The sequence below is a fragment of the Bacteroides bouchesdurhonensis genome, assembly GCF_900155865.1.
Classification (GTDB): Bacteria; Bacteroidota; Bacteroidia; order Bacteroidales; family Bacteroidaceae; genus Bacteroides; species Bacteroides bouchesdurhonensis.
On sequence record NZ_LT707006.1, the window covers coordinates 2,441,262 to 2,556,604 of the forward strand.

Consider the following 115,343-nt stretch of genomic DNA (forward strand, 5'->3'; position numbering starts at 1 on the left):
GGAGGTGTTGAAGCTATATGGGGGTTGGGGCAGATATATGGGCAAGTGGCGTCTCACCATTCATTATTTGCATTAACCGGGTCTTTTTATAACCCAGGACCTTATTCCGGTTATTTAGCAATGGTGTTTCCCGTTTGTTTAGGTGAATGGTTGTTGTTGAAAGAGAAAGCAAATCGGGAATGGATTGAACAGGGAAAATATTATATAAGTTCAGGAGTATTACTATTGATCTTTTGTGTTTTGCCGGCTGGTATGAGCCGTTCTGCTTGGTTGGCAACTATAGTTTCCGGTTTGTGGATATATGGAATGCATTATTCATGGGGAACTCGTTTGAGGAAGATGATAAAAAGGTATAAGAAAAGGGTGTTTCCGGTTGCTGCAATTGGGGGAGTAATAATAGCAGCCTCCGGTTATGCTCTTTTCTTTTTAAAAGCTGACTCGGCTAGTGGACGTTTATTGATGTGGAAGGTTACCAGTATGGCTATCACCGAGAGACCATTAACTGGATATGGTTCGGATGGATTTGTTCACGCATATGGAATGGCCCAGGAAAAATATTTTGCCAATGCAAACTACTCGGAGACTGAAGAGTGGGTAGCAGGGAGTCCGGAATATGCTTTTAATGAGTATTTGCAAGTTGCCGTTGAACATGGTATTCCTTTCTTATTGGCTGTATTATCGATAATAGGTTTTAGTCTTTGGAAAGGAGTTACTGAAAAACGCATTAGCACTTGTGGAGGTATTATTTCCGTTATGATATTTGCATTTTTTTCTTATCCTATACAAATACCGGGGTTTGCAGTAGCATTTTATTTTTTGTTAGCAGCATGTGTTGTGGGACGTTCACGTTTCTATATGCTATTATTTACCGTTATGATTACTCTATGGGGGACTTTTTATTGGAATCATAATTGGTATGATGCTTGTAAAAAATGGTCTAGTTGTAAAATGCTTTATAATATAGGTGCTTATAGATCAGCGAAAGAAGGGTATGAGTCATTGTATTCGGATTTGAATAGTCATGGTACTTTTCTTTTTGAATATGGGCATTGCTTGCATAAATTACAGGATTATGATAATTCAACCAAAGTGCTGAAAGAGGCTATAGAATATTGTAATGATCCGATGATATTAAATATAATCGGGAAAAATTACCAGGCAATAGGCGAATATGGAGAAGCAGAGGAATGGTTGATACGTTCTACACATCGACTGCCAAATCGTATCTATCCTTATTATCTGTTGGCTAAGCTGTATGCAGAACCGGAATACAGACAATTGGAAAAACTGAAACGTACGGCGGAAATAGTGCTGACGAAGGAGCCTAAAGTTCAGTCTACAGCAGTGAAGGAGATGCGGGAAGAGGTTAAGAAACTGGTAGTTTCACTGAATGGTAATGGGAGCGGTAGTAATTAAGTTTTTTCCCTCAATATTATCTTCCGAGATGATTCAGATAGATGAATGATCTAATCGTAATAAATCATAAAAATCTGAATCTATATAATGATGGTTCGGAAGAAGGAAATGTCTTATGTATATTTGATATAGATGGTAGTTTTAAGTAACAGATTACGTTAGATCAAAATGTAAGCTCAATTGCTATTGATAAAGTTGGGACTCATGTTGCATAAAAGAGAAAAATGATGGGACTATACTTTATCGTTATAAGTTGAACGGAATTTTAGATAATATGAAATAGATGAGTGAAGCTAACTGGGTTTTGATAATAATTTAATCAGGGCATACGGGAAATTATTGTTTCTTAATAATCCAATATATTCAACACAAGGAAATATGGTTATTTGTCCAATGTGGGGTAGACTATCTTAATTTGTTTAATGATCAGCTAATATTATGGTATTAGTATAAGCTGAAAGAGAATTATAATTATGTTAAAAAGGAACAAGGTGATGACTGTTAATTTTGCCAGATTAATGGCATTATCTGCTCCTAAATACCGAAAAAGGAGATGCCCCAAGATAGGAATAGTATTGAATTGTAGCAAATCTATTTTGCTTTCGCTGAAATGATAAATGCGGATTGATTATTTTATTATTAAGTAAAAAGTAGAAAAATGAAAAAGTTTGTTTTTATCTCTATTGTAGCAGTGGTAGCTTTAATCATGGGATATAATGTTTATATAAGTCATGGGATAAATTGTTTATCAGATATAGTATTGGCTAACGTTGAAGCATTGGCGAATAGTGAAAGTGGAAGTGATAAAACAACCTGGCAAGAAGGAGACAAAACCATTGTTTCAACATCATCACCTGGTTGGACATTCGATCTTAAATTGAATGTTTGGTTATTTGAAGGAAAAGTTTCAAACAGCACGCCTCCGTCGATAGAAACTGTGAAAATAAAATGCTGTAGACTTAAGGGTCCTTTGGCTAGTTGTTCTTACGAAGAGTGCTAAATTAGCTAACAGAATTGAATGTGGGTATCATAAAGTACCCCACACTCAATTCATTATTATCATAAAGATGAAAAAATATATTTTTATTTTGGCAGCATTTGCTTTGATTATTTGTGCGTGCTCTTCTCCTCAAAGAGGAATGGATTCTCCTGTTTGTACTGTTAAATTAGATGTAAGTAATAGTGCGGAACTAGATTTTAATAAATGTTTTGACTCAGTAAGATATGTCGCATTGGAGACAACCAAGGAAGCACTTATTGGCGAAATTACTAAAATATATGTTACTAATGAACATATAATTATCTTTGATCAAAAATCGATGGAAATTTTTTTATTTGGTATTGATGGGAAATTTACTCGGAAGATTGGCAAGAAAGGTGAGGGTCCGGATGAATATATGTTTATAAATGATATTCAATATGATAAAGAAAATATGTTAATATTTGCGCATGAAAGATTTAGAAATCGCATATACACTTATGATTTGTCTGGGAATTTGGTAGATAAGACTCAGAAATCATTAATATCATTCAATTCTTTTTTTAAAACAGAAGAAGGTTTCTGGGTGTATAGCTGTTTTAGTGATGAGAACAAAGAACATTATAATCTGACACTCTTAACTTCGGATATGCAAAGTGTTAGGAAACAATTTTTCCCTCAGAAAGAATTTGTAAATGTGACATTTTCACCAACTTTTATGAATGATGAAAATAGAAGGCTATTTTTTTATTATCCATCAAGTAATATCATCTATGAAATCTCAGGTACAGATGTTATTCCTTATCTTCAAGCAGATTTTGGTGATAAGACAATGCCATATGATAAAATTATTGAAATGGAAAACAAAGAAGAGTATGACAAATTGCTTTCCGGTAAAGCTTATTTGGGAGATATAAATAGGTGTTTTGCAAATCAAGATAGAATATTTTTCTCGTTTATGGAAAGCGGATTAGGCATAGTACATTCTTATAATTGTTTCTATAATATTAAATCGAAAGAAGGGCATGTGTTTAATAATCCTTTTATGTTATCGGTAAAATATCCTGTTTCGACACAACTATTGTATTCTACAGATACTATGTTGGTATATCCGGTTTATCCATCTATATTTACTGATGATAGTTTGGCAGAATTGAGTAAGTCTCTGTCTACTGATATACAATTTGATTCTAATGTAATTTTGGCAATTTGTTCTTTAAAAGAGTAGTAATTTTTTTGAATCATAAATGTGACTACTATATTTTGATAAAATGAGAAATTGCTATTGGAATTCTAGGAAGATACTGATCCTTCTGATATTAATATTGATGGTGCCTATATATTGTATTATTGATAAAAAAGGCGAAGATAATATAACAGTATTAGTGGTTAATGGCTGGATTGGACGAGAAATTAAGATACCAAATAATTTTCAGCGCAATTTACTGAGGGCAGATACAGGAATGAAAGTGGATTCAGAATTGATTAATTTAGAATATAGAATATTATTATACGTGGCTTCTGTTGGTTGTATGACTTGTAAATTGCACTTGCAGAAATGGGGTAAATTGATAAGGGAATTTGAGTAGGCATCTTTAAATAAACTTTCTTTTTTATTTTTTTTCCATCAGAAGAATAAAAAAGAGGTACGTTTACTATTAAAACGTGAGAATTTTAATTACCCTGTTATTATAGATGTTAAAAATGAAATAAATCAATTAAATAATTTTTCAACACAATCGGAATTTCAATGTTTTTTATTGGATAAAAACAATAAAGTTTTATTAGTAGGCAATCCAGTAAAAAATATAAAAATAAGGAATTTGTATTTGAAAACTATATTGAGTAGGGAAATGAAGGCTAGCAGGGATGAGCAACAAAGTATGTTAACCAGAGCTTTGTTTCCTTATCATTCTTTAAAATAGAGAGTGCCATTTTCGTTACTGCCGAAAAATTTCTAGCCGCATTCTTGACCTTCTTGCTATCGTCTTCCCTAAAGGTAACATCCAACTGCCAATGTAGATTATTTTCAATAGACCAGTGTTGCCTGATAGCCGACGAGATTTCTTCCGGGTTTGTATTATCCAATGAAGTTATATAATACCTGTTTTCTTGAGTACGTTCTCCCGTCGACATTATTATTCTTTCAGATTTCACACCTATAATTGACTTCAATCCTACAAATTTATTTTTGAACATGCTCTCCATGATAGAACCGTAAGTGACTACAGTACATATTCTTTTTTCAAGCCTACCATGTCCTGTACTTTCGGAGATATGCCGGGTAACTCTATTAAAGATAACATCTCTGTTTTCATAACCATCAATGATTTCATTACTTTTATCGTCCTCCCACGTTTCCGCACCACAAATAACACCCACTAGACTGACGAACATGATAGTACCCACACTATGATGTTTACAACGATCAATGCGATGATCATGAATACCAATACAAAAAGTCGCTAAATCCATATTTTTCTCATAAAGGTAAATATTAATAAGTTAGAAAAAGAATTGTAGAGAAGATTTATAATGCGTACGCCCTGTAATTTAATTAACTAGAAAAATAAAGAAACCTTATTCGGTGGAAGAACTATAAAAAGATGTTTGATTGTAAAGAGACTAAATGTTATTATGTCTTATGTTGATAAAATAAATAGTCATCAAGGGGGTATTTTTATAAAAAAAACACCTTTGGTCCGAAATGGTCAGCCAAAATACTTTGCGATTCCGCATTTATTGCCTACTTTTATCAACGAAATGATACAGAAATCATAAGAATCTGAATCTATAAGAAGAGGAAGAGAATAAAAACATATAGGGCAGTGACGAAACAAATGATGAATATATATTATGTTATTTCTTTTATTCTCTTACAGAGAAAGTAGAAGGGAGAATAAGCACCTATATTGGAAGAATGTTAGTATTGGGAAATTATTGTTTCTTAATAATCCAATATATTCAACACAAGGAAATATGGTTATTTGTCCAATGTGGGGTATGGGCGGTGACTGTTATATAGCTGGGCTTATTCGTTATGATGATTGTAGATTTAGTGGCTATATGCATGACAAATGTCTCACTCCTTGTGATTAAATAGTTTGATTATTGTATGAGGCTGTGTAACCACAGCCTCTCTTGAAAAATAAAAAAAATATGAAGAAAATAAGTATAATAATATTGCCGATTATAGTTTGTGCATGTATGGCAAATAATAGAAATGAAATACCTGATGGTATCGAGATAATACCGGTAGAAGTAAATAAGTTATCTGAAAATACTTCTTCTTTTTTAGAAAAAATAGAGCTTGTACCTTTAGAAACGAACGATTCTTCTTTGCTTTTTAAGTGTAATAAAGTCATTTATGATAAAGTAACGAACATATATGCCATTTATACTAGTGATCAACTTGTATATACATTTTCAGGAAATGGAACTTATATTGATAATTCAAAGAGGATGAAGGGGCAAGGAGCTGAAGATTACAGTATGGTATTGGATATTAAATTAAATCCTTACTTAAAAGGCATTGATATGTTAAATCCTTATGGAACAATATATACTTATAGTCCGACATTTGAACTTTTGTCTAAAAGAAAATATAAATCAGAGTTTCCTGTAGATTATTTGATGGCACTAGATTCTAATAATTATGTTTTTATCCATCCTTTTATGTGGACCGATCAAGAAGTTACATTTATAAATCTAGAAGATCAGCAGGTGACCAATGCTAACTATAAAGGAACTATTTCTGAAAATACGATGGCACATGATTGTTTTTATAATGTAGGTGATTGTTTTTATTTTGTACCGTTGGGACTTAATTATTATTTTTATCAGATAAATACTGAAGAAAAGAAACTTGTGCCGATTATGTATCTTGATTTTGGGGATTATGAAGTAAAAACGAATGGTTTGCCAGGACGAGCAACAGGAGAGAGAACTAACTTGGATATGGATAAAAGTGAAATATCAAGAGAGGTAAGAGAACGGTATCAGTTTTTGAAAAAATCCAATAATATTTTACCTTTACTTAAATTTTTTAATGATGATTATGTGTATGTCTATTTGGCTAAAACTGATAGAGGTTATGGTAGTCATTTCATTTATAACAGAAAGAAAAAAGAAGGATATCTATTGAAAGGAGAAAAGCCTTTTTTAATGTATCCTAGTTTTGCTATAGTAGATAACGTATTACTCGCTATTTGTCGTCAGCCTGATTTGGTTCCCAGATTTGTAGATCGTAATTTTATGTCTCCAGAAGAAATACGAAAAATGGAACAATTGAAAGAAGATGATAATCCTGTAATATTGAAATACTATTTGAAATGATAATACGTTTTATGAGTTTGCTAATTACTGTTATTTTGTTGTTATCTTGCAAAGAATCTAACAGGATAGGGTAACTCGCTTAATTAATGAATGGAAAAACTATTCATTTTCCTGATAATATGTACCTTACGTCATATGGTAATGATTCGGTTCAAATGAGGTTAGGAAAAGAATCATCTTACTATACTATTTTAACTGAACATTTTGATAAAACCGTGACAATCTATTGTAATGCAAAAGACTCTTCCTTGCATTTAAAGGTTACAGGCAATGCAAAGTAATGGCTGATAAAACGGTATTATGATAAAATGCTATGAATTTCATTTTGACCATTGTGCTTGGGGCAAATGACGGCGTTATCAATCACGAAGAAAGAAGAGCTAATATTTATATTATAGGCTTTCTTGTGGGAACGATAAAACGAAGAAAGGATTGTAAAATTTTCGATGAAATGGACCATTTTAGAAAAAAAACAAGGTTGGTCATAAATAGTCAGCAAAATTTGCTTGTTTCTAATTACAAATTTGTTACCTTTATATTTGAATTTTAGTCTATATGATATAATAAAATAAAAAATGATGAAAAAACACAAGTGTAAGTGGGTACTGCTTTTTCTTGCCTTAAGCATTATTACAGCATGTTCCGATAAAAAAGAATCGTCTGAAAATAAGGATAATAAAGAAGATGGCATTTCTACTATTCTCTCCGATGCCCAAAGTGAAGTAACTGTGCAAGTCCTGCAGAAGCAAGGTTTTAATCATGAACTTGTAAGTAATGGTAAGGTAAGTTCTCGAGATAAGGCGGAATTACGTTTTGAAAGTAATGAAGTCATTGCACATATTTATGTCAAGAATGGTGATCGGGTACAGAAAGGTCAGAAATTGGCGGAACTGGACAAATTTCGTTTGGAAAATAAGCTGTCACAAGCTGAAAATTCACTGATGAAAGCGGAACTTGAGCTGAAAGATGTTCTCATTGGTCAGGGGTATAATGTGGACGAATTGGATAAGGTTCCGGCAGATGTCATGAAGCTGGCTAAAGTAAAGAGTGGATATGACCAGACTAAGTCTCAATACGCATTGGCTAAAAGAGAAAATGAACATGCTACATTGGTAGCTCCGTTTGATGGAATGATAGCCAATCTATTTGCCAAACCTTTTAACCTTGCGAATACTTCGGAAACATTTTGTACACTGATTGATACTAAAGGAATGGAAGTAGAGTTTACGGTATTGGAAAGCGAACTTTCTTTGATTCAAAAAGGAGACAAGGTAGTGATTACTCCGTATGCGGGAGGTGGTGCTTTCGAAGGTAGCGTTTCTGAAATCAATCCATTAGTGGATAGCAATGGGATGGTAAAGGTGAAAGCAAGTGTAAATGGTCAAGGCAAACTTTTCAGTGGCATGAATGTTCGTGTAAGTGTTCGCCGTTCTTTAGGTGAGCAGTTGGTAATTCCTAAAACTGCAGTTGTGTTGCGTTCCGGCAGGCAAGTCGTCTTTACTCTGGAGTCAGGACAGGCGAAATGGAATTACGTGGATACCGGACTGGAAAACGCAACAGAATGTATCGTATCCGATCGGTCGCAGAGTGGAGTGACGGACGGGTTGCTGGCGGGAGATACAGTCATTGTTACCGGAAATCTGAATCTGGCGCATGAAGCACCGGTGAATGTGATATGGTAAGATGACGAACCGAGAACGATAAATACTGAAAACATGATAAAATTTTTGATACATCGTCCTATTGCCGTATTGATGGCTTTTACAGCTTGCTTTATTATTGGTTGCGTGACGTATTCTACTTTACCTATATCTCTGTTGCCGGATATCGCCATACCGGAAATTACCGTGCAGGTTTCAGCATCCAATACTTCGGCGCGTGAGTTGGAAAACACTTTGGTTAAGCCATTAAGGCAACAGTTACTTCAGGTATCTTCATTGAAGGATATTCGTAGTGAATCTCGGGATGGTGCCGGCATCATCCGTTTGTCCTATGAATATGGAACTAATACAGATTTAGCTTTTATTGAGGTGAATGAAAAGATCGATGCCGCAATGAATTATCTTCCTAAGGAAGCGGAACGGCCGAAAGTAGTAAAAGCCAGTGCAACGGATATTCCTGTTTTCTATCTGAACCTCACTTTGAAGAATGACAATTCTTATAACCCAACTGACCAACGGGCGTTTCTTCAAATGTGTGAATTTGCTGAAACGGTTATCAAACGCCGTATAGAACAGTTGCCCGAAGTTGCTATGGTCGATGTGACCGGATTGCTTGAACAACAAGTACAGATTGTTCCTGATCGGGATAAACTTGCTATCATGGATATTTCTATTGAAGATATTGAATCTGCCTTATCTTCCAATAATGTGGAGCCAGGTAGTATGAAGGTGCGTGATGGTTATTATGAATATAACATTAAATTCTCTACGTTGCTTCGTACTTCGGAAGATGTGGAAAATATTTATTTGAAGAAAGGAGATCGAATTATCCAATTGAAAGATTTCTGCCGTATTAATATTATTCCTGTCAAAGAAAAAGGTGTTTCTCTGTCAGACGGGAAGCGTGCAGTGACATTGGCTGTTATCAAACAAGCGGATGAGAATATGGATAAGATGAAGGATGCTTTGGTCAAAACAATGAATAGTTTTAAAAAAATGTATCCGGATATAGAGTTCAGTATTAGCCGTAACCAGACGGAATTGCTGGATTTTACAATTTCCAATCTTCAGCAAAATCTTTCTTTAGGTTTTTTATTTATTTGTATTGTCGCTATCCTATTTTTGGGAGATGTGAAATCTCCACTGGTTATCGGAATTAGTATGGTGGTATCTATTGTCATTAGTTTTGTGTTCTTTTATCTTTGTGGTATGTCTCTCAATATCATATCACTTGCCGGACTCATTTTGGCACTGGGTATGATGATTGACAGTTCGATTATTGTGACGGAGAATATTTCACAATATCGTGAAAGAGGGTATTCATTGCGTCGCGCTTGTATAGCTGGAACCAGTGAAGTGATAACTCCGATGCTTAGCTCTTCTCTGACTACCATTGCGGTATTTGCACCGTTGATCTTCATGAGCGGCATAGCCGGAGCTATCTTTTTCGATCAGGCTTTTTCGGTAACCGTTGGTTTAATGGTCTCTTATTTTACTGGAATTATGTTGCTTCCGGTGCTCTATATGTTGGTTTATCGCACCAGTATCACTACCCGAAAATGGAAATGGCTTTCTTTTAAGTTTAATAACCCGATTAAAGACCATACTTTAGACCATTTTTATGACACTGGTGTGAATTGGGTATTTGAACATAAGACTTTTAGTGTAATATTTTGTATTGTTTCCATCCCCCTTTGTGTTTTCTTTTTTTTCTTTATTGATAAAGAACGGATGCCTGAGATTGAGCAGACAGAACTGATTGCCCGCATCGACTGGAATGAGAATATCCATGTAGACGAAAATCAGCGTCGTGTAGATGCCTTGTTTCGTGCAGTGGAAGGAAAAGCTACCGAGCATACTGCTTCTATCGGACAGCAGGATTTTATTCTGAAGCGTGACAGAGAACTTTCTTCTTCTGAAGCGGAAGTCTATTTCAAGGCTAAAACTGTAAAAGACATCATTGCTCTGCAAGAGGAAGTGTATCAAAGGATAAAGTCGGATTATCCGTTAGCGGTAGTCTCCTTTTCACCTCCTGAAACTATCTTCGAAAAGTTATTTGTCACAGGTGAACCGGATGTAGTAGCAGAGTTTTATGCCCGCAACAAAAATCATGCACCGGAGCCGGGGACGTTGCGCAAGATGGAAAAGAATCTGGCGAAACAAACAGGAGTGGAGCCTACTAGTATCGCTTTCGAAAACCAGTTGAATTTGACAATCAGCAAAGAAAAATTATTGCTCTATAAAGTATCATATAATGAACTTTACCGGGTTTTGAAAACTGCTTTCAGAGAAAATAGTGTCAATATGTTACATTCTTATCAACAATATCTGCCGATTACTATTGCCGGAGAAGAGAAAACGGTAAACGAGGTTTTGCATGAGACGTTGGTACAAACACAACCGGATTCAAAAGGATATTCTAGCTATATTCCTTTGTGGGAATTGGTGAACGTGACTCCGTCCGAGGATTTAAAAACGATTACTTCCGGTCGTAACGGAGAGTTTGTTCCTTTTGACTTTTACAAGGTGGGAGACGTTAAAACTTTCATGAAGGAGGTTAAGCAAATGGCAGATAAGAGTGGGGAGTGGGATATAGGTTTTTCCGGTGGTATATTTTCTAATCAGAAAATGTTGGATGAACTGGTCGTGATCTTATTTATTTCGCTTTTGCTAATGTATTTTATACTTGCAGCTCAATTTGAGAGTTTCTTGCAACCATTGCTTGTGCTGGCTGAGATTCCTATCGATGTCGCTTTTGCATTATTGTTACTTTGGTTGTGCGGTCATACTTTGAATCTGATGTCGGCTATCGGATTAATTGTGACCTGTGGTATTGTAATCAACGACTCTATTCTGAAGCTGGATGCTATCAATGAGCTACGTAAAGCGGGGATACCTCTGATTGAAGCGATACATGAGGCAGGGCGCAGACGTTTGCGGCCAATCATTATGACTTCACTGACTACGATTTTTGCTATGGTTCCTTTGCTTTTTTCTTTCGATATGGGTTCGGAATTACAGAAACCTCTTTCTATCGCCATGATCGGAACGATGACTGTAGGAACGGCCGTGAGTTTGTTTATTATTCCTTTGCTATATTGGTTTATTTATCGCAAAAAACAAAATTGAACATGAAGAAAATATATAATTACCTGATAGCTGCAGTCTTCTTTTGTACTCCATTTGTTACTGTAGATGCACAACAATCAGTTGTGTTGGACCTGAACCGTACGATTGAACTGGCAAATGACAGTTCACTGGAAGCCTTTCGCACTCAAAATATGTATTTTTCCGGTTATTGGGAATACCGTACTTACCAAGCGAACCGCTTACCGAGTCTGACAATGAATCTGACTCCTGCCCAATATAACCGGGATATAACGAAACGTTATGATTCGCAATCTAATCTTGACGTATATCGTACTCAACAATCTTATTATGCTTACGGTGGTCTATCTGTGAAACAGAATTTTGATTTGACGGGCGGTACTTTTTATCTGGAATCGAACTTGACGTATATGCGTAACTTCGGAGATAGTAAGACGACCCAATTTACCAGTGTTCCTATCCGAATTGGATATTCACAAAGCTTGCTGGGGTATAATGCCTTTAAATGGGAACGTAAGATTGAACCGTTGAAATATGAACGTGTGAAAAAAGAGTTTCTCTATAATGTGGAGAAAGTATCTGAGAAAGCTACCTCTTATTTCTTTTCTTTAGCAATGGCACAGGCTGAATATGACCTGGCAAAAGAAAATATGGTTTCCAGCGATACTCTTTATCGCATTGGTGAACAACGGTATAAGATTGCGGCTATTTCTCAGGCTGATTTGCTAACTTTGAAACTTGATCGCGTGAATGCAGAAAATTCATTGAAAAATAAAGCGATCGACCTGAAACGTGCCATGTTTGCATTAGCTTCTTTTTTGAATCTGGATAAAAATACGCAAATTAAATTGGAACTTCCATCTCATCTTAATGATTTGCAGATTCCTGTAGATTTAGCGTTGCAATGGGGAAGAAGTAATAATCCGCAACTGCTGGAACTGAAACAGAATATTTTGGAAGCAGAACGAAGTGTGGATAAGACTAAAAAGGAATCACGTTTTAATGCAAGTGTCAATGCTAGTATCGGTTTTAATCAAGTAGCGGAAACTTTTGGTGATGTATATTATAAGCCCATGCAACAAGATCTGGTGTCTGTAAGTGTTTCTATTCCTTTGATTGACTGGGGAGTGAGAAAAGGAAAATTTAATATGGCACAGAATAATCTGAATGTTGTGAAAATCTCTTCCCGTCAGAATGAGATCAGTATTGAAGAGGAAGTTATCATGACTGTGAATGATTTCAATATTCAGGAACAACTGATTAGCAGTGCAGAAGAGGCATTAGATTTGGCGGTATTGGCATATGATCAGACTCGCCAGCGTTTCATAATTGGAAAGGCGGATATTAACAGTCTGACTCTTTCGCAAAACCGTCAGCAACAGGCACAACGTAATTACATTTCTGCATTGCAGGAGTATTGGATGAATTATTATAAGATCCGGCGACTTACTTTGTTTGATTTTGCTACCGGGGTTTCACTTTCCGACCGATTTGATTTTAATGGGGGAAATATAGTTAAATAAACAATGAAGAATTAAGAATGAAGAAGTTACCGGAGAAACATAATGGCCTGAAAGTATCTGCTTTTACTCTGATTGTTGCTTTTATTTGTGTGGCATTGGTTGGGCTTACGCTTATTCCGTTGCTTCCGGTGAAGCTGAACCCTTCACGAACTTCACCCGGTTTCTCCGTATCGTTCAATATGTCCGGAGCTTCCTCTCGTGTAGTGGAAATGGAAGCTACCAGTAAACTAGAAGCGATGCTTGCTCGGGTCAGAGGGGTAAAAAGTATATCTTCTACTTCTGGAAACGGGTGGGGAAGAGTGAATGTGGGGCTAGATAAACATACTAATGTAGAAATGGCGCGTTTTGAGGCGTCCACTATTATTCGCCAGACTTGGCCTGAATTACCTAAAGAGGTAAACTATCCTACTATTCAGATGAGTGGTGTGGGAGAGAGGAGCCAGGGACCTTTTATCTCGTTCACTATTAATGCGCCTTCTACACCGATTCTTATCCAGCAGTATGCAGATGAGCATATAAAACCGAGATTATCGCAGATAGCCGGTGTCTATAAAGTGAATCTTAATGGAGCTACTCCTATGGAATGGAGGTTGGAGTATGATAGTGAGCAATTACGTAGTTTGGGAGTGTCGGTAGATGATATTCGACAGGCGGTCAGTTTGCATTATCGAAAAGAATTTATGGGTACCTCGGATGTTGAACATGTTGGTGGAGGAAAAGAATGGATTCGTTTGGCATTAGTTCCGGAAAAAGGTAACCGGCTCTTTGATCCTGCGGATATTTCGATAGCGATTAAAGATGGTAAGATGATTGGTTTGAATGAACTGGTAAAAGTCACACGTGAAGAAGAAGAACCACAAAGTTACTATCGTATTAACGGACTGAATTCTATTTATTTATCATTGGTGGCTGAAGAGACGGCTAACCAGTTGGAATTGAGTAAACAGGTAGAGGCGGTTATGGAAGAGATTCATGAATTTCTTCCCGCCGGGTATGAGATACACATGAGTTATAATGCAACGGAATATATTAAGGAAGAATTGAGTAAAATTTATTTGCGTACTGGAATGACGGTGCTTATTCTTCTCTTTTTTGTACTGTTGATTACTTGGCGACCTAAATATTTGTTTCTGATCGTTGTAAGTCTGACTGTTAATATGGCAATCGCTGTAATTTTCTATTATCTGTTCGGGTTGGAGATGCAACTTTATTCGCTGGCAGGTATCACCATTTCTTTGAACTTGGTGATTGACAATACGATTGTGATGAGTGACCATTATCTAAGACACAGGAATTTAAAAGCTTTCTTGTCTGTGTTGGCTGCTACGCTAACTACTATGGGTGCTTTAGTGGTTATCTTCTTTCTTGATGAAAAAATACGTCTGAATCTACAGGATTTTGCAGCAGTGGTTATTATTAATCTGGGGGTATCTTTATTAATCGCTTTATTCTTTGTTCCTTCTTTAATAGAGAAGATTGGGCTGAAAAGAAAAGGTAGAAAAAAAGAGATCGGGGGCAGATGGCAGAGATTAATGAACCGTAACTGGTTACGAAGTCTCAGACAGATAATGAAACGGATACCTGTTTATTTCTCCCGTTTTTATATGTGGCTGATACGGATTCTTTGCCGTTGGCGCGTTGCAGTCTGTCTGTTGCTTTTGTTTGCGTTCGGATTTCCGGTATTTTTGCTTCCCGAACGCATGAAAGGAGAAGATAAGGTGGCTGATATCTACAATCGGACGATAGGAACACCCACTTATAAGGAGAAGGTGAAACCTATAGTAGATAAAGTATTGGGTGGCAGCTTACGGCTGTTTGTTCAGAAAGTATATGAAGGTAGTTACTTTACCCGCAATGATGAGGTGGTGCTATATGCTAATGCAACTTTGCCAAATGGAAGTACATTAGAACAAATGAATACATTGATAAAGCGTATGGAAGCTTATCTGAGTAATTTTAATGAAATTAAGCAGTTTCATACCTCTGTACATAATGCCCGGCGGGCTTCTATCAGTATTAATTTTACGAAGGAACATCAACATAGTGGTTTTCCTTATACATTGAAAGCGAATATCATCAGTAAAGCACTCCAATTGGGAGGTGGTAGCTGGAATGTGTATGGTCTCCAAGATCAGGGCTTTAGTAATGATGTACGTGAAAATGCCGGTTCATTCCGAATAAAAATGTATGGTTATAATTATGACGAACTTTACTTTTGGGCAGAAAAAATGAAAGAAAAATTATTATCCCACCGCCGTATAAAGGAAGTCACTATTGGTTCTGCATTTTCTAATTGGAAAGACGACTATAAGGAGTTCTATTTTGACTTGGATAAAAAGAGAATGGCAGAAGAAGGAGTAAATGCTCAGACTCTTTTTGCAGCTATTCGTCCTCTTTATGGTCGTAATATGGAGATTGGCTCGGTCTTGACACAAGATGGAGTAGAAAAAATCAAATTATCTTCTCGTCAGTCAGAAGAGCGAGATGTTTGGGCGATGCAATATTTTCCGGTTCGTGCCGGACGCCGGGATTATAAATTATCTGACCTGGCAAGGGTTGAGAAAGGGCAGATGCCGCAGGAAGTGGCCAAAGAGAACCAACAATATCGTTTGTGCCTGCAATATGAATATATTGGTGCTTCTGAGCAAGGATACAGAATATTAGATAAAGATTTGGAGGAATTTAAAGAAATTCTTCCCATGGGGTATTCTGCTAAGTCAGAAAGACCAAATTGGTCTTGGGGATCGAGTGGGGTAAATAAGCAATACCGTTTATTACTAATTGTGGTTGCCATTATTTTTATGATTACCAGTATTTTGTTTAATTCATTGAAACAACCCTTAGCCATTATTTTTGTGATTCCGGTTTCTTATATTGGGGTGTTCCTCACTTTTTATTGGTTTAAGTTGAATTTTGACCAGGGAGGTTTTGCTTCATTTGTGTTGCTTTGCGGTATTACGGTGAATGCGAGTATTTATATTTTGAATGAGTATAATGCACTGCGACGACGTTTCCCACATCTTTCTTCACTTCGTGCCTATGTGAAGGCTTGGAATATTAAAATTATCCCTATTTTTCTGACAGTTATTTCTACTATTCTAGGATTTATTCCTTTTATGGTAGGGACTGAAAAAGAGGGATTTTGGTTTCCGCTGGCGGCGGGAACGATCGGAGGATTGATTATGTCAATGATTGGTGTTTTCATCTTGTTGCCGGTACTTGCGTTAAAAAAGAAAGATATTATAAATAGAAGATGAAGGTATAACTTATTCAAATAGTTTTAAACAGATTGGTTTGTAATAATGGGTATATATACTTTAATTGATGACAAATTGAAATTTAGGTTATTGTTTGATGTATATATTTATGTGTTATGAAAAAATGACTGTCTTTACATATCTGAGTATTTGGTTGTGTTATGTGTTAGAAGTATGGCATAGGATAACTCTCTTTTGCAATTTTCTTTCAAATCCTTCACTACCAACCAAAAAATCTTATTAACTTTGCGAATCTTTTTGAGAAACAATAAAAACTTAATTATATGAATATCTCTTATAACTGGCTGAAAGAGTATGTCAATTTCGACCTGACGCCTGATGAAACGGCTGCTGCACTTACTTCTATCGGCTTGGAAACAGGTGGGGTGGAAGAAGTACAAACTATTAAAGGTGGTTTGGAAGGACTAGTGATCGGTGAAGTGTTGACATGTGTTGAACATCCTAATTCGGATCATTTGCACGTCACTACTGTTAATCTGGGAGACGGTGAACCGGTTCAGATTGTTTGCGGGGCTCCCAATGTTGCTGCCGGACAGAAAGTCGTAGTTGCTACTTTAGGCACAAAGCTCTATGATGGTGATGAATGTTTTACGATTAAGAAATCAAAAATCCGTGGTGTAGAATCTATTGGTATGATCTGTGCGGAAGATGAGATTGGTATTGGAACCGATCACGCAGGAATTATTGTATTGCCAGCTGATGTTATTCCGGGTACACTTGCTAAGGATTATTATAATATTAAAAGTGATTATATACTTGAAGTAGATATTACTCCCAATCGTGCTGATGCGTGTTCACATTATGGTGTAGCTCGTGACTTGTATGCTTTTCTTGTTCAGAATGGTAAACAAGCTACGTTGCAACGTCCGTCGGTAGATGCCTTCAAAGTGGATAACCATGACTTGGATATTGAGGTGAAAGTAGAGAATAGTGAAGCATGTCCTCATTATGCAGGAGTGACTGTGAAAGGTGTGACAGTAAAGGAAAGTCCGGAATGGTTGCAAAATAAACTCCGCCTTATTGGTCTGCGTCCTATTAATAATGTGGTAGATATTACTAATTATATTGTTCATGCTTTTGGCCAACCATTACACTGTTTTGACGCAGGAAAGATTAAAGGTAATGAAGTCATTGTAAAGACAATGCCTGAAGGTACTTCATTCGTAACATTGGACGGAGTAGAACGTAAGCTGAACGAATGTGATTTGATGATCTGTAATAAGGAAGAAGCCATGTGCATAGCCGGTGTTTTCGGTGGGCTTGATTCTGGTTCTACAGAAACAACTACTGACGTATTTATTGAAAGTGCTTATTTTCATCCAACATGGGTGCGCAAAACAGCTCGTCGTCATGGATTAAATACAGATGCGTCTTTCCGTTTTGAACGTGGCATTGATCCGAATAGTCTTATCTACTGTTTGAAGTTAGCTGCTTTGATGGTAAAAGAGTTAGCCGGTGGTACAATTTCTTCTGAAATTAAAGATGTATGTGCTGCTCCTGCTCAGGACTTTGTAGTAGAACTTGCTTATGAAAAAGTACATACATTGGTTGGTAAAGTGATTCCGGTAGAGACAATTAAAAGTATTGTGACTAGCTTGGAAATGAAAATAATCAATGAAACAGCTGAAGGACTAACTTTGGCTGTGCCTCCTTATCGTGTGGATGTACAACGTGATTGCGACGTGATAGAAGACATTCTTCGTATTTACGGATATAATAATGTAGAGATTCCAACTACATTGAAGTCTAGCCTTACCACAAAAGGAGAGCATGATAAGTCAAATAAATTGCAGAACCTGATTGCTGAACAGTTAGTTGGATGCGGATTTAATGAAATATTGAATAATTCGCTGACTCGTGCTGCCTATTATGATGGACTGGAAACTTATCCTTCCAATCATCTGGTCATGTTGATGAACCCGTTGAGTGCAGATCTGAATGGTATGCGTCAAACATTATTATTTGGTGGATTGGAAAGTATTGCTCATAATGCTAATCGTAAGAATGCTGATTTGAAATTCTTTGAATTTGGTAATTGTTATCATTTCGATGCGGACAAGAGGAATCCGGAAAAAGTATTAGCTGCGTATTCAGAAGATTATCATTTGGGATTATGGGTTACAGGAAAGAAGATTTCAAATTCATGGGTACATCCAGATGAAAATTCATCTGTATTTGAGTTGAAAGCTTATGTTGAAAATATACTGAAACGTTTGGGATTAGATTTACACAATTTGGTAGTCGGTAATTTGACAGACGATATTTATGCTACTGCACTTTCTGTAAATACCAAAGGGGGAAAACGTCTTGCTTCTTTCGGTATCATTACTAAGAAATTGTTGAAAGTATTTGATGTTGATAATGAAGTGTATTATGCTGATCTGAATTGGAGTGAATTATTGAAGGCGATCCGTTCGGTGAAAGTCAGCTATAAAGAGATCTCTAAATTCCCAGCTGTGAAACGTGATCTGGCATTGTTAATTGACAAGAACATACAGTTTGTTGAAATCGAAAAGATTGCTTATGAGACAGAGAAGAAGCTGTTGAAAGAAGTAGAACTCTTTGACGTATATGAAGGTAAGAATCTGGAAGCTGGAAAGAAATCGTATGCAGTCAGCTTCTTACTTCAAGATGAAAGCCAGACTTTGAACGACAAGATGATCGATAAGATTATGTCGAAACTGGTGAAAAATCTGGAAGATAAACTGAATGCAAAATTAAGATAATACTAAAATAAATCATATAATAAAAATATAAACCAATGGGAAGAGCATTTGAATATAGAAAAGCCGCTAAGCTGAAAAGATGGGGCCATATGGCTCGTACATTTACAAAAATAGGTAAACAGATTGCTATTGCTGTAAAAGCTGGTGGTCCGGAACCGGAAAACAATCCTACTCTGCGTGCAATTATCGCGAATGCAAAACGTGAGAATATGCCGAAAGATAATATCGATCGTGCTATTAAGAACGCAATGGGTAAAGATCAGAGTGACTACAAGGGTATGACTTATGAAGGATATGGTCCTCATGGAGTTGCCGTATTTGTGGATACATTGACCGATAATGCTACACGTACGGTAGCTGATGTTCGTTCTGTTTTCAATAAGTTTGGCGGTAATTTAGGTACGATGGGATCTTTGGCATTTTTGTTCGATCATAAATGTATGTTTACTTTCAAAAAGAAGGATGGATTGGACATGGAAGAGCTAATTCTTGATCTGATTGATTATGATGTGGAAGATGAGTACGAAGAAGATGAAGAAGAAGGAACAATTACTATTTACGGAGATCCTAAAAGCTATGCTGCTATTCAGAAACACCTGGAGGAAAGTGGTTTCGAAGATGTCGGTGGAGATTTTACTTATATTCCGAATGACTTGAAGGACGTAACTCCCGAACAACGAGAGACTTTGGATAAAATGGTGGAACGTCTGGAAGAATTTGATGACGTACAAACTGTTTATACTAATATGCGTCCGGAAGAAGGAGAAGAATAAACAGGTTATGGAATATGTATATAAAACAAAAGGTACTTGCAGCACAAGCATCGAACTGAATGTAGAAGATGGTATTGTGAAAGAGGTAACCTTTTGGGGTGGATGTAACGGCAATCTTCAGGGAATTTCCCGACTGATAAGAGGTATGAAAGTTGAGGAGGTTATTCAGAAACTGGAGGGGGTACGTTGTGGCAGTAAAACAACTTCGTGTCCCGATCAATTGTGTCATGCATTGCATGAGATGGGATATTGATTGACTGTTTGTCCCCTGTTTAAGAATATTTTAGGTACGGATTACACAGAATTCTACGGTCTTAGTTAATATAAGAACCGTGTCCTTTGTGTAATCCGTACTTTTTTGTTTGTTGTCCATTGCTTATTTGTAGGTATTTTGAACCAAAAGTGATTCTTACTCGTTATTTATAAGTACATTTGTATTCAATAAACTATTATGCAATAATGAAAGATATTTTTCGAGACTTAAAACGCAAAGACCATAAACGATATTTGGGTGGATTGGATCTTTTTAAATATATCGGTCCCGGACTTTTGGTCACTGTAGGATTTATTGATCCGGGTAATTGGGCTTCTAACTTTGCCGCAGGTTCTGAATTTGGTTATTCGTTGCTTTGGGTGGTAACTTTATCTACTATCATGTTGATTATTCTTCAGCATAATGTAGCTCACTTGGGTATTGTTACCGGACTTTGTCTTTCGGAAGCAGCAACTAAATATACCCCTAAATGGGTATCTCGTCCGATACTTGGTACTGCGGTACTAGCATCTATATCTACCTCATTGGCTGAGATTTTGGGAGGGGCTATCGCTCTTGAAATGCTCTTTGATATTCCAATTATTTGGGGAGCGATATTAACCACTCTGTTTGTTTCTATTATGCTCTTTACAAACTCTTATAAAAAGATCGAACGTTCGATTATAGCATTTGTTTCTGTGATCGGACTATCGTTTATTTATGAACTGTTTTTAGTAAAGATAGACTGGCCGATGGCAATGGAGGGTTGGGTAACTCCGTCTTTTCCAAAAGGAAGTATGTTGATTATCATGAGTGTGTTGGGAGCTGTGGTCATGCCTCATAATCTTTTCTTGCATTCGGAAGTAATACAAAGTCATGAATATAATAAGCAGGATGATTCTTCTATTAAAAAGGTACTGAAATATGAACTATTCGACACACTCTTTTCGATGATAGTGGGCTGGGCCATTAATAGTGCTATGATTTTATTAGCGGCTGCAACTTTCTTTAAAAGTGGCATTCAGGTGGAAGAATTGCAACAGGCTAAATCTTTACTTGAACCATTATTAGGTAGTAATGCCGCGGTTGTGTTTGCATTAGCTCTTTTGATGGCAGGTATCTCGTCCACTATAACAAGTGGAATGGCGGCAGGATCTATTTTTGCCGGTATTTTTGGTGAATCTTATCATATCAAAGACAGTCACTCACAAGTGGGAGTTCTTTTATCTTTGGGGATTGCTTTGCTGTTGATTTTCTTTATTGGAGACCCCTTCAAAGGATTGATCATTTCGCAAATGGTGCTTAGTATACAATTACCTTTTACCGTATTTTTACAGGTTGGATTGACATCTTCCCGAAAAGTAATGGGAAATTATGTGAATAGTCGTTGGAGTACTTTTGTGCTTTATACTATTGCGGTAATTGTAACGATATTGAATATCATGCTATTATTTTCATAAAACGGACATAAATAAAAGATGATGAAGATTATTACGTATAATGTGAACGGGCTTCGTGCTGCTGTTTCCAAAGGTTTACCGGAATGGTTGGCAGAAGAGAAGCCAGATGTTATTTGTCTACAAGAGACAAAATTACAGCCGGACCAGTATCCGAATGAGGTTTTTGAAGCGTTAGGATATAAATCTTATTTGTATTCCGCACAGAAAAAAGGATATAGTGGTGTAGCTATTCTTACAAAGCAGGAGCCGGATCATGTTGAATATGGTATGGGAATCGAGGCTTATGATAACGAGGGACGTTTTATCCGTGCGGATTTTGGAGATTTGTCAGTAGTTAGTGTTTATCATCCTTCAGGAACAAGTGGGGACGAACGGCAAGCTTTCAAAATGGCTTGGCTGGAAGACTTTCAAAAGTATGTATTGGAATTACAGAAATCCCGCCCCAACTTGATTCTTTGCGGTGATTATAATATTTGTCACGAACCAATTGATATTCATGATCCAATTCGAAATGCAACTAATAGCGGTTTCCTCCCTGAGGAACGGGAGTGGATGACACGTTTTCTTTCAACAGGTTTTATAGACTCTTTCCGTTTACTTTATCCTGAAAAACAGGAGTATACTTGGTGGAGTTACCGCTTTAATTCACGTGCCAAGAATAAAGGTTGGAGAATTGACTATTGCATGGTTAGTGAGCCGGTAGGTGCGATGTTGAAAAGTGCGTGTATTTTGAATGGAGCAGTACATTCTGACCATTGCCCGATGACGCTTGAAATAGAACGCTGAATAGAAATTATAAGTTAGTAATACTTAATTTGCGGGTGTCTCCTCCATTGCGAAATTCGCAGAGGTAGACACCTTGCCATATTCCCAAGTTTAGCCGATGATTTTTGATAGGTATAGTGACTTTCGCACTACATAAGGAACTCCCATAATCTTATACTCCTTTCTTTTTTTGTTAGTATTCCAATCTTGTTCGACACCCGGGTGTCGAACATACCAAGACCCGGGTGTTGAACATGACGACACCCGGGTGTCGTACAGTACGAGACCCGGGTGTCATACAAGTTTCCAGTACTACAAAGATAAAACTTTATTGTAGAATAACAAAGAGCCTGTTTAAAAATGTTTGAAATAAAAAGTTAAGAAATTTTCCGCCTCTGTTTAATAAATACTTTATTTGAAGTGACCAAACTTATAATAAAGATGTATCAGACAGACTTGACGGAAACCGAGTGGCAATATTTAACAATAGTGTTGTTTCTTGAAAAGTTACGCGGTCATGTACGGGTAGAACGGAATCAAAACATGGAACCTGGTGTTGGTATAATAGATAGTCAAAGTGTTAAATGAGGCAACAATCAATCTCTGAATGGAGTTGACGGCAATAAAAAAGTGAAAGGTATCAAAACGGCATATTGTTGTTGACAAGAATGGCTTTCTTATTCTTAATAGCCAATATGCTTTTCTGTTAATGAGAGTATTAAGAACAAGGATTCAGACCGATTCACAAAAGATGGATTGTAGAAAGGACATTCTCGTGGATAGACAATGACAGGAGGCTCTGCAGGAACTATGAACTCACATTCGATTCTGCAGAGGAAATGGTGAAAATATCAGCTATAAAATTATTATTGAAGAAAATTTAAACAGGCTCTTATAAAACTGCTACAAAGATACTTTTTTATACCTTTGCATAAAAATAAAAAAAATAGAAATGGAAGATAGAATACAAAAGGCTGTGGAGCTTTTTAAAAGTGGGTATAATTGTTCGCAATCTGTGGTAGCTGCTTTTGCTGATATGTATGGTTTTACTCAGGAACAAGCGTTACGTATGGCTGCTTCTTTTGGTGGAGGGATCGGAAGAATGAGGGAAACCTGTGGAGCTGCTTGCGGGCTATTTTTGGTGGCTGGATTGGAAACAGGTGCTACGGAAGCAACAGATCGTGAAGGAAAAGCGGCAAATTATGCTGTAGTACAGGAGTTAGCAGCTGAATTTAAGAAACGTAATGGTTCATTAATTTGTGGAGAGTTGTTAGGATTGAAAAAGAAAGAACCTATTGTATCTACTCCTGAAGAACGTACTACTCAATACTACACCAAACGTCCATGCGCAAAAATGGTAGAAGAAGCTGCCAGAATTTGGGTAGAGTACCTTGAAAAACACCCAAAATAAGGATAGAAAAGCTTTTTTTATTACAAAAATAATAAAAAAACAGTAGATAAAGTGTTATATAACATAAAAATAACTACCTTTGCAGCCAATATAAAATCTGATAGTTCTTTGGAACTGTTGATTTAATAGCATGTATAACTAAAATTTTCAAAGCAAATGTTGAAAGAAAAAGCAGGTGAAATTGCAGGTAATATCTGGAATGCACTGAATGGAACTGAAGGAATGACTGCCAAACAGTTGAAAAAGGCAACGAAATTGGTTGATAAAGACTTGTTCCTTGGCCTAGGCTGGTTATTAAGAGAAGACAAACTTTCTGTAGAGGAAGTTGAAGGTGAACTTTTCATCAAATTGATCTAAGCGAGTATCTCACTTATGCAATAAAAAATGCGTTGGTACATTATTATAATGTTATCAACGCATTTTTTTTTATTCTACCATTTACGTATCTTTGCACACCGAAAAAATAAAATAAATTAGAATTCCGTATGAAGAAAATACGAAACTTTTGCATTATTGCTCATATAGACCATGGTAAATCGACATTAGCAGACCGCTTGCTGGAATTTACCAATACAATTCAGGTAACAACCGGGCAGATGCTTGATGATATGGACTTGGAGAAAGAAAGAGGTATTACGATTAAGAGCCATGCTATTCAAATGGAATATACCTATAAAGGTGAAAAGTATATCCTTAATCTGATTGACACTCCGGGACATGTGGACTTTTCGTATGAAGTATCTCGTTCCATCGCAGCTTGTGAAGGTGCGTTACTGATTGTAGATGCTTCGCAAGGTGTACAGGCACAGACTATCTCTAACCTGTATATGGCTATAGAACATGATCTTGAAATTATTCCTATTATTAATAAATGCGATATGGCAAGTGCCATGCCCGAAGAAGTGGAAGACGAAATAGTCGAACTGCTGGGATGTAAGCGGGAAGAGATTATCCGTGCATCTGGAAAGACGGGGATGGGGGTTGAAGAAATCCTGACGGCCGTAATCGAACGTATTCCTCATCCTGAAGGAGATGAAGAGGCTCCGTTGCAAGCATTGATTTTTGACTCTGTATTTAATTCTTTCCGTGGGATTATTGCCTATTTCAAAATTGAGAACGGAGTAATCCGTGCGGGGGACAAAGTGAAGTTTTTCAATACTGGTAAGGAGTATGTGGCAGATGAAGTAGGAGTACTGAAGATGGAGATGGTTCCACGTAAAGAGCTTCGTACAGGCGATGTAGGGTATATCATTTCCGGAATCAAGACTTCGAAGGAAGTAAAAGTAGGAGATACTATTACACATGTAGCTCGTCCTTGCAGTAAAGCTATTGCAGGCTTTGAAGAAGTGAAGCCTATGGTATTTGCCGGGGTATATCCGATTGAAGCCGAAGAGTTCGAAGACTTGCGTGCTTCGTTAGAGAAATTACAATTGAATGACGCTTCTTTAACTTTCCAGCCGGAATCGTCATTGGCGTTAGGTTTTGGTTTCCGTTGCGGTTTCTTGGGATTACTACATATGGAAATTGTGCAGGAACGTCTCGATCGTGAGTTCAATATGAATGTGATCACGACGGTTCCGAACGTTTCTTATATGATCTATGATAAACAGGGAGAAGTGAAGGAAGTGCACAATCCCGGAGGTATGCCCGATCCGACTTTAATTGATCATATTGAAGAACCATATATCAAAGCTTCTATTATAACGACTACCGATTATATCGGTCCTATTATGACGCTTTGTTTGGGTAAGCGTGGTGAGTTGATCAAACAAGAATATATTTCGGGCAATCGGGTAGAGATATTTTATAATATGCCTTTGGGAGAAATCGTTATTGATTTCTATGATCGACTGAAGAGCATTTCAAAAGGATATGCTTCATTTGATTATCATCCGGATGGTTTCCGTCCTTCAAAACTTGTAAAATTGGATATCATGTTGAATGGTGAGCCAGTGGATGCGCTTTCTACATTGATCCATTTTGATAATGCGTATGATATGGGTCGCCGGATGTGTGAGAAGTTGAAAGAGTTGATTCCTCGTCAGCAGTTTGATATAGCTATTCAAGCGGCTATTGGTGCTAAGATTATAGCACGTGAGACGATAAAAGCAGTTCGTAAGGATGTAACGGCGAAATGTTATGGTGGTGACGTAAGCCGTAAGCGAAAGTTGCTTGAAAAGCAGAAAAAAGGAAAGAAACGAATGAAGCAAATCGGTAACGTGGAGGTGCCTCAAAAAGCTTTCCTCGCTGTACTGAAGCTGGATTAAGATACTGCCGCAAGATGATTTTTCAGAGTCTTTTTCTGAACAAATCGTTTTGCGGTTAGTTTTTTATATACCAGGTGATTGCTCTCTGTCTACAGAGCTTTCCCGGGCAATCACTAAGATTAAAAATATATTTATAAATATGAGAAAAGTTCTGTCTTTTTCGGGTTTCCTGATATTGGGACTCGTTATTTCACAATTTCTGCCTATGTTGGCAGGTAATGGTTATGGAACCGTCAAGCAGGTAGCGAATGTGCTACTCTATGTATGTCTTAGTTTTATAATGATTAATGTAGGTCGGGAGTTTGTTCTCGACAAGTCCCATTGGAAAAGTTATGCGCAGGATTATTTTATAGCGATGGCTACTGCGGCCTTGCCTTGGTTCATGATTGCAATCTATTACGTTTTCGTATTGCTTCCATCCGAATATTGGAATAGTTGGGAGGCATGGAAAGAAAATCTATTGCTTAGCCGTTTCGCTGCACCTACATCGGCAGGTATTTTGTTTACTATGCTGGCTGCTATCGGGTTAAAGTCAAGTTGGATTTATAAGAAAATTCAAGTGCTGGCTATTTTTGATGACTTGGATACTATTATTTTAATGATTCCGCTTCAGATTATGATGATCGGATTGCGTTGGCAGTTGATTATTGTAGTAGTGATTGTATTTTGGCTTTTGGCAATTGGTTGGAGACAGTTGAATAAATATGATTGGCGTCAGGACTGGAAGGCAATTCTCTTTTATTCGGTACTTATTTTTCTGGCTACACAGTTGCTTTATCTTGGTAGTAAACAACTATACGGTGAAGAAGGAAGTATTCATATTGAAGTGTTGCTGCCGGCATTCGTGTTGGGCATGATTATGAAGCATAGGGAACATGACACCGCTGTAGAGCGAAAAGTATCTTCTGGAGTTTCTTTCTTTTTTATGTTTTTGGTAGGAATGAGTATGCCCCATTTTATCGGGGTGAACTTTGCAGAAACACATACTGGTACCTATTCGGTTACTGGTTCACAGGAAATGATGTCATGGGGAATGATTTTATTCCATGTACTGATCGTATCCTTCCTTTCTAATATGGGAAAACTTTGCCCGATGATCTTCTATCGTGATCGTAAATTAAGTGAAAGACTTGCGCTATCTATTGGTATGTTTACTCGTGGTGAAGTTGGAGCGGGGATTATATTTATCGCTTTAGGATATAATTTAGGTGGTCCAGCGTTGGTTATTTCAGTTCTAACTTTGGTACTCAATTTAATTTTGACAGGAATATTCGTTCTTTGGGTGAAAAAACTTGCTTTAAGGAGTTATTCTAATTAAAAAATCTGTCATCGAATATAAATGCTGTTTCGATTGTTGAGTAATCTTGTTTAAAGAAATATTCTTTAGAGGAAAGTATAAAAATGAATAAGAGAAAACGAGACTGTCTCACAAAAAATGCACCTCAAAAGTTTCTATTTAACTTTGAAGTGCATTTCAAAAAATGAGTTCAGTCTCGTTTAGTTTATTATTTCTTGTTTAAGAAGCGTTTAGCCAGATATCTCCTTATTGGTTCATCATATAGTTTCAAGCATAGATAAGCTAATAATATATTCCATGCGTAAACGCACAATGCAACTTGCCAAGTTTCTTCAAGGGTGAAAAGTTGATTTTTAATCAACCACGCATAGAATAAATACATGAATGGATAATGTATCACATAGATTGGATATGATATGTCTCCCAAGAACTTGCATATCTTAGTTGATTTTTTGTCTGTGGTAGTGCCCGACGCTCCCAGCCAGAGAAGAATAGGGAAAGCTATGATAATGCAAAATGCTTCATAAATGCCGTTTGTACAAATGGGATTTGTACCTTCTAAATAAGGTACTGCGAATAAAAGAATTAATATAATTGTACATATCCAAAAAGCACCTCTTACTTTGATAGGCTTGAAATTACGTGATAAGAGCATACCCATAGAGAACGGGAAAAGCATTCTCAATAGTCCACCTACAAAGTTTATACCGTCTAAAGTCCAACCTACTCCTATGTTTCCATAACCTGAGACATCGAAGATCGCGAATAGTACCAATGCTATCCCTAATAATACTACCAGTGCAGTCAGTGCCTTGTTTGACAAGCGACGAATAAATATGGCATAAAGAATATTTCCTATGTACTCAAAGAACAATGACCAACAAGGACCGTTTAATGGAAACATCTCACCATTGCCACGGACTTCGTAACCTACACCAGGCATTGCAGGAATGAAAAATATGGTAAAAAGGAGAGATAGCATGATCATTGATATGCCAATATGTGTTCCGTCCCATTGCACGCAACCCTGAATATAGAATGTAATAGCTCCTAGAACAGCCCCCATCACTACCATAGGATGAAGACGTATCAAACGGCGTTTAAAGAAATCTTTCATTGTAAAATTTTTCCCCCAGCGATCATCGTATGCGTAACCGATAACAAAGCCCGAAAGGATGAAGAAAAAATCTACTGCTAAATATCCATGATTAAAGCCTTCAATAGTACCACTGCCACTAGCGAATGCATAGCCTTCAAATATATGGTACCATATGACCATAAGTGCAGCTACACCACGAAGTCCATCCAGAAGGTCATAATGCGGTTTGGTGTCTGTAAAAGCTGCTGAAGAAATGTTTGACATCTGTTATTTATTATTTTAGTTAATATTTTCAGATGGCAAAGATACGGTTTACAAAATGAAGTTCTTTTGCTTAAAAGCAAAAAAGACAATAAATATCTATTTTTGGGCACGTACCCGACTGAGTGTATAAATAGAAATGCCTAGGAAAGCCGCTACATATTTCAGCTTCACTCGATTTACCAGCCCGGGATAACGCCGATTAAACTGTTCATATCGTTCTTTAGGTGAAAGTTGGAGTCTTTCTACAAACATGTGGCTGAGTTCCTTATTTACGTTCTGATGCAGTATTCTTCCCCAGTTAGCTATATCAATATATGTTTCGTAAAGAACATTCAGCTTGTCTATATGGATGACATAGATTTTGCAATCTGAAAGAGTTTCAATACTCTCTACTGACGGTTGTTTGTAATATAATGAATCCATGCCGAAAGTAATGTCACCTTCTTGGCTGAACCAAGTAGTGGTGTCTTGGCCATTGTGATGAAAAACAGAACGAGTAACTCCTTCTTCGATGAAATAAACCAGTTGGTCCGTTATTCCCGATTGTACTATATAAGTGTTTTTGGGGTAATATTTTACCTGCATGTTCGCTTGCAATGCTTGTAGTGCTTCGTCGGAAACCGGGTAGACTTGTCTGATTTTGTCGATGATATTTTTCATTGAAGGGGAATTTCATTATTCTACTTGCAAACTTACGTAATTTTATTAATTCCTAGAAATTATCTATTTTAAATCCATAGATATATAGAAATAAAGGGGTGGACCGCTGATACAGAATAAATAACTCAATGGATAGAATATTGATTCCCCAAGAAGTAGATACGGAATATAAATAATAGACCACAAAGTAGCCCTAGTTTTGTCATTATAATAAGGTGGGATAAATATCTACTAATAATAATAGTTAAATAACTATATGTTTTAGTAGGATAACTACTTATATTAGTTGATTGTTTAAATATAAATATTATATTTGCACTGTAATACTAAATAGTAGCATAAAAGGTATGAAACGATTAACAGTAAAAGAAGAAGAAATTATGCGAATGTTCTGGGAGAATGGACCTATGTTTGTTCGTGAGCTATTAGCATATTATGATGAGCCCAAACCGCATTATAATACGGTTTCCACACTTGTGAGAGGCTTAGAAGAGAAAGGATTCGTAGGATATAAGCCTTATGGAAATACTTATCAATATTACACTCTTATATCGGAGAAGGAGTATAAAAGTTCTGCTTTGAAAGATGTTATTTCACATTATTATAATAACTCCTATGTGAATGTTGTGTCTTCTTTTATTGAAGAAGAAGGGATGTCTGTTGATGAATTGAAAGCATTGATAGATCGTATTGAAAAAGGACGTTCTAAAAAATAGCCTTTTACTTTTTGGATTAATATATCTTGGAGAGCACTCAATTTCTAAATAAGTTGATACGATGGGAGAGTTTTTATTTTATTTACTGAAATCAGGATGTTTCCTGACTGTCTTTTATCTGCTTTTTAAGTTATTAATGAGTGGAAGTACTTTTTTTCGCTTTAACCGGGTGGTATTAATAGTCGGGACATTAGGATGTTCTTTATTACCTTTGATAGAGTTTACTACTGTGGATGAAACTCTCTTCACTGCTCCTTTGCGGACTATTCAGGAGGCTTTGGGGGATGAACAAAATATGGCGTATTTGGATGGGGTGAATTGGGATATACAGTTGAATAAAAATGGAAATGAACAGACTGGGAATTGGTATCCTGTTGTTTTGGGGAATATGTATATTGGAGGTGTTTTATTTACTTTATGTTGGTTGATGGTTTCTCATTTTAGGATGCTTCAGTTAATCAGAACGGGAGAGATGCATCAATGTGGTAAATACAAACTAATCGTTGTTTCACAATCGGTTTCATCTTTTTGCTGGGGAAAATATATTGTTGTTTCTGCTTCAGATTATTCTCGGCAAGTAAACGAAATATTACTTCATGAGACGATGCATTTACGTTATCGTCATACGCTTGATTTATTACTTATGCAGTTCTTTTTGGTGTTTTTCTGGTTTAATCCGGTGATTTGGTTGTTAAAACGTGAACTACAAGAAGTACATGAATTTGAAGCGGATAATGGAGTACTCAAGACAGGCATCGATGCAACAAAATATCAACTTTTATTGGTGAAGAAAGCTGTTGGTACAAGGCTCTACTCTATGGCTAACGGCTTTAATCACTCTAAACTTAAAAAACGTATTACTATGATGTTAAAAGAAAGAACAAACCGTTGGGCAAGGTTGAAATTATTGCTTATTGTGCCCGTAATGGCCGGGACGCTTTATGCGTTTGCACAGCCGGAAGTAAAGGCGACTTTAGCACCTATTGTGGAAGAAGCCCCTCAGCAAGGACAGGAAGATTCTTATTGGGAACTGGCAAATTTCTTTAGTAATGAGGATCATGCTTATCAAAGTCAAATGAAAGATAAGAAGGAATCTCATTTGCATACTAATTATCTTTTTGTAAATAGAAAGAATCGAATTATGTTCAATTGGGATCTATTAGAACAAAAGGATTTGCAGAAGGTATTAGAAGAGAAACTTTATAATTCCTGGAAAAAGAATCCTCAAAATGCAGAACTTATATTATATCAGTTTGATTGGAATGCTAATGAAGGTTCAATAAAAAATATTTTTCAAAGCATAAAGAATGCGTATATTAATATTCGGGCAAGAATAGCATTAGAATCTTCGAATAATAGCAAGGATTATTTAGATTCTGTATTTCCGATTCTTGTAAGGCAAGGGGCAACCTCTAAAAAATATGGGAAGATTATATATGATTCTAAAAAAGAAGAAAAACAGGAACCTGCTGAAGTGATAACTGAAGCGACTGTTACTCTTTATGGATCTTCTGACGAAACGAAGATAGAGTTGAAAAATTTTACTTTGGAGGAATTAAGGAAGGAAGTAATGGATCTTAAAACAACATTAAAAGATTCAAGTGAAATAACAATTGGCTTGAAAGCAAATAAGGATTGCCCTATAGGTGTTGTCGAAGATATAAAACAAATACTCAGAAATTGTAACGTATTGAAGGTTAATTATTGCCGACAAAGATAAATATAGAGGGCTGCAATAGTTTTATAGTTTCATTAATTTGTAACTTCTAAAATACAGATAAACGCAGATTATCGCAATTTGAATGTCTGTTTTACATGAAAATTGCGTTAATCTCGCGTTTAATTAGCCAATTTCCGATTCTTGTTTTACAAGTTATTTTATGGGGATTTCCCTTTCTATGTAAAGTGGAATCAGGTATGTAGAATGATCTAGTAGATAGATTAATCTATTAAATCATCTTCTCCATCACCAATAGGTAGAATCTTTTGGCTTTCTTCATGAGGCAATTGTTCTACTTGTCGGAGTTTTCGTTCAATAGCACGGGTGCGTTTACCCATTACTTCTTCTAATTGGTCACCGGCATTTTGCAGATTCTTTTGTACTTTTTCGAGTAAACCTCCGAATTTGCTGAATTCTGTTTTAACGGCACCCAATACAGTCCATACTTCTCCGGTTCGTTTCTGAATGGCAAGAGTACGGAATCCCATTTGAAGGCTATTTAAAATAGCACCTAAAGTTGTCGGTCCTGTTACAACAATCTTATATTCCTTTTGAAGAGTTTCTACAAGACTGGTCCGTCGGATTACTTCTGCATAGATACTTTCAAATGGTAAAAACATAATAGCAAAGTCTGTTGTAAAAGGAGGATCTACATATTTATCATGAATATCTTTTGCCATCTTTTTGATTGTATTTTCCAGTTGTTTTCCGGAAGATTCTATTAATATAGTATCTCCGGCCTCAAATGCATCATAATATTGTTCGTAGACATCCTTGGGGAATTTAGCATCAATAGGTAGATAAACAATACTGTTGGCATCGTCTTTTCCCGGCAATTTGATAGCGAACTCGACAAACTCTGTTCCGCTTTTTTTTGTCTTGACGTTGGTAGCATATTGTTCCGGACTCATCATTTGCTCTAATAAAGCACCAAGTTGTACCTCACCGAAAGTTCCTCGCATTTTGACATTACTCAACACTTTTTTTAATCCACCGACATCTTGTGCCAATGATTTCATTTCTCCCAATCCTTTCTGTACATTTTCAAGTTGAGAACGTACAATCTCAAAAGATTGACCAATCCGTTCATTCAACGTCTTTTGAAGCTTTTCTTCTACCATCAGACGCATATCATCCAACCGCTTTTCGGTCGATTGGATGAGTGTCTCCTGTTGGCGTGCCATCGTGTCAAACTTCTGACGTTGTAATTCTCCGGTTGTCATCATATTCTTATGCAGAACATCCTGAAGCTGTTGCAAGTTCTGATTCAGCGTTTGCATCATCTCCATGCGGAGTTCCCGAATACTGCGGTTTAGCTCTTCCCGGTTCTCCTGCATCTGCTGTCGCAAAGCTGTTTGTAATTGTTCTGTCTGAGCCTGGTTATTACTTTTAGTAAGTGATAATATGAGTAAAGCTATTACTAGTGCTGCTATAACAATAAGTAAAATCAGTTCCATCAATAAGTTAAGATTTCATTTCCGGTTTCAGTAATCAGAATCATATTTTCCCATTGTGCAGAAGGCAGGCCGTCATCTGTGCAAACGGTCCATCCGTCAGTTTCGTCTATAAATATTTCAAAAGTTCCCATGTTGATCATGGGTTCGATGGTGAAAGTCATGCCTGGCACAATTACCATACCTGTTCCACGACGTCCAAAATGTTCCACGTCCGGCTCTTCATGGAATTTCATACCTACACCATGTCCGCAAAGTTCACGTACGACACTATATCCGTTCTTTTCTGCATGTTCTTGAATGGCAGCACCTACGTCTCCTAATTGTTTCCATGGTTGGGCGGTAGCAATACCAATTTCTAAACATTCTTTGGTTACCTGGACTAATTTACGCATTTCAGGGCTGACTTCTCCAATCATAAACATACGAGATGCATCAGAAAAGTAACCTTTGTAGATAGTAGATACATCCACGTTGATAATATCTCCGCTTCTCAGAAGTTCCGATTTGCTGGGAATTCCGTGGCATACGACATCATTGATACTTGTGCACACACTTTTGGGAAAGCCTTCGTAGTTGAGTGGAGCAGGGATAGCTCCGTGACTAGTGGTAAAGTCATACACCAATTTATCAATCTCTTCGGTAGACATTCCTTCATGAATATTGGCGGAGATATAATCAAGTAATGCGGTGTTGATTTTAGCACTTTCGCGAATTCCTTCCAACTGTTCAGGAGTACGGAGCACTTTGCGTGGGGGGAGCTTATATCCTTGTTTTCTAAGTTTCTGTATCTTTTCTTCTATTTCTGCCGGATAATTGGATGGGGTAAACCGGAATCCCTTGATAAACTTTTTCATTATAATAGGATGTTTTTTCTGAATCTTTTTACAAAATTATATAGAAAAATCGAGTTTTTCTACACCAGCGTAATAAAAACCGAGGCCAACCCGCAAACTCTGCTTCATACTTCGTTTAATTGTTATGAATGTCCTATATTTAAGGAGTGTAACTAAAAAATCTCAAATATGGACAAAGACAGAATCGTGGCCGGCCTTGATGTCCACAAAGATACAATTTATCTCTGTGTGATGGACAATACAGAGTCCGTTATTTTTGCAAAAGTTTATGGTACATTGACTCCTGATTTACAACTTATGTGTTCCGACATGGTTTCTCATGGGGTGACAGAGGCAGCAATGGAAAGCACTTCGACCTATTGGGTTCCAGTGTGGAATGCCTTGTGCGAGAGCATGTCTCTCAAATTGGTAAATCCTTATTTTATAAAGCAGCTTCCCGGTCGCAAGAGTGATGTGAAGGATGCCCAATGGATAGCGGAATGCTTGTTGAAGAATCTGATTCGGGGAAGCTTTGTGCCGGATAAGACAGTGCAGGACATGCGCAAGTATAACCGTCGCATCTTCGACCTGAATGAAGACCTGACGTATAACACCAATAAACTGGACGCTGCTTTACAGCGATGTGGTTTTCGGTTAAGTAACTATGTATCCCGAGTCAATGGAAAAAGCTATCAGAAGTGCGTCCGTGCAATAATAACCGGTATAACAGACCCTGAGGAGCTGGTGAAACTCATTCATGGAAAAACTCTGCGTAAATACGGACGCAACATCATAAAGGATGCCGTAACGGGTGACTTCCACCAGGCAGACATCTGTTTGTTAAAGCAATACGCAGAGCTTATAGAGGTAATCGAGCGACAAATCGAAGAATGCAGGAATGCTCTCATTGCCATGTGCCAGGAACACTTCCCGAAACAATTCAAACGTCTACAGAGCATCCCCGGTGTTAAAGAACGCGCCGCTTCGGCTATAATTGCGGAGACCGGGGCTGACATGAAACCGTTTGAAAAAGCAACAAACCTCGTAGGATGGTGTGGATTGAAACCACGCAATGATATAAGCAACAATAAAGTCAAGAGCAACAGGACGACGCATGGGAACCGATTCCTGCGTCAGATATTGATTGAAATATCCTGGGTCGCATCAAGAACCCGCAACTGCTTTTTCTCAAACTTCAGCTACGTGCAATGCACCCAACGCCATAAGAACAAGATGAAGATACAAGTAGCCATCGCCCGAAAGCTATTGGTCGCGGTATGGCACATGCTGACAAAAGACGAGGATTTTATAGATGTTTACCTCAAGCGTCTTGAAAAGGAGGCGGAATGGCAAAATGATATTCAGGCATTAGAATCGTTATGGGTCGGATAGACCTTTCCGATATACCTCTATCGACAACATAATTACCTTTGTGCTGCCACAGGAGCGCGTTTACAAAATTATTGTATCCATAGAGGGATTGGACACCGGCGTAGTCCTTTCAGGCTGAAGAGGAAAGTAACAAACTTTATTACTTCGGACGACAAAACACTTGTCGTCTTAGGCGTTTTGTGGGAAAATTTACGGACTATAAGTATAATTAATTAGATACAAGTAAGTTACATACGAATATAAGAGCTGGGGATTTTTCTTTTTAGAGGAAAGGTAGAGAATAAAATGGAAGATATACTTCCTTCTCATCTAAAACTTTCCTACTTTTACGGCAAAATTAAATAGTTTGCACATATGATCTCTTTCATTTTCACACGTGGAAACGAAAGAGATCATATGTGAATTCGAAAAGATTCACGTGTGGAAACGAATACTTTTTAGAGTAATTATTAAATAACGGATGTGGCATGGCAAAATATGATATATATAAGGTGCATGGTATTGATAACAAAGAGAAGGAAGAAAAATATCGTGCAAGAATTGTTTCTGAGGGAACGATTAGCAAAGAAAAATTATATAAATACATAGAGAAAACTTCCGGTGGATTCAATCGTGCGCAAGCTGATGCTATAATGACTTGTATTACGGATGCTGTAATTGAATTTCTGCGTGATGGTTATATTGTACAATTAGGCGAGTTGGGATATTTGTCGGCTACCGTTACGAGCCGTCCGGTAAAAGAGAAAAAAGAAATCCGTTCGGGTTCTGTTCATTTTAAAAATGTAAATCTTCGTATTAGTAGTAGTTTGCGCAAAAGTATGCGTTCAATTCCTTTGGAACGCGTAGAAAAGCCTGCCTTGGCTTCTAAAGAAATAACTTTAAAACAGAAAGAAGATATTTTAAGAAGTTATTTGGAGACTCATCCATGCATAACTCGAACTGATTATTGTCATATTACTCATACACTGAAAAGTAAGGCAGTGGACGATTTGAATCAGTTTGTGACTGACGGGTGGTTGAGTCGATATGGGGCAGGACGGACTGTGATTTATTTGTTGGTGAAATAGTTCTCCTAAATCTGCTTACCGAATTTTTACAACATAATAATTAGAATCAAGTGTAATTAATGTTCTTTTCCTACATAGAGGGCAGATGAAATTAATTGCATAATTTCTAGATTAATTTTTTCTTTCTTTAAGTTTGAAGAAAGTAAAATTGATGAATATTTTACCCATATCGCATCTACAAGATTTCCAATAGTAGTAAAACTACTAATCGTAGTTTCAGTAAATTCTAATCCATAATCTTTAGCTAAGGTTTGGGTTAAAGAATTTGTCAATAAGCCAGCAAATAAAAGACTATTATAAAACTTAATAGAAGATACTTTACTTCTACACAATCCTCGTACCAATTCAAATACATCATCCCTATTTCTAAATGATTTGTATTTATTTATTTTTTGTTCCTCTAAAAGATAATTGTATTTTTCTTTTATCTTACTTACTATGTCTTGCTTTTCAGAAAGACTTTTATGTAATTCATTATTTGCCACAATTAAGCTTTGCAAACGTTGTTTACTATCGCCTAGACTCTTTTTTATTTCTTCATTTTTTTCTATACTTTCCTGTACGTAATTCTCTAATTCTTTATTTCGAATTCGCATCTGCCCGATTTCATTTGTGGCTTTTTGTAGAGCTAATTCGCTTTGAGATAAATTTTGCGTCACACTTTCACACTCTTCAGTGACTTTCAGAAGAGAATTTTTCAATTGTTTTACTTCAATTTCTAAGTTGTTTTTCGTGGATTGCAATTCACTCACAATATTTATGCTTCGCCAGTTTGTTCGGGCTATAGATATTTGCTTTTCATTTAAAGAGAAAGAGTTACTTCCATCAGTATTATACAAAATAGGAAAGCTCCAACCACATCTACCGCAAAACTCAGAAGTGATAGAAACCACTTTGTCACATACGGGACATAATTTGGTTGTATTCCCTATAAATATCTGTTTTTCAGATATCTGTTTGACTATATCTAGCTGTTGCAACATCAAGCGTTGGCAATCTTTTGCCAGAACATTAATCTCTTTTTTTATTTCCTCCTTCTTTGCTTCAGCTTCCCTCTTCAGCATTAATTCTTTTTCCTCACGCAGTTTTTGAGCAACATCTTCTTTAACTTTATTAATAGCGCGGAGTAAATCATTTAATGCGTTCTTGGGATTCTCCTCATAATTGATAAAATCTAACGGACGTATCAGTAATTTAAATTTCTTGTTATACTGGCTATTATCAATTTTTACCGGTATAATTGTTTTTTCTCCATCTAGGGCTTCGAAAATTTCGCCAGCAGTCCATATCGATTCATTTGAATGCTTAGATGAAATGAATACAAGCATTTTTGATTCAGTAATTGCACTTGTGATAACTTCTATAAACTCTTGTCCGCTATAGATGCCATCTCTGTCAAACCAATAAGAAATACCATTTTTATCGAAAATATTTTGGATTTCCGTTATTGCATTCTCAGGTATTATATTTTGGTTGGCATCAACATAATCTTTGCGTGAATAGCTTATAAAAACGTCGTACTTGTATTCCATATTATATCATAATTTATTATATTGCAATCTGAATCCAAAGTTACAGAAATATTCTATCATATAAATGACTTTTCTCAAGTATTTAATGCCGACATATATCTTTTTATTGAAACAATTCTATACCGGTGTGAAATTTGAACAGGAGGAATATGTTTTCTTGTTAATTCAATTTTATTAAAACTCTTACTTTTGTGCCTTATTATTGAGATACTGTCAGTAGGTCCTCTAGGTATAATTAGTTGATGTTGCTATAGAAGAAAAGTAGAAAATCAAATGTAAGATATATTTTTTCATTTCTGTAAGTTTATGTTTTACCAACTATAAGTAATATTGCATTGAGGAATTCATTCCCATTTTTTTAGTATCATATTATGTTGATATTGAATCCCTGTCTTTATTTTCCAATGTTTATTTAGTTTAAAAGAAATATTGCTACCAACTTCTGTCGGTATTGCTTCAGAAGGGAGTCCTCGGTATCTTCGATTATTTAGATTCTGCATACCGTATATACTCAGAGTCCATTTATTGGATAAGTGATATTCCATAATAGTGTGCATATGGAAGTAATTGGACATTTTTGAAAAGTTACTTTTACTTCTCAAGTAAAAGTTTTTGCCATGAATAAGTGGGTAGAAAGGTTGAATTAGAGAGATAAAATCTGTTTTTATGTTAGTTGAAAATCGTAAGAGATTACTAGATGCTGGTTTAAGTGTTGGCAATGTAGTACCAAAATCAATATATGATTTTGCTTGGTGAAACTCGTGCTCTAACGTTTCAATTGTATTTTTGTTAATTATAATTTCCTGATCAGATTCTAGCAGCTTTTTTAGTTTCAACGAATCCTTTGGGCTCCATTGCTGTGCGGAAATAGACATAGATAATAACAATAAATATAAAATAATGGCTTTGTGTTTTCTGTGATTCATACATCTGGTTAAGTTTATTGTATTGACGTAGAAAATGTATGAATCCTGCTTTATATTGTTTGTGGACGCTTGTTGTTTTACAAATTGTAACAATCCTTTTTTTAAATTATTCATGATAGGTATTAACTATTAGGATAATCTTTTTCTAATAGCATATTTTCAAGAGGTAATTTTATAACGTTGCTGCTTTAAACACAGGTTTTATTTTTTGAATTTCCGATTCAAAGCCGAACCAGTAGCCGTTTCCTTCTTCATCAACCGGTAAAAAGCATAATCTTAGATTTTCCTTGTAAGAGCCATATAGCACTTTCCAATTCTCCGGAGGTGTTTGTCTCTTTGTTCTAACTTTTTCTGCCGGAATCTTTTTAAGAGACATGCCTGCTTCTATCCAGGCAACTGTTACTTGAGTCAGAAAATCCGGATAATGGTACTTACAGAAATCATAAAGAATCAATCCGCGTTTCTCTAGACTTAAAGGGTTATCTATCACATCAGTTTCAATGAGATAATGAAGTAGCTCATGGAGGAATTGCTGATTTTCCAAGATTAAAGTACGGGTAATTCCTCTCCATGTAGGAGTATTATAAAAGCCATCTAGCAATCGGGACAAATAATGTGCTGTTTGCAATTCTTTTACAGAAATTTCTCGGGTTTGTAATACTTCATAAGGAGGGAGAGGGGAATATTGGATTCCTAGTTCTTCGGCTCTTCTTCTCATTTCCGTTCCGGGTAGTAATTTAAGAGATTCCAATTGAATTTCTCCTGCGCCATAATTTGCTAAGGTGCGTACATCTTCGAAGATTTCCGAAAGGTGATAGAGTGGAAGACCTGCAATTAAATCTGCATGAGTCTCCATATTTTTTTAAGAACAGAGATATTTGAGTCCTGCCAATGCATCGTTAAGTTTGCCTATTCGTCTGCTTTGCTCAAGGACTGGCTCTCTAAGACTCTGTATTCCTGCTTCCAGATGCAATAAACCTTTAGGCAGAGTTGCTAGTTCCTCTTTTAATTCTTCTGTGAGTAAAGCAGGATGGATTTCAAGGTGGAAACATATATCCGGATATTCACGAAATAGATCCAGTAATGCTTTGGCTCGTTTACTATTGTAATTGAAAGTGCGATCTAAAACCCGTACATTTTTTATGTTGTGTTGATGAATAACATTCAATCGCTCCCTAATAGCTTCAATGGGAATCGTACGAACAGGCTTTTCTCCTCCACTTACGCAAAAGGCACAAGTATTAAAACAGCCTCTTGTTGTTTCTAATTGAACAAATGGTTTACTCCAATTGAAGAAACGACTTTTCTCGGGAGGAACAAGTTCTGAAAAGTGGATGACACGAGCAATACCGTTATCCTGATATTTCTCTGATTGATCCAGATAACAAAGACCGGGTATGGAACTCCATTCTTTTACCGGCTGATTCCAAACTTTTAACCAAATAGGGAATACTTCTTCGCCTTCTCCCCGAAACACTCCACTGACAAATTTGTTTCTTCTTAAGAAGTCTTCATTATCTCCAAGAAATTCCGGACCACCAAGTATGACGGAACTATTTGGAAGCAGGGACTTTGCGCGTGAAACGATATGGAGTAATTGTTCATGGTTGAATAGCCAATTGGTAGCAGCGATAATGTCGGGTTGGCAATGATAGATTTGCTGCACGATATTACCAATATTTTCGTTAATGGTTGCAGATACCATGCACCATTCAATCATGGTATCCTCCGCTATTTGAGCATGTAGTGCAGGTAGTGCCAATGATGAATGAGCATACGAACTATTTAAATCAAGCCAAAGAAGTTTCATGTGAAAGTTTTAATATTTGCATGCAAAGGTACAAAAAACTTGTGGCTTGATGCGTATCGTAAAATAAAAACGCTATTTTTGTAATACGAAGTTACGAAAAGAGTGTAATTTATTGGAACTGAGCGTAGGTTAATTGCTCATGATAGTAATAGGTTACGATTTAGTTAGTTATCTACTGCATCATCCTTCTGCGCGTTGCGTAACCTTCAAAGAACTCTTCGTATGCAAAAGTAACAATAAAACGGGAGATTTTGAAATGAATCTCCCTAATTTTTTCTTCTCATACAAGTTTTTCCGTAAAAGCGGTTTTGTCCGTCGGCACACCATCGCCCAAAAGGATTTTGGTCGAACGTATGCCGACTACGCATAAGCGGAGAAAAGGGCTTTGCCTCACGCCTAAACAACAGTTTAGACTAATGATGCAAGGCCCATTTCTTTTGTGCTTATGCCAAAGAGGTGCTTTTACGGGTTTCTGACGATTTTTCTTTTTCCACTGTTCCTTTGAGCCGTAAGCGGAAAGCCGTGTCTGACCGCCCGATCCATAAATGGAACAAGCCGTCACACACGGCAGGCAAACCGGGAAGAATGATTTTATCCGTCCGACCGTACACGCTCGGCCAGACATATAAAATCATACTTCCTTGCCGGTGGTTTGCCCGGTTTCACGCCTCCGGCTATGTCCCTTTTCCTTTTGGCGTTTTCCCTTTTTTACGGATTTCTCTTTTGAAGTTTTCCTGTCCAATCTGCCTCCACTTCCGTTTACCTCCATTTTCGCGTCTTTCAGTGAGCCGCATCAGATAGTCATTTCCGTTCTGGGCGCAAAGGTAATTCCGGGATTGGACGGGAATGCAAGGTCAAGCCTCCTGTTTTCGGAAAAAATCTCCAGCCCTGCGGGTAGTATTTTTCTAAAAAATTCTTCCAAAATATTCAGAATAGCTTAAAATGAGCGATTTACGAGAGTCTCACCTCAATAGAGGTAATGATTTGGCAACAGTTCTATTTTCTGCAATGTGCATAGGATTGCTTGTCAAACAACTCTTCTTGATTTGATTGCAAAAGTATAATAAAAATTTTGATTGGCAAAAATGCGGCTCGTTTTTTATGATTTATTTTCAGAACATATTCTGAATGTGATTAAAATTGTGACTTAGGACAGTCTCGGAACAGTCCAATCTGTCTTTTACCTACTTCAAGGTATTGCAAATATTCGCCGAAATTCGTACCTTTGCAGCCGATTTTGAATATTCAAACAGAGAATGAGGTTACGATATGCTTATGTGCCTGTACTTTTGCTCTTGTCTTTATCGACAATGGCGAATGTATGGGCATCGTCTTTCCTTTCTCGTAACGAAAGGGATTTTCGTCTTGCTGTGTCAAGTGATACGGTAAGGGGAAGTCGTACCTTTAAGCAAGATTCCATCTTCAAGACCCTCCTTCTTGGTGAGGTGGTGGTGACCGCCTCCATGAAAGAGGTGGAGCAGAAAGGCGATACCACCGTTATCAATGCAAATGCCTACAAGACTCCTGAAGGTGCTTACCTCGAAGAACTTTTGAAGCGTGTGCCAGGATTGGAATACGACAAGCAAACCAAGGAGATGACCTATAACGGTCTTCCTATCCATGAAATCAATGTCAACGGCGAAAGCTTCTTCGGGGGCAACACCACGCTTGCCCTCGAAAACCTACCTGCCAAACTCATCAGCAAGATAAAGGTATATGACAAGCGGAGCGAACTGGAGAAAATCACCAAGGTGCGCAAGGGCGGCGAAAACTATGTGCTCGACTTGCAGACCAAGCGAGAGTTCAACGGCACGCTGATTACTTCGGCTGGCATAGGCAGGGGCAACAACGACAAGAAGGAAGCCGAGTTAATATCCAACCTCTTCCGCCAGACTGGCGATAACATCTCCGTGATAGCTCGAAGTGGCAACCGATACATGACTTCTCGCTATCCCGACAACCGACAGGACAACGTGGCGATGAACTTTGCCAAGAAGTTCTCCAAGCGATTCACCCTCTATGGCAACATGATGTACAACCATTATGCCAGTGGCAACGAGAGCACCCTATATAGCGAGCAATATCTCACCACAGGCAACCGTTACCAGAACTCGGCATCCACCAGCACCAATCGCAACACGATGGGCAATGGTTCGTTGGGCATGAGGTGGAGCTTGGATGACAAGACCTATTTTAATATAGGTGGAAACTTCAGCAAGTCGAAGAGCGACAACACCAGCGACAGCCAGCAATCCACCTCTTCAGAAGGCGATGAGCGTATCAACAGCATCACGAGAAACTCGGATTCGAAGAGCGACAGCCATTCGTTCTCCGTCAATGCCGACATCACCCGAGTGTTCAACGACAAGGGTACGAGTATCAGCCTCACGGGTAGTTACTCCGACAGCAAGAGTACCAACGAGTCACATTCCCTTTCCGAGACCACTTACTATCAGTTGGAGAGCAGTCTGGGTGGCGATTCCGTGCTTTATCGCAACCAATACCAGCACTCCCCCTCCACTAATCGTGCCTATTCCGTAGGCATCAACTTGACGCAACCCTTGGCTGAGAACTTGCGCCTGCAACTCGGTTATCGCTATTCTGCCAACCGACAGGTGAGCGACAGGATTACTTACGAGAGCGAAGTATATCAAGACAGTTTGAGCAACTATACCAAGAGTCGGACTTATTCCCACGAACTCAGCCTTTATTTCAATTATAATGGCAAGCGATGGCAGGTGAATACGGGTGTGCAGATGCATCCAGAGCGGAGAAGTCTTGACCAGAAGACTGGGCTGCTCTATGCCGATACGGTGAGGACGAGCGTGAATTGGAACCCACAGTTGAATGTGTCATGGCATCGGGGCAAGACTCGCTTCGAGCTGAATTATGACGGTAGTAGCCGACAACCCGACCTTGGCAGTTTGGTTTCGCTGACCGACAATAGCGACCCATTGCACGTTACACATGGCAATCCTTCGCTCAAAGCGGCTTATAGCCAGAACTTTCGGTTGATGGGAAGAAACACTCGCCTCGGTCTTTCGGGCGATGTTAATTTCAACAACACCTATAACAGTCAGACGCAAGCCGTCTTTTACAACCTTGCCACTGGTGGCACGGAGACTTATCCTGTGAATGTGAATGGCAACTGGAACATGCGTGCCAGTCTTCGCTATCAGAAGCGATGGAAGAAGCGGTTCAATCTCTCTGCTCGCACAGGTGCCAACTTTAGCCAAAGTGTAGCCTTGGTGAACGAGGGGAAGAGCGAGGAGCCAGACCGCAGCGTCACCCACAATACGTCGTATAATGCCAACCTTTGCTTGGGTTATCAGCCGAAATGGGGAGGCTTCGACTTGCAGGGCGATTGGCGTTACCGCCATGCCACCAACCAGCTTCGTAGTACGTCCAACTATACCCGAAGTTACAACTTTTCACTGAATACTTACGCAGAACTTCCTCTTGGCTTCCAAGTCAAGAGCGATGCTGCATACTCTTTCCGTAACGGCACCAACATCAAAAAAGGCGAAGACGACCAAGTGGTTTGGAACTTAGGGGCATCTTGGCGATTCCTCAAAAAGAAGCAAGCCGAGCTTTTGCTCTATTGGTCAGATATTCTCAGCGACAAGAAAAACTATTATCGCAATGTTACCGCCACAGGATTGACGGAAAGCCGTACCTCACAAATTGGTAGTTACTTTATCATTAGTTTTAAGTATCGGCTGAATAAGCAACTGTGAAAAACATATTGAAAATCTTAGATATGTTATGATTTCTCAACAAGACAGATGAGAAACCCTATAAATCACAACAAATTACTATTGCAAATTTCATCATTTTTAGGGATTGCATACCTTCTTAGAAATATGTACCTTTGCAGCCTGATTCAAGATTATATTTAATTTTAATTATAAACATTTTAAAAGTTCAAAAAACAATGAAGATTTTTAAGAATTTCATCGGTCTCGCTGCAATGGCTCTTTGCCTCGGCTTCGCTTCTTGCAGCAGTGACGACGATGCACCTTCTTATAGCAATGTGGCTGTAAGCAACTCAGAGTTGATGACTATCCTCAAAGCTAAGGGATACCAGTTTGATGAAAATGGCAAAATGCTCCTTGACGACAAAGTCAACAGCACCACATCTCTCGACCTTTCAGGCACAAAGGTTGATACCGCTGCCTTGAAGGAACTTTCTGTTTTTCCTAATTTGAAAGAGTTGAACCTTAGCAGCAACGGCTATGGTCCAGTTTTCCATATCGCTTCACTTCCTTCACAGATTACAGGTCTTGACTTGCAAGGCAATGACATCTATGACTTCGATGGCTTGGTAACAGCCAAGGTTGAGAATGACGAGGTGAAAGCTACCATCCTCCATGAGTTTACAAAACTTTATCTCCCTGCTTCTTGCAAATATAATGTAGAGGACTTGATGCCTTTCTATACCCAGAATGAGGCAGAGAACAAGACTGTTGATATGCAGATGGTAAATGATAAGGGTTCTTTGGAGAAGTATAATACTTTGAGAGAAATTCCTGATACTTGCTTTGCAGCTTATTTGAAGATGAACTTTAGTTCGGTTTTCACTTCTGACGGAAAGTTGGACATCAGCAAACCTCTCGGTCTTGAAGACAGAGGACGCAATATTTTCTTGCAGTATGACACACAATATGCAGATATTGAAAAAATTGCTTCTATCGAAGGAATAGAATATTTTGTGAACAATCCTTTTTATGAGTCTTTTTATGTGTACATTGATGTTCAGACAAGTACAGAAGAAACTAAGCAATTTGAATGTCACAGATTATCTCCAAGACAAAATGTCAAAGGCTTGGTCGTAAAAAAGACAAATTTTATTGGAGGACTAGATTTGAGCGACGCAACTGCTCTTTCTTCTTTAGGAATCAGTAACAATCCGTCTGTAACATCTTTGGATTTGACAAATACGGCTTTTCTAAATCAGGAAATAAAGGATTTTGATGCAACCATGTCAAACTTGTTAGATTGCAGAGATTGTAAGAATCTTGAGGAAATAAAAATCAACCTCAATAATAAAAAGGTTACATCTCAAATTATTTTGGCAAACTTGCCTAAATTAAAGGCTATTAATTTACAAAGTATTGAAGCAATAGGCGATTTGGCTCTTTGTCAATTACCAAACTGTGAAATTATTTATCCAATTAATTTGATTGCATATTATCGTAGTTCTAACAACAAATTGTACGATTTTGAATCCAATCCACGCAGAAAGGTTTATTTCACTGTGTCACAAGACGTTTTAGACAAAGAAAGTACAAAGAACTTTGTCCAGACCTACTCTGCTCACTTGCAGAATGACAATAGTACATATTCAGAATATAATCCAGTAAACTGGAATTAATTTTAATAACAATTTAATTTTTTATTTATTATGTTTAAAAAAACACTTTTAATGGCGATTGCCTTCATCAGCATGATGGTTTTCGCAAGTACTGCATCAGCTCAGACAACTATCTATGGTTGCTTGGACAAAGTTTACATAAACAAGGACAAGAATCCTGTACATCAGAATGATGTTTCTCCTGCTCTTAACACAACCTTGACTCCTAATGGTGATGGTTCATACAAGTTGGAGTTGTCAGAGTTCAAAGTTGGCAAAATGCCTGCAAAGTTGAAGGTTGTTGCTAACAAAGTTGTTCTTGATGGTTCTACAGTTAACGAGTGTGACAATGCTATTATTTTGAGCTTTGGTGCAGGCTTGAAGTTTGACGCAACTATTGAGGGGTCTTATGATGCCTCTACAGGGAAGTTGGAATACACTGTAAAAAGTGTAGATGCGTCCTTCCTCGGTGTGGACTTCGATACTGAGGTTCATTTCACAACAGAATGTACAATAAAATAAATTAACTTAGGTCTTTCCCTTAAAATATAAGGAAGACCTTTGTTTGTTACATGATGAAAGCAAACTTCAAGAAAAACATCGCCTTCCTATCTTTGCTTTTTTTCGCTGTTTTTGCATTTTGTTCTTGTTCTTCTGATGAAGAAATCACTAACTCTGATGCAAATTCTGAACTTGTGAAAGAGGCAACAAACTATCTCAATGGCGAGATTGTACTTAGTACAAATGCAACGATGAATGGAGTGAACAAAACCCTTTTACCAGAGGGATGTCCTACAAAGTTTAAGTTTGAGTGGAGTAAGACTGACGCACAAACATTCACCATTTCTTTGCTTGACTTCACGGTCGGAAACATGGGAATGATTATCAATTTTAAGTGTGATGTCAAGACCATGGTTCTCAACTCTTGGGAGCAGAAAGAATATACAGGTGATGGTTGGATAAAGTTTAAGGGTGAAGATGGCTCTGTATGGGGTACAGATACAGATGGCTCTGCATCAAGTGCAAAAGGCAGTAGCGTGCAAGGCTATTACAATGCCAAAACACACGAAATTCAGTTCATCGTAAACTATAACATGATGAATGTACGTTCAGAATGTTTCTTGCAAACAATAGACAAGAATCGCATCAACAATTATGCAGCTGAATTTGAACAGTACGAAAAAGACTTGGCTGCGTATAAAAAGGAGCACGGAATCAAATAAGAGACTGTAGCTTATATATAAAAGGAAAGAGGGATATGCCCAAACATGTCTCTCTTTCTTTTTGCAAGTAAAAAATGAAGGGAAGAGAAACAAGCCATAGCGAGGCTGAAATCGTGTAAGGATTTGGAAAAAATAGAATGACAATATAAATGAAGACAATTAGAAATGTAATGCTCATCGGCTTACTGCTGATACTCGCCCTCCCTGTCTCTGCACAGCGAAAGGTGAAGTTCGATATCTTCGACAAAGCCACTGAGCAACCAATCATCGGTGCAGTCATCACCTACGCCGACAATGAGAAATTGAAATCGCCACAGCGTGTTGTTACCAACATGGATGGTGAGGCTACCATCTCGGTGCCTCAGAGTGACAAGTGTTATTACCAGGTGGTATCCGTGGGCTATAACCCTCTGAAGGGAACCATCGGAAGCGACAGCTCCCTCAAGCTCTTCATGACCGAGGACGTGATGAAGGTGAACGAGGTGGTGGTTACAGGTTCCCGCACCGCCCGACCTATCAAGCTCTCGCCAGTGAGCACGCAGGTGATCGGCGGTAAGGAACTGGTAGATGCAGGCTATGCCGACCTCACCAAGGCACTGCAACAGGAAACACCGGGTATGAATATCCAGAAGGTGGGATTCGGCAACGAAATCTCCATGCAGGGCTTGGATGCCCGCCACGTGCTTTTCCTGCAGGATGGCGAGCGACTGACGGGCGACATGGCGGGTAACCTCGACTATGAGCGTTTTAACCTCCATGCCATCGACCGCATCGAAATCGTGAAGGGTGCCAGCAGTACCCTCTATGGAAGCCGTGCATCGGGTGCCGTCATCAACCTCATCACCAAGAAAACCACCAAGCCTATCGACATTCAGGCTGGTGTACGCTGGGGACAGATGAACGAGACCAACTACAAGAATCCTGAGAAAAAGGATTTCTTGTATATGTTTGAGAAGAACGCCGACCGCCCGAACCTGCAGAGCTGGGTATCGGCAGGATTCAATGCAGGCAAGGTGACCTCGCAGACCGACGTGTGGTATTCTTCGAGCGATGCCTTCTACATGTATCAGGCGGAGAACGACAAGAAGGTCTATACCCAAGAGGCGAACCCTTGGCTCGACCACGACGTGACCATTACCAGCGTGGCTTCCCGTCCGCCAATGAGCATCGAGGGTACAGAGCATATCTCGGTATCGCAGAAGGTTTTCTACGACCCTTTCAAGAACCTGGAGATTCTTGCCTACGGTAGTGCGTTCTATATGAACACCTACGACCTCATTCAGGACATGACCTTCAGTCAGGCGCGTGACTGGACAGCTGGTACTAAGATTAAATATACATTTAAGGATTGGTTCAAGATTACCGCCTCCCTTCATGGCGACTTCTACGACCGCTTCAAGCGACACGAGCGTATCGACGAGCGTACCAAAGTGTATAAGAGCCGTATCTTCCAGCCTCGCCTCTCCATCACCTCGCAGAAGTTCGAGGGCCACGACCTCATCCTCGGTATCGAGCACCTGAGCGATGACCTGACGAGCGACCGGTTCAACGGCGATGCCTCCCACATCATGCGCACCCGTTCGCTGAAGGAAACGGAGGCTTTCCTGCAGGACGAGTGGACGATGAACGACCACTGGATGGTATCGGCAGGTGTGAGAACCAACTTCAGCCGTGCCTTCGGACTGATGGCGATGCCTAAGATTGCCTTCAAGTGGAGTCCGTCGGATCACTGGGCATGGAGAGCCAACTACTCGATGGGCTACCGTTCGCCAAGCATCAAGGAGCTGTTCTTCAACTGGGACCACCTCGGCATGTTCATGATTAAGGGTAACGAGGACCTGAAGCCTGAGAAGAACAACTACGTGAGCCTGGGCACAGAGTACTCGAACGATAACTTCTTCATCTCGGGCAATGTGTATGGCAACTTCTTCCGCAAGAAGATAGAGGGCGTATGGCGCATCTACGACATGCAGTATAACTTTGAATACACCAACCTCGCCAAGCAGAACCTCATCGGACTGGAAGCCATCATGCGCTGGCACTTCCTCAACCACTTCACGATGAATGCCACCTACAGCTACGTGAACGTGAGCAAGACGGATGGCATCCAGGTGAACACCACTTCGCCTCATGCTGCTACGGCGAGCCTCGACTATAAGTACAACAAGAAGAACTACCGACTGGGTGCCACCTTCTCGGCAAGCTACATGGGTGAGAAGAAATTTGATGTGCAGGACCGACTCTATGTAAACGGTGAGAGCCACGATGCCTACTTCCGCTGCCAGTTGCCACAGTATGTATTGTGCAACCTGTCGGTGATTCAGACCTTCTATAATAAGGTGAAGGTGACGGTGGGTGTGGATAACATCTTTAATTACGTACCAAAGACCTTAGGTTCGGGCATCACCATGTTTAACGTGCCAGCCACGGCAGGAGCCAAGGCGCATGTGCAGGTGGAAGTGTTGGTAGATGAATTGGTAAAAGCATTTAGAAAGAAGAAATAATGAAGAAAGCATTACTATATATAATAGGTGTGGCAGCCGCAATGACGAGCTGCGTATCTTATGAGGCTGAGGACTTCACAGGTCATACCTTGCCCCGAAAAACAGGTTATAGCACGGGTGTTACCAACGACTGGCTCTATTTTGACCTGAAGACGGGACATCGCTATAATGTGCTGAATCCTAACCAGAGTGTCATCGCCTTTATAGACGGCAAACCGATAGAGGAATATTTCCATTATAAAGGTACGGCCAAACTCGTAAAGTATTGGAGCGAGGGCGTACAGAAGAACATCTTCGAGGATGCAGAGCGTGATGCAAACGGCGATACCATCTTCACCAAGAATCAAGCTACAGGCAAGTTAACCTATAAGACGGTGAAGAGACAAGCCAACAGCATCTTAGTGATGGAGAACAAGGAGGATGACCCAAAGACCATGGCTTATCCTGCCACGGAATGGGACCTTGCCTTTGATGGTTACCAGCTTCGCACCAACAGTGGAACGAGCGGCATAGGCAAGGGCGGTGCTGCCGACCTGGGCTATGGCGAATATGACAAGTGGACGAGCAAGGCGCAGGTGGATGCTTATCTGGCAGAACACAATATGACCTTCGCCGTGGATGATTCAGCAAGCGTCTATGTCACCATGTCGCGGGAAGACTGGAACAAGTATTGCATCGCCAACAAACTGGATATGAACAAGAACCCTTGGTTCGACCCGAACAACGGACCAGCCAAGCAGTTGGTAAGCGGCAATCCGGTGCTCGAAAAGGCAATGACCTTCTCTGGTCCACCTCCAGTATATACTCCTTCTTTCCATACCTACGTAATCCGTTCGTGGGATGGCGAGAGATATTACAAGCTCCAGATTATCTCTTGGTATGATGCCAATGTGCAGATAGGTGATGAAGGAGGAAGAATCAGTTATTACTTAGATGAATTAAAGTAAACATTAAACATTATGAAACAATTGAATTGGTGGAAATCCATCGCTTCGTTTCTCGTGGTACTCTTTACCATGCCGTTGGGACATGCGCTGATGATGATAATGGATAAGACGATGACTCCTGAAGCTGTGCATTACTCAGCCTTCTTCATGGGGTTGGCAGGTCTTATCATGGTAGTAATCGGTGTCTTCGTAAAGGGAGACACCAAACAAACTCTTTGGGGACTTTTCGGAGGTCTGCTCTTCTGGACCGGTTGGATAGAATTCCTGTTCCAGTACTATGCTACCCGCTGGGGTACACAGCCGGAGATGGAGAATGGCGAAGTTGTGACTCGCCCTGAATACCTCATCCTCCCTGCCACCTTCGGCATGTGGATGATGATGATGGTGCTCTACATCTTCTCAACCAAGAACGGATGCAACTTCATCAACTGGTGGCAGCGTGTTCTCTTCCGTTCCAGCAAGAATAAGATTGCCGCCCGTCCGATGACACATCATACAAGTATCGTTACTTTCATGGAACTGAACATGATTTTGTGGACAAGCTATCTCCTGTTGATGTTCTGCTACGACAAGAACTTCCTCGGCGACCATCACCCTGTAACTTCGGTTGTAGCCGCAGCTTGTCTGATAGGTAGTTTCTTCATCTTCCGAAAGCAGTTGCGTTTGAGCACATGGGGAGCCAATATCCGTATGGCAATTGCCACGGTCATTGTGTTCTGGGTACCTGTGGAAGTGCTTGGTCGCCTTGACTTTTTCAAGGAGATTTGGATTGAGCCGGAGAAGTATACTACCCAGATGATTTGCATCCTCGTGGCATTCGTTGCATTGCTCGTCTATATCATGTTTGCAACTCACAAGAAGAAAAGCCATGAGTAACAAGAAACTATATTGGTGGAAATCCATCGTGTCGATGGGCGTGATATTGGGAAGCATGCCCATGGTTCACTTGGTGGCACGAGTATTGAAGGACAACTACGACGGCACGCAACTGTTGGGTGCTGGCATGGCTGTGGGATTCGTGGGCTTGGTGATGGTGGTGGTCGGTGTTTTCGTCAAGGGACAGACTCGCCAAACCTTGCTCGGACTTATCGGTGGCATGTTCTACTGGACGGGTTGGGTGGATTTCCTCTTCATGTATTATGCCCATCGTTGGGGCACACATGCTGAGATTGACCCAGTGACAGGAGAAGTGTTGAGCCGCCCTGAATATCTTCTGCTCCCTGCCACCTTTGGCTTGTGGGCAATGGTGATGTTGCTCTACATCTTCTGTTCCCGAAATGCCTGCAACTTCCTCAACTGGTGGCAGACGCTCTTCTTGGGGAAGAACAAGCGACTCATCGCCGCTCGCCCGATGACACGCCACACCAGCATTGTTACCTTCATGGAAATCAACACAATGCTCTGGACTTGCTATCTCCTGCTGATGAACCTCTACGATCCTCAATTGTTTGGTCGTGAGAGTCCAGTCACCTTCGGTGTAGCCTTCGGTGCCTTGCTTTCCGCCCCATACGTATTTCGCAAGCAACTCCATTTGCCATCATGGGGAGCGAACATCAGAATGGGTACGGCTACGGTTATCGTCTTTTGGATTGCAGTAGAGGCTTTCAACCGTACAGGAATTATTGGGAAGTTGATAGATAATCCTTCTGCCTATCCTTGGCATTGGGTAGTCATGGGGATAGAACTTTGCTTCTTGGCAGGAAAGATTATTAAAGACAACAAAAAATGAAGAAAGGAACTTGGAGGAAACAACATAAATGGCTCGGTATTGGCATGAGTTTCTTTATGCTCATGTTTTGTTTGTCAGGTATTCTGCTCAATCATCGTTCACTCATCAAAGATGTGAACATAAGCAGGAAGTATCTGCCAAGCCGTTATGAGTTTCGTAACTGGAACGGAGGTTTATTAAGAGGTACGCTCGACCTTGACAAAGGTTTGGGGGCAGACTCTTTGCCTGTATCGGACTCTTGTCATCATCTGTTGCTTTACGGTAATGGTGGCATTTGGCTTACAGATTCCAAGGCTTCATTTTTCAAGGGCTTCAACGAAGATTTGCCTACAGGGGCAGACTACCGACAGATTAGAAATGTGATAAAGACCGGTGATGGAAATATCTTTGCAGTATCTCCCTTTGGGCTTTATCGATATGGCGTACATGAAACGTGGCATGAGGTGAAAATGCCTTTGGGTGAAGACGAGAAATTGACAGACATTGCTTCACATGGTGATACTCTTGTGATACTTAGTCGCTCCTTTGCCTATACCTCACATTCTCCTTATACGACCTTCAAGCGAATCAAACTCCATGCTCCTGAAGATTACGACGGCAAAGTAACCGCATTCCGTACCATTTGGTTGTTGCATAGCGGAGAGTTATTTGGTTTGGTTGGAAAGTTGATTGTCGATGCCATAGCCTTTATCATTGTGATACTTTGTATTACTGGTGGCATATTTTGGTTGAGACCGAAAAGGACTGTTTTGCTGCAAACATCGCTTCGTCTCCATGATAAGATAGGAAGATACACCATCATCTTCACCTTTTTGATAGCATTGACTGGTTGGTGTTTGCGTCCTCCTGTGATGATAGCCTTGGTATTGAGCAAGATTCCTGCCCTTACAGGCACAACGCTCAAAAATGAGAATCCTTGGAATGACAGACTCCGCATGATACGTTATGACGAAGGATGTCATGACTGGCTTCTTTCTACATCAGAAGGCTTCTATTCCTTGAATCTCGAAAAGGCTACGGTAAAGGCTTTAAATTCAGCTCCACCTGTCAGCGTAATGGGATTGAACGTATTACAGAAAGATAAAGAAGGCAAGTGGCTCTGTGGGTCTTTTAGTGGTTTGTTCACTTGGGATAGGCAACAAGGCACAGCCATCGACTACTTTACAGGTAAGGTTGCGCCAAAGAAAGCAGGTGCTCCATTCGGAAAGAAAGCAATCGCAGGAATGAGCCAAGATTTTGCCAGTCCTGTCATTGCGGAATATTACGAGGGAACATCTTTTGCCCCACAGCCAGCAAGTATGAACCAACTTCCGATGTCGCTATGGAACGTGGCGTTAGAGGCGCATAGCGGAAGAATATTCATCGGAAGCCTCGCCACGTACATTTTTATCTTTGTGATGGGCATACTTGCCCTTTGGTGCTTGTGGTCGGGTTATAGAATTAGATTGAAGAAATAACATACATTGCACAAAAATCCAATTCTCATTAAACAAATGCGAAAACAAAACTGATAGTGGCGGATGTTATAGTCTGCCTCTATCAGTTCTTTTTATTATTTATCTACAGCAATTATTGAGGTATTGTAATTTTATCTTCTCATACTACCGAAACTTTTGTTGGAAGAATTATTATTCTTCTTGTCATTAGACTTACTATCGCTCCTATTATTGGTGGTATTGATTTCGATAGCAAAGGTACGGCATCTTTTGTTCTTGGCAAAAGAAAAAACTATAACCGTAAGCGGATTTTCCCTAAAATGAATATGGGATTTCCCCTTGCCACAATGGTATAACCACAAAGAATGTTACCTTATTATCGTTTTATAAGCCTTTTGATTTCATTTGATTCATTTGTCAATTTCTTTGCCAAACTATCTTTGTATGCAGCCATTTCTATCATTTCACGGTGGCGACGGACAGAATCCTCATAAGCAGCGACACGATTTCTAACATCATCAATAACATCTTCATCTCGTAGCACCGAGAAGTTATTTTCTATGTAGCGGATATTCGGGTCGCCAGACGGGAGGATCATTCGCAAAGCACGATATTTCAAATCCGCTTCCTCCCAATCTTGATGCTCTCGCCATTGGGTAAGATTGCCCCAAATGGAGAGAACAAGAGACAGAGCCAAGCCGACAACGAAAAGAAGAACGTACTTTGATGTAGGCTCAAAGCGATGAGTGATAATCTTCTTCTGAGGAGTGTTGCTTATTATGTCAAGTCGCTCTTGCAGGTCTTTTGATGCTTCGCCTTGTTCTTGCTTCATCTGCTTGATTGTTTCAAGCAAGAGTTTATCACGCCGTTCATCTTTGCTTGTTTCTTTCTTGGTAAGCTCGATATAGACACATAGTGCGTCTCTTAATCTTGCCAACTTTTCAATAGTTTCCTCTTCTTTTGCAGATACAGAAAGGATGGCTTCTTCAAATTTGCTTGTGTCAACACTTACAGGAACAGGAGAGCTTCCTGCCTCTGCATTCTTAGTAGAAGCAGAAAGTTCATCAACTTTCTGCTCCAATCTTTCAATTGTGCCATAGATGGCTTCCAACATTTCTTCTTTCATATTCGATTCTAATTTTAAGTTTGTAAACTTGCATCAAAGGCTATAGCCTCTTCTGCGTTTCTTCTTTTTCTTCTTTGTGGATTCATCCTCTGGGAATGGCTCATAAGTTTGGGTATTGGACGGAGCGAACAAGCCGATGGAAGAAATACCACTCCAAGGGTCTTGGGTATGCTCTGATATTTGTTGAGCTTGTTCTCTTTGGTGACAACTTGATTGTCCTCCTTGTATGGATTCAGCTCTTGACGAAACACGATTATACGCAGCGCCCAACCTTGCATCCAGCTTGCCAAAGCTATAGTTGCGGCTTATCTGCGTACCCTTGAAGCTATATCCATCCTTTCCGAAACGGATGCCTTGAACCTTGGTTCGCTCCTTGTCCTTATAGACAAATTCCAAACAAACGCCTCGCTTCGCAAGTTCATTTTTGAATTTATGCCAACTATCTGAGGTTTTCAAAGCATCCTTAACAGCATTGTGAATCTCATATTTTGTACGCTCCGCATTGCGTAACTTACGAGTGTTAGTATTGCTTTTATCCGTTCCGTAAGTCAATCCATACTTGGATTTTAGAGCCTTGGTCACTTGCTCATTACGCTTGTAATCATTCTTGTCCGATATGAGTTTGCCCTCGTTATTGATGCGGTTATACACAATATGACAATGCGGATTGTCTGTGTTGTGATGTCTCACGATGATGAATTGGGTATCGGTGATGCCCATCATCTGCATATATTCAAGTGCTATCTTAGCCATGAACTCATCCGTCAAACGTGGCTTGTCCTCGGGCTTGAAGCTCAAAGCAATGTGTCCCACAGGCTTCTTAATCCTTGGATTTAGCTGCCTTTGTAGCTCGAAACTTTGCGTCATCTCGGCATTCGTGCCGAGTAACACACCATCGGAAGCAAGGATTTTAGCCTCGTCCTTGCCTGTAACATAGCGGATGCAACCAGCAAATGAGCTGCCCTTCTTTAGCTTGCCTATCATGTGGTATCCTCCTTTCTGCCTATTCCGCGTGGCTTCGATTTTGGACTTGCTTGGCGATACTCGCCAAGGATGGCTTTCAATCTTCTCAACAAGTCCACCACATACACATGGGTTTCGTGGAAACCTCTCTGATGCGACAGCTTGGTAAGTTGGTTGAGGTTGTTCGCCATGCCGATGAGATTCTTGGCGATGGCTACCGTCTCTGCATTGTGTCCGCTGACCACCTCGCCGTTCAAGGCGGACTCACGGATATACTCCGCCAACTTGCGGTTGGCTTTTCTCGCTCTCAGTCTCAATGCCTCGTAGCTTGGCTTCGAGAACTTCACCGTGACAGACTTCGACAGCTTGCGAACCCTGCCTGTGGGCGGTCTTCCGCCCTTTTTCTTGTCCTGTTCATGTATGCTTGTCATTCTATACACTGTTTACAGTTGGTACACTCACTTTCTGCGACCGTTGGGAGCAAAATTCCTCCGCCCTCATGGTGGAGCGAGGCGTTTTGGGGTTCCCAAAACATAACCTCGCTCCCTCTCAGAACACGTTAGTTGGAACTACTGCCTTTCAGCTATCCATGTCCAAGGTCGCAGACCTTAATTCTCACAATTTGCGCCAAGCCTCGAAGTCCTCTTCATAAAGGCTTAGGTGGTGGCGCACGATGTTCTCGATGATGCCCGATACGCTCATGCGTCTCCCTCCGAGGATGCGGACGACACGATCAAGGCGGTCTCGTACATCGGAACTGACGAAGACTGGCTTGCGGTCGTCAATCCTTGGAACTTGGAGGAAGGTCTGCTGATACTCCTCTAATGTCGCCTTGCGCTGCTTGCCACTGATGCGCTTCTGCGGATTCGGTGGCGATTGAGCCTCGTTCGTCAGCTTGTCCTCCATGTTGGAGGTTGTTGCAGCCACATTCTCTGTCACAACTTCTAAATCGGAGTTCTCCACCTCTTCAAAGAAAGAGCTATGTTTTTGGGCATAGTCTTTACCATAAGTGGATGGTTGAAGCGAAGCCATCACCTCCTGTGTCATTTTCTCCTGCTGTTCAGGAAACATTTTCGTTTCTTTTGTTTTTGCCATAGCTTAACTTGTTTAATTTGTTGGTATAGTGGTCACGGTATGCACCATTGACCGATTGTCGGGTGCAAAGTAAGTGTACTGAGTGCAGCCATGCAACTGATTGGGTGTAACGTGGCAATTTAGTTATGGCTTGCTTGTGGGTGAATGAGAACAGCTGTGATAACTTCAACGTATTTCTCAACTCATCATTGTTCATGTATTCGTTGCAGTCGTGCAAGTTTTTCTTGTTGTTTTTGGCGTTGAAGTCGGCAAACCCCGGCAACATACTGCCACAGAAATTGAAAACGCTTGTTTTTAGATTGCCGTGCCTTATCTTTGCACTCACAAACGTAGAGCACTGCATATGCGTGGAGCTTTGCGACATACAAAATAGTATCAACTTAAAAAAAAGAAAAGTATGGGATTCATCGTATTCGAGGAAGAGGCATTCAACTATCTTGATGCCCAGTTGGAGAACTTTGTGAAGCGCATGGACAGAATCCGTGAGCGCAGTGAGGACAAGACCATGAACAAGTGGCTCGACACGCAGGACGTGTGTCAGACGCTCAACATCTGCCCACGGACAGTGCAGACGCTTCGGGACAACGGAACTTTGGCTTATACGCAAATCAGCCACAAGACCTACTACAAGCCGGAGGACGTGATGGCTATCGTAGCAGTAGTGGAGGACAAGAAAAAGGACATGCGCTTTCGCAAGCGCACAGGTTAGGCTGTCAATATACAACAGCCACTTAATCCAATGCAGCAAGTAAACCGAGTAACGTAAGTATTAACAATAAAACGAGACAACTATGAGCAATGAAGTAATGACAAGAAACAGCGAGTGGATGAACCACATCGTGAACCACCTCAACCGAATGGTTGACAATTTTGAACGTGCCGTAATGAACTACCGCCCCATGCTTGACGGTGAGCGGTTCATGACGGACAAGGAGCTTTGCGCCAGGCTGCAACTGAGCCGAAGAACCCTGCAGGACTACCGAAACAACGGTGTCATTCCGTATATCCAGCTTGGCGGAAAGATACTCTACCGCGAGTCCGACATTCAGAAGATTCTGATGGCTAACTATCGTGAGGCGTACCGGATGAAGGGTTTGTAGGAGAAATACATGTCCTTGATGAGTGTATGAAATGAACAAGGCGACAACGTATAACTCACCGAGTGTGGCTGTTATAGGTTGTCGCCTCGTTTTATTGGCTATACCGAGTTGGTCGTGTTTGCCGGATGTTCTCCGTATGGTCTGTATAAAATCTAATACCATGCTAAAACACACTGCGGAGGTTCGCCCAAGTGGCTGGAGGCGCAAAGCCTCCAAGGAACGTTGCGGAAACATCTCTGAAAAAGAAAAAGTTGCCAATATCCCAAAAGGCATTTACCTGTTATGCCCCTCTATGCCCTTGCTGCAATCTTTGATACGACAGTGAATCAGTAAGTCAGTGCGTCAGTGGAAATCCATATATTCAAAACTTTGCTTAGCTGACTACATCCGTATTCCCATAGAGTTGTATAATAATGGCACTATTTTTCTCTTTTGCTCCGTATAGTCTCTTTGTAATCTCGTCACGAAACGATTTCGCACCATGCGAGTTGATACGGAAACAAATGGCGACTACCATCGGGAAACTATACAATGTTTGCCAAACACCTTTGGAAAGTTCTTGCCTTTGTTGGACTTCCGACATAAACAACATACCTTCTTTATATATGGTTCGTATCACAGAATGGAGTTTCGGAGCTGTGACATAAAGCATATCTATCAACTCGTTTTCACTCATCCACAAGTCCTCCAAATTGGACGGAATGGAAAGCATTCCATTTCCGTCCACGGTGATAGTTGTTCTTTTCATACCGCTCCTCCCATTGCAGGCAGATGCCCCTTGATTCTACTTTCAAAGACAGATATATCATGTTCAAGCTTGGTGCTTGTCACCTTTGCGTAAATCTGCGTTGTGGTGATGTTCGTATGACCGAGAATCTTGCTAACACTCTCTATCGGCATGCCATGTTCAAGGGCTAAAACTGCGAACGTGTGGCGTGAGACATGGAATGAAATTCGCTTCTTGATGCCACACATTTTTGCAACCCTCTTTATTCTTTTATTCACCATGTCGAGCGAGCCGATGGCAAACAAATGTTCGTCTTTTCGGAATGGTTTGTATCGCTCTATAATCTGCAAGGACGACTCCATCAGTTTTATCTTGAAGGGGACACTTGTCTTTTGACGCTGCGAAACAATCCAAGGAGCACCGTTTATGTTGACGATGTTATCTTCAGTCAGATTCTTGATGTCAATGAAAGAAATACCAGTCCAACAGCCAAACAAAAACAGGTCTCTCGCAAAGGCAAAGTTAGGGTTCTCCAGCTTTATCCCAGCAAACATGCTCAGCTCCTCTTCCGTCAAGAACTCACGTTCCTTGTGGTCTGGATCAACGTGATACATGGCAAAAGGATTTCTTGGAATCTTGCCATTGTAGTGTGCTGCCGTCACGATATGCTTCAGCGGTATGGAGTAAATCCAAATGGAGGATTGCGCAAGACCTACCACGTTCTTCAAGTACAGGCAGAAATCGTGGATAAATTCCTCGGTCAACTCATTCATGGACATATCGCTGCGCTTGTACTGATATTTGATGAAATCCGCAACATACTTTCTCACTGTAAGATACTTGCGATAAGTTCGTACAGCTCTGTCCTTTCCCACACGTTGTGAGAAGGCTGCATTCTCCTTGTCAAAGGCTCTGAGCAATGTCTCGTACTCCGTGCCGATTCCTTGATAGGCGTTTCTTACCATTTCAGCGGTAACGAATGCCTCACGGTCTGAAAGACGTTGGTAGTGCTTGGTTATTTGAGCCTTGATGTTGTCAAGTGCAAAGTTCACCTCCTTGGCTTCCTTGCTCTTGCCGATGGCTCTGTTGCCCTTGGCATCCCAAATTGCCTTGGTCACACCCTGCTTGCAACTGAACTGTGCGATAGTTCCGTTGATTGTCACTCGTCCCATGATTGGGACAATTCCGTTTCTCTCCTTGCTTCCATTTACATAGAAGACAGTCTTAAAAGTACTTCTCATAATTCCTTACATTTTGTTTGGTGCAAAATTAAATCATGAGAGTCGCATGACGAAATCAAGACCTGTGCAGAATGGAGAAGTCTGAACCGAGACCGTTAAAAAGACTTATTAGGGCGTTTCTTTGAGGTAATGATTTGAAAGCGTTTCCACTTCTCAAATCTGCTTTTTCCGCAGTTTCTCGCCAATGCCACTTAAAGCCAACGACTACCACAACCACTTGAAACTCAAAATAAAAGCTCAAATCTGCTATTTTTTGCCTTTTTAGGCATTCTTTTTCCCGAAAAACCTTGCATTCCCTAATCCCTACCTTTTCAAGCACCCGAAACGAAAACGACCGATGCGACAGAAAGACGCATAAAAAAAATGTCGGATAAACGAGAGGCAGATAAGATAGTTTGAAACTCAACTCCCTCAGCTCTTGAATCCGCATTAAAAAACAAAAAAATCAAAAACAGCGAAGATATGACGGCAACGGCAAATTTCAGACAAATGGCGCAGTACATAGGGCTTGCGATATGCGGCTTGATGGTACGCACCGCCTTCGGGATGTTCGGCATCTTTTGGGGCATTATTAGAGAGATTGTAAACGGAGTGTTCCGAGTGGCGATAGGTGTAATCGTGGCTATCCTTTCCACTATTGCCTTCTTCGGCTTCATCCTTTGGTTATTCACCCTTTAACCCCTACTGACATGGCAAAGAGAAGCAGCAAAACGGCAGCGCAGCAGTGCAGATACTACGAGGTGGACAACATCTTCGTGTACATGGTGGAAACGTACATCAACGGCAACATATCCGTGTTCCGTGAACTCTACCGAGAACTGAACAAGGACGCACGGAGGGACTTTACAGACTTCCTTCTGAGCGAGGTAGAGCCGACCTATTGGAGAGAAATACTGAAACAGACAATCTAAAAAAGACAGCGATATGAAAGGAACAGAACATTTCAAGAGAACGATACAGATGTATCTGGAGCAGCGTGCAGCGGAAGATACGCTCTTTGCGAGGAACTACCGCAACCCTGCCAAGAACATAGACGATTGTGTCACCTACATTCTCAACTACGTGCAGCGGAGCGGTTGCAACGGCTTCACGGACGGGGAGATATTCGGGCAAGCCGTCCACTACTATGACGAGAACGAGATAGAGGTAGGCAAGCCCATTCAGTGCCAAGTGGCGGTGAACCACGTTGTGGAACTCACGGCAGAGGAAAAGGCGGAAGCACGGCAGAACGCAGTCCGCAGATACCAAGAGGAGGAACTCCGCAAGTTGCAGAACCGCAGCAAGCCGAGAACCGCCACCAAAGCGACCGCACAAGAAGTACAACAACCCAACCTATTCAATTTCTGATTATGAAACCGAGAACACCCATACAGCAGGAAGTCGCACGATTGAGCGAGCGACTGCCGAAATTGACCGCCACACAGAGGGCTTACGCTTTCCGCCATTGCTTCAAACATTACGCCATCAAGAGGGCGGACGGCACGAACATCTGCACCGAGTGCGGACATTCGTGGAGGAGTGAACACAACCTTGCGGACACCGTTTGCGGATGCACCTGCCCGCATTGCGGCATGGAGTTGGAAGCGTTGCGCACCCGAAAGAGCGTGTTCAGCGAGAACGAGTATTTCTGCATCATCACCACCTGCAAGCAGTACCAAGTGATACGCTTCTTCTTCGTCAAGTCCCAATACAAGGCAGGGCAGGCAGCCGGGTATTCCATTTATGAAGTGGTGCAAAGGTGGATTTCGCCCAAAGGCACAACCGTCACCATTGCCCGACTGCGTGGAATGTCCATACTTTACTACGACCTATGGGCGGAATACAGCGACATGGAGGTACGCAAGAACAACAAACTCCGTGCATACGATATAAACCCCGTCTGCACCTATCCCCGACAGCGTTTCATACCCGAACTGAAACGCAACGGCTTCAATGGCGAATACCACAACATACTGCCTTACGACCTTTTCACGGCTATCCTTTCCGACAGCCGAGCCGAAACGCTGTTGAAGGCAGGGCAATACCCCATGTTGCGCCACTATATCCGCAGTTCCTTTGACATAGAGAGGTATTGGGCATCCGTAAAGATATGTATCCGCAACGGCTACACCATTGCTGACGGCTCCATGTGGCGTGACACCATAGACCTCCTGCGGCATTTCGGCAAGGACACGAACAGCCCGAAGTACGTCTGTCCCTCCGACCTCAAAGCCGAACACGACAGACTTATGCACAAGCGCAACAAGGAGATAGAACGCAAGAAGTTGGAGGAACGCATCCGCCAAGCGAAGAAACACGAGAAGGCATACCGCAAACTCAAAGGCATATTCTTCGGCATCGCCTTCACGGACGGCACTTTGCAGGTGCGTGTGTTGGAGAGCGTTGCGGAGTTTGCAGCGGAAGGGACGGAACTGCACCATTGCGTGTTTTCCAACTCCTATTTCCTTGAAAAGAACTCTCTTATCCTATCCGCTACCATTGACGGCAAGCGCATAGAAACGGTGGAGGTTTCCTTGAAGACATTGGAAGTGGTGCAAAGTCGTGGCTTGCACAATTCCAATACCGAGTACCACGACCGCATTGTAAACCTTGTGAACAGCAACGTGAACCTTATCCGCCAGCGGATGGAAGCGGCATAGTATCAACCTATAATACCCAATAGTATGGAAGTAAAAATTGAAAGCATGGTTTGTCTGTGGGACGATAAAATCCCCACGATGTTCCTTGAATTTGTGAACCTCCTCACTCTTGCAACGAGTGAGGAGCAGTTAAGACGGAGTGTAAAGAACTTTGCCGAGAAGCACGGACTTGACAGGTTTTTCCTTTACGGCTTCGGTTCCCACCATTTCTACCTGCACCAACGCTACACGAGCGACCCCGAAATGGTGATGAAGAACAGAGTTTTGTCAGTACATTTTTAACCACCCTAAAATCAACGATTATGGCAACACGGATGACCATCAACGGAGTAAGCACCTGCACGGAAGCAGGTACGGAGAAATACGAGCGTTTCCAATTAGGTATCGGCAGACGCAAGCGGACACTTGTGCAGTACGACTACCGCCACCCCACAGACGGAGAGTTGTTCTCTTGTGTCAAACCCACATTGGACGAGTGCCGAGAAGCACGGGATGAGTGGCTCACGGCAAAGGAAGGAAAGGAGGACAGACGATGAACGCAGCCTATCAAACGCTGATAGTGAAGTTCAGTGAGCCTATCAAAGTATTGGACGGCATCTTTGACGATGCCGAAGCGTGGGGAGTTGATACCCTAAAAGGGTGGATAGACGACTACGAGAGCAGCAGGTTTACCGCCATCAACAGCCATACGGCAGTCATCACAAGCGAGTACAATATGGAGTGCCTGATGGAATGGTTGAAACGAAACACACCCATTGCCGAGATAACAGAATGTTAAACAAGTTGGCGGTGTCCGCACCGCCAACCTACAACCAAGAAAAGCATGATAGCGAAGACTATTTTACAGCAGATAGGCGGCAGACGCTTTGCCGCCATGACGGGAAGCAAGGACTTTATAGATATGGGTAACGGACTGCGCATGAGCCTTGCGAGGAACAAGACGAGTGCCAACCGCCTTGACATCATCTACGATGCCGGCTTAGACCTCTACAATATGCGTTTCTACCGCAGGACGTTCAGCAAAAAGACATTCGAGTGCAAGACGAAGGACATCGAAACACACGATGGCATATATTGCGATATGCTGGAAGAAATGTTCACGATGGTAACAGGACTCTACACCCATTTTTGAGTGGCGGCGGACAAAGCCGCCCTACTTTCTTTCGGTGAGCATGACGGCGGACAAAGAAAGTAGCAAAGAAACCGCTGTCCCAATCTACGATAGTATTCACAAAAACAAGTTTCAATCATGGAAGAAATCAGACAGAACGGAAAAATCATCCTGCACAGCGATGACGGAACAAGCATAAGGATGATTTTCAAAAACCTCACGGGCAGGATTTTTCAAGGTCAGGAATATGTGGAGTATATCCGGCATATCGCAATCGGGGAGATGGGATTTTCGCCCGGCATCATAGAGCATTGCAGGGACGGTGAAGTAATCGGCAAAGGAAAAATCCCGAATGTATGAAAAGCGGAAACTCCGATGAAGTTGCGGCTTCATCGGAGTTTCATTTGTCAGGCATTTGCCATGTTACGGAATGTACAGCAGCGCAAACTCCGCCTTTCTCCGTTTGAGCAGCATGGCGTGCCGTTTCCCCTTGTAGTTGCAGAAAGCGATATATTCCCGGTAAATGTTCCTGTCGCCCGCCTCCAATTTTCGGATCAGCGTGCTTTTGGGTATCTTCCCGCTCCCCAAAAGCCGGTATGGACCGACATTGTAGGCGAGCGTGGCAAGGAGCAGACTGTCACGCCCGAACTTACGGAACATGGCGCAGAACTTACGCAAGTCTTTCCGCAGGAGTGCGTCCGCCTGCCGCTTCGTCATGGTGCGTGCCGAATACCTTTCCCCCGGCTGCACCTGATGACCCCAGCCCACGTATGGGTGGTGTTTCTCCGAGTGCCAGCCTTCAAAATACTTCGTACAGCGAACCGCCCGCTCAAAAGGCGGCAGGCGGTAGATTGCCGCCTGCCTGTCCGTCCCCTTCCGACGGCTGTCCCGTGCGGACACGGAGCAGACCGCCAGCAGCGAACAGAGGATAGCCATGAATACACGCATCATCTTGGCAGAGGTTTGTAATTGCCTATGGGGATGACGGTCTGAATGTCGTCCTTCACGTTCCGGTTGTTGAAGTCAAATTCCAATTCGTAGGAATTTTTGAAATTGTCCTCCACCACCACGATGAAGTTGTGCGCCTCGTCGCCCTCAGCCGTATAGTACAGCCGGAACTTCTCGTTTTCGAGCAGGTAGCGGTCATTGGGCAGAAAAGTAATGCCGCCCGCCATTTTCAGCGTGCCTTCCCCTTCGAACTGGAAATACCGGATGGTGTAGAGCGTGTTGGCGTAATCGCCCGTCCTTTTCAGTTCACAGCGGATTTCCACCGTCTGCCCCTTTGTGACCTTGTTCGGTACGGGCATCGTTTCCACCGTGAACGGATAGGATTGCTGGATGTCCATGTCATCGTCACACGATGCGAGCGTGAGCGACACGGCGGCGAACAGGCAGAGTGCCAACGCCTTGAAGATGGATATTCTCTTGTTCTTGTTGTTCAGTATGTTCATTGTCCTTTGATTTTTAAGTTATTGTTCATTTCTTTTTTGCTGTCAGTTGCAGATACTCGTTCAAGTCCTTGCAACCGTCATAGAGTGCGGAACAGTTACAGACACGTCCGCCGTAGTGTCCTTTGAGGGCTTCCAGCGTCCTCCGCCCGGCTTCGTCACGGTCGAGGAAGCAGTCGATGCGCCCGTACCCGTCTAAGTGTTTTACCGCCTTACCCACGTTGGCGACGGAGTTCAGCACAAGGCTGTCGCCTGTTTCCAATCCAAGCGTGGCAGCGGAAAGGAAGTCCATAAATCCTTCAAATAAACTGCACACGCCAGTCGGAGAACTTTCCATTTTGACCAGCGACACATCCTTCGGCGGCACGCAACCCTTGAAATAACGGCTCCGGATTTCATAGCCGCCAACCACGTTCTGGAAACCGATTGCGAAATACCGTTTTCCACGCACGCCGTAGTTCAAGCGGCAGCAGTGACGGGATGCAACGGCATAAGGGATGCCCCGTTCCGCCAGATACTCTGTTAATGGTGAGCGGAGCAGTGGGACGGCTTCCACCCCCTCAAAGGCAGGTTCGGACGGTTCCGGCAGGTACAACGGCTTTTCCGATGCGACAAACGGCATACGGGCGGTTTCCGCTATGAATCTTGCCTGCGCCATGAAGTCACCGCTTCGGGCAAACTCCCCGGCAAGCGTGAAGATGTCACCGCCCTTGCCCAAACCGAAGTCGTACCAGAGCCGTTTCGCCACGTTCACACGGAAAGAGGGCGTGCGCTCACTGCGGTACGGCGCACGATACCAAAGTTCGTTTCCGCTCCTTCGGACAGGCTCATGCCCCAACCGCGCGAGAAAGTCCGCGAGGGATATTTGCCTCATGGTGTCTATATCCGTCCGTTCCATGCCGCGTGTCAGTTGATGACGAACTTGATGCCCACCCCGAATTGGGTATGGAACTTCTTCGTGTCGCCACCCCACAGGCAACGCTCCCGGAGGTTGGCGAGCAGGGCGATACGGTCAGCCACGTAAAACTCTACATCGAGCGTCAGCGCACCGCCGTAGATGAAGGCGTCCCGGTCGTGCAGTGTCGAACCGTCATGCAGCACTTTTTCGCCCCAATTCACCGATTCATACCCGGCGAGAGCCGAAGCCCCCGCATAGACGAACACGATTTTACGGGCATCGGAAAGTATCTTGAAATAGTAGCCGCCTTCCGCCGTGAACTGCGCCACAGGTATGGCGGTGTCCTTGTACGGGTTGTTTTTCAGGAGATACTCACCTCCGAACACCCATTTGTTCCCCTTCTTCGTGTAGGTGGAGAGAGCCGCCCCGAAACTGTACCCGCCGTCGTTGCCGCCGGGTTTGAAGCCGTCCGCCAGATTCGCCCTGACCTCGATGCCCTGCATCTTCGGCAGGCATCGCTGGGCGTGCGCCTGCCCCGTGAACAGGGCAAGCGACGCGATGATTATTGCGATGTACTTTCTCATGGTCAGCGCACTTGAAGTTCGTTGATGGTATTGGCGCGCACCAAGTCCTCGTTCTCGATCACGAAGGACTGGTGACGGCCGCCGTTCTTCTCGTTCAGCTCCACCACGAGGCACTTGCCGTCGGGTATGGTGAACTTCGCCATCGTGAAGACCGTGCGTTCGCTTTTTTTGCCCGGCACGAGCGTGGCGTAGTTCTGCGCGCGGAGCGGCAGGATGATACGCTCCTGCACGGCGGTACGCTTCGCCACCTTCTTGTCCACGATTTTCCATGTGATGTAGTCCACATCGAAAGGCACGTTGCTCTGGTTCTTGATTTCCGTGTGGAAATACAGAAGCCCGTTGTGCGTGTAGATGCCTTTCAGAAGGTACTGGATGCCGAAACGCTTGCAGCCGATATGCTTCACCTCACGTTTGTTCTGCTTGTGGATGGACTTCATGATAAGGCGCACCAGCATCGGACTTTCGCTGCCTAATTCTTTCAGGTAGATTTCCTGCGCGTTGTTCGGACGGTTCACCGCCTCGCCGTCATGGATGAAGTCGCACATCTCCACGTTGAGCAGCAGCGGTTCGGCGGCGTATTTCACGTTGAAGGTGTAGAAACTCCCGTCCTCCGTGATGACGGACATGTTGGTTTCGTTCGGGAAATTCCTCACGGTAGCCTTCACACGGATGACGTTCTCCGCTCCGTCGGCTTTGCCCGCAATCAGGTCGGGCGAGCCTAAATCGACATAGCGCACCTCCGCCGGGAAGATGACATGCACGGTCTTGTCGTAGGTCACTTCCAAGCCGTGCGGGGGAACCATGCGGTCAAAGCCCAGCTTTCTCGTCAGACCGTGATACAGGTCGCCGTCCGCCTCCTTCTGCGGATAGACCTCTTTTGTCAAGGTCAGTTCTTCACTTCCGTTGGTCGTTTCAACGGTTACGTTTTCCTGCGCGTTGGCAGTTGCGATGCCCATAGCGAGGGCAAACATCATGATTACTTTTCTCATTTTACTTTGAATTTAGTGGGTTGTTGTTATTGATTGGATTTCTTATGATTATACATCAGTTCTTCTCCTGATAGAGCATGACCCTGTACCCGGCTTTCAGATGCACTTTGACGGTGCGCATCTTCTTGGCAATGTACTGGCTCGTGCCTTGTATCAGCCCCTTGCCCAAGTCGGAGGCGAGCTGCGCCCCGGCATTGGTGGAGATGTTGATGCTACTGCCGAGCGAACCGCCCATGTTGGCGGCAACCTCCCTGACGGCGTTCATCTCCATCGAGTTGGGGATGAATATGCCGGGCTGCCCGTCCGTGTCATAGACCTCCAACTCCACCGGGATAACCGTACCGTCGTGTTCCAGCGAGGTGATTTCGATGCCGAGCCGTTCACCCTGAATCTTGGCTGCGCCGACCACCACCGCATTACGGGGGATGATCCGGTCTGCTACCGCCATCGGCTCCAACAGCCGCAACCTGACCGCCTGCCCGTCCGTCACGCTCTGCGCCCCATAGACGCATGCCGGTATGGTGTTCCTGTCCGGTACGGTTGTAACGCCCACCGCCGTGTTGAAACTGCGGTTGCGTTCCTGCGAGAAGGAAGCGACAAATTCGGCATTGCTCATGGGCTGTCCGAGCGAGGACACCACCTGATGCGTCACTTGCCTGACGGGTTTTGCCGTGTTCTTTCCGGTTTTCTGCACGGGGGACGGCTCTGCGGTCTGTCCCGCTGCCGCCTGCGTGCCGTTCTGACCGCCCATGTACTTCGCCGCCAGTTCGTAGGATTTTTCCATGAGTGCCACCTGCTCGTCCATCGTGGAGCTTCTCTCTTTTCCGCTTTCCAGTTCGGATTCGAGGGTGGCGATGCGTTCCAGCAGCTCGTCCATCTCCGCATTGTCGTTCTTCGGCTGCTCGTAGAAGTTGCCGAGCGTGGCATTGAGGTCACGGTAGGCGGCTGCCGAGGACTGGATGGTCTTCGGTGCTGGCTTCACCGCCTCTTCCGTTCCGCCGGGATTGGCAAGGTCGAAGTCGCTGTCCCCATCCGCTTCCACCGTTTCGCGGTCGAACAGGTCGCCCAACTGCTGCATGGCGCGGCTGCGGTTCTCCTGCCGTTCCTCCATTGCCCCCTGCTCGTAGGCTTTCGCCTTGTCACCGATAATCCGGCGGTTCTCCTTGTCCGCATCGGGCATCTCGATGTTGTAGCCGCTTGTTCCCGGCTCCTGCTCCTTGCCGGAGGACGGGGCGAATATCAGCCACATAGCCCCGATGAATACCAGCACCATAGCGGGAAGCACTATCATTTTCTGGCGTTTCAGCCGTTGGGCTTCGGTCAGCGGCTTGCGCTCCTTTTTCGGCTTGTCGTTGCCGGGAGCCGCCTTGTTTTCGTTCTTGGGTTCATTCTTCGTCTGTTCCATATAAATAAGGTATTACATTGTGATTGTTATCCGGCTTCACGGACAGTTCCACCTGTCCGGCATGGTCTATCTCCATCCGGCTGCCGTCATTCCTGCCGATGTCATAGACGGCTTTACCGAAGGTGTAGAGGGCAAGTGCGGCGAATGCGATGAGCATCGCCAGCACGATGCGCCTGCGTGTCTTCGGCGGCAAGCCGTCCAGATACCCTTTGAGCCGTTCCACCAGCATTTTCTTTTTGTCGTGGAGTTTCCAGTACGCACTCCACAGTGATTTCTTGATTTTCTTCATGTCCGTTTACCTTTTGATGGTTTGTAAATCTTTGTTCTCGATGATGGTGAATCCCTCGATGGTGAACCCGTTGGGGTTGTCGTCCGAACGGGACGAGTTCAAGAGGCGGCACGTGGTCACGAGGCTGCGCTCTGTGACGTTGCTCTGCCGGATGATTTTCTGCGTGGCGTAGGTCACGGTGCGGTAGGGATAGCCGTTGAAGTCGCACACCACGCTGTCCACCTTCAGCACTTGGTTGATGTTACCGGCGATGATGCGGTTGTAGTACCCCTTCTCGGCGAAGTCCGAATAGTAGTTGTACACGCTCTTGTCTGCCAGCAGCAACGCACGCTTCACGTTGTGTTCTATCGCGCTCTTTTCGGGCGAGAGCGTGAAGAACAGCTCGTGGAAGCGGCGCACATGCTCCCTCGCTTCCGCCGGACGGTTCTGCGAGAGGTCCTGCGAGAGTGCCAGCATCAGCGACTTGCCGTTGTCCAGCACATAGATCTTTTCCCGCTGCCGCTCCGCGAAGCGGTAGGAACTCCACACGCTCCATACCGTTATCACTGCGCACAGCGAGAGGAAGACGATACCGAACAGGCGTATCTGCCTGAACGATGATTCGATGTTTTTGAGTGACTTGAATTCCATTTTACTTTTTCCGTTTATAATTCCACATTGATTATTTCAGCAGTTTCCCGGCACGTCCGACCATGTTGCCTGCGGTAGCACCCGCCACGCTTCCCGCCATGCCTCCGGCGCGTCCCGCCATCTGGTTCACGTTGCGCCCGTAGCCGCCCATGCCCCCGGCTTGGATGATCCAGCCCGCCACCGTCGGAATGGTGAAGTAGCCGATGATGCCGATTATCATGAACACGATATACACCCCGTCGCTGGAATCCAGCGAGAAGTTGGGGTCGGTCTGCATGCGCTCGATGTCGCTCTGGAGCATCAACACCTGAATCTTGGCGAGTATGGTGCTGAATATGTCCGACACGGGCAGCCACAGATAGACCTGAATGTAGCGGCATATCCACTGCGTGAGCGTGCTTTGGAAGCCGTCCCACACCGATATGGCGAAGGCTATCGGACCGAGTATCGCCAGCACCACGAGGAAGAAGGTGCGGATGGTGTCTATCACGAGGGCGGCGGCTTGGAACATCAGTTCCAGTATCTCGCGGAAGAAGTCGCGGATGCCCTTCTTCATCTTGTACATCCCCCGGTCGATATACATCCCCGCCATCGTCACCATGTCGGAGGGCGACCAGCCCAATTCCTCCAGTTGCTTGTCAAACTCCTCGTTGGACACGAGGTAGGCGGTTTCGGGGTTGCGCACCATCGCCTCGTATTCCAGCCTGTCCTTCTGCTCCCGGTACTTGTTCATGTCCAAAGTCTGCGTTTCGAGCAGTTTCGCCGTACCCTGCACGACGGGCGAGAGGACGCTGTTTATCGTGCCAAGCACCACCGTAGGGAAGAACATGATGCACAGACCGACGGCAAAGGGACGGAGCATCGGGAAGACGTCTATCGGTTCGGCTCTCGCCAACGACTGCCATACCCGGTAGGCGACATAGAAGAGCGCGCCCAGCCCGGCGATGCCTTTCGCCACGCCCGCCATGTCGGCGCACAGCGGCATCATCTGCTCGTAGAGCGAGCGGAGAATCTGGTGAAGGTTGTCGAACTCCATAGGCTACCAGTATCTTTCGTTCATGCTCCCGTACAGCCCCATGATGCGGTCAAGGTCGTTTTTCTTCTTCGCACGCAGGTAGCTCACGCTGATATTCTTGTTGGTGTAGTAGCTCACGAGGTTGCGGTAACGCTTCATCTTGGAGTGGCAGCGTTCCACCACGTCCATGCGCTCCTTGTCCGTCATGGAGAGCGTGGTGATGTTCACCACGTTCTTCAACTCCGTAAGCACGTCATTGGATTCCTCCAGCAGCTTCGTGTACCCGAAGGCGATGGCTCCGAGTTCCTCCACCGTGAAGTTGTCGTCGCGCAGCATCTTCTGGAAGCTGGTCACGTAGATGTCCGTGATGTCGCCTACCATCAGTATGGTCTGCTGCACCTTGCGGGCGTCCTTGACCAGATTGTTCACGGATTTGAGGGCGTCGTAATACTTCTTGCCCTGCTCGTAGATTTTCACCGTTTCCTGAAAGTTATTCACCATGTTCGTGGCGGTCTTCGAGGTGTGGATGATGTTCTTCGAGGCATTGATGATGCCCTGCGCCAGATTGCCCGGATCGCTCACGACCCATTGGGCGGAAGCCCTGCCCGCGAGAAGCAGGCACAGGCAGATGACGAATGTTATTCTTGTTCTCATGTTTCTTTGGATTTTAGCGGTTCTTATTTTCCTGCCGGAGTTTCCGGCTGCGGCTTCACACGCACGTAGTCCCCGTTCGGTGAGAAGGTCAGCACGTCGGTGGCTTCGTTATACGCCACGTCGATGCGGAAGCCGGTGTTCATGAACAGGTTGCCGTTCTCCTCCTGCAAGAGGTAGGTTTCCGGTTTCAGCCTGCGGCGGATGCCGCTCCGTTTGAATACCGTCACCTTGTAGGCTTCGCCCTCCTTGTAGATAAGCACGTCGGGCTTGCCCTCCACGCTTTCCCAATTCCCGCACAGCAGGTCGCGGCGGTTCTCCGCCACGTCGCAGGATTGCAGCACCATGACCGCCAATCCGATCAGACACTTGCTGACTTGCAGCATCTTCATTCTTGATATGCTCATACGCTTTTCTTTTTTCGTTGATAAATCTGTTTTACCGATTATTGATTACTTACTGCTTGTTTCTCCGTCTTTCGGCAAGCTGTCGGATGGCGGCTTCGATGTCGCCGCCCAATTGCTCCGCCAGACGGTACACCTCCACCTTTTCCGTTTCCTCGGTGGTGTACGCCAGATACTCTTCCGCGCTCACCTCGGTGGCATAGACCGCCGACTGCGTGCCGCCCAAGCCTATCCACACCTCCTTGTAGAGCCGTGAGGGGTTGTTCGCCATGTTGATGGAGAGTATCTGCGACTTCTCCTTCTCCGTCAGTCCGAGCAACGCCTGAATCTGGTCGAACTTGTTCATGTACTTGCGCTGGTCAAGCAGGATTTTACAGTCCGAGTTGTTGATGATGCTCTCCTTGACGACGGGCGAGGAAATGATGTCGTCCACCTCCTGCGTCACCACGATTGCCTCACCGAAGTATTTGCGCACCGTCTTGTACATATAGCGCAGGTAATCAGCCATGTTCGCCGACGAGAGAGCCTTCCAAGCCTCTTCCACGATAAGCTGCTTTCTCACACCTTTCAGACGCCGCATCTTGTTGATGAAGGCTTCCATGATGATGATGGTCACTACCGGGAACAGTTCGCGGTTGTCCTTGATGGAATCGATCTCGAAGACGATGAACCGTTTGCCCAGCAGGTCGATGTTCTCCGCCGAGTTGAGCAGGAAGTCGTAGCGTCCGCCCCGGTAATACTGCCGCATGGTGGTGAGCATGTTGTCGATGTTGAAGTCCTCCTTCTCCACCTTGATGTCGCGTTCCGCCAGTTCCCTGCGGTAGTCGTCGCGCATGTACTCGTAGAAGGTGTTGAACGAGGGGACGATGCTCCGGTCAGCCCTGATGCGCTCGATGTAGGCACTCACGGCACTGCCCAATTCCCCGCTTTCGGTTTTCGTCACCTTGTCGTCCTCCGACTTCCAGAGCGTCAGCAGCAGCGTCTTTATGCTGTCCTTTTTCTCCACGTCGAACACGTAGTCGTCGGTATAGAACGGGTTGAAGCTGATGGGCTTCTCCTCCGTGTAGGTAAAATACACGCCGTCCGTGCCGCCCGTCTTGCGCCGTATCATCTCGCATAGCCCTTGATAGGAGTTTCCCGTGTCCACCAATACCACATGCGCGCCCTGCTCGTAGTATTGCCGCACGAGGTGGTTCATGAAGAACGACTTGCCACTGCCCGAAGGACCTAATACGAACTTGTTACGGTTCGTGGTGATGCCCCGCTTCATCGGCAGGTCACTGATGTCGAGGTGCAGCGGTTTTCCCGTGAGCCTGTCCACCATCTTGATGCCGAAGGGCGAGAGCGAGCTGCGGTAGTTGGTTTCCTCCGTGAAGAGGCACACCGCCTGTTCGATGAAGGTGTGGAAACTCTCTTCCGCCGGAAAGTCCGCCGCGTTGCCGGGCATAGCCGCCCAATAAAGTGTCGGGCAGTCGATGGTGTTGTGGCGCGGCACGCACTCCATGCTTGCCAGCTGGCTGCCCACGTCGTTCTTTATGTGCTTCAGCTCTTCCGCGTCGTCGCTCCACGCCATGACGTTGAAGTGCGCCCGCACCGAGGTCAGCCCGTAGGAGTGCGCCTCGTTCAGGTAGCGGTCTATCCACTCGCGGTTGATGCTGTTGCTCCGGCTGTATCGGGATAACGACTGCATATTCCTTGCGGACTTCTCGAATTTTTGAAGGTTCTCCTCGCTGTTGTCGATAATCACGTACTGGTTGTAAATGTGGTTGCAGGAGAGCAGCAGCCCCACCGGGGAGGCGAAGGAGAGGCGGCAGTCCGAGCGGTCGGTGGAGAGTTTCTCATACCGTGTGTCGGTAGCCACCGTGCCGGGAAGGTCTTCCGCGTCGGACAGGGTGTGCAGGCACAGGCGATTGTCGCCGATGCGCATCTCCCGTGCCGAGAGGTCTATGTCCTGTAACGTGGCGTCGCCTTCGGGCATGAGCGAGAAGTAACGCTCTATCAGTCCGGCTTTGCCGTCTGTCCCCACGATCTCGTCGGTGGAGAGGCGGCGCAGCCTGACAAAGCCGCTGTCGTTGATGATGCGCTCGAACTGTTCCGCAGCCTCCATGAACTTCGCGGCTGTTTCCTTGTCCAGTTCCTTCGGGATGATATGCCCCCGGCACAGCGTGCTGAAATTGCTCTGCATCCGGTTACGCTCCTTCGTCGTCTTGGTCAGGTAGAGGTAGCACGTGTGCTTCAGGTACGGTCGCTCGTTGAAGTGCCGCTCGAAAGAGCGGCTCAAAAAACTCATGTCGTCCTTGTGAAGTTCCGGCGTGTACTTCTCCTTGATGAACCAGTCCTGCTTGTGGACGACGGAGAAGTCCGGCAGCACCTTGATCGCCTTGCACCAGCAGCCGTGTATAGCCTCGTACTCCGCACCCGTCACGGTATAAAGCTCCGGCAGTTCCACCTCGAAAGCCACCGTGATGTCGGCGTCTTTGGAGATGATGCAACCTTGCTCCACCGCCAATAGCGGGAACTTGTTTTCCAGTGTTGTCATTTTGGATGTATTCCTCATGTCGTTTCTTCCTTTCGTTTCCGTTTGAATAATCGGGTGATCCGCCGCCGGTTGATAAGGTATCGGGGATGGCTCCTTGTTGCCCCTAATTTCATCAGTCCGTGTTCGCCGTACCGGGCGTTCAGCGCGAAGGTCTGCCATACGAGGATGGAAGACGATGCCACGCCGAAGCCGATACATACCCACTGGTCGATGCCGACCATGTAGAGGATGACGAACAGGACGAAGAGAGCCAGCAGACCTCCGCAGAAGATGAAGAGGTACTGAGCCTTCAAACCCTTGAACTCTACCGGACGGCCGATACCCTTGTTTATCGGGTATTCAGCCATACATTGTTTATTAAAGGAAGAATGAGCGCAGGATGGTGGCGGCGACAATCAGGAAGATGCACGCCCCGAACCACGAGGCGGCAGTCTTGGATGTGTCGGGATCGCCGGACGAGAATTTCCCATACACTTTCACGCCCCCGATAAGCCCGACTACCGCGCCGATGGCGTAGATGAGTTTCGTGCCGGGGTCGAAGTACGAACTCACCATAGAGGTGGCTTCGTTGATGCCCGCGATGCCGTTTCCCTGCGCGAAGGCGGAGGCGGTTGCGGCAACCAGAAGTGCCGCAGAGAGGATAAGTTTCTGTCTGTTGTTCTTGTTCATAAACTGTTCTTGTTTTGTGCCGTCCAAAGGGTGGATGGTCCTTTGTCGGGCGGTTGATACTCGATTACTTTACTTTGGTTTAGTGGGTTGCCCGTTTGTTTCTACGGACTTGGGTGTGTCCGTTGCGAATTGGCTGTACCTTGTACCGCCGTGCGCGTGGGTGATGCCGTCTTACGTTTTCATTCTCATTCTTTTTTAGTCGTTATACATAGTTGCGGATGTCGAAGTTCTCAATACTGTCCGGGACGACAAAATCCTTTTTCGGTTTATTCTTCTTCAGCCGGATTTCGATAAGTCCCTTGATGCGGATGCTCATTTCAGACGAGCCGGTCATCAGCTTCTCGTACAGCTCCGTCCCTTCCATGTCGGTGAAGACCTTTGCCGCCCGCTCCCGTTCCGTCGTTGTCGCTTCCGGGTTCTTGGCGGTTCTGACCGCATCGTCTATCTCGTCGAAACTGCTTCCCGATGCCCTCGGCGCGTCGGGCGTTTCTTCCTCCGGCTCGTCCTCCCCGAACTCCAGTTCCGAAGGCGTGAGGCTCGTGAAGGTTTCGTCGAGTTTATCCTCCGGGACTTGTGCGGGACGGGACACGGTTTCCGTGTTTCCGTCGTCAAAAGTAGTCTCTTCCTCCGTCAGCTCAATGCCTTTTTCCGAAGTGGCGGCTTCTTGCGTCGGTATGGCAGCGGTTGTCCGGGGCGATGCCATCCTGAAACGGCTCTTGCCGATGATGTCCGGGGTGTCTGCGGGCGGTGTGTCCCTTACCGTTTCGGGCTTTGCCGCCGTGCCGCCCAACGACCGCCACACTCCGGCTATGCTTCTTAGGAAGCGGACAAGTCTGGTTTCCATGATCCTGTCATAAAGGAGCAGGAACAGGAACCACAGGTTGCAGCCGACCGATACGGTCAGCAGAATATCAGTCATGCTTATTGTTTCACTCATGCACGTTCTCTTTTTGAGGGTTAAAATACTGCGTCGTAATTCTGGGCGTAAAGGCTCTTTATCGCCTCCTCGCACTGGTTGAAGTGGTGCGTAAGCACATGGTCGATGTAGGCGGACAGCGACAATTTGTCATGCCCGATCACACGGGTGATGCGCATGATGCGGTCGTGGTACTCCGGACGCACATACGCCATCTTTCCCTCGCGTGCCTTCACTTCGGCTTCACGGATGAACAGCCGTTCATAGTCCTTTTCACCGCATTTGCCGCCTAACGGCACGGGGGATAGGATTTCCACACTCGCCTGCACTTGGGCAAGCATACCGCCGCCGTCATGCTGCGGACTTCTGTTTTTCTGGTTCTTTTCCATATTCAAATCAAGTCTTCACGTTGTTTCTTGTACAGTTCGTTTATTTTCTCCTTGTGCTGTTCCAGATGTTGGCGCAGCACGGTGTCCACGTAGCCGCCTACCGAGATTTCACGCCCGGCGATGTCGTTCACGATTTTGAGAATCTTGCTGTGGACATCGCGGCTGATATAGACGCACTGGCGCGTCTTTATCTCGTTGCGGCGGAGGAACAGCCCGGAATAGTCGTCCTCCTGCCGTTTGCGGCGGACAGTGTCCCTCTGCGGTTTTTCCTTTGCCGTGTATTGCGCGGGCGGCGGTTCCGTTTCAGGGACGCTTTTTTCTTCGGGAGCAGGCGCGGGCGGCTCCTGCGCGTGGTACAGGGTCCCGTCCTGCCTGCGTCTGCCGATGGAGGCTATCAACAGTTCCTCGTCAATGCCTTCGGTGTTCACTTTCCTGCTGCCCATGATTATTGAGGTCTGATGATACGGCTTATCTCTTCCGAGAACTCACGGATGCCGCTCCCTTTCAGCAGGGACGCATCCATCGGGAAGATGGTCGAGCGGAACACGCTCTTGCGCTCTTCCGAGAGGTCGCGCCGGAACTTCTTGCTGTCGGGCAGGCGGGTGGACAGCACCGGCAGCCCCATCTCGGCGATCACATCCTCATACAGGTCGTAAAGCCCGTTCTTCTCCCTGCCGTCCACCATCGTCCAGAACAGGTACAGCCCTTTTGTTTTCGCCTGTCCCGTCGTCATGAGGTTGTCACGGAACATCACAGCGAATTGCAGGGTGCTTTCCACGACAAAACGGTCGGCACTCATGGGCGCGAAGATGTAGTCCATCTGCGAGAGGGTCTTGACCACGCCGTTGCTTTTCAGGGTTCCCGGCATGTCGAAAAACACGATGTCGGGTTTCACCTCTTCTTCGGCAAGCATCCTTTCGGCATCATCGAGGGCGTTAAGGGCGTCGCTTGCGATGACCGGGTAGGCGTTCTTCCTTATCTTGCGGAAGTGGTCACACGCGAGTGCCTTGAAATAGAGGCTCCCGCCGATAAGTCCCGTTTCACGTTCACGCAACCCGTGTATGCTGTGCTGCGGGGTGTCGCAGTCTATGACTGCGACATTGTGTCCTTTCACGTTGTGGAGGTAGTTGGCGGCAAGTGCCGTGACGGTGGATTTGCCGATACCCCCTTTCTGTGTTGCGAATGCAACGAATGTTTCATTACTCATGGTTCTGTTGGTTTTAATGGTTGATGAATTGTTTTCCTGCTCCGATACGGAATCGGTGACATGTATATCCGCGTCCGCGAATCTCTGACTGTCCGGTTCGTCACGTATCCGCTTCAACGGTGGGGCAGGGATTCGGATAACTGATGAATGACGACATTGCGTCATGAAGTCATTGAATCCGTGAATCACCGCGTCATTGTAAAACCGGGTATCCGAAGGTTCGGGTATCCGGTCAGGCAAATAGCCGCCGAAGCGGTTTGCCGGGTATTTGAAAGCCTCATTTTTCATATCTTCAAATCGTTCGTTTCTTGAATCATGCTGCAAATAAACAAGGATATTTTTGAACCTGTATCACTTCCCCGACAAGTGGCGGCATGTTGCGCCGGTTGGCACTGATTGTCCGGGTCAAGCCTCTGTCCGATACCGCTTTAAGGGCGTAACTTTGCACCCGAACGGCAGGGTTCGCCGCAGGTGGCGCAGCCCGGAGTTTGAAAGGCATTCCCCCAATCCGGCCCCGACGGATTTTTATGTTCGCCTGAACATAGCAAGATGTCTTTTCAGCCGCTCAAAACGTTTTGAGCAGCCACGAAAAGCACTTGCCCTTGCAGGGGGCGGGCTTCCTCTCCGAAGTCGGGAAGCTTTTCAAACCTGCGGTGTCTGTGACCCCAAGCGGCGGCTTATGCCGTCCATCCGCTAAATCCAAAGTTTATATGAAAGAGAAAAGAAACAAGACCGGGAGAAATCCCAAACTTGATCCGGCGGTATTCCGCTACACCGTCCGTTTCAACGAGGAGGAACACAACCGTTTCCTCGCCATGTTCGAGAAGTCGGGCGTTTACGCCAAGTCGGTTTTCATCAAGGCGCACTTCTTCGGGCAGCCGTTCAGGGTGCTGAAAGTGGACAGGACGCTGGTGGATTACTACACCAGACTGTCCGATTTCCATGCGCAGTTCCGCGCGGTAGGCACGAACTACAACCAAGTCGTGAAGGAACTCAGGCTGCATTTTTCCGAGAAAAAGGCAATGGCGTTGCTCTACAAGCTGGAGCAACAGACCGTCGAACTCGTGAAACTGAGCCGTCAGATTGTGGAACTTTCAAGGGAAATGGAGGCGAAATGGTCGCAAAAATCAGTGTAGGAAAGTCGCTGTACGGCGCACTTGCCTACAACGGGGAAAAGATCAACGAGGCGAAAGGGCGTCTGCTCACCACCAACCGCATCTACAATGACGGCACGGGGACGGTGGACATACGCAAGGCGATGGAGGGTTTTCTCGCCTGTATGCCGGAGCATACGAGGGTGGAGAAACCGGTACTCCATATCTCGCTCAACCCGCATCCCGACGATGTGCTGACCGATACGGAATTGCAGGACATCGCACGCGAGTATCTGGAAAAACTCGGCTACGGGGACCAGCCGTATCTTATTGTAAAGCACGAGGACATAGACCGCCACCACCTGCACATCGTGACAATCAATGTGGACGAGAAAGGCAGGCGGCTCAATCAGGATTTCCTTTTCCGCCGCAGCGACCGCATCCGGCGGGAACTGGAACAAAAGTACGGGCTGCACCCGGCGGAACGTAAGAATCAACGGATAGAGAACCCTCTGCGAAAGGTGGACGCTTCGGCGGGCGACGTGAAAAGGCAGGTCGGGAATACCGTCAAGGCTCTGAGTGGACAGTACCGTTTCCAGACGATGGGCGAATATCGCGCCCTCCTTTCCTTATATAATATGACGGTGGAGGAAGCGCGGGGAAACGTGTGCGGGCGTGAGTATCACGGGCTGGTCTATTCCGTCACCGATGATGCCGGGAACAAGACGGGCAACCCGTTCAAGTCCTCGCTTTTCGGGAAGTCCGCAGGCTATGAAGCCGTGCAGAAGAAGTTTGCCCGTTCCAAGCAGGAGATTAAGGACCGGAAACTCGCCGACATGACAAAACGCACCGTCCTTTCCGTGCTTGAAGGCACGTATGACAAGGAGAAGTTCGTTTCGCGGCTCAGGGAGAAGGGTATCGACACCGTGCTGCGCTACACGGAGGAAGGGCGCATCTACGGAGCCACGTTTATCGACCATCGCACGGGCTGCGTGCTGAACGGCTCGCGCATGGGCAAGGAACTTTCCGCCAACGCTTTGCAGGAACACTTCACGCTGCCTTATGCCGGACAGCCACCGATTCCGCTTTCCGTTCCGGTGGAAACAGTAGAGGATATGCGCGAACAGACAGCATCCGACCACGAGAACACGGCGGGAGGTATCGGTCTGCTCACTCCCGAAGGTCCGGCTGTGGATGCCGAGGAGGAAGCCTTTATCCGGGCGATGCAGCGCAAGAAGAAAAAGAAAAGGCGCAAGGGTTTGGGAATGTAATCGAGGTATCAACATCAAAATTTTTCAATCTATGTCACAACAAGAAGACGATTTGAGGGCATTGGCGAAAATCATGGATTTTCTGCGTGCCGTGAGTATTATTTTAGTGGTCATGAACGTGTACTGGTTCTGCTATGAAGCCATACGGCTCTGGAGCGTGGACATCGGCGTGGTGGACAGAATCCTGATGAATTTCAACCGCACGGCGGGGCTGTTCCGTTCCATCCTCTACACGAAACTGTTTGCCGTCCTCCTCCTTGCCCTGTCCTGTCTGGGAACGAAGGGCGTCAAGGGAGAGAAAATTACTTGGGGACGGATCTGGACGGCTCTTGCCGCAGGGTTCGTACTGTTCTTCCTCAACTGGTGGATACTGGCGTTGCCGCTACCGGTTGAAGCGGTGACGGGGCTTTACGTGCTGACCGTAGGCACGGGCTATGTATGCCTGCTGATGGGCGGTCTGTGGATGAGCCGCCTGTTGAAACACAACCTCATGGATGACGTGTTCAACAACGAGAACGAGAGCTTCATGCAGGAAACACGGCTCATCGAAAGCGAGTATTCGGTCAATCTGCCCACCCGCTTTTATTACAGGAAACGTTGGAACAACGGCTGGATTAACGTAGTGAATCCCTTCAGGGCTTCCATCGTATTGGGTACGCCGGGCAGCGGAAAGTCATACGCGGTGGTAAACAATTTTATCAAGCAGCAGATTGAGAAGGGCTTCTCGATGTATGTTTACGACTTCAAATTCAGCGACTTGTCCACGATAGCCTATAATCATCTGCTCAACCACCCGGAGGGATACAAGGTGAAGCCGAAGTTCTACGTGATAAACTTCGATGACCCGCGACGCTCGCACCGTTGCAATCCCATTCACCCGGACTTCATGGAGGATATTACGGACGCTTACGAAAGCGCGTACACCATCATGCTCAACTTAAACAAGAGTTGGGTGCAGAAGCAGGGCGACTTCTTTGTGGAATCGCCCATCATCCTCTTCGCGGCTATCATCTGGTATCTTAAAATTTTCCAAAATGGCAAGTATTGCACGTTCCCCCATGCCATCGAGTTCCTGAACCGCCGTTACGAGGATATCTTCCCGATACTGACATCTTACCCGGAATTGGAGAACTATCTCTCACCGTTCATGGACGCGTGGCTCGGAGGGGCTGCCGAGCAGTTGATGGGGCAGATTGCATCGGCGAAAATCCCGCTGTCACGCATGATTTCCCCGCAGCTCTATTGGGTGATGTCGGACAGTGAGTTCACGCTGGACATCAACAATCCCAAAGAGCCGAAAATACTCTGCGTGGGCAACAATCCGGACCGTCAGAACATTTACGGGGCGGCTCTCGGTCTGTATAATTCCCGTATCGTGAAGCTCATCAACAAGAAAGGGATGTTGAAGTCGTCAGTTATCATCGACGAGCTTCCGACGATATATTTCAAGGGGCTGGACAACCTTATCGCCACCGCACGAAGCAACAAGGTTGCCGTATGTCTGGGATTTCAGGATTTCAGCCAGTTGGTGCGTGACTACGGGGACAAGGAGGCGAAAGTGGTGATGAACACCGTCGGCAATATTTTCTCCGGTCAGGTGGTGGGCGAAACCGCCAAGACGCTCTCGGAACGGTTCGGAAAGGTGTTGCAGAAACGGCAGTCCATTTCCATCAACAGGCAGGATGTTTCCACCTCCATCAACACGCAGATGGACGCGCTTATCCCGCCGAGCAAGATTTCCGGCTTGACGCAGGGAATGTTTGTCGGTTCGGTGTCCGACAACTTCAACGAACGTATAGAACAGAAGATTTTCCACTGTGAGATTGTCGTGGATGCCGAGAAGGTCAAGCGCGAGGAGAAAGCCTACAAGCCGATACCCGTAATTACTGACTTCACGGACGAGGATGGCAAAGACTGCATGAAGGAAACAGTGCAGGCGAATTACAGGCGTATCAAGGAGGAGGTGAAACAGATTGTCGCCGACGAGCTGGAACGCATCGCGGGTGACGAAAATCTGAAACATCTGTTGCAGCAGAAATAGTATATCCGTTTATATATGGAAAATCCGTAGCCGACGACCGGTTACGGATTTTTATTTTCAGATTGGAGATGCTTGTTGATGGTGGTAATGACAAGCATGAGCAGATAGTTTTTCAGTTCTGTATCATCTTTTAGTAGTATGCTGTATTCTTCGGCGAAGATTCTCAACAGTCGGATTCTGAGTTTCGACATTTCCTCACCGAAAGGTATCTGCCGGTTTTCTTTCCAATACTCTATTGTTATAGAAGACGCCAACCATTTGAACTCCGCTTTCATTTCCTTGCGGAGTTTCTTGAAACGGGTTTGCTCGGTGACAGGCGGGTCATTGTATGGCATCATATCAACCGGGTCATAAATGGATATGCAACCGATGCCGTAATCCATGATTACAGGCAAGTCTGCATCTGAATCTTTCTTATGTTTCTTCTTAGCCATCCTTCCTGTTGCCTTTTGACAAAATGATTTTTCCAGCTTCAGTAAGCCTGTATTTTTGGTTGCGGTGCTTGGGATTTTCCGGATGGGTTTGTTCGACAAGTCCCTCTCTCAATGCAGGATTTAGGTAACTGGTAAGGAAATTATCACGTCCCCTCAAAGATAAACGCTCCATGATTTCTTTCAACGGCAAAATATCATTTCCCAAAGCTGATACAAGCGACATTACTTGTCCTGCTACTTGTCCTGCTACTTGTCCTGTTTCTTGTCCTGTTTCTTGTCCTGCCACCTTATATCTGAAGACAAGTTTCACTTCATTGGTTGTTATTTGATATTCAGGCTCCGGCAAATTAACCTTTTGACATTCTTCTATTATGAGATTTATGCCGCGTCCCCAGCTCTCCAATACTTTTCGCACATAAAGCGTGTCTGCAATTAAAGGATTATGGGGCTTTGAACCATGTTCGGATTTGATTTTATTCATATCCCATTCGGACGGAAACGAACCGGGATTCTCTATTTCAACACGGTCATCATAGATGGCTATGGCTACCGAACCTCCAATATCACGGTAACTCCTGTGACATAGGGAGTTGATTACAGCTTCTCGTATAGCCTTATGCGGTATTTCCAAATGTTCCTCACGCTCCAATGCGTCCGTTGTTCCGGATAATGAAAGATGTCTGAACACAAAAGCCATTGCCTCGTCAAGCAGATGGAACAAGTTCCCGTGTACCCGTTTGTTGTCTATAAATACGGTTTTGTCTGTACCTCTGAATCGGGCAAGTCGCAGCAAGTTCTGCGGATAATGTACCAGTTTCTTTTTGGCGAACAATACGGCGGCTGCATTTTTAAGTACACCGCCTTCAAGAAGATTCAGTTTTTCAAGTATGATAGGAACTTCGTCACCTGTCGATTCGGGTAAACGTCCGTACTCTATTCCTAAACGTACCGTCTTGTGGATTTCCTCTTCATCCAAATCCGTAATCTTCAAATCGGTATTCGGGTAGGTTTCCCAGCTATGCCAGACTTTTTCATGCTGCAAAAGAAGTTCATTATACTTTGATTGTGGCATCGTTGTGGTCGCACTTTCCACCCGCATATATGGTCTTCCTTTATAGCAGAACGGACGGTTGAGCCTTGAATCTTCAACACGAAAAACAATTACTTTCTTCTCACTGTCCGGCAGCGGTGCATAAGATATTTGTACCATTGCCACAGGCTCCAACCGGTTGATCGCGTCCGCTATATCCCTCTTGGTCTTGTCGCTCACGTCTTGTCCGATGATTTTTTCCTTGTCGGTAACACCGAACAATACCGTGCCGCCTTCTCCGTTAAGGAAAGCGCAAAGCGTTTCCATGCCACGCTCCAACTGTCCGGTGGTTTCCTTGAACTCCACCCGTCCGCATTCTTTTTCGGCTATCAGCCGTTTTACTATGTCGAGGTTGTCTATGCTCATATACAATTCTGTAAGGTGGGTACAAAGATAGTGCTTTTCGCTGGTTTTCGGGCGAATAGATAACGAAATGTATCTGCACGGCAGGTACAAAACCTACAAAAAATCAGAGAGTGGCATAACGTCACCCCCTGATTCATCATTGGTACAGGATTATTTTCTCAAACGTTCCATTTCCTCGTCGCGGAGCATCTTCTCGTTCAGTTTCTCCTGCATCCTGTCAAGGAAGTAGGTGCGGCTTTCGTTCTTCCGTCGTTTGATGTCGATATAGAAGCGGTAGCAGTCCTTTGATTCGACACCGAAAATCTTGTAGAGGAGCGGGGCGAGCTGTTTGAGCGGCATGTTGCCGTTATTGATGCAGCCCATCTCGTTGATGCCGTAGATAAGTTCCACGAGGTCGATGGCGTTGCCCGTCCATTGCAGGGGTGAGGCGGGATTTTCGGTTGTGTTGTCGGAGGATGTACGGATGGGGATTAGTGGTGACACTTGGGGAGCGGCAAGGAACTTCTGCATCTTCCTAACGAAAGAGAGTGCCTTGCTGATGTAGGCTGCAACCTCCCTCTTTTCTTCGGGAAGATTGCGCACGGGATGGTGCTGCAACTCGATTTCAATGTAAGCCAGCGCGATGATGGTGCGGGTGGTGTCCACATTGCCGTTGCATAGTTCGATCACTTGCGTGGCGAAAGCCGTGTATGCCGTTTCCATATTGCAGTCCCCGGCTTCGTTTATACGGCGGAAGAACTCTGTTTCCGTCAATAAGAAATAATTCATGTCCTGTCAATTTTGAAATTTTACACTCTGTTTTTTCGGTATGCGCACATGAATATGATTGGCAAAAAGCGTGTCCATAAAATAAAAAATCCGGCACGCTCTCTGCAAGGTGCTGGATTTCAGAGTGATAATTTCGCGATTTATTTATCTGAAAGGAATTGTATTCAGCTTAAAGTGTTCATTTACTGAACATTCGTCCATTTTATGGACATCAAACGCACGCTTTATAGATATGGCGGACCACTCCGTTGCGGTACACCTTCTGTGAGGTCAGCGTCCATTGTTCCTGCGGCAAGGCGGATTGGAAGAAACGCTTTCCCGTTCCGGCAATGAAAGGAATCGTGTAAAGTATGATTTCATCCACCACACGCATACGCAGCAGCCCGTTGATGTAGTCCGCTTTTTCAGGAGTGACTTCCGCCAGATAGCAGATGTCTGTTGTGGATTTCCGCCATTCGTCAAGCATGGAGATGGAATAATCCGGTGTGATATGATAAAGGGCGTTTTCCCTTATCTCATTGATGCCGCAATCTTCAAGGCGCAGTTCCTTATACGCTTTGCAATATAACTCGGAGCTTTGACAACCGTCTATCGTGAGGACGGCAAGAATCTGTACTTTACCCATTATCGTTTCCTTTCGTTGGGCAAGGGCAAAAAAGTAGCGTGCAAATCACACTACTTTCAAGCGACGGCTCTGGTAAAGCCTTTTACGGAGAGTACGTGAATGCACGCTATGCGTAGGCATAGCATAAGCATCACGCAATCGTCTCCGTAGTGTCAATTTACCAGATTTTCGCTCGAAACGCCTTGCGGTCTTATGTTATATATAGGCGGCAAAAGGCTCTGCCAGTCGCCGTTACCTTCTAATATGTCATGCAAAGATAGCCATTTTCAGCGAATTGCGGGCTATGGTTGCTCAAATTTATACTTCAATCCATATTCTTCCAGTTTATTATAGAGTGTTGTCCTGCCTATAGCAATTCGGCAGCAACCTTCCGGTTCCCGCCAGCCTGCTTCAAAGCACGTATAATCCGCTCTTTATCTTCCTCTTCGTTGCGTAGGGAGAAGCCGACAACAGAGGTTGTTTCGGTTATTCCAAGTTCCAGATGCTCTTTCGTGACAAGTCCCGTCTGAGCCTGCAACACCGCACCCATGATTTTCTGCCGAAGTTCGCGCACGTTACCCGGCCATGAATGGATCAGTAACACTTTCCGCGCTTCGGAACTGAAGCCACTAACATTGCATTCCAATTCCTTATTGGCAATCTCACGGAAGAACTCCGCCAGCGGCATGATGTCCTCCTGACAGTCACGTAAGGGCAGAACGGTTATCTCGAAGTCATGTAGGCGGTATAACAAATCCTGTCGGAAACGCTTTTCATTGACCGCCTTTTCCAGATCCTCGTTGGTGGCGGCGATGATGCGGACGTTGAAACTGCGGTCGGACTTGTCGCCAACGGGACGGAACCGCCGTTCCTGTATGGCACGGAGTAACATCTGTTGGGTTTCCGGTGCGAGATTACCCACTTCATCCAAAAACAATGTGCCGCCTTCCGCCTCGTGGAAATAGCCTTTCTTTGTGTTTTCAGCACCAGTGAACGCTCCTTTAACGTGTCCGAAGAACGCCGATGGCGCAAGTTCTTTGGTGAGTGAGCCGCAGTCCACCGCCACGAAAGGCTTGCCTGAACGCTTGCTTTTATCGTGCAGTAGATGGGCAATATGCTCTTTGCCAGTACCGTTCTCCCCGAATATCAGTACGCTCATGTCGGTAGGAGCTACCAGCCTTATCCGGTGCATGATTTTCTGAAAGGCTGAACCGTCACGGGCAAATACGGGCATGCGGCTTCGCCCGATATTCCGCTCTTTCAGTATGGTGCGGAGCAAAGGCACGAGTTTGTCCTCCACGAGTTGCTTGGGTATGTAGTCCAGCGAACCGAGTTTCATGCTTTCAACCGCCGTATGTACTTCGGCATAGTCGGTCATGATGATGAACGGCTGCGTCATGCCTTCTTTGCGCATCCAGCGCAATAGGTCGATGCCGTCACCGTCAGGCAAACGCAAATCAGAAACTACTATATCATTGTCAGCGGCTTGTTGCAGAAGTTTCTTCGCTGTCGAGAGGTGGAAAGCCTGCACGGTACGGAATTTCTCCCGTGCCAGCAGGTTGCAGACAAACTCGCAATATACGATGTTGTCCTCCACCACGATGATTTTTGTTTTATCCATTTTCGTATTTTCTCCTTTCTTCTTTTGCCAGCCGGATTATCTCCGAACCCTTATCCAATACGGCAGTCACGGCGTTGTTCAATGCTTCATAATCGGGAACGGCACTCCCATGAAGCTGTTTATAAAGTTCCCTTAATGGTTGGTCGGCACGCAGTATCTCCCACGAACTACGTAGGTGGTGTGTCAGGGCGTCCAGTTCTTGAAAGTCTTTCCGTTGTTCCCCATCCCTGACCGACTGCATTTCCTTTTCGGTTTCCGCTATCAGTTTATCCAACATGACGGATTCATTGCCGTAAGACAGTAGGGAGGAGAAATCAGGCTTTTCATTTTGTTTACCTTTCATGGCGCACTTGTCGGAAACTTCCATCAGCTCCGATATGGAAAACGGCTTGAGAAGGCAATCAGAAAATCCACGTTCTAAAAGTTCCTCTCTGTTGCAACTGCCCGAAGCGGTTGTTACAATAATCGGAATGATCCTTGAATTGCCCACATTGGAGGTGCGTAGCAGTTCCAACAGCTCGAAGCCGTTTATATCCGGCATATTCAAATCGGTCAGAAGCAGACTGTATTCTTTCCGGCGTATCATTTCCATCAGTTCCGCCGCATTGGTACAGGTATCGCAATGTATCCCTTCTTGTGCATACATTTCTTTCAGCATTAGGAGAAGTACCTTGTCATTGTCGATGGCAACAATATCATGGAGTGTTCGGTTATGATGAATCTGTGTTTTATTTATCCGTTCCGGCAATTCCTCGGCTGACTGCATGGGTATCTCCACCGTGAAACGGCTGCCCTTGCCTTTCTCGCTCTTCAGCTGGATTGTGCCGCCGAGCATTGTCACAATGCGCTGAACAATGGAAAGACCTAATCCGAAGCCGTCCTTTGCGGCAGCGTTTGACAAACGTTCAAACGCACCGAACACACGTTGCTGTTCCTCTTCGGTCATACCCGAACCCGTATCTTTGACGATAAGTTTCAGCATACCGTTATCATACCCCATTGTCAGAGAAACGGCACCGTTCTCAGTGAACTTGATGGCGTTTGACAGCAGGTTATTTCCAATTTGTAGAATGCGTTCCTTATCGGTCAGTACAACAGCATCCGTGTGATTCGTCACAGTAAGAGCAAGTCCCTTGTTTATGGCAATTGGCATAAACTCTGATTCGAGCGTATGCGCTATTGATGAAATCCTACACGTGGAGAAATTAGGTTGTTCCTTGCCGTCGTCCAGCCGGAAGAAACTCAGAAGAGTATTAAGCATTTCACGCATACGGTCGGAGGATTGCTGAATATTTCGGATATACATCCCGGTTTTATCCGCATTGAAGTTTTTTTGTATCAGTCCGGCATAGCCCGTTATTGCAGTCAGCGGTGTGCGTAATTCATGGGTAATGGTATGTACGGCTTTCTTGCGGGAGGTTATCAGTGCCTCGTTTCGCTTTGCCATTTGTTGCAGTCGCTCGATTAAATCTGCGGTTTCCTGTTTATATCGCTTGATGCGGTTGGCATTTCGGTGTATGATGATATATGATATGACCAGTAGCAGTATAACGAACCCTGTCAAGCCCCCAATCTGAATGAACGACCGTTCCCGCATGGCTGTTATCTCGGCTTCCCGCTTTTGTAGGTCAGTTTGTACTTTCCCGTCTATTTGAACAACCAGTCCTTGCAGTTGCCTGTTAAGTTCCGCATTTCGTGCGGCAAGGCTATCGGCATGAACCGATAAGCGGCGGCTTTGCGCCTGTTGTTCGGTTCTCATATTCCGGTTAAAGGAACGGTGCATCGTGGTAGTCACAGTTGGTTTCGCTTCTTCCTTTTTGCCGAAGATGCCCAAGAAACCTTTGCGCTTGGACTTCTTGGGCTGTTCCTGCACACTCTTCTGCACGATTACAGGTACTTGACTGGTTATCTTATCGTTGATGGCTTGTTGTTGTTCAAGTATTTGAACGATTTGGCACATCTGCCGTTCCTTATCTTCGAGAAGATGGCGTACGCTGTCTATACGCTCTGCCGGATAGGTAGCTTTGAAACGGCAGAGCATACTATCCATTGCCATACGCTGTGCATGGTAATGTTCGATATCTTTATCGTTCCATTCCAGTATTGTTTCACCAAATAGAGAAAATTTTATCATTTGAATATTGATATTGTTTATCTCTTTTCGGAACTCGTCTATTTTTTTATTGTCAAGTTCTAATGCTTCTATCTCCTGCCATTCATAGAAGCTATTATATGCTATACATCCGATAAGAACGGAGATAAGTATATACCCCAACCGTATTGTCTTATAGAAATTCCTGGATCGTTCCATTATTTTGATGATACTGATTTTTCAAACATGAATAAAAGTTTATCCTTTTCTTCCATACGGGTATTATCAGAATAACCGCCTTTTGTTATTTGATACCCACACGGCTTAACCATAAAAGTGCCTAAGCCTTTAGTGTATGAACTTACTTCTGAAGCATAGTCTTTACTTGTATTTAATGGAACTTTCCCTTCAATAAGACACCACTCTTTATTACAACTGATACCTTTAATCTCAGACATCATTTTTTGCAGATCTGTAATAGCTTTGGAACTTGCTACTTGTGGTATCTGTAACTCAAAATAGAGCATCGGTTCGAGAATATCCACTCCTGATTGTTGCAAAGCCAACCTGAAGACATAAGGAGACAATTGTCTAAAATCGGCAGGGGTACTTATCGGACTATAATAAAGGGCATAAGTAAAGGTTACTTTCAAATCCGTCACTTCCCATCCATGCAATCCCGATTGGCAAGACATACGGATTCCTTCAAAAACGGCATTTTGAAAAGAATGGTTCAGATAACCAAAGGAGATTTCACTTTCGATTTGCACCCCTGACCCTATCGGTAAAGGTTCCAGAGTCAGTCCTATTGAGGCCCAGTAAGGGTTGGGAGGGACTTCGATATGGATAATCTTATTCACCTTCTTTTTAGGTCGTTCTTTGTAGATAGTCTTGATTTCATCAAAATGGGTCTTTACGGAGAATCGTTCTTCCAGCAATGTTTGTATGATTTCTTTTTGGGTTAAACCATATAACGAGATTTCCAATTCATCACTATATGAATTTATGGAAAAGGACAGAGACGGGTCTTCAATAAACAATACATTTAGAGCGGATATCAACTTGCTTCTCTCTTCGGGCTTGTCTGGTCGGACAGAAGATTTGAGGGCGGGATGCTGATGAGATAATCCTTGAATCAGACAAGGTTTAACACCTAAATAATCTCCGATTCTTAATTCTTCTATATCTTCTATAATTGCGATATCATTAGCAACCACTTCATCAACATTTATCTCTTTGCCCTGATAAATGGTTTTTAGATTTTTAATCTTGATGAATTTTTCCGAATCATTGACTTTTATAACGGTTCGAAGTCTCAGACTTCCGTCAATAATTTTTAGAAAACTTCTTTTATGCCCTTTGGGGTCATGTTCTATTTTATAAAGATAAGCTGAAAGTCTATTTGGGACTGATGCCGGAGGAAATATAAAAGAAATGATGGCGTCTAACAACTCATTGATGCCAATATTGCACATTGCTGATCCATGCAAGACCGGATAGGCTTTGGCTTTTGCCACAAGAGCGATTATCGCATTCCAATAATCTGCCGGTAAGATTTCTTTATCCGCCAAATATAGTTCTAATATATCGTCGTCATGGTTGCATACAAATTCTTTGTGTTCTGCCCTTATATCTGTTGAGGTGCAAATCGGGTAAACTACTCCATCGACAACCGTTTGCATAAACAAGACGTCTTGCGACAGATTTGTTTTTATGTCCAGATATAAACGCTCAAGATTTACGCCGGCACGATCAATCTTATTGATAAATATAATTGTCGGGATTTGCAGTTTTTGCAAAGTCTTGAACAGCAACTTTGTTTGTGCTTGTATGCCTTCCTTTGCCGATAATATGAGGACTGCTCCATCAAGCATTTTGAATGTCCGCTCCACCTCTGCAATAAAATCCATGTGTCCCGGAGTGTCAATGATATTGCATTTCACACCATTCCAAACAATAGATGTCGTAGAAGCCCGAATAGTAATTCCTCTACGTTTTTCTATATCCATAGAGTCTGTTATGGTGTCACCTTTATCAACACTGCCGCGCTTTTCCGTTGCTCCGCAGGCAAATAGCAGATTTTCGGTTACGGAAGTTTTTCCTGCATCAATGTGAGCAAGAATTCCTAAATTTATAATGTTCATTTGATTAAGCAATAATATACTACAATAGATGCATTGCCGAAACGCACCTTTTAATACCTCCTCGTAGCATGTGGAAAACTACAGGATTCTTAACTCGTATTAATATGTATATTATTACTGCCGCATAATTGAACGCAAATTTACGAAAAAAAAGTTCCCTGACAAAAGCACAAAGAACTTTTTTAATCTATACGTATTTTTATTTGGTATTATTAATTTGTTATTTGATGATGAGGGCTATTCATATAAATGTAGGTTAAATTTTTCTGACCATTTCAAACTGTTGTCCTTTTGGGGTAAGTCCTAATGATGACAAGAAACCAGTGACTGATTCACAATCGCAATCAACATTAGTAAATTTGAGTACATCGCTTTGAAAATGACTGACAGCACTTTTAAGCAAGGACTTGCCTATTCCTTTACGCCGGTAATCTTTTGCAACTGCGAGGGATGAAATATCGCCTGATGCCGGTTCAAAGATAACAAATCCGACAAGTTCTTCTCTTTCATAAGCTCCCAATATGTCCAAATTGTCGATTCCGCGTTCCAGTGAAGCCCTGTCATTTTGCCATGAAGGATGAAAATCGAACCAGGCCGTTTGGTTAAGGCAGTTTTTTAAATCCGATGGGAGTATGCGACATGCAGTATGGTTTACTTGCAATACAGGAACAATATCGCTCAGTTTGGCAGAGTAGTAGTTGAAATTTCTCTGTGTTTCAAAGCCTAATTTGCGATATATTTTTATTGCTTTGTGATTGTGTTGCAAAACTTCCAGTACATATTGCCGAACTCCTTGTTGATATATCAATTCGAGGCTGAAAGTGAATATTTTTTGGGTTAGGTGTAATCCCCGGAATGAAGGTACGGTTCCCGTCCCTGTGTCATAAGCCGTCAAGATGTTGTTGTACATGCCTGTTCCGTTAAACACAAAAGAAATCAGCCGTCCTTCGAAAAATGCTCCGAAAGATAGTTGTGGATTGTATCCTCGTCGGTCGAGCATGCGTCGCAATTCATCCGCATTCAAAGAGAAATCATAATCTTTGAATGCGGATGAGAATGCCGCATACAAATCTTTGAAAGAAACGGACTCTAAAGAATGAATGATGATTCCCATATCGGACGGTGTTATGTGTTTGGATTTTTATCACTATTCTCTACGGTTAAACCGTGCTGTTTGAGAAAGCTGAGCTTATCCCAATAACCTCTTTGGAAAACGATTTTATCGTTTTGCACATGGAAGAATCCGCATCCTCGCAACCCGAGCGGATCTTTCCATTCCATGATAGCCCATTCTCCATCCTCGAATATATGCTCAACAATACAAACCATTTTTGAGGTTGCAAATTCATTTACAAACATTTTATGGATAGCTGTTTTTCCTATAACCGGGGTGTTTGCGACTTGATGGTTTATGGCATCCTGAGCGTATAAGTTTGCCAAAGCGACTGCATCGGCGGCGTTGAAGCAGTCAATCCATTCTTGTAGTATCTCTTTTGGCGTCATATTTTTCGTATCTTTTATTCTTTAATATTTAATTGTTGCTTTTTCCTCTATAAGTTAGAATTAGATATTTTTCTAATTCCTTTTGAAATGATCATCAAAAACAAAATTAGTATTTTTTTCTGTTTTACTGATGATTCTGTAGAAATATTCTCGTTCATATTATTGTGTCATAAGGAACGTGTCAAAAAAGCGGTTTCCACATTACAGCTTTATGGTAAAATGAGTTTAACCAACTACATAACGCAATCTGTTGTCGGTACTGTTATCTATTTCCCATTCGTATTCTATTTAGCCCCTTATTGTGGGTATGCAGCAAGTTATCTTATCGAATTCACTCTCTTTGGGAGTCAAATATGGTTGTGCAAATGGTGGCTGACAAAACATAAACAAGGTTAGTTGGAATATTTTTTGGTATAATGTTTATAAACATAAATCAAGAAAGAATAAATAAATTTAATAGAGGCTGCCCAAAAAGAAAGAAATCCTTACAATCACTCTTCTACAGATACTTGCAGAGGGGATAAGATTTACTTTTAGACCTTTTGGATAGCCCCTATTAATATTTTATATAAAATTCATAATTTTAAATTTTTATCCCTTTCGATCGGTTTTCATCCTTAAACTGAAAACCCGGACGCCCGATAATGATATGATTGGCAATGAAATTGCCAGACGGACTTCGTTTATCCATCGGGCTGCGTATCGGTGGTGCATCATCGGTTTGTTGTGGCGATATGCTCCGTACACCTTCCGAAACAGGCTTGACCTCCTGTCCGTCGTTCTCCTTTTCGGCGACATCGGGTGTAGGCGGCGCAAGCTCTAACTGTATTTTGCGGTCAAGCGCGGCAAGTTCGGACTTCAACTGTTTCAGTTCGTCCTCCTTTTTCCATACCTTACTTGCTATCTCCTGCAACTGTGGGACTTCCTTTTCCAGCACCTCGTTCTTTCCCTTATACTGGTCGATGATGGACGGAATCCTCTCCAATGCGTTCAGGAAATTACGTGCGGCGGCTACCGGATCAGCCATCGCCAGATGCCCGTTATTGTAAGTGTACTTGTAGTTTCCCTCCACCACGAAACGGTTGTCGGTAAACTCCAGCCCCTCTTTGAGTATTCTCTCGCTGACCACCTTTATCGGAAAACCGTAAAGTTCCCCGACAGGCTTGTACAAACCGCCCGTCGTGGCGTTCTTGGCGATTTCCTGCAAACGCTTTCCGATAACCTTTTCATCGGTAGAATCCACACCGTCCACCTTGACAGCATTCTGGCGATTGCCCTCCTTATCGGTCTTGACAACGGAAAGAAAGCGGTTCCAATCTTCCGTCATGGCTTCGATTACCGCCGTATTGTTGCGCAGTTCCCCCGTCTTGGCTTCCAGCTTGAACTCCGAATCGCGCTTGCCCTTGTTGAACGACTTGCGTTCCCCTTCGAGCGAGGCGATACGCTTTTCCAGTTTCGCCTTGTCCAAAAGGTCGGTATTGCCGGAGAGCAACGCCATGTACTCCGAGAAGTTCATGCCCGATTTCTCGTCCATAGCCCCCTCGTCGATGGTACGCGCGCCCATCGCCCCGCTTTTGAGCTGCGAGATGAATGTCTGCTTGCAGTGCAGCAGGTTGAACTTGTAGCTGTCCAGCGACTTTTCCACAGCGTAGATGATGACATCCACGTTGTTCCCGGCAAAATGCTTGGCAATCTCGTTGCCTGCCCTGACTCCCCGTCCGTCACGCTGTTGTAGGTCGGACGGACGCCACGGCGTATCCAAATGATGGATTGCGACACACCGTTTCTGCGCGTTCACACCCGTTCCGAGCATGGAGGTGGAGCCGAACAGCACGCGCACCGTTCCGGCGTTCATGGCGTCTATCACCCCCTTGCGTGCCTTGTCGGTCTTGCACTCCTGAATGAAGCGCACCTCGCCTGCCGGGATGCCGTAGTCCTCCGTCAGTTTCCGCTTTATCTCGCTGTACACGTTCCACCCGTCGCCCGGCTGGTACGTTCCCAGATCCGAGAACACGAACTGCGTGCCTTTCTGCGCGTCATACCTGTGGTAATACTCCGCAATCGTCTTGGCGCAGTGCGAAGCCTTGTTGTCGGGGTGGTCTTCGTAATGCGGGTCTATCATGCGCATATCGAGAGCCATCTTGCGGGCGTAGTCGGTGGCGATAAGCATCTTCGCCTTCTCCTCCGTTTCCGACAGGGGTGGTCTGCCCAGCAGCGTGGCGTCACCCGTCTTGGCGAACTGCATCAGCTTTTGGATGAAGTCCTCCTGCTCCGGCGTCGGCGGTATGTGGTGCAGTATCTCGTTCTTGTGCGGACGGTCCACGCCCACGTCCTCCGCCGTGCGGTAGTCGGTTATCTCGTTGTAGAAGGCGGCAAGCTCCGGCACTTTGATGAAGTAGCGGAAACGCTCCTTCTGCACCACGTTGTTCGTCACGTTGAACTCGAAGTCGGTCGTCTTCTTGGCAAAGATAGCCGCCCAAGCGTCAAAGCAACGAATATCCTGCCGTTCCAGTTCCTTAGGGCGAAGGTACTTGAAGAGCAGGTACAGCTCCGTCAGCGAGTTGCTGATGGTCGTACCGGACAGGAACGTAGCCCCCAAGTCCTTGCCCGTGCGTTCCTGTATGGTACGTATGGCAAAGAGCATGTTCAGGGCTTTCTGGCTTCCTTCCGAGTTTCCCAATCCCGCCACACGGTCGTGCCGCGTGTTGAAAGTCAGGTTCTTGAATTGATGGCTCTCGTCAATGAAGATATGGTCGATGCCCATCTGCTTGAAGTCCACCACATCATCCGTGCGCGATTGGATGGCATGTTCCACCTTCTCCAACTTCGCTTCAAGGTTGTGCTTGCGCTTTTCCAGCCCTTTCAGCATCGCCCTCGACACGTTCTTGCCCTGTTGCCGCAGGACTTCGAGATTTTCCTCCACCGTGTCAAGCTCCGCTTGCAGGATGCGCTGCTGCAACTCCGGCGACTGCGGAATCTTGCCGAACTGGTCGTGCGACATGATGACGCAATCGTAGTCGTTGTTCTTGATGTTGTTGAAGAAACGCACGCGGTTGGCGGTCGAGAAGTCCTTCTCCGAGGCATAGAGAATCCGCGCGTTGGGATATGCCGCCTGATAGGTGGCGGCAATCTCCGCGACATTGGCTTTCAGCCCGATAATCATCGGTTTGTGCGCCAAGTTCAGGCGCTTCATCTCATGCGCTGCAATACACATTATCAGCGTTTTACCGGTTCCCACCTCGTGGTCACAAATGCCACCGCCATTCTGTTTGAGCATCCAGACGCAATCCATCTGTGACGGATAGACGCTCTTGATACCCCGGCTTGCCAGCCCTTTGAGGTTGAGGTCGGGAAATGTCTGGTGAGAGCCGTCATACTTTGGGCGCACGAAACAGTTGAACTTGCGGTTGTACATCGTCGTCAGCCGTTCCTTGAACTGCGGCGACTGCTCTTCCAGCCATTCCGAGAACCCGTTGCGGATTTCATCAATCTTGGCGTTGGCGAGCTGTATGCCCTCGCTGTCACGCACCTTGATGTCATTGCCATGCTCGTCCTTACCGATGGATTTCATCATGTCCGGGCAGGTGTTGTGCAGGGCGTGTTTCAACAGGTGCATGCCGTCATAGTTCCGGTAATAGCCCTTCACTAAAAACTCGTCCGTGATTTTCATGGTGCGGCAGCCGCACGCCACCGAAAACTCATCCATGCTTGCGGAGTAGGCGATTTTCACGTCCGTGTCGAAAAGATGGCTCATATAGGCGGCATACACGCCCGTCGGAATCCAGCGTTCCCCGAAATTGAAGTCGAGGTCCTCAAAGGCGATGCGCGGCGGCTCGGCTTCTTTCAGAGCCTCCAACGCCTGCTTCACTTCCGGCATACGTCCGTTTTCGGGGTTGTCGCCCATCCATGCCTCGATGCGCTCCGCCTTTTCTATCACATTCCCGGCGATGAACCTGTCCTTTATCTCGTAACCGGTTACGAGCGGGTTGTAGAAGATGCGTCCTTTGAGGGCGTCAAGCAATCCCTCCTCCGTGCTGTCGGTTATCTCCCGCATATAGTCGAGATTGACCGTGCCGAACTTGTTGAGCGACGCGGAGAGTGCCTCTTCGGGAGAGCTTACGTTGGCATGGCTCTCCACAGAGAAGGAAACGGGACGCTCGAAAATGTCCGCCTTGACGAACCTGCCGTCCTCCGCCCGTTCCAGCGAAAGGATGTCGCGTCCGGCGACATCCATCATCAACAGTTTCACGTTATGCTTGGCATTGAGGTTGCCGTAGCGCATGACAAACTCATCGTAGCAGGTGTTCAACGCTCCGCGTTGCGCAGACCCTTCATCGTGATACTCCGCCTCGTAGCGGTAAAGCCGCTCGTATGCGTCACGGAGTGACACATACAACATCGCTTTCTCCTTCTGGTAGCCGGTCAGGTCAAGCGGTTGGAATGTCGCGCCGTAAGGCGTGAGGCCCTTCAAATAACCGAGATTGCGTGAAGCATCCAGTACCATAGAGCCGTCACGGTAGTGCGGCTCCAGCATACCGTTGAACGGACGGGGAGAAAGGTCGAGAGGTTCCTCCTTCGGCTTTTCCGTTTCAAATTCAGGGAAAAGGGAAGTTGTTGTCTCACTTGCGTTATTGTCCGTAACGGGAACGGTTGCGACTTCCGTCTGTGCTTCGGGGCGTTTTGTCGCTTCCTTTTCCGGCATGTCAATGGCGGGAGCGGCTTTCACCGCCGTCCCGTCCACCCGTTGCTTCTCCTGATGCTGTGCCGCCAGCCTGCGAAGTTCCTTGCGTCGCTCCGGCGTGAGGTCCATCATCATTTCATAGAAACCGTTGATGGGCGGATTGGTGTCCCAATCCAAAGAGGCGTAAATATCATCCAGATCGCCTTTGGCTGCGAAACTCACCGGCTTTGTTTCATGGCTGTCCCTCTTCTCCGTCAGTGGTGCAACAGACGGCTGTGGCGGTGCAGTCGTAACCTTCGGCGTAACCTGCGCCTGCGGTTTGGGAGGCATACGCCTTGCCGGGCTTTCCTTTTTCGCCGTCTTTTTCTTCTTGGCGGGGGCTTCCTGCTTGCGTACTTCCTCGGTCATGCCCCAGAGGTCGAGCAGGGAGAGCTGCACGCCCTCCGAATAATCGGGGCGGCGCGGCTCTATCTCCGACTTTTCTTCCTCCGGCTGCGGTGTTGCCGCTTCGGGCTTCGCTGCCATTTCATGACGTGGCTGTATCTCAGGAGTGACAACCGGTGTGGAAATGGTTTCTGTTACCGTGCTTTTCCCCTGTGCCGGATGCAGGCTGTGCATTTCATACAGCTTTTTGTCCAACTTATACAGCTCAATATCCATATGTTCCCGCAAATCCTCCGCCATTTGCCCGATGCCGTCCCGGTGCATGACTTTATAGGCTGGTTTCCCGTAAGGGTCTGTGCCGCTTATCAGATCCGAGTGGGGAATCATGCCGATGCTGCCGACATACCCGTTCTGGAAACTGCCTATCGGTGTCTTTTCCGTCTGCACGAACAACTCTTCATAATCGTACAGCTCCCGTTTCTTGCCGCTGTTCTTTTGCAGGATAATCAGGTCGCTGCCCACTTCCGTACCCGCGTTGTCCGTGAAGAGGTTGTTCGGCAGGCGTGCGACTCCCACCAGATTGGCATTACGCATCATATACTCGCGTATGGGCGCGTTGGACGGTGCGTCCAGTACCCCTTGAGAGGTGATGAACGCCACGATGCCGCCCTCACGCACCGCGTCAAGGCTTTTCAGGAAGAAGTAGTTGTGTATTGCCTTCGGTGCGGAACGCCTTGCCGGGTCTTGGCTTCCTGTAAATTCCGGGTCGAACACAGCCACGTCGCCGAACGGGATGTTCGAGATGGCAAGGTCGAAATAGTCCGTGAAGGGCTTCTCTATCTTCTCGAATCCCTGCACCCTTACCTTTTGGTCGGGATGCAGGTGTCCCAATATCTTGCCCGTCATCAGGTCTTTCTCGAAAGCCATGATGTCCGCGTCCGGCTTGTTTTCCAGCACGGCATCCACGAATGCGCCCACGCCCGCCGACGGCTCCAGCACACGGTCGGGACGTATGCCGTGTTCATGCAGAGCCTCCGCAATCGTGCCGGTTATCTCCGGCGGGGTGTAGAAAGCGGTCAGCACGGACTGCTTCATGGCATCCACGTACCGCTTGTACTCCGTATCGTCCTTGCTGTTTTCACGCACCAGCCTGTGCAGTTCTACCGTAGGGGTAAACAGTTCGAGGTCCGATTTCGCCCAATGCACGGCATCCGTCAGTTCCTTTGCAGGATTCAGTATGCACTTCAACCCGCCGAAACCGCAATACTTCCGAAGTATGGCTTGTTCCTCGGCGGTTGCCGTCCTCCGTTCCCTGTCAAGGATGAATGCCGTCCGTATCGCCTCGATGTTGTCCCGCAGCCGTTGTTTGCGGTTAAACGCCATATTCCCCGATATAAAGGACGGCGGCTCCCGTCAGCTCCGTGTAGAGCAGGTCGTATTCGGGCGACAGGGCGAAATTGTCGTCCGAAAGGTCATAGGCGGAGAATACGTTGCCGACCGGCGGCAGCAACTTTCGGATGAAGGCTTCGCGTTTCTTTCCCGGCACTTCGTCGGCAAACTCGTTTTCCACGACTTCGCGGAGGATGGCGTACTTGGAATAGCGAAGCCCCCGCAGGAGCGTGTCCATCGCCAACTCCTGCGCCCCTTCGGGCGGATAGCCTTCGAGCCGCGCACGCTCATACGTTTCGGCGGCACGGTCGGCACGCTCCCGGATGAAGGCATCGTCGGAAGCCTGTTCAAACCTGTTCGTGCGGAGGTAGTCCAGCAGGTACAGACCGTAATAGGAAAAGTCGGTCTGACCCTCGTTTTTCTTCTTGTTGTTCATTACTTTGGAATTTAGTGGATTGATAATGACGGGGATAGTCGTCTGAAAAGGAGAAAGAAAAGGCACTCGGTATCCCTCCGAGTGCCACCACTAAATCCAAAGTATGAGTGTAATCCGGTATCGAAGAACAATTCATTACTCTGAACAAGTGGCAAAGGTAGTGCAAATCGAAGACAATACGAAATAAACCCGTTTATTTCTATTGTTGAGGTGCAGCCTACTTTCTCAAAAGTTAATACTATTTCTTCCGTCCTGAAAATTTCCTGCTCGTGTTCCTTTCGGGGAACACGAAAGTCGTGTTATAGTCCCCGTCAAAGGCGACTATGGCGTCGAAGCTCTTGCCCTGCTTGCTCTTGAAGCCTTTGAGCAGCTTCGTATGCCCGTCGGTGAGCAGGTCTTTGATCTCGTCATCGGAAAGGGTGCGGTTCGCTTTCAGGCGGAACACGGGCAGCCCGCACTCCGCGTTGTCGCAGCGTACCACCTTGCCGTAGAACTGCATGCTGCCCGTCCCGCACTTGGGACACTTGCAGCCGGAATCCCTGCGGGCGAACAGTTTGTCGCACGAGAGCAGTTCGGAGGTGATTTCGCGTGTGTACGCCTCTATCTCCCTGCGGAAGGTTTCGGCGGGCATTTCCCCGCGCTCGATGCGTGCCAGATTCTTCTCCCATTCGCCCGTCATGGTTACGTCGGCGATGCGCATCGTCTTCACGACCGAATAGAGGGCAAGCCCTTTTTCAGTCGGCACAAGCGATTTCTTGCAGCGTTCCATGTAGCCGCGCTTGAAGAGCGTTTCGATAATCGCCGCACGGGTGGCGGGCGTGCCGATGCCGCAGTCCTTCAACGCCTGACGGAGTGCATCGTCCTCTATGTCCTTGCCCGCCGTTTCCATTGCCGACAACAGTGTCGCTTCTGTATGCAGCGGCTTGGGTTTGGTCTTTCCCTCCGTGATGGAGCAGCCTTTCAGCGTCAGCGTGTCGCCTTCCCGCCAATCGGGGATGGAGGTTTCTTCCTTGTCCTCCACGCTATAGACGGCACGCCATCCGGCTTGCCTGATGACGCTGCCTTTCACCGTGAACTCCACTCCGGCACACTCCGCCGTGACGGTGGCGGTGTCCTTGACGCATTTTTCGGAGAAAGCCTCGATCATGCGTCCGGCAACCATCTGATAGACGGTGCTGTCCTCTTTGGAGAGGAATAGTGGCTTCTCGCCCGTGACGAGCAGGGCGTGGTGGTCCGTCACCTTGCCGCCGTCCACGCTTCTGCGTGTCGGGACGCATTTCGGCTGCACCTTGCCTTTCCATTCGGGCAAAGCCCCGATGAAGGCGAGCAGCTTGGGGATTTCGGCGAACACGTCTTCGGGTATGTAGCGGCTTCCGGTTCGCGGATAGGTGATGAGCTTCTTCTCGTAAAGCTTCTGCGCGATTTCAAGCGTCTGTTCCGCCGTGAAGCCGTGCTTGGCGTTGGCTTCCTTCTGGAGCGTCGTCAGGTCGTACAGCAGCGGTGTTTCCTCCGTCTTCTCCTTGCGTTCGGCTTTCGTGACGGTGGCTGTGCCTGCCGACTTCACCTTATTATATAGTTCCGTCGCAGGCTCTTTCTCTTTCCACTTTTCGGAAGAGGAAAACTTCACCGTTCCTTCATCGCAGCCGTCCGTTGCGATATGGAGCTGCCAGAAGGCTTCGGGCGTGAAGCGGCGGTTCTCCCAATAGCGTGCGCACACCATCGCCAACGTGGGTGTCTGCACCCGCCCGATGGAGTACGTGCCGTGTCCGGCGGCGATGGAGAGTGCCTGCGTGCCGTTGATGCCCACGAGCCAGTCTGATTCGCTCCGCGCTTTGGCGGCAAGATAGAGGTTGTCGTATTTGCCGCCCGCTTCGAGGTTGCGCAGTCCCTCGCGGATAGCCTTGTCGGTAAGCGAGCTTATCCAGAGGCGGACGAACGGGGTGGTGCATCCGGTATAATGGTAGAGGTAGCGGAAGATAAGCTCACCCTCGCGCCCTGCATCGGTCGCCACGATGATCTGTTCGCTTTCCTTGAATAGCCGGGCAACGGTCTTGATCTGCGCCACCACGCCGCTGTCGGGCTTGTAGCCCTTCTCCGTCTTTACCTGACGGGGGACGAGCGTGAAGGTGTCGGGAATGACGGGCAGATTGTCACGGACGAAACCGCGTATGCCGTAGCCGTCGGGCATGGCAAGCTGCACAAGGTGTCCGAACGCCCAAGTCACGGCGTAGCCGCCTCCCTCGAAATATCCTTCCTCTCTCTTTGTCGCGCCCACGATACGGGCGATCTCACGTGCCACAGACGGCTTTTCTGCAATGATTGTCTTCATATTCTTCTGTCGTTTTGAATTTTACAAATGTTACTTCGGATTTAGTGGCGGACACGGGATTACATCTTCATGCCCTTGTTGTTTCTTTTCTGCTGCTGTTGCTGTGCGGTGTCCTTCGGGGCGGTCTGTCCCTTCCGCAACGGCTCTTTCAGGTTCTTGGTAGCCTCGTTGGTCTTGCCCTCGCTGTTCACCGCCACCTGCGTGCGGCTCTCGTTGGAAGGGGCGACCTTCTGCGCGTTGTCGGGGTTGGTGTCGTAGCGGTACGGGCGTCCCTTCTCCGGGTTGAACTTGATGTACATCGTGGCGTGGAAGCCCTGCTTGTCGGTCACGTTCTCTAATTTCACGGCTTTGCCAGCCACGTAGTCGGCTTTCTGCTGTTCGGTGAAGTCCACGCCGCTCCATTTGCTGATGGGGCGGATGCTGCCGTCGGCGTTCGTCCACGTGTTGCGGCGTTGCTCCTTGTTCGTGCCTCCGGCATTCTCCGTACCCTGCGCCTGTCCCTGTGCGGGGGTGTTCTTCGTTTCCTGCGTCCGGGCGGTACGGGGCGACCTGCCGGTTCCCGGCACGAACTCCACGCCGCGCTGCTCCACGTTCACTTGCAGGGTGGTGACGAACTTCCTGCCGTCCTTGCGCTCGATGAGCTTGTCGCGCACGGGCAGCCCGGCACGCAGCATGTCCTGCTCCTGCTTGGTGATTTCCGTCTTGCCGATGCGTTCCGGTATGCGCACCTTGTTCGTCGGGACATCCGTGATTTCGTTCGTCTTGCGGTCAATACTGACGAACGAGGGGATGATCTCGCCCGTTTCCCTGTCCACGAGGTCCACGACCCTGCCGAGGTTGCCTGTTTCGCGCAGGTTCTTCCGGTCGTCGTCGGAGAACTTGTGTTCCTTGTACTCGTCGAGCTTCTGCTCCTTGCGGATGAAGTGCGGCACAAGGCTGACATTGCCCTCGCCGTCCTTCTTGAAGGAGAGGCGGGCGTCCAGCTCGAAAGCCTCTCCGCCGAAATTGGGCGACACCCTCACCAAGTCGGACTTGCCGTAGTTGAGCATTCTGTTAAGGTCGCCCGACTTTTCAAGGTCGTCGCGCTTCACGCCCCATTTCTCCTCCAACTCCTGCCAGTTGATCTTGCTCTCGTCGATGGGCTGGTAGCCCCGGTTGCCCTGCGTCTGCTGCGGGCTTTCCTGATTCTGTTCGTTTTTCTGTTCCATCTCTTCCTGTTTTTTAGGTTCGTCATCTTGTTTCTGTTCCGGTTGTTCCTGCTTTTCGGCGGACTGCTCCTCCTGTACTTTCTTTTCGTAGCCGGAGGTGTCCACCTTGTGGGGCGCAAGCAGTTCCTTGTTGCCGTCGGGGTCTTTCAGCAAGTCCTTGATAACCTCCAGCAGCTTGTCGGCTTGGTCCGCCGCGACACGGTAGAAACCGAAGCGGCTGGGTTCCTTGCACTGCCGGAAGAAGTTCTTGAAGAAGTTGTCCAGCACGTCGCCGTGCCGGTCGAATTGCAGGAAACTCTGCGCGTTCTCCGCTTTCGCGGGGATGCGCTTGGGGGAGCCGTCGGCGTTCAGCCCGGCTACCACGCTGATTTCGCCCGTCTTCTCGTCACGGACAACCAGCACGTCCTTTTCGTCTTTTTTCTTTGCCATCTGAAAAATGTTTTAATGGTTATTTTTGAAAGAAATTATGGATACGGGCCTTGTAGAAGGCTATATCTTCCTTGCGGAAGTCCTTTACATGTTCGGAGAGGAACGTCAGCACGTCCGCCTCGCTGTAATAGGTCTTTTTGCCGAGCGTCTTGTAAGGCAGCGCGCCGATGCTGCGGTAGCGTTGCAGGGTGCGCTTGCTGATTTGGAGCAGCATGCACAGGTCTTGGTTGTCGAAAAGCCTGATCCCGTTCATCGGGTTCGGGGCTTTGCCGGACGGCTGCATGGAGAGCAGCATCTCGTCCTGACGGTCGAGCCGTTCCATCACCTTCTGCATCCAGTTCTCGAAATTGTTGCGGGTAAGCAGTTCCATGTCCTACGTCCTCCTTCCTTTGGGTCTGCCGCCCGTGCGCAGCGTGTGGTTGCGTTTCAGCTGTTCCGGTGTCGCGGCTTCGCCCGTGACGGTGCTGTCTTCGAGCAGGCGGTCTATTTCAGACTGCCGGTAGCGGCACTTGCCGCGCAGCACGACATAGGCGATGCGCTGTTCGCTGCGCATGCGCTGGAGGGTGCGGCAACTCACGTTCAGCAGGTGCGCCGCCTCGCGGGTGGTGAGCAGCCTGTCGGGGGATTCTTCCTTCCTACCGCCGGAAACGGCACGCACGTGTGCCGCTATCTCGGCTATCTGTTCCGTCAATGCGGTGAAGGCGGAACTTTCCATCGTTATCACTTTCATATTCAGTCCTTTCTTTTGGTTTATTTGCATGAACATAGGCTGCGCCTCGGCATACCGTTCAAGCGAGCTTGACGTGCTGCGCTCGGCTTGCGCTATGTTTCTGCGACAAAATTCGGCAATAAACCAAAGGGGCTTTAACAGCTCACTACGTGGCTCACGTAAGATTTTTACGGATAATGGCTCCGTAACCCGGACAGACGACGCAACAAGCTGCCTTTTAGTGGGAAACGGCACGTGTTCAAGGCGGCTTCGTTACCTTTGCGGCAAACTCTGAAATGTTTTGCTTATGGAAATAGTATCTATCGAGAAAAAGACCTTCGAGATGATGGTGGCGTCCTTCAACGCCCTCGCGGAGAAGGTAGCCGCCCTGAGGCGCAGGAGCGACGGCGGGCGGATGGAAAGGTGGCTCACGGGCGAGGAGGTCTGCGGGCAGTTGAGGATCAGCCCGCGCACGTTGCAGACCTTGCGTGACAGGCGGCTTATCGGCTACTCGCAGATTAACCGCAGGTTCTATTACAAGCCGGAGGAGGTCAAAAAGCTCATTCCGCTTGTCGGCACGCTCTATCCCTGCGGGAAATGATTTGATTTTTATTATTCACAACCCACTGAATCCGAAATGATGATGAACGAGAACAATGAAGTGTTTACAATGGAGGACGAGCCGCTTGCCTCCGTCGTGCAGAACATGCGCAAAGGCTCGAAATGGCTCTCCGCCTTTCTGGAAAGTTACCGCCCGCCGTTGGACGGGGAACGTTACCTGACGGACAGGGAGGTGGCGGAACTGCTCCGTGTCAGCCGCCGCACCTTGCAGGAGTACCGCAACAACAGGGTGCTGCCCTTTATCCTTTTGGGAGGGAAGGTGCTTTACCCCGAATCGGGGTTGCGTGAGCTGCTGGAGGCGAACTACCGCAAGCCGATGGAATAAGGCGGCTGCATGAAAAAAAAGGAAACGGGCAACTCCTTCACGGGGCTGTCCGTTTCCTTTTTATTCTTATTATTATATGTCTTCTGCGTTTTCAGCAATACCCGGCTTTTCCGTTCTGTATGAACATCACGTATGCCTGCCGCTTTTCCTTCGAGAGTGCTTTCTCTACCAGCCACGTGCGGAACACGTGTGCATGGTAGGTGTTCAGCCGGAAGGCAACGGGGATGATGATTTCAAGCGAGTAAACATCCGCGTGCAGCCCGTTTTCAAGCCGCATGTAGCGGCACACCTCGTAGTCGTTCAGCACGTCCGGCTTGCGGACGGCTCTGATGGCGGCGTTCACAGCCGGGACGCCCGTGTGGAACAGTCCGGCGATTTCTGTGGCGGTCATCCATATCTCGTTACCGGTTACGCTGACCGTGTTGTCCTCTATGATGATGGTTCCTCGTGTCATGGCTTCTCTGTTTTTAGATGGTGCAACATGAAAATTCCTCGATGCCGTTCAACCTTGCGGCAAGGTTCTCCATGTCTTGGTTGAGCTTCTCTTTGGTGATTTTCGCGTATATCTGCGTCGTCTTTATGCTCTTGTGTCCCAGCATGGAACTCACCGTTTCGATGGGTACGCCGTTGGAGAGGAACACCGTCGTGGCTGCCGTGTGGCGGCTCTGATGCCACGTGATATGCTTGGTGATACCGCAACGCTTGGCGACGGAACGGATTCCGGCAAGGCACGTGTTGTAGTGGGGAACGGGGAAAATCCTGCCGTTCCCGCACAGACCCCGGTATTTGTCGATGATGCGCTTTGCGATGTCGAGCAGGCGGATATTGGACACCACGCCCGTCTTCTGGCGGTTGATGTTTATCCACTCGTGTTCGTCGAAGTAGGTATGGATGTTCTCTTCCGTCAGGTTGCGCATGTCGGCGAACGACAAGCCCGTGAAGGCGCAGAACAGGTAGAGGTCGCGGTAAAGCTCCTGCTTGGCGTTTTTCAGCCTGCCCTCCATCAGCAGCCGGATTTCCTCTTTCGTCAGGAAACTGCGTGTCGTTTCCTCCTTCTTGATTTCATACTCCCGGAACGGGTCGCGTGTGAGCCACTCGTTGTTGATGGCGATGAACACCATCGTCCGCAAGGGGCAGACATACAGCCACACGGTATTGGTGCAGCAGTGCTTGTCCGTGCGTAGGAACATCTCGAAGTCGGAGATGAAAGCGGGCGTAAGCTCTTTCAGCGCGATGTCCTTCACGCGGTAGCGGATGGTGAGGAATTCTTGCAGGTGCTTGTAAACGGTCTTGTACTTCAGGAGCGTGCCTTTGGCTTTCATGCCAGCCTCCACCTGTTTCTCGTAGTCCTCGTTGTGCTGGCGGAACACCTGCATCAGCGTGTGGTAGCGGTGTTCCAGTCCGAGAAAGGCGTTCTTGACCTTCTCCGCCGTGACGAAATTGTCACGCTCCATGATTTCCTGATAATGTCTGTTGATGCGCACACGCATCTTGTCGAGCATGCGGTTCGTTTCGAGTGCCGCCGTGCTTCTGCCCGTGACACGTCCCCCTTTGGTGTCCCACAGCTTGGGATCGACGGTCAGTTTGCAACTGAACTGCGTCTGGCTGCCGTCCACCGTGATGCGTCCCATGACGGGTACTGTCCCGTCCTTTTTCACTACCTGACGTTTGAGGTAGTAGATTACTGAAAATGTACTCTTCATCGTCCTTAATTTTTTTAGGTTCAAAATTAGTCGGTGAAGAGTCCGTCGCCGGTACGCAAAACGGGGAGGAACGGCGCAATCTTTTTCCGTAACCGGATTTGTTGCGTGGGTTGTCAATAACTCACTAATCCTTAACGCCTTGTTTCGTTATCCGTGTCCGTTTGTCGCCTTTTCGGGCATGGTTACGGACAAGTAACGTAGCGGCGTCCTGATTTGGCTTTAGGGGTGATTGCGATGGCTTCACGAATAATCGGAAGCACAACTGAAACCCTTGTAACTCAATTCTATCACTATATCTTTCCGCATTTCACTTTTTTGTAGTAACTTTGTAAACTATAAACGCAATAAACTAGAATAATATGGAAACAGTGAAGAAATATGCAGGTATCTTGATGATGCTAACATTACTCGTTGGCTTTACTTCATGTGAGGATGATGATACGATATTTGATCATATTGTAGGTCGCACGTGGGTTGGTGATTTGGGATTTTATGTAGATGGTGAGCCTGTAGAAAGTGGTATAACTTTTAGGAGTGATGGTTTTGGAGAAGATGAACAGTGGTTTTATGATTGGAATCAGATAGCTGCTGTCTTGAATGTACGTTGGTGGATTGATCATGGAGATTTGTATCTGGACTATGGAAATAGGTATCCTTTGTTAGTTTTAGAAGCTGTATATGTAAATGGCAGATATCTCACAGGGCGATTGTATTCTAATAATATAGATCAGGGAACGGTTACTTTGGAGATGGCAGATTGATGAAAATATTTTTATTCCCCAAAAAGCTATCCGCTGAATATATGTGAGAAATATATTCAGCGGATAGCTTTTTTGTTTTTCCTTTTATCTTCAGAATTATCTTTTCAGAAACAACTTTTTAAAGTCTGACGGATATGGAGTTTCGAACTCCATTAAATCTCCTGTAACCGGATGGTAGAAACAAAGTTTGAAAGCATGGAGAGCTAATCGTCCTATCGGATTAGGAGAATCTTCGCCCCCGTATCTACCATCACCAATAATGGGATGACCTAAATCCTGCATATGAACGCGGATTTGGTTTTTGCGACCAGTTTCCAGATCAAGTTCCAGTAAAGAATATCCATTGGCACGTTTGATTGTCCTATAATGAGTGATTGATTTGGAACCTCCGTCATCAAACGGGCTGGAACTTACATATATTGTTCTGTCTGTTAGCCAAGAGACTACCGTATCATAATTCTTTTCCATCTCACCTTCTACTACAGCAACATACCTGCGGTCTGTTACGATGTCGTGCCAATTATCACGTAACGTTCGTTGTGTCTTTTCATCTTTTGCAAACATCATTAACCCTGAAGTATCTCTATCCAGACGATGAACGATATATACTCGGAATTGACGTCCTGAGCGTTGTACATATTCATTTAAGATCGTATAGGCTGTCCTTTCCTTCTGACGTTCTGTATTTACGGAAAGTAATCCATGCATCTTTTCTACAACGATGATATATGCATCTTCATATACAATCTTCAGCAGTTTATTATTGAATTCTTTCTTACCTTTCTCCTTGCTGATTTGTACCTTCATCCCAGGTTGCAGAGGAAAATTAAATTGCGTGGTAATAACATTATCCACTAGCACAACCCGTTTGCTCAACAATGATTTCAACTTTGTCCGACTTGCATCAGGCATTTTAGCAGCCAGAAATTCCATGAGTTCCGCAGGCTCTTTCACTGAATAGTTTGTATATTGGGCACGTGCTTTTTCAGCAGGAGTTCTTCTCGGTCTTTTTTCCATTTCTATATTTTCTTTTAAGAACGATTCAATGAATTATCTAATTTCCAGCAATACTACATTTTCCACATGATGAGTATGTGGGAACATGTCTACCGGTTGTACAGCTTTTACCTTATATTTACCGTCAAGTAATTGCAGATCGCGTGCTTGAGTAGCCGGATTACAGCTTACGTATACTATTCGTTTCGCTTCGGCAAATAAGATGACATCAATTACATCTTGGTGCATACCGGCACGAGGAGGGTCAGTTATGATTACATCAGGTCGCCCATGTTGGTTGATGAAATCCTGCGTCAGCATATCTTTCATGTCACCGGCATAGAATAAAGTATTTTTGATGTTATTGATTTCGGCATTAACCTTAGCGTCTTCAATCGCTTCCGGTACATATTCAATGCCAATGACTTGTCGTGCCTGGCGAGATACAAAATTAGCAATGGTTCCTGTTCCGGTATAAAGGTCATACACAAGTTCATTTCCTGTTAATCCGGCAAAGTTTCGTGCTATTTTATATAAATTATAAGCTTGTTCTGAATTCGTCTGATAGAATGATTTCGGACCAACTTTAAAACGCAAACCTTCCATCTCTTCGAAGATATGATCTTTTCCTTTGAATACATGCACATCAAGATCATTGATCGTATCGTTGCACTTATTATTAATAATGTATAGGAGCGAAGTAATTTCAGGAAAAGAATCGGCAACGAATTGAAGTAATTGTTTGAATAACTCCATTTCGCGGTCCTCCGTAATTTTACAGATCATAATCACCATTAATTCTCCAATAGAAGAAGTTCGGACAATCATATTTCGCAACATACCTTCTTGCGAACGCAAATTGATGAACGAATAATCGTGTTTGTAAGCATAGTCGCGTACCGCATTACGTATACGATTGGATATATCATCTTGGAGCCAGCATTTCTCTATAGCCAATACTTTGTCGAAGGCTCCCGGGATATGAAAACCTACTGCATTCATCTGGTCATACTTCACCTCCAAACGAATCTCTTCGGCAGTCAGCCAGCGTTTGTTAGAAAATGTGAACTCTAGTTTATTCCGGTAAAACTCTGTTTTTTCAGAGCCTAAGATTGGTAAAATCTCTGGTAATTCGATTTTACCAATACGTTTCAGATTATCTTCTACCTGTTTTTGCTTATATTTGATTTGTTCCGAATAGGGGAGTACTTGCCATTTGCAACCACCGCATACGCCATAGTGCTGGCAGAAAGGAACGGCACGGTTGGGTGAGTATTCATGAATCTTCACTACCTCAGCTTCGGCATATTTGTTCTTTTTACGCTTAATTTGTAGGTCTACAACGTCACCCGGAACTACATACGGAACAAAAATAACCAGATCATTTACTTTTGCAATGGCTTTTCCTTCGGCAGCCACATCCATGATTGTTACCTTCTCCAAAAGGGGAAGTTCTTTTTTCTTTCTTGCCACTTTTACACCAGTCTAATAATTATGACGCAAAAGTAGGTATTTTTTTTGGAAAATTTCCGTGTCAGTGAAAATATTCCAGATTGTAATGTCGAAATTACATTTTGATAGAAAGTTTTTTTCTTAAAAAGTTTTCTGGTTTGCGAAATATACTTAGATTTGCGAACAGAAAAAAGTCATAATGTAACTTTAATCACAATATTATGGATAAAAAAAGAGTTTATACCTTTGGTAATGGTCAGGCAGAAGGAAAGGCTGACATGAGAAATCTATTGGGTGGAAAAGGCGCCAATCTTGCCGAAATGAATCTTATCGGTGTTCCCGTACCTCCGGGATTTACAATTACTACAGAGGTTTGCATAGAATATTATGAATTAGGAAAAGATAAAGTTGTATCTCTTCTGAAAGCTGAAGTAGAAAAAGCAATCGCCAATATAGAAACATTGATGAAATCAAAGTTCGGTGACGTAGAAAATCCTTTATTGGTTTCTGTACGTTCCGGTGCACGTGCTTCTATGCCAGGCATGATGGATACTATCCTGAACTTGGGTTTGAATGACGAGGTAGTGGAAGGTCTGACACGTAAGACTGGCAATGCCCGTTTTGCATGGGACTCTTATCGCCGTTTTGTTCAAATGTACGGTGATGTAGTATTGGGTATGAAACCCGTCAATAAAGAAGATGTAGATCCATTCGAGGCAATTATCGAAGACGTGAAACATAAAAAAGGTGTGAAGCTGGATAATGAACTGGAAGTAGAAGACTTGAAAGAGTTGGTAAAACGCTTTAAGGCTGCTGTTAAGGATCAGACTGGAAGGGATTTCCCGACTTGTGCTTATGAGCAACTTTGGGGAGCTATTTGCGCGGTGTTCAATTCATGGATGAACGAACGTGCTATTCTTTATCGTAAAATGGAAGGAATTCCTGACGAATGGGGAACTGCTGTTAGCGTTCAGGCAATGGTATTCGGTAATATGGGTGATACTTCAGCTACTGGTGTATGTTTCTCTCGGGATGCTGCAACAGGTGAAGATTTGTTCAATGGTGAATACCTGATTAATGCACAGGGCGAAGACGTTGTTGCCGGTATCCGTACTCCACAACAAATTACCAAGATCGGTTCTCAACGCTGGGCTAAATTGGCTGGTGTGAGTGAGGAAGATCGTGCAGCTAATTATCCTTCTATGGAAGAGGCTATGCCGGAAATCTACAAAGAGCTGGATGCGCTTCAAACAAAATTGGAAAATCACTACAAGGATATGCAGGATATGGAGTTTACTGTACAAGAAGGGAAACTCTGGTTCCTCCAGACTCGTAATGGTAAACGTACGGGAGCTGCTATGGTGAAGATTGCTATGGATCTGCTCCGTCAAGGTATGATTGATGAAAAGACTGCTTTGATGCGTTGTGAACCTAATAAATTGGATGAATTGCTGCATCCGGTATTTGATAAAGAAGCATTGAAAAAAGCGAAAGTTCTTACTCGCGGTCTTCCTGCTTCTCCAGGTGCTGCTACAGGACAAATTGTATTTTTTGCTGAAGATGCTGCTGAATGGCATGCTGCAGGTAAACGTGTTGTGATGGTTCGTATTGAGACATCTCCGGAAGACTTAGCTGGTATGGCTGTTGCCGAAGGTATCCTTACTGCACGTGGTGGTATGACTTCTCATGCTGCTGTAGTTGCTCGCGGTATGGGTAAATGTTGTGTCTCAGGTGCAGGTGCATTGAATATTGATTATAAAGCACGTACTGTAGAAATTGATGGCGTTCTTCTGAAAGAAGGTGATTATATATCTTTGAACGGTAGTACAGGTGTAGTTTATCAAGGTAAGGTTGAGACAAAAGCAGCTGAACTTTCCGGTGACTTTGCTGATTTGATGAAATTGGCAGATAAATATACTCGTTTACAAGTTCGCACTAATGCAGATACTCCTCATGATGCGGAAGTAGCTCGTAACTTTGGTGCAGTAGGTATTGGGCTTTGCCGTACAGAGCATATGTTCTTTGAAGGTGAAAAGATTAAAGCTATGCGTGAGATGATCTTGTCAGAAAATGCTGAGGGACGTCGTAAGGCATTGGCTAAGATTCTTCCTTATCAGCAAGCTGACTTTAAAGGGATCTTTAAAGCTATGGCTGGTTGCCCGGTAACTGTACGTTTGCTTGATCCTCCTTTGCATGAGTTTGTTCCTCATGATTTGAAAGGTCAGCAGGAAATGGCGGATACAATGGGAGTAAGTCTGCAATATATTCAACAACGTGTAGAATCGTTGTGTGAACATAACCCAATGTTAGGACATCGTGGTTGCCGTTTAGGAAATACCTATCCTGAAATTACTCAAATGCAGACACGTGCTATTTTAGGTGCTGCTCTGGAATTGAAGAAAGAAGGAATAGAAACTCATCCTGAAATTATGGTTCCATTAACAGGTATCGTGTATGAATTCCAGGAACAAGAAAAAGTAATTCGTTCAGAAGCAGAGAAACTGTTTGCAGAAGTGGGAGATAGAATTGACTTTAAGATAGGTACAATGATCGAAATCCCGCGTGCTGCATTAACTGCAGACCGTATTGCGTCTTCTGCTGAATTCTTCTCATTTGGTACTAATGACTTGACACAGATGACATTCGGTTATTCTCGTGATGATATAGCTTCTTTCCTTCCGGTATATCTGGAAAAGAAGATTTTGAAGGTAGATCCATTCCAAGTACTCGACCAGAAAGGTGTAGGTCAATTGGTACGTATGGCTACTGAAAAAGGTCGTGCTATTCGTCCGGATTTGAAGTGTGGTATTTGTGGCGAGCATGGAGGTGAACCTTCTTCTGTGAAGTTCTGTCATAGGGTGGGTCTTAATTATGTTAGTTGTTCTCCATTCCGTGTGCCTATCGCACGTTTGGCGGCGGCTCAGGCTGCTATTGAGGAAGCATAAGCAATATAGGATAATATTTGATTTAGGCTGTAACGAACTGTTTATCAGGCGTTACAGCCTAAGTTGTTTTTAGGCGGTTCGTACATTTGTCCGCAAAAAATGAGCCAAATAAACGGTACTTGCATACACCACGCATACACTTTTGTACAGTGGCGCATACACCAACGCATACACCATTTAATAACTTATAAATCAATCTGATATGGCAACATTTAAAGTAGTCGTAAGAAAAAAGAGAGCTGACGGATTTTATCCAGTGTACATTCGTGTTGTCCACCGTTCAAGAATGGGTTATATTAAAACCGATAAACTCATTACGGACAAGCAAATCACCAAGAATGGCGAAATCAAGGATATTGTGGTCAATGAGTATTGTTCACGAGAAATCCTACGCTATAGCGATATGATAAATCGTAAGGATGTCTCAAATTATTCTGTTGCTGAACTAATTGCATTTCTTATCCATTCAGATGAAGAAATATGTTTTAGTGACTATGCAACAAAGTTCATTAACCGTATGGCCTCTGAAGGACATGAACGTAATGCTAAGAACTATCGTCTGGCTGTAAACCACCTCGAAAGATATTTGGGAACAACCAGAGTGATGTTTACCCACTTGTCATCTTCTGTTTTGACAAGATGGATTAATAGTCTTTCGTTGACGAACAGGGCGAAAGAAATGTACCCAACCTGTTTAAGACAGATATTCAAAAGAGCACTTATCGAACTTAATGATGAAGAGCGTGGTGTTGTACGAATCAAATACAATCCTTGGTTAAAGGTTTCCATTCCAAAATCTGACAGTACGGTCCAAAGAGCTATCAGTGCAGAAGCATGCAGGGAGTTCTTTAATCGTCCCCTACCGGAAACCAAGATGATTTCATCTCTTCCGGAACTGGGCAGAGACGTGGCACTCCTATCCTTGTGTCTGGGTGGAATAAACACTGTAGATATATTTGAGCTTAAAAAAGAAAACTACAAGGATGGTATTATCGGATATAAAAGAGCTAAGACAAAGCACAGCCGGAAAGACGAAGCCTATATTGAAATGCGCGTGGAACCGTTCATTCAGGCCACATTTGACAAATATCTTTCAGACGAGAATGATGAATATCTTTTCAAATTCCATAAGCGTTACAGTAACCCGGACAGTTTCAATGCCAACGTTAATATTGGAATCAGAAAGATATGTGCCGATATGGGAATGAAGAAGGAGGATTACTACTGTTATTACACTTTCCGTCATACATGGGCTACAATTGCCCAAAATGACTGTGATGCCAATCTGTATGAAGTTGCTTTCGGCATGAATCACAGCCATGGACTGAATATAACAAGAGGCTATGTCAAGATAGATTTCACTCCAGCCTGGGAACTCAATGCAAAAGTGATTGACTTCATTTTCTTCAGCAGCAAGAAGAGCAAGCAAGGCAAGGCACGTGACTTCGAGACACCGGCAGACAAGATGTTCCGCATCACAAAGAAGATGATGATCTATGGCCGTGCATATTTCAAAGGTGACGTAATCGGTGAAATAACAGATATTGGTTTCAGTAATGTGGACCAGGTTATCGACAGACTGGTTGAACAGTTACCTAAGGATATCCCTACCGGATGTATGGTTCAGTTCCGTCTTATGAATTGTGATTCCAAGAAGGAAGTTGTATATGAAAGAAGCAAGGGAAAAGGTTTCATGTAATCGGCAAAACTGAACAAGCCATTAACACAAAGGGAGGATTCTACTTATCTTTATCAGAACCGTACCATTTATCATATTGGTGCGGTTCCTTTCTATTTGTCCGGTTGATTCCAGGGCAATACTTCACGGCCTATAAGTATGGCAAAGACAAGTACGATAAGCTTCCATATAAGAATGAAAGTTTTCTTGACCAACCAGACTGCAAGACGTATGGCAATCCTCAAAAGCCAGAACACCAGCTTCAGGAACAGCATACCGATAATAAGTACCGGCAGCAGATATATAATCAACAG

Annotated in this window: 104 protein-coding genes and 4 pseudogenes (2 of these 108 cut by a window edge); 52 read left to right on the forward strand and 56 right to left on the reverse strand. The window is 44.6% G+C overall.

Annotated elements, in window-relative coordinates; translation table 11 throughout:
- The 3 genes from CZ225_RS09930 to CZ225_RS09940 form a co-directional block, all read left to right on the forward strand.
- Nucleotides 1–1,416: the 3' portion of an O-antigen ligase family protein gene (locus CZ225_RS09930; RefSeq protein ID WP_077153999.1), read on the forward strand. 267 nt of this gene lie to the left of the window's left edge; the window shows 1,416 of its 1,683 coding nt (coding positions 268–1,683); its start codon lies off the left edge, out of view; the stop codon is at nt 1,414–1,416.
- Nucleotides 1,417–2,074: 658 nt separating this feature from the next.
- Nucleotides 2,075–2,416, forward strand: a complete 342-nt coding sequence (locus tag CZ225_RS09935) for an NVEALA domain-containing protein (protein ID WP_077154000.1) — start codon at nt 2,075–2,077, stop codon at nt 2,414–2,416.
- Nucleotides 2,417–2,483: 67 nt separating this feature from the next.
- Nucleotides 2,484–3,623, forward strand: a complete 1,140-nt coding sequence (locus CZ225_RS09940) for a 6-bladed beta-propeller (protein WP_077154001.1) — start codon at nt 2,484–2,486, stop codon at nt 3,621–3,623.
- Between the two features lie 632 nt (nt 3,624–4,255).
- On the opposite strand, the gene CZ225_RS09950 is transcribed toward CZ225_RS09940, so the two are convergent.
- The gene (locus CZ225_RS09950) at nt 4,256–4,870 is read right to left on the reverse strand and encodes an ISAs1 family transposase (RefSeq protein ID WP_234983030.1); all 615 of its coding nucleotides are present in this window, start codon (nt 4,868–4,870) and stop codon (nt 4,256–4,258) included.
- A 684-nt stretch (nt 4,871–5,554) separates the two neighbouring features.
- Between CZ225_RS09950 and CZ225_RS09960 the strand changes: the two genes are divergently transcribed.
- The 10 genes from CZ225_RS09960 to CZ225_RS10015 all read left to right on the forward strand — a co-directional run bounded on the left by CZ225_RS09960 (nt 5,555) and on the right by CZ225_RS10015 (nt 22,298).
- Entirely contained in the window at nt 5,555–6,730 is a 1,176-nt protein-coding gene (locus tag CZ225_RS09960) for a 6-bladed beta-propeller (RefSeq protein ID WP_077154004.1), read from the forward strand.
- Between the two features lie 578 nt (nt 6,731–7,308).
- Nucleotides 7,309–8,412, forward strand: a complete 1,104-nt coding sequence (locus CZ225_RS09975) for an efflux RND transporter periplasmic adaptor subunit (RefSeq protein WP_077155785.1) — start codon at nt 7,309–7,311, stop codon at nt 8,410–8,412.
- Between the two features lie 33 nt (nt 8,413–8,445).
- On the forward strand, nt 8,446–11,520 hold the full coding sequence (locus CZ225_RS09980) for an efflux RND transporter permease subunit (protein ID WP_077154007.1): 3,075 nt from the start codon (nt 8,446–8,448) through the stop codon (nt 11,518–11,520).
- A gap of 2 nt (nt 11,521–11,522) precedes the next feature.
- Nucleotides 11,523–13,022, forward strand: a complete 1,500-nt coding sequence (locus tag CZ225_RS09985) for a TolC family protein (protein WP_077154008.1) — start codon at nt 11,523–11,525, stop codon at nt 13,020–13,022.
- A 17-nt stretch (nt 13,023–13,039) separates the two neighbouring features.
- Nucleotides 13,040–16,279, forward strand: a complete 3,240-nt coding sequence (locus CZ225_RS09990; protein WP_077154009.1) for an efflux RND transporter permease subunit — start codon at nt 13,040–13,042, stop codon at nt 16,277–16,279.
- Between the two features lie 284 nt (nt 16,280–16,563).
- Nucleotides 16,564–19,026, forward strand: a complete 2,463-nt coding sequence (pheT, locus tag CZ225_RS09995; RefSeq protein WP_077154010.1) for a phenylalanine--tRNA ligase subunit beta — start codon at nt 16,564–16,566, stop codon at nt 19,024–19,026.
- 35 nt (nt 19,027–19,061) lie between these two features.
- Nucleotides 19,062–19,799: a YebC/PmpR family DNA-binding transcriptional regulator gene (locus tag CZ225_RS10000; RefSeq protein WP_077154011.1), complete on the forward strand. Its 738-nt coding sequence runs from the start codon at nt 19,062–19,064 to the stop codon at nt 19,797–19,799.
- 7 nt (nt 19,800–19,806) lie between these two features.
- Nucleotides 19,807–20,052, forward strand: coding sequence for a TIGR03905 family TSCPD domain-containing protein (locus CZ225_RS10005; protein WP_077154012.1), 246 nt, complete (start codon nt 19,807–19,809; stop codon nt 20,050–20,052).
- Between the two features lie 206 nt (nt 20,053–20,258).
- Complete coding sequence (locus CZ225_RS10010; protein ID WP_077154013.1) at nt 20,259–21,512, forward strand: Nramp family divalent metal transporter; 1,254 nt, start codon at nt 20,259–20,261, stop codon at nt 21,510–21,512.
- Between the two features lie 21 nt (nt 21,513–21,533).
- A complete protein-coding gene (locus tag CZ225_RS10015; RefSeq protein ID WP_077155786.1) occupies nt 21,534–22,298 on the forward strand; it encodes an exodeoxyribonuclease III in 765 nt (254 codons plus the stop codon).
- Between the two features lie 7 nt (nt 22,299–22,305).
- On the opposite strand, the pseudogene CZ225_RS10020 reads toward CZ225_RS10015, so the two are convergent.
- A pseudogene (locus CZ225_RS10020) lies at nt 22,306–22,428 on the reverse strand (YjbQ family protein); the annotation flags it as partial.
- A gap of 801 nt (nt 22,429–23,229) precedes the next feature.
- Between CZ225_RS10020 and CZ225_RS10030 the strand changes: the two are divergent.
- The 4 genes from CZ225_RS10030 (at nt 23,230) to CZ225_RS10045 (ending at nt 27,273) form a co-directional block, all read left to right on the forward strand.
- Nucleotides 23,230–23,688 (forward strand): C-GCAxxG-C-C family protein, encoded by a 459-nt coding sequence (locus tag CZ225_RS10030; protein ID WP_077154014.1) that lies wholly within the window; start codon nt 23,230–23,232, stop codon nt 23,686–23,688.
- Between the two features lie 156 nt (nt 23,689–23,844).
- Nucleotides 23,845–24,045 carry a winged helix-turn-helix domain-containing protein gene (locus tag CZ225_RS10035; protein ID WP_077154015.1) on the forward strand — a complete coding sequence of 67 codons (201 nt, stop codon included), beginning with the start codon at nt 23,845–23,847 and terminating at the stop codon, nt 24,043–24,045.
- 128 nt (nt 24,046–24,173) lie between these two features.
- Nucleotides 24,174–25,955 (forward strand): translation elongation factor 4, encoded by a 1,782-nt coding sequence (gene lepA, locus CZ225_RS10040; RefSeq protein ID WP_077154016.1) that lies wholly within the window; start codon nt 24,174–24,176, stop codon nt 25,953–25,955.
- A 139-nt stretch (nt 25,956–26,094) separates the two neighbouring features.
- Complete coding sequence (locus tag CZ225_RS10045) at nt 26,095–27,273, forward strand: cation:proton antiporter (protein WP_077154017.1); 1,179 nt, start codon at nt 26,095–26,097, stop codon at nt 27,271–27,273.
- 187 nt (nt 27,274–27,460) lie between these two features.
- On the opposite strand, the gene CZ225_RS10050 is transcribed toward CZ225_RS10045, so the two are convergent.
- Together CZ225_RS10050 and CZ225_RS10055 are read right to left on the reverse strand one after the other, a co-directional pair.
- Nucleotides 27,461–28,615 (reverse strand): acyltransferase family protein, encoded by a 1,155-nt coding sequence (locus CZ225_RS10050; protein ID WP_077154018.1) that lies wholly within the window; start codon nt 28,613–28,615, stop codon nt 27,461–27,463.
- A gap of 96 nt (nt 28,616–28,711) precedes the next feature.
- Nucleotides 28,712–29,275, reverse strand: a complete 564-nt coding sequence (locus tag CZ225_RS10055; protein WP_077154019.1) for a Crp/Fnr family transcriptional regulator — start codon at nt 29,273–29,275, stop codon at nt 28,712–28,714.
- 347 nt (nt 29,276–29,622) lie between these two features.
- Here CZ225_RS10055 and CZ225_RS10060 point away from each other — a divergent pair, with 347 nt between their 5' ends.
- Together CZ225_RS10060 and CZ225_RS10065 are read left to right on the forward strand one after the other, a co-directional pair.
- On the forward strand, nt 29,623–29,991 hold the full coding sequence (locus CZ225_RS10060) for a BlaI/MecI/CopY family transcriptional regulator (RefSeq protein ID WP_077154020.1): 369 nt from the start codon (nt 29,623–29,625) through the stop codon (nt 29,989–29,991).
- A gap of 295 nt (nt 29,992–30,286) precedes the next feature.
- On the forward strand, nt 30,287–31,711 hold the full coding sequence (locus CZ225_RS10065) for a M56 family metallopeptidase (RefSeq protein ID WP_234983031.1): 1,425 nt from the start codon (nt 30,287–30,289) through the stop codon (nt 31,709–31,711).
- Between the two features lie 221 nt (nt 31,712–31,932).
- Here CZ225_RS10065 and rmuC read toward each other — a convergent pair whose 3' ends face one another.
- Both rmuC and map read right to left on the reverse strand, forming a co-directional pair.
- Nucleotides 31,933–33,168, reverse strand: a complete 1,236-nt coding sequence (gene rmuC / locus CZ225_RS10070) for a DNA recombination protein RmuC (protein WP_077154022.1) — start codon at nt 33,166–33,168, stop codon at nt 31,933–31,935.
- Nucleotides 33,168–34,022, reverse strand: coding sequence for a type I methionyl aminopeptidase (map, locus tag CZ225_RS10075; RefSeq protein WP_077154023.1), 855 nt, complete (start codon nt 34,020–34,022; stop codon nt 33,168–33,170). The genes rmuC and map overlap by 1 nt, the downstream gene beginning before the upstream one ends.
- A gap of 168 nt (nt 34,023–34,190) precedes the next feature.
- Here map and CZ225_RS10080 point away from each other — a divergent pair, with 168 nt between their 5' ends.
- Together CZ225_RS10080 and CZ225_RS10085 are read left to right on the forward strand one after the other, a co-directional pair.
- Complete coding sequence (locus CZ225_RS10080) at nt 34,191–35,393, forward strand: IS110 family RNA-guided transposase (protein ID WP_077152882.1); 1,203 nt, start codon at nt 34,191–34,193, stop codon at nt 35,391–35,393.
- Nucleotides 35,394–35,860: 467 nt separating this feature from the next.
- Complete coding sequence (locus CZ225_RS10085) at nt 35,861–36,460, forward strand: HU family DNA-binding protein (RefSeq protein WP_077154024.1); 600 nt, start codon at nt 35,861–35,863, stop codon at nt 36,458–36,460.
- A gap of 56 nt (nt 36,461–36,516) precedes the next feature.
- Here the strand turns inward: CZ225_RS10085 and CZ225_RS10090 are convergent, their stop codons facing one another.
- The 3 genes and pseudogenes from CZ225_RS10090 to CZ225_RS10100 form a co-directional block, all read right to left on the reverse strand.
- The gene (locus tag CZ225_RS10090) at nt 36,517–37,992 is read right to left on the reverse strand and encodes a TIR domain-containing protein (protein WP_077154025.1); all 1,476 of its coding nucleotides are present in this window, start codon (nt 37,990–37,992) and stop codon (nt 36,517–36,519) included.
- Nucleotides 37,993–38,336: 344 nt separating this feature from the next.
- Nucleotides 38,337–38,918 (reverse strand): DUF4858 domain-containing protein, encoded by a 582-nt coding sequence (locus CZ225_RS10095; RefSeq protein ID WP_129585786.1) that lies wholly within the window; start codon nt 38,916–38,918, stop codon nt 38,337–38,339.
- A gap of 172 nt (nt 38,919–39,090) precedes the next feature.
- A pseudogene (locus tag CZ225_RS10100) lies at nt 39,091–40,728 on the reverse strand (DUF4080 domain-containing protein).
- Nucleotides 40,729–40,867: 139 nt separating this feature from the next.
- Between CZ225_RS10100 and CZ225_RS23885 the strand changes: the two are divergent.
- Nucleotides 40,868–41,098, forward strand: a complete 231-nt coding sequence (locus CZ225_RS23885) for a hypothetical protein (RefSeq protein WP_200800546.1) — start codon at nt 40,868–40,870, stop codon at nt 41,096–41,098.
- 73 nt (nt 41,099–41,171) lie between these two features.
- Here CZ225_RS23885 and CZ225_RS10110 read toward each other — a convergent pair whose 3' ends face one another.
- A complete protein-coding gene (locus CZ225_RS10110; protein WP_014224645.1) occupies nt 41,172–41,363 on the reverse strand; it encodes a hypothetical protein in 192 nt (63 codons plus the stop codon).
- On the reverse strand, nt 41,360–41,497 hold the full coding sequence (locus tag CZ225_RS23890) for a hypothetical protein (protein WP_007366488.1): 138 nt from the start codon (nt 41,495–41,497) through the stop codon (nt 41,360–41,362). Before CZ225_RS23890 ends, CZ225_RS10110 begins: the two co-directional genes overlap by 4 nt.
- Nucleotides 41,498–41,984: 487 nt before the next feature.
- On the opposite strand from CZ225_RS23890, the gene CZ225_RS10120 reads away from it, so the two are divergent.
- From CZ225_RS10120 to CZ225_RS10160, 9 genes are all read left to right on the forward strand, one after another.
- A complete protein-coding gene (locus tag CZ225_RS10120) occupies nt 41,985–44,465 on the forward strand; it encodes an outer membrane beta-barrel protein (protein ID WP_077154026.1) in 2,481 nt (826 codons plus the stop codon).
- A gap of 197 nt (nt 44,466–44,662) precedes the next feature.
- Nucleotides 44,663–46,102 (forward strand): hypothetical protein, encoded by a 1,440-nt coding sequence (locus tag CZ225_RS10125; protein WP_077154027.1) that lies wholly within the window; start codon nt 44,663–44,665, stop codon nt 46,100–46,102.
- Between the two features lie 51 nt (nt 46,103–46,153).
- Nucleotides 46,154–46,603, forward strand: coding sequence for a hypothetical protein (locus CZ225_RS10130; RefSeq protein WP_077154028.1), 450 nt, complete (start codon nt 46,154–46,156; stop codon nt 46,601–46,603).
- Nucleotides 46,604–46,656: 53 nt separating this feature from the next.
- Nucleotides 46,657–47,304 carry a DUF4903 domain-containing protein gene (locus CZ225_RS10135; protein ID WP_394334031.1) on the forward strand — a complete coding sequence of 216 codons (648 nt, stop codon included), beginning with the start codon at nt 46,657–46,659 and terminating at the stop codon, nt 47,302–47,304.
- Between the two features lie 149 nt (nt 47,305–47,453).
- Entirely contained in the window at nt 47,454–49,808 is a 2,355-nt protein-coding gene (locus tag CZ225_RS10140) for a TonB-dependent receptor (protein ID WP_077154030.1), read from the forward strand.
- Nucleotides 49,809–49,849: 41 nt separating this feature from the next.
- Nucleotides 49,850–50,755, forward strand: coding sequence for an HmuY family protein (locus tag CZ225_RS10145; RefSeq protein WP_234983166.1), 906 nt, complete (start codon nt 49,850–49,852; stop codon nt 50,753–50,755).
- Nucleotides 50,756–50,767: 12 nt separating this feature from the next.
- Nucleotides 50,768–51,631 carry a hypothetical protein gene (locus CZ225_RS10150; RefSeq protein ID WP_077154032.1) on the forward strand — a complete coding sequence of 288 codons (864 nt, stop codon included), beginning with the start codon at nt 50,768–50,770 and terminating at the stop codon, nt 51,629–51,631.
- Entirely contained in the window at nt 51,624–52,484 is an 861-nt protein-coding gene (locus CZ225_RS10155) for a hypothetical protein (RefSeq protein WP_077154033.1), read from the forward strand. Before CZ225_RS10150 ends, CZ225_RS10155 begins: the two co-directional genes overlap by 8 nt.
- Nucleotides 52,481–53,941, forward strand: a complete 1,461-nt coding sequence (locus tag CZ225_RS10160; RefSeq protein WP_077154034.1) for a PepSY-associated TM helix domain-containing protein — start codon at nt 52,481–52,483, stop codon at nt 53,939–53,941. The genes CZ225_RS10155 and CZ225_RS10160 overlap by 4 nt, the downstream gene beginning before the upstream one ends.
- 355 nt (nt 53,942–54,296) lie before the next feature.
- Here the strand turns inward: CZ225_RS10160 and CZ225_RS10165 are convergent, their stop codons facing one another.
- From CZ225_RS10165 to CZ225_RS10185, 5 genes are all read right to left on the reverse strand, one after another.
- The gene (locus tag CZ225_RS10165; RefSeq protein ID WP_077154035.1) at nt 54,297–55,046 is read right to left on the reverse strand and encodes a pterin-binding domain-containing protein; all 750 of its coding nucleotides are present in this window, start codon (nt 55,044–55,046) and stop codon (nt 54,297–54,299) included.
- A 33-nt stretch (nt 55,047–55,079) separates the two neighbouring features.
- On the reverse strand, nt 55,080–56,030 hold the full coding sequence (locus tag CZ225_RS10170) for a relaxase/mobilization nuclease domain-containing protein (RefSeq protein WP_077154036.1): 951 nt from the start codon (nt 56,028–56,030) through the stop codon (nt 55,080–55,082).
- Nucleotides 56,027–56,440: a plasmid mobilization protein gene (locus tag CZ225_RS10175; RefSeq protein WP_077154037.1), complete on the reverse strand. Its 414-nt coding sequence runs from the start codon at nt 56,438–56,440 to the stop codon at nt 56,027–56,029. The genes CZ225_RS10170 and CZ225_RS10175 overlap by 4 nt, the downstream gene beginning before the upstream one ends.
- 184 nt (nt 56,441–56,624) lie before the next feature.
- A complete protein-coding gene (locus CZ225_RS10180) occupies nt 56,625–57,104 on the reverse strand; it encodes a DUF3408 domain-containing protein (RefSeq protein WP_077154038.1) in 480 nt (159 codons plus the stop codon).
- Nucleotides 57,070–57,447, reverse strand: coding sequence for a hypothetical protein (locus tag CZ225_RS10185; protein WP_234983033.1), 378 nt, complete (start codon nt 57,445–57,447; stop codon nt 57,070–57,072). Before CZ225_RS10185 ends, CZ225_RS10180 begins: the two co-directional genes overlap by 35 nt.
- Before the next feature lie 54 nt (nt 57,448–57,501).
- Between CZ225_RS10185 and CZ225_RS10190 the strand changes: the two genes are divergently transcribed.
- The 3 genes from CZ225_RS10190 to CZ225_RS23330 all read left to right on the forward strand — a co-directional run bounded on the left by CZ225_RS10190 (nt 57,502) and on the right by CZ225_RS23330 (nt 58,529).
- Complete coding sequence (locus tag CZ225_RS10190; RefSeq protein WP_008656559.1) at nt 57,502–57,813, forward strand: helix-turn-helix domain-containing protein; 312 nt, start codon at nt 57,502–57,504, stop codon at nt 57,811–57,813.
- Between the two features lie 82 nt (nt 57,814–57,895).
- Entirely contained in the window at nt 57,896–58,204 is a 309-nt protein-coding gene (locus CZ225_RS10195) for a helix-turn-helix domain-containing protein (protein ID WP_025066990.1), read from the forward strand.
- A 31-nt stretch (nt 58,205–58,235) separates the two neighbouring features.
- Complete coding sequence (locus CZ225_RS23330) at nt 58,236–58,529, forward strand: hypothetical protein (protein WP_129585787.1); 294 nt, start codon at nt 58,236–58,238, stop codon at nt 58,527–58,529.
- Between the two features lie 48 nt (nt 58,530–58,577).
- On the opposite strand, the gene CZ225_RS10200 is transcribed toward CZ225_RS23330, so the two are convergent.
- Nucleotides 58,578–58,952 carry a hypothetical protein gene (locus CZ225_RS10200; protein WP_077154040.1) on the reverse strand — a complete coding sequence of 125 codons (375 nt, stop codon included), beginning with the start codon at nt 58,950–58,952 and terminating at the stop codon, nt 58,578–58,580.
- Nucleotides 58,949–60,172 carry a site-specific integrase gene (locus CZ225_RS10205; protein ID WP_083714626.1) on the reverse strand — a complete coding sequence of 408 codons (1,224 nt, stop codon included), beginning with the start codon at nt 60,170–60,172 and terminating at the stop codon, nt 58,949–58,951. Before CZ225_RS10205 ends, CZ225_RS10200 begins: the two co-directional genes overlap by 4 nt.
- A 462-nt stretch (nt 60,173–60,634) precedes the next feature.
- Between CZ225_RS10205 and CZ225_RS10215 the strand changes: the two genes are divergently transcribed.
- From CZ225_RS10215 to CZ225_RS10255, 9 genes are all read left to right on the forward strand, one after another.
- Nucleotides 60,635–60,850 (forward strand): hypothetical protein, encoded by a 216-nt coding sequence (locus CZ225_RS10215; RefSeq protein WP_007366490.1) that lies wholly within the window; start codon nt 60,635–60,637, stop codon nt 60,848–60,850.
- An 11-nt stretch (nt 60,851–60,861) separates the two neighbouring features.
- Entirely contained in the window at nt 60,862–61,083 is a 222-nt protein-coding gene (locus CZ225_RS10220) for a hypothetical protein (protein WP_007366491.1), read from the forward strand.
- 13 nt (nt 61,084–61,096) lie between these two features.
- On the forward strand, nt 61,097–61,519 hold the full coding sequence (locus CZ225_RS10225; RefSeq protein ID WP_007366492.1) for a PcfK-like family protein: 423 nt from the start codon (nt 61,097–61,099) through the stop codon (nt 61,517–61,519).
- Nucleotides 61,520–61,521: 2 nt separating this feature from the next.
- Nucleotides 61,522–62,811: a PcfJ domain-containing protein gene (locus tag CZ225_RS10230; RefSeq protein ID WP_014224642.1), complete on the forward strand. Its 1,290-nt coding sequence runs from the start codon at nt 61,522–61,524 to the stop codon at nt 62,809–62,811.
- A gap of 24 nt (nt 62,812–62,835) precedes the next feature.
- Complete coding sequence (locus CZ225_RS10235; RefSeq protein WP_007366494.1) at nt 62,836–63,093, forward strand: hypothetical protein; 258 nt, start codon at nt 62,836–62,838, stop codon at nt 63,091–63,093.
- Nucleotides 63,094–63,113: 20 nt separating this feature from the next.
- Nucleotides 63,114–63,347, forward strand: a complete 234-nt coding sequence (locus CZ225_RS10240; RefSeq protein WP_007366495.1) for a DUF3873 domain-containing protein — start codon at nt 63,114–63,116, stop codon at nt 63,345–63,347.
- Nucleotides 63,344–63,589 (forward strand): DUF6956 domain-containing protein, encoded by a 246-nt coding sequence (locus CZ225_RS10245; protein WP_007366496.1) that lies wholly within the window; start codon nt 63,344–63,346, stop codon nt 63,587–63,589. Before CZ225_RS10240 ends, CZ225_RS10245 begins: the two co-directional genes overlap by 4 nt.
- A gap of 45 nt (nt 63,590–63,634) precedes the next feature.
- Nucleotides 63,635–63,943, forward strand: coding sequence for a hypothetical protein (locus CZ225_RS10250; RefSeq protein ID WP_007366497.1), 309 nt, complete (start codon nt 63,635–63,637; stop codon nt 63,941–63,943).
- A gap of 117 nt (nt 63,944–64,060) precedes the next feature.
- Nucleotides 64,061–64,282, forward strand: a complete 222-nt coding sequence (locus tag CZ225_RS10255) for a DUF7688 family protein (RefSeq protein ID WP_007366498.1) — start codon at nt 64,061–64,063, stop codon at nt 64,280–64,282.
- Between the two features lie 63 nt (nt 64,283–64,345).
- Here the strand turns inward: CZ225_RS10255 and CZ225_RS10260 are convergent, their stop codons facing one another.
- The 18 genes from CZ225_RS10260 to CZ225_RS10345 all read right to left on the reverse strand — a co-directional run bounded on the left by CZ225_RS10260 (nt 64,346) and on the right by CZ225_RS10345 (nt 78,243).
- Entirely contained in the window at nt 64,346–64,873 is a 528-nt protein-coding gene (locus tag CZ225_RS10260; protein ID WP_007366499.1) for a glycoside hydrolase family protein, read from the reverse strand.
- Nucleotides 64,870–65,373 (reverse strand): DUF3872 domain-containing protein, encoded by a 504-nt coding sequence (locus CZ225_RS10265; RefSeq protein ID WP_007366500.1) that lies wholly within the window; start codon nt 65,371–65,373, stop codon nt 64,870–64,872. The genes CZ225_RS10260 and CZ225_RS10265 overlap by 4 nt, the downstream gene beginning before the upstream one ends.
- Before the next feature lie 25 nt (nt 65,374–65,398).
- On the reverse strand, nt 65,399–66,268 hold the full coding sequence (locus CZ225_RS10270) for a toprim domain-containing protein (protein WP_007366501.1): 870 nt from the start codon (nt 66,266–66,268) through the stop codon (nt 65,399–65,401).
- A gap of 8 nt (nt 66,269–66,276) precedes the next feature.
- Nucleotides 66,277–66,852: a conjugal transfer protein TraO gene (locus tag CZ225_RS10275; RefSeq protein WP_007366502.1), complete on the reverse strand. Its 576-nt coding sequence runs from the start codon at nt 66,850–66,852 to the stop codon at nt 66,277–66,279.
- Between the two features lie 2 nt (nt 66,853–66,854).
- Nucleotides 66,855–67,841: a conjugative transposon protein TraN gene (gene traN, locus CZ225_RS10280; RefSeq protein WP_007366503.1), complete on the reverse strand. Its 987-nt coding sequence runs from the start codon at nt 67,839–67,841 to the stop codon at nt 66,855–66,857.
- 55 nt (nt 67,842–67,896) lie between these two features.
- Nucleotides 67,897–69,246, reverse strand: a complete 1,350-nt coding sequence (gene traM / locus CZ225_RS10285) for a conjugative transposon protein TraM (protein WP_007366504.1) — start codon at nt 69,244–69,246, stop codon at nt 67,897–67,899.
- Nucleotides 69,227–69,535: a TraL conjugative transposon family protein gene (locus CZ225_RS10290; protein ID WP_007366505.1), complete on the reverse strand. Its 309-nt coding sequence runs from the start codon at nt 69,533–69,535 to the stop codon at nt 69,227–69,229. The genes traM and CZ225_RS10290 overlap by 20 nt, the downstream gene beginning before the upstream one ends.
- A gap of 6 nt (nt 69,536–69,541) precedes the next feature.
- On the reverse strand, nt 69,542–70,165 hold the full coding sequence (gene traK / locus CZ225_RS10295) for a conjugative transposon protein TraK (protein ID WP_007366506.1): 624 nt from the start codon (nt 70,163–70,165) through the stop codon (nt 69,542–69,544).
- 31 nt (nt 70,166–70,196) lie between these two features.
- Nucleotides 70,197–71,201 carry a conjugative transposon protein TraJ gene (traJ, locus tag CZ225_RS10300; RefSeq protein WP_007366507.1) on the reverse strand — a complete coding sequence of 335 codons (1,005 nt, stop codon included), beginning with the start codon at nt 71,199–71,201 and terminating at the stop codon, nt 70,197–70,199.
- 3 nt (nt 71,202–71,204) lie between these two features.
- Nucleotides 71,205–71,834, reverse strand: a complete 630-nt coding sequence (locus CZ225_RS10305) for a DUF4141 domain-containing protein (RefSeq protein ID WP_007366508.1) — start codon at nt 71,832–71,834, stop codon at nt 71,205–71,207.
- A gap of 23 nt (nt 71,835–71,857) precedes the next feature.
- The gene (locus CZ225_RS10310) at nt 71,858–72,238 is read right to left on the reverse strand and encodes a DUF3876 domain-containing protein (RefSeq protein ID WP_007366509.1); all 381 of its coding nucleotides are present in this window, start codon (nt 72,236–72,238) and stop codon (nt 71,858–71,860) included.
- A gap of 49 nt (nt 72,239–72,287) precedes the next feature.
- Nucleotides 72,288–74,792, reverse strand: coding sequence for a TraG family conjugative transposon ATPase (locus CZ225_RS10315; RefSeq protein ID WP_005850488.1), 2,505 nt, complete (start codon nt 74,790–74,792; stop codon nt 72,288–72,290).
- Nucleotides 74,789–75,121 carry a DUF4133 domain-containing protein gene (locus CZ225_RS10320; RefSeq protein WP_007366512.1) on the reverse strand — a complete coding sequence of 111 codons (333 nt, stop codon included), beginning with the start codon at nt 75,119–75,121 and terminating at the stop codon, nt 74,789–74,791. Before CZ225_RS10320 ends, CZ225_RS10315 begins: the two co-directional genes overlap by 4 nt.
- A gap of 10 nt (nt 75,122–75,131) precedes the next feature.
- Nucleotides 75,132–75,443 carry a DUF4134 domain-containing protein gene (locus tag CZ225_RS10325; protein WP_009016663.1) on the reverse strand — a complete coding sequence of 104 codons (312 nt, stop codon included), beginning with the start codon at nt 75,441–75,443 and terminating at the stop codon, nt 75,132–75,134.
- A gap of 202 nt (nt 75,444–75,645) precedes the next feature.
- Complete coding sequence (locus CZ225_RS10330) at nt 75,646–76,380, reverse strand: hypothetical protein (RefSeq protein WP_007366514.1); 735 nt, start codon at nt 76,378–76,380, stop codon at nt 75,646–75,648.
- Nucleotides 76,381–76,400: 20 nt separating this feature from the next.
- A complete protein-coding gene (locus tag CZ225_RS10335; RefSeq protein ID WP_028899187.1) occupies nt 76,401–76,748 on the reverse strand; it encodes a DUF3408 domain-containing protein in 348 nt (115 codons plus the stop codon).
- Between the two features lie 2 nt (nt 76,749–76,750).
- Complete coding sequence (locus CZ225_RS10340; protein WP_007366516.1) at nt 76,751–77,191, reverse strand: DUF3408 domain-containing protein; 441 nt, start codon at nt 77,189–77,191, stop codon at nt 76,751–76,753.
- A gap of 2 nt (nt 77,192–77,193) precedes the next feature.
- Nucleotides 77,194–78,243, reverse strand: coding sequence for a ParA family protein (locus CZ225_RS10345; protein ID WP_007366517.1), 1,050 nt, complete (start codon nt 78,241–78,243; stop codon nt 77,194–77,196).
- Between the two features lie 422 nt (nt 78,244–78,665).
- Between CZ225_RS10345 and mobA the strand changes: the two genes are divergently transcribed.
- The 3 genes from mobA to mobC are packed head-to-tail and all read left to right on the forward strand — an operon-like array spanning nt 78,666 to nt 82,361.
- Entirely contained in the window at nt 78,666–79,091 is a 426-nt protein-coding gene (mobA, locus tag CZ225_RS10350; RefSeq protein ID WP_005944180.1) for a conjugal transfer protein MobA, read from the forward strand.
- Nucleotides 79,070–80,320, forward strand: coding sequence for a conjugal transfer protein MobB (mobB, locus tag CZ225_RS10355; RefSeq protein ID WP_007366518.1), 1,251 nt, complete (start codon nt 79,070–79,072; stop codon nt 80,318–80,320). The genes mobA and mobB overlap by 22 nt, the downstream gene beginning before the upstream one ends.
- A gap of 31 nt (nt 80,321–80,351) precedes the next feature.
- Nucleotides 80,352–82,361, forward strand: a complete 2,010-nt coding sequence (mobC, locus tag CZ225_RS10360) for a conjugal transfer protein MobC (RefSeq protein ID WP_007366519.1) — start codon at nt 80,352–80,354, stop codon at nt 82,359–82,361.
- Between the two features lie 41 nt (nt 82,362–82,402).
- On the opposite strand, the gene CZ225_RS10365 is transcribed toward mobC, so the two are convergent.
- The 9 genes and pseudogenes from CZ225_RS10365 to CZ225_RS10405 all read right to left on the reverse strand — a co-directional run bounded on the left by CZ225_RS10365 (nt 82,403) and on the right by CZ225_RS10405 (nt 92,983).
- Entirely contained in the window at nt 82,403–82,795 is a 393-nt protein-coding gene (locus CZ225_RS10365) for a hypothetical protein (RefSeq protein WP_007366520.1), read from the reverse strand.
- On the reverse strand, nt 82,788–84,251 hold the full coding sequence (locus CZ225_RS10370) for an ATP-binding protein (protein ID WP_007366521.1): 1,464 nt from the start codon (nt 84,249–84,251) through the stop codon (nt 82,788–82,790). The genes CZ225_RS10365 and CZ225_RS10370 overlap by 8 nt, the downstream gene beginning before the upstream one ends.
- A 150-nt stretch (nt 84,252–84,401) precedes the next feature.
- On the reverse strand, nt 84,402–85,019 hold the full coding sequence (locus CZ225_RS10375; RefSeq protein WP_007366522.1) for an RteC domain-containing protein: 618 nt from the start codon (nt 85,017–85,019) through the stop codon (nt 84,402–84,404).
- Nucleotides 85,020–85,230: 211 nt separating this feature from the next.
- Entirely contained in the window at nt 85,231–85,644 is a 414-nt protein-coding gene (locus CZ225_RS10380) for a dihydrofolate reductase family protein (protein ID WP_007366523.1), read from the reverse strand.
- Between the two features lie 281 nt (nt 85,645–85,925).
- Nucleotides 85,926–87,244, reverse strand: a pseudogene (locus tag CZ225_RS10385) (sigma-54-dependent transcriptional regulator).
- A complete protein-coding gene (locus CZ225_RS10390; RefSeq protein WP_007366525.1) occupies nt 87,237–89,555 on the reverse strand; it encodes a hybrid sensor histidine kinase/response regulator in 2,319 nt (772 codons plus the stop codon). Before CZ225_RS10390 ends, CZ225_RS10385 begins: the two are co-directional and overlap by 8 nt.
- The gene (gene tet, locus CZ225_RS10395; protein WP_007366526.1) at nt 89,555–91,480 is read right to left on the reverse strand and encodes a tetracycline resistance ribosomal protection protein; all 1,926 of its coding nucleotides are present in this window, start codon (nt 91,478–91,480) and stop codon (nt 89,555–89,557) included. Before tet ends, CZ225_RS10390 begins: the two co-directional genes overlap by 1 nt.
- 256 nt (nt 91,481–91,736) lie before the next feature.
- Complete coding sequence (locus CZ225_RS10400) at nt 91,737–92,594, reverse strand: GNAT family N-acetyltransferase (protein WP_007366527.1); 858 nt, start codon at nt 92,592–92,594, stop codon at nt 91,737–91,739.
- Nucleotides 92,595–92,605: 11 nt separating this feature from the next.
- Nucleotides 92,606–92,983, reverse strand: coding sequence for a nuclear transport factor 2 family protein (locus CZ225_RS10405; RefSeq protein WP_007366528.1), 378 nt, complete (start codon nt 92,981–92,983; stop codon nt 92,606–92,608).
- A 117-nt stretch (nt 92,984–93,100) separates the two neighbouring features.
- Here CZ225_RS10405 and CZ225_RS10410 point away from each other — a divergent pair.
- Nucleotides 93,101–93,379 (forward strand): annotated as a pseudogene (locus CZ225_RS10410) (DUF418 domain-containing protein); the annotation flags it as partial.
- Between the two features lie 187 nt (nt 93,380–93,566).
- On the opposite strand, the gene CZ225_RS10415 reads toward CZ225_RS10410, so the two are convergent.
- From CZ225_RS10415 to CZ225_RS10440, 6 genes are all read right to left on the reverse strand, one after another.
- Complete coding sequence (locus CZ225_RS10415) at nt 93,567–99,431, reverse strand: N-6 DNA methylase (protein WP_007366530.1); 5,865 nt, start codon at nt 99,429–99,431, stop codon at nt 93,567–93,569.
- A complete protein-coding gene (locus tag CZ225_RS10420) occupies nt 99,421–99,873 on the reverse strand; it encodes a DUF1896 domain-containing protein (RefSeq protein ID WP_007366531.1) in 453 nt (150 codons plus the stop codon). Before CZ225_RS10420 ends, CZ225_RS10415 begins: the two co-directional genes overlap by 11 nt.
- A 238-nt stretch (nt 99,874–100,111) precedes the next feature.
- Nucleotides 100,112–102,202, reverse strand: a complete 2,091-nt coding sequence (locus CZ225_RS10425) for a type IA DNA topoisomerase (protein ID WP_007366532.1) — start codon at nt 102,200–102,202, stop codon at nt 100,112–100,114.
- 59 nt (nt 102,203–102,261) lie between these two features.
- A complete protein-coding gene (locus CZ225_RS10430; protein WP_007366533.1) occupies nt 102,262–103,839 on the reverse strand; it encodes a DUF3945 domain-containing protein in 1,578 nt (525 codons plus the stop codon).
- A 19-nt stretch (nt 103,840–103,858) separates the two neighbouring features.
- On the reverse strand, nt 103,859–104,209 hold the full coding sequence (locus CZ225_RS10435) for a helix-turn-helix domain-containing protein (protein ID WP_007366534.1): 351 nt from the start codon (nt 104,207–104,209) through the stop codon (nt 103,859–103,861).
- Between the two features lie 3 nt (nt 104,210–104,212).
- Nucleotides 104,213–104,605, reverse strand: coding sequence for a helix-turn-helix domain-containing protein (locus CZ225_RS10440; RefSeq protein ID WP_014224631.1), 393 nt, complete (start codon nt 104,603–104,605; stop codon nt 104,213–104,215).
- A 250-nt stretch (nt 104,606–104,855) separates the two neighbouring features.
- Between CZ225_RS10440 and CZ225_RS10450 the strand changes: the two genes are divergently transcribed.
- Both CZ225_RS10450 and CZ225_RS10455 read left to right on the forward strand, forming a co-directional pair.
- Complete coding sequence (locus tag CZ225_RS10450; RefSeq protein WP_007366536.1) at nt 104,856–105,149, forward strand: helix-turn-helix domain-containing protein; 294 nt, start codon at nt 104,856–104,858, stop codon at nt 105,147–105,149.
- A 39-nt stretch (nt 105,150–105,188) separates the two neighbouring features.
- Complete coding sequence (locus CZ225_RS10455; RefSeq protein WP_014224629.1) at nt 105,189–105,494, forward strand: helix-turn-helix domain-containing protein; 306 nt, start codon at nt 105,189–105,191, stop codon at nt 105,492–105,494.
- A gap of 91 nt (nt 105,495–105,585) precedes the next feature.
- Here the strand turns inward: CZ225_RS10455 and CZ225_RS10460 are convergent, their stop codons facing one another.
- Complete coding sequence (locus tag CZ225_RS10460) at nt 105,586–105,948, reverse strand: virulence RhuM family protein (RefSeq protein ID WP_007366538.1); 363 nt, start codon at nt 105,946–105,948, stop codon at nt 105,586–105,588.
- Between the two features lie 13 nt (nt 105,949–105,961).
- Nucleotides 105,962–107,197, reverse strand: a complete 1,236-nt coding sequence (locus CZ225_RS10465; RefSeq protein WP_007366539.1) for a site-specific integrase — start codon at nt 107,195–107,197, stop codon at nt 105,962–105,964.
- Between the two features lie 359 nt (nt 107,198–107,556).
- Between CZ225_RS10465 and CZ225_RS10470 the strand changes: the two genes are divergently transcribed.
- Nucleotides 107,557–107,958: a hypothetical protein gene (locus CZ225_RS10470; protein ID WP_077154043.1), complete on the forward strand. Its 402-nt coding sequence runs from the start codon at nt 107,557–107,559 to the stop codon at nt 107,956–107,958.
- 96 nt (nt 107,959–108,054) lie between these two features.
- On the opposite strand, the gene CZ225_RS10475 is transcribed toward CZ225_RS10470, so the two are convergent.
- Entirely contained in the window at nt 108,055–108,975 is a 921-nt protein-coding gene (locus CZ225_RS10475) for an RluA family pseudouridine synthase (RefSeq protein ID WP_077154044.1), read from the reverse strand.
- A gap of 33 nt (nt 108,976–109,008) precedes the next feature.
- Complete coding sequence (gene rlmD / locus CZ225_RS10480) at nt 109,009–110,379, reverse strand: 23S rRNA (uracil(1939)-C(5))-methyltransferase RlmD (protein WP_262483223.1); 1,371 nt, start codon at nt 110,377–110,379, stop codon at nt 109,009–109,011.
- Nucleotides 110,380–110,627: 248 nt separating this feature from the next.
- Here rlmD and ppdK point away from each other — a divergent pair, with 248 nt between their 5' ends.
- Entirely contained in the window at nt 110,628–113,351 is a 2,724-nt protein-coding gene (ppdK, locus tag CZ225_RS10485; RefSeq protein WP_077154045.1) for a pyruvate, phosphate dikinase, read from the forward strand.
- 202 nt (nt 113,352–113,553) lie between these two features.
- Nucleotides 113,554–115,050, forward strand: coding sequence for a tyrosine-type recombinase/integrase (locus tag CZ225_RS10490; RefSeq protein WP_077154046.1), 1,497 nt, complete (start codon nt 113,554–113,556; stop codon nt 115,048–115,050).
- 92 nt (nt 115,051–115,142) lie between these two features.
- On the opposite strand, the gene CZ225_RS10495 is transcribed toward CZ225_RS10490, so the two are convergent.
- Nucleotides 115,143–115,343 carry the 3' portion of a hypothetical protein gene (locus tag CZ225_RS10495; RefSeq protein ID WP_005836478.1) on the reverse strand. Its footprint extends 12 nt past the window's final position, so 201 of the gene's 213 nt are visible here — the last part of the coding sequence; its start codon lies off the right edge, out of view — the gene reads right to left on this strand; its stop codon occupies nt 115,143–115,145.

Bases quoted from the DNA above. Each gene is read 5' to 3' on its own strand.
- CZ225_RS10315 (WP_005850488.1), bottom strand. From the start codon at position 74,792: ATGAGGAATACATCCAAAATGACAACACTGGAAAACAAGTTCCCGCTA.
- CZ225_RS10270 (WP_007366501.1), bottom strand. From the start codon at position 66,268: ATGGAACGGACGGATATAGACACCATGAGGCAAATATCCCTCGCGGAC.
- CZ225_RS10195 (WP_025066990.1), top strand. From the start codon at position 57,896: ATGAGCAATGAAGTAATGACAAGAAACAGCGAGTGGATGAACCACATC.
- CZ225_RS10155 (WP_077154033.1), top strand. From the start codon at position 51,624: ATGAGTAACAAGAAACTATATTGGTGGAAATCCATCGTGTCGATGGGC.
- CZ225_RS10345 (WP_007366517.1), bottom strand. From the start codon at position 78,243: ATGAAAAATGAGGCTTTCAAATACCCGGCAAACCGCTTCGGCGGCTAT.
- CZ225_RS10055 (WP_077154019.1), bottom strand. From the start codon at position 29,275: ATGAAAAATATCATCGACAAAATCAGACAAGTCTACCCGGTTTCCGAC.
- lepA (WP_077154016.1), top strand. From the start codon at position 24,174: ATGAAGAAAATACGAAACTTTTGCATTATTGCTCATATAGACCATGGT.
- CZ225_RS09975 (WP_077155785.1), top strand. From the start codon at position 7,309: ATGAAAAAACACAAGTGTAAGTGGGTACTGCTTTTTCTTGCCTTAAGC.
- traN (WP_007366503.1), bottom strand. From the start codon at position 67,841: ATGAGAAAAGTAATCATGATGTTTGCCCTCGCTATGGGCATCGCAACT.
- CZ225_RS23890 (WP_007366488.1), bottom strand. From the start codon at position 41,497: ATGGAGGTAAACGGAAGTGGAGGCAGATTGGACAGGAAAACTTCAAAA.
- CZ225_RS09980 (WP_077154007.1), top strand. From the start codon at position 8,446: ATGATAAAATTTTTGATACATCGTCCTATTGCCGTATTGATGGCTTTT.
- CZ225_RS10405 (WP_007366528.1), bottom strand. From the start codon at position 92,983: ATGACGCCAAAAGAGATACTACAAGAATGGATTGACTGCTTCAACGCC.
- CZ225_RS10175 (WP_077154037.1), bottom strand. From the start codon at position 56,440: ATGACAAGCATACATGAACAGGACAAGAAAAAGGGCGGAAGACCGCCC.
- CZ225_RS10255 (WP_007366498.1), top strand. From the start codon at position 64,061: ATGGAAGAAATCAGACAGAACGGAAAAATCATCCTGCACAGCGATGAC.
- CZ225_RS10430 (WP_007366533.1), bottom strand. From the start codon at position 103,839: ATGGCAAAGAAAAAAGACGAAAAGGACGTGCTGGTTGTCCGTGACGAG.
- ppdK (WP_077154045.1), top strand. From the start codon at position 110,628: ATGGATAAAAAAAGAGTTTATACCTTTGGTAATGGTCAGGCAGAAGGA.
- CZ225_RS10180 (WP_077154038.1), bottom strand. From the start codon at position 57,104: ATGGCAAAAACAAAAGAAACGAAAATGTTTCCTGAACAGCAGGAGAAA.
- tet (WP_007366526.1), bottom strand. From the start codon at position 91,480: ATGAACATTATAAATTTAGGAATTCTTGCTCACATTGATGCAGGAAAA.
- CZ225_RS09985 (WP_077154008.1), top strand. From the start codon at position 11,523: ATGAAGAAAATATATAATTACCTGATAGCTGCAGTCTTCTTTTGTACT.
- CZ225_RS10200 (WP_077154040.1), bottom strand. From the start codon at position 58,952: ATGAAAAGAACAACTATCACCGTGGACGGAAATGGAATGCTTTCCATT.
- CZ225_RS10390 (WP_007366525.1), bottom strand. From the start codon at position 89,555: ATGGAACGATCCAGGAATTTCTATAAGACAATACGGTTGGGGTATATA.
- CZ225_RS10060 (WP_077154020.1), top strand. From the start codon at position 29,623: ATGAAACGATTAACAGTAAAAGAAGAAGAAATTATGCGAATGTTCTGG.
- traJ (WP_007366507.1), bottom strand. From the start codon at position 71,201: ATGGAGTTCGACAACCTTCACCAGATTCTCCGCTCGCTCTACGAGCAG.
- CZ225_RS10400 (WP_007366527.1), bottom strand. From the start codon at position 92,594: ATGGGAATCATCATTCATTCTTTAGAGTCCGTTTCTTTCAAAGATTTG.
- CZ225_RS10475 (WP_077154044.1), bottom strand. From the start codon at position 108,975: ATGGAAAAAAGACCGAGAAGAACTCCTGCTGAAAAAGCACGTGCCCAA.
- CZ225_RS10085 (WP_077154024.1), top strand. From the start codon at position 35,861: ATGGCAAAATATGATATATATAAGGTGCATGGTATTGATAACAAAGAG.
- CZ225_RS10380 (WP_007366523.1), bottom strand. From the start codon at position 85,644: ATGGGTAAAGTACAGATTCTTGCCGTCCTCACGATAGACGGTTGTCAA.
- CZ225_RS10225 (WP_007366492.1), top strand. From the start codon at position 61,097: ATGAAAGGAACAGAACATTTCAAGAGAACGATACAGATGTATCTGGAG.
- CZ225_RS10240 (WP_007366495.1), top strand. From the start codon at position 63,114: ATGGCAACACGGATGACCATCAACGGAGTAAGCACCTGCACGGAAGCA.
- CZ225_RS10340 (WP_007366516.1), bottom strand. From the start codon at position 77,191: ATGGGCAGCAGGAAAGTGAACACCGAAGGCATTGACGAGGAACTGTTG.
- CZ225_RS10010 (WP_077154013.1), top strand. From the start codon at position 20,259: ATGAAAGATATTTTTCGAGACTTAAAACGCAAAGACCATAAACGATAT.
- CZ225_RS10470 (WP_077154043.1), top strand. From the start codon at position 107,557: ATGGAAACAGTGAAGAAATATGCAGGTATCTTGATGATGCTAACATTA.
- CZ225_RS10160 (WP_077154034.1), top strand. From the start codon at position 52,481: ATGAAGAAAGGAACTTGGAGGAAACAACATAAATGGCTCGGTATTGGC.
- pheT (WP_077154010.1), top strand. From the start codon at position 16,564: ATGAATATCTCTTATAACTGGCTGAAAGAGTATGTCAATTTCGACCTG.
- CZ225_RS23885 (WP_200800546.1), top strand. From the start codon at position 40,868: ATGATAGTAATAGGTTACGATTTAGTTAGTTATCTACTGCATCATCCT.
- CZ225_RS10170 (WP_077154036.1), bottom strand. From the start codon at position 56,030: ATGATAGGCAAGCTAAAGAAGGGCAGCTCATTTGCTGGTTGCATCCGC.
- CZ225_RS10065 (WP_234983031.1), top strand. From the start codon at position 30,287: ATGGCGTATTTGGATGGGGTGAATTGGGATATACAGTTGAATAAAAAT.
- CZ225_RS10030 (WP_077154014.1), top strand. From the start codon at position 23,230: ATGGAAGATAGAATACAAAAGGCTGTGGAGCTTTTTAAAAGTGGGTAT.
- CZ225_RS10015 (WP_077155786.1), top strand. From the start codon at position 21,534: ATGAAGATTATTACGTATAATGTGAACGGGCTTCGTGCTGCTGTTTCC.
- mobC (WP_007366519.1), top strand. From the start codon at position 80,352: ATGTCACAACAAGAAGACGATTTGAGGGCATTGGCGAAAATCATGGAT.
- CZ225_RS10205 (WP_083714626.1), bottom strand. From the start codon at position 60,172: ATGAGAAGTACTTTTAAGACTGTCTTCTATGTAAATGGAAGCAAGGAG.
- CZ225_RS10260 (WP_007366499.1), bottom strand. From the start codon at position 64,873: ATGATGCGTGTATTCATGGCTATCCTCTGTTCGCTGCTGGCGGTCTGC.
- CZ225_RS10490 (WP_077154046.1), top strand. From the start codon at position 113,554: ATGGCAACATTTAAAGTAGTCGTAAGAAAAAAGAGAGCTGACGGATTT.
- CZ225_RS10440 (WP_014224631.1), bottom strand. From the start codon at position 104,605: ATGTTCATGCAAATAAACCAAAAGAAAGGACTGAATATGAAAGTGATA.
- mobB (WP_007366518.1), top strand. From the start codon at position 79,070: ATGGTCGCAAAAATCAGTGTAGGAAAGTCGCTGTACGGCGCACTTGCC.
- CZ225_RS09960 (WP_077154004.1), top strand. From the start codon at position 5,555: ATGAAGAAAATAAGTATAATAATATTGCCGATTATAGTTTGTGCATGT.
- CZ225_RS10005 (WP_077154012.1), top strand. From the start codon at position 19,807: ATGGAATATGTATATAAAACAAAAGGTACTTGCAGCACAAGCATCGAA.
- CZ225_RS10090 (WP_077154025.1), bottom strand. From the start codon at position 37,992: ATGGAATACAAGTACGACGTTTTTATAAGCTATTCACGCAAAGATTAT.
- CZ225_RS10275 (WP_007366502.1), bottom strand. From the start codon at position 66,852: ATGAGAAAGTACATCGCAATAATCATCGCGTCGCTTGCCCTGTTCACG.
- traK (WP_007366506.1), bottom strand. From the start codon at position 70,165: ATGGAATTCAAGTCACTCAAAAACATCGAATCATCGTTCAGGCAGATA.
- CZ225_RS10450 (WP_007366536.1), top strand. From the start codon at position 104,856: ATGGAAATAGTATCTATCGAGAAAAAGACCTTCGAGATGATGGTGGCG.
- CZ225_RS10250 (WP_007366497.1), top strand. From the start codon at position 63,635: ATGATAGCGAAGACTATTTTACAGCAGATAGGCGGCAGACGCTTTGCC.
- CZ225_RS10130 (WP_077154028.1), top strand. From the start codon at position 46,154: ATGGCGATTGCCTTCATCAGCATGATGGTTTTCGCAAGTACTGCATCA.
- CZ225_RS10190 (WP_008656559.1), top strand. From the start codon at position 57,502: ATGGGATTCATCGTATTCGAGGAAGAGGCATTCAACTATCTTGATGCC.
- CZ225_RS10215 (WP_007366490.1), top strand. From the start codon at position 60,635: ATGACGGCAACGGCAAATTTCAGACAAATGGCGCAGTACATAGGGCTT.
- CZ225_RS10335 (WP_028899187.1), bottom strand. From the start codon at position 76,748: ATGGAAAAGAACCAGAAAAACAGAAGTCCGCAGCATGACGGCGGCGGT.
- CZ225_RS10045 (WP_077154017.1), top strand. From the start codon at position 26,095: ATGAGAAAAGTTCTGTCTTTTTCGGGTTTCCTGATATTGGGACTCGTT.
- CZ225_RS23330 (WP_129585787.1), top strand. From the start codon at position 58,236: ATGAACAAGGCGACAACGTATAACTCACCGAGTGTGGCTGTTATAGGT.
- CZ225_RS10095 (WP_129585786.1), bottom strand. From the start codon at position 38,918: ATGAATCACAGAAAACACAAAGCCATTATTTTATATTTATTGTTATTA.
- CZ225_RS10135 (WP_394334031.1), top strand. From the start codon at position 46,657: ATGAAAGCAAACTTCAAGAAAAACATCGCCTTCCTATCTTTGCTTTTT.
- CZ225_RS10245 (WP_007366496.1), top strand. From the start codon at position 63,344: ATGAACGCAGCCTATCAAACGCTGATAGTGAAGTTCAGTGAGCCTATC.
- CZ225_RS10265 (WP_007366500.1), bottom strand. From the start codon at position 65,373: ATGAACATACTGAACAACAAGAACAAGAGAATATCCATCTTCAAGGCG.
- CZ225_RS10415 (WP_007366530.1), bottom strand. From the start codon at position 99,431: ATGGCGTTTAACCGCAAACAACGGCTGCGGGACAACATCGAGGCGATA.
- CZ225_RS10125 (WP_077154027.1), top strand. From the start codon at position 44,663: ATGAAGATTTTTAAGAATTTCATCGGTCTCGCTGCAATGGCTCTTTGC.
- CZ225_RS10120 (WP_077154026.1), top strand. From the start codon at position 41,985: ATGAGGTTACGATATGCTTATGTGCCTGTACTTTTGCTCTTGTCTTTA.
- mobA (WP_005944180.1), top strand. From the start codon at position 78,666: ATGAAAGAGAAAAGAAACAAGACCGGGAGAAATCCCAAACTTGATCCG.
- CZ225_RS10145 (WP_234983166.1), top strand. From the start codon at position 49,850: ATGACGAGCTGCGTATCTTATGAGGCTGAGGACTTCACAGGTCATACC.
- CZ225_RS10455 (WP_014224629.1), top strand. From the start codon at position 105,189: ATGATGAACGAGAACAATGAAGTGTTTACAATGGAGGACGAGCCGCTT.
- CZ225_RS10330 (WP_007366514.1), bottom strand. From the start codon at position 76,380: ATGAGTGAAACAATAAGCATGACTGATATTCTGCTGACCGTATCGGTC.
- CZ225_RS10165 (WP_077154035.1), bottom strand. From the start codon at position 55,046: ATGAAAGAAGAAATGTTGGAAGCCATCTATGGCACAATTGAAAGATTG.
- CZ225_RS10365 (WP_007366520.1), bottom strand. From the start codon at position 82,795: ATGGCTAAGAAGAAACATAAGAAAGATTCAGATGCAGACTTGCCTGTA.
- CZ225_RS10035 (WP_077154015.1), top strand. From the start codon at position 23,845: ATGTTGAAAGAAAAAGCAGGTGAAATTGCAGGTAATATCTGGAATGCA.
- CZ225_RS10375 (WP_007366522.1), bottom strand. From the start codon at position 85,019: ATGAATTATTTCTTATTGACGGAAACAGAGTTCTTCCGCCGTATAAAC.
- CZ225_RS10235 (WP_007366494.1), top strand. From the start codon at position 62,836: ATGGAAGTAAAAATTGAAAGCATGGTTTGTCTGTGGGACGATAAAATC.
- rmuC (WP_077154022.1), bottom strand. From the start codon at position 33,168: ATGGAACTGATTTTACTTATTGTTATAGCAGCACTAGTAATAGCTTTA.
- CZ225_RS10310 (WP_007366509.1), bottom strand. From the start codon at position 72,238: ATGAGCATATCAAGAATGAAGATGCTGCAAGTCAGCAAGTGTCTGATC.
- CZ225_RS10150 (WP_077154032.1), top strand. From the start codon at position 50,768: ATGAAACAATTGAATTGGTGGAAATCCATCGCTTCGTTTCTCGTGGTA.
- CZ225_RS09935 (WP_077154000.1), top strand. From the start codon at position 2,075: ATGAAAAAGTTTGTTTTTATCTCTATTGTAGCAGTGGTAGCTTTAATC.
- CZ225_RS10420 (WP_007366531.1), bottom strand. From the start codon at position 99,873: ATGAACAACAAGAAGAAAAACGAGGGTCAGACCGACTTTTCCTATTAC.
- CZ225_RS09950 (WP_234983030.1), bottom strand. From the start codon at position 4,870: ATGGATTTAGCGACTTTTTGTATTGGTATTCATGATCATCGCATTGAT.
- CZ225_RS09940 (WP_077154001.1), top strand. From the start codon at position 2,484: ATGAAAAAATATATTTTTATTTTGGCAGCATTTGCTTTGATTATTTGT.
- CZ225_RS10460 (WP_007366538.1), bottom strand. From the start codon at position 105,948: ATGACACGAGGAACCATCATCATAGAGGACAACACGGTCAGCGTAACC.
- CZ225_RS10465 (WP_007366539.1), bottom strand. From the start codon at position 107,197: ATGAAGAGTACATTTTCAGTAATCTACTACCTCAAACGTCAGGTAGTG.
- CZ225_RS10230 (WP_014224642.1), top strand. From the start codon at position 61,522: ATGAAACCGAGAACACCCATACAGCAGGAAGTCGCACGATTGAGCGAG.
- CZ225_RS10185 (WP_234983033.1), bottom strand. From the start codon at position 57,447: ATGCAGTGCTCTACGTTTGTGAGTGCAAAGATAAGGCACGGCAATCTA.
- CZ225_RS10320 (WP_007366512.1), bottom strand. From the start codon at position 75,121: ATGGCTGAATACCCGATAAACAAGGGTATCGGCCGTCCGGTAGAGTTC.
- rlmD (WP_262483223.1), bottom strand. From the start codon at position 110,379: ATGGATGTGGCTGCCGAAGGAAAAGCCATTGCAAAAGTAAATGATCTG.
- CZ225_RS10140 (WP_077154030.1), top strand. From the start codon at position 47,454: ATGAAGACAATTAGAAATGTAATGCTCATCGGCTTACTGCTGATACTC.
- CZ225_RS10425 (WP_007366532.1), bottom strand. From the start codon at position 102,202: ATGAAGACAATCATTGCAGAAAAGCCGTCTGTGGCACGTGAGATCGCC.
- CZ225_RS10370 (WP_007366521.1), bottom strand. From the start codon at position 84,251: ATGAGCATAGACAACCTCGACATAGTAAAACGGCTGATAGCCGAAAAA.
- CZ225_RS10290 (WP_007366505.1), bottom strand. From the start codon at position 69,535: ATGAAGAAAATCAAGAAATCACTGTGGAGTGCGTACTGGAAACTCCAC.
- traM (WP_007366504.1), bottom strand. From the start codon at position 69,246: ATGGAACAGACGAAGAATGAACCCAAGAACGAAAACAAGGCGGCTCCC.
- CZ225_RS09990 (WP_077154009.1), top strand. From the start codon at position 13,040: ATGAAGAAGTTACCGGAGAAACATAATGGCCTGAAAGTATCTGCTTTT.
- map (WP_077154023.1), bottom strand. From the start codon at position 34,022: ATGAAAAAGTTTATCAAGGGATTCCGGTTTACCCCATCCAATTATCCG.
- CZ225_RS10110 (WP_014224645.1), bottom strand. From the start codon at position 41,363: ATGATTTTATATGTCTGGCCGAGCGTGTACGGTCGGACGGATAAAATC.
- CZ225_RS10000 (WP_077154011.1), top strand. From the start codon at position 19,062: ATGGGAAGAGCATTTGAATATAGAAAAGCCGCTAAGCTGAAAAGATGG.
- CZ225_RS10305 (WP_007366508.1), bottom strand. From the start codon at position 71,834: ATGAGAACAAGAATAACATTCGTCATCTGCCTGTGCCTGCTTCTCGCG.
- CZ225_RS10325 (WP_009016663.1), bottom strand. From the start codon at position 75,443: ATGAACAAGAACAACAGACAGAAACTTATCCTCTCTGCGGCACTTCTG.
- CZ225_RS10220 (WP_007366491.1), top strand. From the start codon at position 60,862: ATGGCAAAGAGAAGCAGCAAAACGGCAGCGCAGCAGTGCAGATACTAC.
- CZ225_RS10080 (WP_077152882.1), top strand. From the start codon at position 34,191: ATGGACAAAGACAGAATCGTGGCCGGCCTTGATGTCCACAAAGATACA.
- CZ225_RS10050 (WP_077154018.1), bottom strand. From the start codon at position 28,615: ATGTCAAACATTTCTTCAGCAGCTTTTACAGACACCAAACCGCATTAT.
- CZ225_RS10435 (WP_007366534.1), bottom strand. From the start codon at position 104,209: ATGGAACTGCTTACCCGCAACAATTTCGAGAACTGGATGCAGAAGGTG.